This is a genomic window from Mycolicibacterium chengduense, assembly GCF_033741155.1.
Classification (GTDB): Bacteria; Actinomycetota; Actinomycetes; order Mycobacteriales; family Mycobacteriaceae; genus Mycobacterium.
This window is the reverse complement of the sequence record NZ_JAWQNH010000001.1, coordinates 791321-904367: the sequence shown is the minus strand read 5'-3', so window position 1 is coordinate 904367 and position 113047 is coordinate 791321. Positions and strand designations below refer to the sequence as shown.

Here is a 113047-nt window from a genome sequence, read left to right as displayed (position 1 = left end):
CCCGCGGCCGCTTCTGCACGATCACCGGACCCTCGGTGACGTTCTGCAGCACCGTCTTGTGCGGAAACAGATTGTGACCCTGGAAGACGAAACCGCTCTGTGCCCGGTACCGGCGCAGCTGATCCTTGGTGGCCGGTTCGGCAAAATCGATGCGCTCGCCGCCGACCTGGATGACACCGGCGTCGGGGAGGTCCAGGGCGGCCAGCGTCCGCAGCAGTGTCGTCTTACCCGAGCCGGACGGCCCGATGATGGTGGTGGCCGTCCCGCGTGCCACGCTGAACGAGACACCTCTGAGAACCTTGTTGTCGCCGAACGCCTTTTCGATGCCATCGGCCTGCACGCGATAGTCGGTCACGTCCTCGGTCATCGCGCCACATACCTTTCCAGCCGGTGTTCCAGGCGGCTCTGGCCGAACGACAACACCAGGCAGATCACCCAGTAGTACACGGCTGCCGCGGTGTAGGTCGAGAAGAAGTCGAAGGTGGGCGCGCCGATCTCCTGAGCCTTGCGGAACAGTTCGGTCACCAGGATCACCGAGGCCAGCGAGGTGTCCTTGACCAGTGAGATCAACGTATTCGACAGCGGCGGCACCGCGACCCGGGTGGCCTGCGGGAGAATGATCCGACGCAGTGAACCGGCATAGCTCAGGCCGATGGTCTCGGCGGCCTCCCATTGACCCTTGGGGATGCTCAGAATCGCCGAGCGGATGATCTCGGCGGCATACCCGCCCACGTTCAGGCTGAAGGCAATGACCGCGGCGGTGAACGCCGGCAGCGTGACCCCGAACTTCGGCAGACCGTAGAAGACGATCACCAGCTGCACGAGCAGCGGGGTGCCCCGGATGATCGAGATGTAGAACCGGGCAATATTGCTCAGCACCACATTCGAGGACAGCCGGGCCAGTGCCACCGCCAGCGCGATGACCAGCCCGACGACGAAGCTGATGATCGTGAGCGGAATCGTCGCGGTGATCGCGGCCTTGGCCAACGGCCACAGGTTGTCCAGCACCAGCTGCAGCCCGGACCGAACCGCAGGCGCCGGCGCGCCCTGTTGCGCCTGCTGGCTCGCAGCACCGGTCGCATCGGCCTTGAGGTAACGCTGCGAGATCTCAGCGAGCGAGCCGTCGGCGCGCAGCTCGTCCAGTGCGCCGTTGAGTTCGGGCAGGTAGCCGCTGTTCTTCCGCGCGGCCAAGCCCTGCTCGCTCTTCTCGCCCGTCTGCGCCGCGATCTTCACCGACGTGTCGCCGGTCTCGGCCAGGTAGGCGTACACGGCGATACTGTCGTTCACCGTCGCGTCGATGCGGCCCTGGTTGAGCAGGGTGATGGCTTGGGCGAAGCCCTCCACCGATTCCACGTCGGCGCCGGCGTCCCGGGCCACCTTGGCCCAGTTGCTGGTGCTCGACTGTGCGGTGGTCTTGCCCTTCAGGTCGGCAAGCGATCTGATCGAGGTATCGTCGGCGCGGGTGACGATCACCCCTTCGCCTACCGAATAGGGTTGGGAAAGATCGTATTTGGCTTGTCGTTCCGGGTTGATGGTGACCTCGTTGGCCACCACGTCGAAGCGTTTGGCCTCCAGCCCGGCGAAGATCGAATCCCACGGCGTTTCGACGAACTCGACTTTGACGCCCAGCTTCTCGCCGACCGCCCTGGCCACGTCCACGTCATAACCGGTGAGTTCCCCGGTCTTGGGGTCGTGGTAGCTGAACGGCGCATATGTTCCCTCGGTTCCGATGCGCAACACCCCGGCGGACTTGATCGGGTTGTCGGCGACCTTCTCGGTGCCGCACCCGGCCAGCAACGTGGCGAACAGGGCGATCACCAACAGCGCCGTGCGCAACCTGGCAGATCGTCGAAGAGGGGAGCTCACCGGCGCAACCTAGCAACCCGCTGCGAATAACCCAACGGTTTGGCTCAACCCGGCTGGTAAATCCAGGGTTCGGCGGGCAGTGCGGCGGGATCGAAACCGGTCAGCATCTCAGCCGGGCTGCTGCCGGAGAGGCCCAGCGATCGAGCGATCTGGCCGAGTGCGCGCTGTACCCCGACTTCGGCGAGGGTGACTGCCCCGTCGCGCTTGGCCAGCCGCTTGCCTTCTGCGTTGAGCACCAGCGGCACGTGTGCGTACACGGGGATCGGGTGGCCGAGCAAGTGGGCCAGATAGGCCTGCCGCGGTGACGAGGACAACAGGTCGTCACCGCGCACCACCTGGTCGACGCCCTGGGCGGCGTCGTCGACCACCACCGCCAGGTTGTACGCGACGACGCCGTCCCCGCGGCGCAACACGAAATCGTCCACCACACCGGTGTATTGGCCATGGAGGAGATCGGTGACCGTGTACTCGGTGACATCACTGCGCAACCGCAGCGCCGGTGGCCGATCTCCCCTGGCACGGTGCGGGGGCAGGTCCCGGCACGTCCCGGGATAGGCACCTTCCGGGGCGTGCGGTGCGCGTGGCGCCGAGAGGATGTCCTTTCTGCTGCAATAGCATTCGTACACCAGGCCGCGCTCGATCAGCCCGGTGATCACCGCCGCGTAGCGATCCCGGTGGCTGCGCTGGTATTCCGGCGGCGCGTCCCACGTCAGGCCGATCGCTGCCAGATCGGCGATCTGACGCGCTGCGACGTCGGCGAAGGTGCGATCGTCGAGGTCTTCCACGCGCACCAGGAACCTGCGCCCGGTGGATCTGGCGAACAGCCAGGCCAGCAGCGCCGTGCGCAGGTTGCCGATGTGCAGGTCGGCCGACGGGCTGGGCGCGAACCGGCCGGCTGCTGTCATGCTGGCCAGGTTAGCCCGGCGCGGTCATGCCACCAGCGCGAGTCGCTCCCTGGCCTGCTCGACGCATCCGGCCCAGCGTTGCGCGCCGGGCACATGCACCCCGGAACTACCGGGAAAGGCGCTGGTGATCACCAGATCCGGGTGTAGGCCTGCCAGCACCTGCAGGCTTTGCGCCAGGGGCGCTGCCTCGCTGAACGACGGGATGTAACCGGCGACCCAGGTGCCCTCGGCGTCCAACATGATGGTGTCGCCGGTGAACAGGTAGGTCTGGCCGTTGACTCCGGGAACCAGATAGCAGGTGCTGCCCGGCGAATGGCCGGGTGTGGGGATCACTTCGATATCGTTGCGGTCGACGTGTCTGCTGCCGAGCGGGACGTCGACGTGGGCGTGCATCCCGATCTCGAGCAACTCGGTCGCCGGGGCATGCAGATTCGCGCCGAAGCGTTCGCGGATGGACCGCAGCATCGGGCCGGCCTCGTCGCGGTGCGACAGATACTGATGGGCCACACCACCGAGGGCCTCGAGCTCGGCGAAATCACGGTCGGTCTGCGTGCTGTAGAACAGGACATTGCCCAGTTCGCCGCCCGTCCACAGGTACGCGTGGGTGGTGAGTCCGGGAAACGGCCGATCGACGCTGGTCTCCCACAGGTCGGCGCGGATCTGTCGCATGGGTGCCTCCTCGCTGCAATGGGTACAGCCTTCAACATCAACCGCGGTTGAGGTCAAGCGATTTTCTCGGTGGTGTCCGCACCTCGCAGTTGGGGTCTAGAAAGAGGTATGCGCACGCCACCGCCCGTCGTTCCGCCGATCAAGCCGATGCTCGCCAAGGCCGTCGCCGCCATCCCGCCCGATGCGATCTACGAGCCCAAGTGGGACGGATTCCGGTCGATCTGCTTCCGCGACGGGGACGACATCGTGTTGGGCAGCCGTAACGAGCGCCCCTTGACCCGGTACTTTCCCGAACTCGTCGACGCCGCCAGGGCTGAACTTCCCGAACGCTGCGTCATCGACGGTGAGATCGTGGTGACCACCGAGTCCGGGCTCGATTTCGAAGCGCTGCAACAACGTATCCACCCGGCGAACAGTCGGGTGCAGATGCTCGCGGTCAAGACCAGGGCATCGTTCATCGTCTTCGACCTGTTGGCCGTCGGTGACCAGAGCCTGATGGAGCAACCATTCGAGTTTCGGCGCGCCCGGCTCGCCGAGGTGCTTGACCGGGCTGGTGCGCGGTTTCATCTCACCCCCGCGACCACCGACCCGGACACGGCGCGCCGCTGGTTCGACGAGTTCGAGGGCGCCGGTTTGGACGGGATCATCGCCAAACCGGCCGGTCTGAACTACCTGCCGGACAAACGGGCGATGTTCAAGGTAAAACATCAACGCACCGCCGATTGCGTGGTGGCCGGGTACCGGCCGCACACATCGGGTCCTGACGCCGTGGGCTCCTTACTGCTGGGGCTGTACAAAGACGACGGCGCACTGGCTTCGGTGGGTGTGATCGGAGCCTTCCCGATGGCCACCCGACGGGCGCTGGTCACCGAATTGCAGCCGTTGATCACCGATTTCGAGCACCACCCGTGGAACTGGGCGGCGCAGGTGGCCGCCGACCCCGAGCTGGCGCGCCGCTACGGCGGCGGCTCACGGTGGGCGGCCGGGAAAAGTTTGTCGTTCGTACCTTTACGCCCGGAGCGGGTGGTGGAGGTGCGCTACGACTACATGGAAGGCGAAAGGTTCCGCCACACAGCGCAATTCAACCGATGGCGGCCCGACCGAGACCCGGACTCGTGCACTTTTGCTCAGCTGGAACAACCGGCACATGTCGATCTGCGGCGCATCATCCCCGGGTTGGTTTAGCCCTCGCCCGCCGGGGCCGAGCCCTGCATGGCGGCGTCGGTCTGGTCCGCGTCCAGCGCATCGACCTCAAGGGAGTGGCGATCGTCGCGGTTGCGCATACCCTCCAGCAGCAGCGCCACGTAGCGGCGCCACAGCTCGGGCTGCACATGCCCGGCCCATTCGCTGACGGTGCCGGCCAGTAGGCCCATGACCGGCATGTCGGTGTGCTCGATATCGGGGCGCAGGTGGCCGTCGTCACGCGCTCGCTTGACCAGTGCCGAGACAACCGGCGCGAGACGGTCGCGCGCGCAGTCGACGCCGTAGCCACCGTGCGCCCTGCTGTACACCATTTCGCGCAGACCGCGATCGGTCGCGGTCAGTTCGCACATGTGCTGAACCCACCAGACGAAGCCGTCCCATGAATCTTCGTGCTGGAGCGCCTGTTCGGCGAGTGCGACAATCTCCTCGATACCTTCTTCGAAGATGGCGTCGATGAGATCCTCTTTGGTGGAGAAGCGGCGGTACACCGTTCCGACGCCGACATTGGCGTGGTGGGCCACGTCGTTGAGTGTCGCCTCCATGCCTTTGACCGCGAACAGCTCACGGGCAGCGGCCAGCACGCGCTGCCGATTGCGCTCGGCGTCCTTGCGCAGCCCGCGGCACGGCTTGTCACTCACCCGCCCCACATTAGTGATGTGCCTTACGTATGCCAATAAGCGGATTGACTCTATCCACTTAATAATCTTAGATTGCCTTACTGGTCTCTCGCCGTTGATGACCTGCGGCCGTCACATTCCGGAAAGGCTCGACCTTGATTGCGGTACTCAAGCGCGTCTGGCTGCCCGTCCTCATGGTGGTGGCCGTGGCGATCGGTGGGGTCAGCGTCTCCTACCTGCGGTCGGTGTTCGGTTCCGACGGTGCGGTGGTGACGCCGGTCGGTTCCGACACCGCCGAAAAGTTCAACCCCAAGGTCGTCGTGTACGAAGTCTTCGGCACCGGCACCACCGCAACCATCAATTACATGGACCTCCAGGGTCTTCCGCAGCGCACCCAAGCGGCCCTGCCCTGGACCCTGCGGCTGGAGACGACCATTCCGTCGGTCCAGCCCAATCTCCTTGCGCAAGGTAACGGGCAGTCGATCGGCTGCCGCGTCACCGTCGACGACAAGGTCAAAGACGAAAGGACGGCGACGGGCGTGGACGCCGCGACGTATTGCCTGGTGAAGGCCGCATGACCATCCTGAGCGACGACACCCCGACCGAAGCCCTGCCGCCCGCCGGCCACGCCGCCCGGCCGTGGCTGCCGCGCTTCATCCGTGCGTTTGCCATCCCGATCGTGTTGGGCTGGCTGGTCATCGTCGGGTTGCTCAATACCGTTGTGCCGCAGCTGGAAGAAGTCGGCAAGATGCGCGCGGTGTCGATGAGCCCGAACGACGCACCGGCTCTCATCGCGACCAAGCGGGTCGGCCATGTATTCGACGAGTACAACACCAGCAGCTCGGTGATGATCGTGCTGGAGGGCCAGGACAAGCTTGGCGCGGACGCGCATGCCTTCTACGACGAGATGGTCCGGACCCTGCGCGCGGACACCAAACATGTTCAGCACGTTCAGGATTTCTGGGGCGACACGCTCACCGCTGCCGGCGCGCAGAGCATCGACGGTAAGGCCAGCTACGTCCAGGTGTACATCGCCGGTGATCAGGGTGAGGCACTGGCCAACGAGTCCGTCGAAGCCGTCCGGCATATCGTCGACACCACCAAGGCGCCGCCGGGGGTCAAGGCTTACGTGACCGGACCTGCCGCGACGACGACCGACCAGAACGCGGTCGGTGACGCCAGTATGGAAATGATCGAAATGCTGACGTTCGCCGTCATCACCGTGATGTTGCTGATCGTCTACCGGTCGATCATCACGGTGCTGATCACCCTGTTCATGGTGGTGGTCGGGCTCTCTGCCGCGCGGGGCATCATCGCATTCCTGGGCTACCACAACGTTTTCGGGCTGACCACGTTCGCCACCAACATGGTGGTGACCCTGGCGATCGCCGCGGCCACCGACTACGCGATCTTCCTGATCGGCCGATATCAGGAAGCGCGCAGGGCCGGTGAGGACAAAGAGTCGGCCTACTACACCATGTTTCACGGCACCGCCCATGTCGTGCTCGCATCGGGCATGACCATCGCCGGCGCCACCTTGTGCTTGCACTTCACCCGGCTGCCGTACTTCCAGACCATGGGCATCCCGCTGTCGATCGGCATGACCATCGTGGTCGCCGCGGCACTCACCATGGGGCCGGCACTCATCTCGATCCTCACCCGCTTCGGCAAAATCCTCGACCCGAAGCGGATGGACCGGGCCCGCGGCTGGCGCCGCATCGGCGCGACGATCGTGCGGTGGCCGGGCGCGGTGCTGGTGATGGCAGTGGTGCTGGCCCTGGTCGGTCTGCTGACACTGCCCGGCTACCACACCACCTATAACGACCGGATCTTCCTGCCGGCCGATATTCCGTCGAATGTCGGCATGGCAGCGGCCACCCGGCACTTCTCCGAAGCCAAGATGAACCCGGAACTGGTGATGGTCGAGGCCGACCACGACATGCGTAACCCGGCCGACTTCCTGATCATCGACAAGATCGCCAAGGCGATGGTGCGGGTGCACGGTATCGCCCAGGTGCAGACCATCACCCGGCCCGACGGCAAACCTATCGAACATGCCTCACTGGCCTATTCGATGAGCCAGAGCGGCACCGGCACGCTGATGAACAACGACTATCAGCAGAAGGTGCTGGACAATACGCTCAAGCAGGCCAACGACATGCAGACGACCATCGACTCGCAGGAGAAGCTGTACAGCATCACCCTGCAACTGGCCGATGTCACCCGCAAGATGGCCGACAAGATGGCCAACACCTCGACCGATATCAACGACGTCCGAGATCACCTGGCCGACTTCGACGATTTCTTCCGGCCGATCCGTAATTACCTCTATTGGGAACCGCACTGCTACGACATCCCGATGTGCTGGTCGGTGCGGTCGATCTTCGATGCGCTGGACGGCATCAACAAGATGTCCGACGACTTCCAGGACATCGTCCCGGATCTGAACCGGATGGCCGAACTCACGCCGCAGATGGCCGCCGTGATGCCCGCGATGATCCAGACGATGAAGAACCAGAAGCAGTACCTGCTCAACCAGTACCAGGCGCAGAAGGCCCAGCAGGATCAGAACATCGCCAATCAGACCAACCAGACGGCGATGGGGCAGGCGTTCGACGCGGCGCGCAACGATGACAACTTCTACCTACCGCCGGAGGCCTTCCAGACCGCGGACTTCCAGCGGGGTATCAAGCTGTTCATGTCCCCGGACGGACATGCGGTGCGGTTCACCGTCTTTCATCAGGGTGACCCGTTGAGCGAGGAAGGCACCTCGCATATCGAACCGCTGAAGATCGCGGCGGCCGATGCCATCAAGGGCACACCGCTGGAGGGCTCGACGGTCTACGTCGGCGGTACCGCGGCCATGTACAAGGACATGCAGACCGGCGCCGACTACGACCTGCTCATCGCGGCGGTGGCCTCGTTGATCCTGATCTTCCTGATCATGGTGGTGCTCACCCGTGCGGTGGCCGCCGCTGCCGTCATCGTCGGCACCGTGGTGCTGAGTCTCGGTGCCTCCTTTGGCCTTTCGGTTCTCATCTGGCAGCACTTCGTCGGCATTCCCTTGCACTGGATGGTGCTGCCGATGTCGGTCATCGTGTTGCTCGCCGTCGGCGCGGACTACAACCTGCTGCTGGTGTCGCGGATGAAGGAAGAGATCCACGCCGGCCTGCACACCGGCATCATCCGCTCGATGGCGGGGACCGGTTCGGTGGTCACCGCCGCCGGGCTGGTGTTCGCCTTCACCATGATCTCGATGGCGGTCAGCAAGCTGATCGTCATCGGCCAGGTCGGCACCACCATCGGCCTGGGCCTGCTGTTCGACACGCTCGTGGTGCGCTCGCTGATGACCCCGTCGTTGGCCACTCTGCTCGGGCGGTGGTTCTGGTGGCCGCTGCGCGTTCGGCCCCGACCGGTGCCGCAGCCCTGGCCGAAACCGCGAGAAACCGCACCCGACGCCGCACTCGGGTAGCCGGCGGCGCGCCCGGTCGCGATGACATTGCCCACCGGCGCCGGTCTACGTGAGTATGGAAGATGTGGACCTGCCCGTGCTGCCGCCGGTCGAGCCGATGCTGGCCAAGGCCGTCGGCACGGTACCCGCTGACCCAGGGGTCTGGTCCTACGAACCGAAGTGGGACGGTTTCCGGGCCCTGGTCTTTCGGGACGGCGACGACGTGGTGCTGCAGTCGCGTAACGGTAAGGAATTGGGCCGGTACTTCCCGGAGCTGAGCGAGGCGCTGCGCGACGAGCTCGTCGATCGGTGCGTGCTGGACGGGGAGGTCGTCGTACCCCGGACGGTCGCGGGCCGGGTCCGGCTGGACTGGGAGTCACTGAGCCAGCGCATCCACCCGGCCGCCAGCCGGATCAAGCTGCTTGCCGAGCAGACCCCCGCTCACTTCATCGGATTCGACGCGCTGGCGCTGGATGAGCGCTCCTTGCTCACCGAGCCTTTCCGGGTGCGGCGCTCGGCGCTGCTCGACGCGGTCACCGAGGAGACCTGGTGCCATGTCACCCGCACCACCGAGGACCCCGCCCTGGGCGCCGCATGGCTGGACACGTTCGAGGGAGCGGGACTGGACGGCGTCATCGCCAAGCGGTTGGACGGGCCCTATCTACCGGGTAAGCGGGAGATGGTGAAGGTCAAGCACCATCGCGATGCCGACTGCGTCGCGATGGGCTACCGGATCCACAAGAGCGGCGGGGGCCTCGGATCGATCTTGCTGGGCCTCTACCGCGACGACGGCGCGCTGCAGATGGTCGGCGGTGCCGCCTCGTTCACGGCCAAGGACCGGCTCAAGCTGCTGGCCGAGCTCGAGCCGTTGCGTGCGGGCGACGAGGTTCGCGAGGGTGACCCGAGCCGGTGGAACTCGGCGGCCGACAAACGCTGGATACCGGTGCGACCGGAACGGGTGTGCGAGGTGGCCTACGACCAGATGGAGGGCCACGCCGCCGGCAGCGACGAGACGGCATTGCGGTTCCGGCACGCGGTGAAGTTCCTGCGCTGGCGACCCGACCGGGATCCCACCAGTTGCACCTTCGCCCAACTCGACGTGCCGTTGCGATATGACCTGTCCGACGTCCTGAGGGGGAACTGACCATGGCCACGCCCGCCGAAGAACTCGACATCGACGGTGTCGCGGTACGCCTGACCAACCCGGACAAGGTGTACTTCCCCCGCCCCGGGTACACCAAGGGCAACGTCGTCGACTATTACCGGTCCGTCGCCGACCGGATGGTCGCCCTGCTCAAGGACCGGCCCACACATCTGCAGCGCTTCCCGGACGGTATCGAGGGCGAGGAGATCTACCAGAAGCGGGTGCCGCAGAAACACCCCGATTATCTGCAGACCTGCACGGTGACGTTCCCGTCCGGTCGGACCGCGGACGCCCTGAAGGTCACGCATCCGTCGGCCATCATCTGGGCCGCGCAGATGGGCACCATCACGCTGCACCCGTGGCAGGTGCGCTGTCCGGACACCGAACACCCCGACGAATTGCGGGTTGACCTGGACCCGCAACCCGGCACCGACTTCGCCGACGCCCGGCGGATCGCCGTCGAGGTACTCAAGCCCATCCTCGACGACCTGGGTTACACGGGATATCCCAAAACCTCCGGTGGCCGTGGCGTGCACGTGTTCATCCGGATCAAGCCCGAGTGGGACTTCATCGCGGTCCGTCGGGCCGGTATCGCCCTAGCCCGGGAGGTGGAACGGCGCGCGCCGGACGCCGTCACGACCTCGTGGTGGAAGGAAGAAAGGGGCGCCCGGTTGTTCATCGACTACAACCAGAACGCCAGGGACCGCACCTTCGCCTCGGCGTATTCGGTGCGCAAGACGCCGATCGCGACGGTGTCGATGCCGCTGACCTGGGACGGGCTGGCCGATGCGGATCCCGATGACTACACGATCGCCACGGCGCCGGACCTGGTGGCCCAGCGGGACGACCCGTGGGCCGGTATCGACGAGACCGCGCACTCCCTGGAGCCGCTACTGGAGATGGTGCGTGCCGACGACGAACGCGGACTCGGGGACCTGCCCTATCCGCCCAGCTACCCGAAAATGCCCGGTGAACCGCCGCGGGTGCAGCCCAGCAAGAAGGTCGCCGCCCATTGGGACGCCGAGGGCAACCCGGTCACCTGAGGCCGCTCAGCGCAGCGGGACGACTCCGGCGCTGACCAGGATCGGCTGAGTGCCCTCCAGCGATTCCAGATGCGAGGCTGCGCTGGATGCCGCCGCGACCGAGCTGAACTCGACCGCACCCAGCAGCAGCAGGGGCCACAGTGCCCCGGCGGCGGCGCTGAGCGCGAACTGGTACGGCACCGGCTCGTGCTCGGTACCCATGCGCCTGCTGGCCACATAGATGACCACAGCGCTGAGTGCCCAGCCGATCAGGTAGGCGCCTATTAAGGTTTGGACCACGTTGTCATCCCCCTTGCCAGGCGAGCCGACTGTTGCCTTGTGCACAGCTGCCCGCCGCGGGTCGTTAAGCCAAATGTAACGCCGGGATGCGGACCGGGAAAGTCCCGTGCGACGCCTGTGGGACGGAAAACCAGCAGGTCAAGGGCGTTCAGGTAATCTCCAGCAACGCTCTGGGCGATTGCCCGCGCAATGACCGCTACGGCTGCCGACGCGCCGCGCAACGTTTGGTGGCTGATGTCGAGGGCTCCGACGGCGTTAGCCGGGAGAGGGTCGCCGGCCGCCGCGACACACACGTGTGCCGGGGTGTCGGGCGCTCAGACGGCGCGGGGAAGGGCCCGACGGCCCAGGGCTGCGGGCCCACGGCAACGTCGGCGCGGCACGGCGTCCGCCGGCTGCGTGCGCAGCCGTGCGCCGGCCAGCTGCCGTGAACGGCGTGCCCTCGGCTGCCCGACCGACAATCCAGCCGACCACCGGTGCGATGAAACACGCTGAGCCAGTGCCAATTTCAAGATCATTCTGTGGGTGCCGGTATCCGTCGGCGATCCTGACGCTGGCGGGTCGTGGAATCGGCACCTGTCGGGGCGGTCAGCCTCGGCGGGCCGGCGCACCGGGAGTGAACCGCCACTGGCGCCGGGCGGTCCTGGTGACCGCTCGGGGCGCCGGTGCGCGACGCCACCGATTCGGCTGCGCGCCGGGCTCCTCCCCGAGAGACCGAAGCGGAGGCGGGCGGCGGGGGAGCCACCCGAATTCGACGTCGGGCGACAACAATGGCTATTTTGACGAATACGTCACATTTTGTCGCCAACGCTGGTGTGAGCAACGTTGCTACCACGTATATTACGCGGACGAAAATTTTGAAAAGTTTTTCGGCCGGACGGCGTGGCTATGCGGTTTCGCGGCGCGCCGCGTGCGGCGGGGTGGTCAGTCACCCGCGTTCAAGGTGGCCTTTCCGGTCCGGTGCTGACCGGCCCGGTCGATCCACGTCAGGGCGATGACGTCGCCGGGATAGTGGCGATCGAGCACCGCGGTGAGCTCGGTCGCGGAGTCCAGCGGGGTGCCGTCGAGGGTCAGCAGGACATCGCCGTTGGCCAGGCCCGCCAGGTCGGCGGGTCCGCCACGCATCACCTCGTGCACCATCACCCCGGGAAACGCCTCGTGCTGTTCGGCGGTGCTGACGCCGACGCCCAGCAGCGTCGGAGGGCCGATATGGACGGTCTCCGACGGGGTACCGGCACGAATCTGGTTGGCGATCGGCAGCGCGTCGTTGATCGGGATGGCGAAGCCCTCGCCACCGGGGCCCATCCTGAAGTTGACCGAGGCGGCGGTGGTGATGCCGACCACCTGGCCGGCGCTGTTGACCACCGGTCCACCGGAATCACCGGCCCGTACCGGCGCCGCGATCTCGATCAATCCGTTCATCTGGTTCGACGAGCCGGTGAGCTCGTCCTCGGCGCTGATGGTGCGGCCGAAGGCGCTGACGGTCCCGGTCTCCTGGGTCAGAGGGGCGCCGGAACCGCGGGCATTGCCCAGGGCGACGACGGGATCCCCGATGGCCAGCTGTGCGGAATCGCCCAGCGGCGTGACGGGTAGTCCGCCGGCGCCGCGCAATTGCAGCACGGCGATATCCCGGCCGCGGTCGAAGCCGACGATATCGGCGGCGAACGACCGGCCGCCCACCATCGCGTTGATGGTGTCGGCGCCCTGGATCACGTGGTAGTTCGTCAGCACCTGGCCGTTCGGGTCGACCACGATGCCGGTACCGGTGCCCATCACATGCTGGTAGTCCACGGTGGTGTCGATGCGCACGACGGAAGGTTCGACCGCAGCGATGGCTCCGGTCAGATCGGCGGGTGCCGCGATCGCGGGAGCGGGCGGGGCGACCACCAGCACCGCAGCCAGCACGGCGAACAGGACCGTCAGCCACCGTCGAAAGTGGAACGTGCCCATTCGCCGCCTTCCGGAGCGCCAGAGGTGTTCCCTCAATATTGACGGTGCGACCGGAAGCTGTCGACGTATCGACACGCTGGCGGTCAGTCTTCGACGGCTACCCCGCCGCGCGTGCGACCGCGTCGCGCTTTTCCGGCGGGCCGGCGGTTGCGCAGCTTGCTCCCACCGGCCTCGGTTTGGGTATCGGTGTCGTCGGCGTCCTCGTTACCGCCGACGGAATCCGTGTCGGTCGCGGTGGCCTCGTCGGTGTCCGAACCCTCGCCAGGCACGGCGGGTTCTTCGTCCGCGGCCGCCTCGGCGGGTTCGGATGTGTCGGAAATCTCGTCGTCAGCCTCGTCGCCGGCGCTCTGACCGCGACCTCGACGCGACTTCTTCTCCGCCTTGGGCTTGAGCGGTTTCGGCGGCGGCGGGGGCAGTTCGGCCACGAAGGCCAGATAGAACGAGAACGCGCCGAGCAGCGCAATTGCGGCGGCCGCACCGTAGATGCCGAAAAGCCACTGGCCGGCGGTGTCGAGGCTCAGCCAGATCTCACTGATACCGGCGCCCGCGATCAGCAGCCCGGCCAGTACGTGCGCCGCCATCGACGACACCCGTAACGACAGTGCCAGGGCGGGCGTGCCCAGTTCCGGCTTACGCGTGCGTGACCACGTGAAGAAGACCGGTAGTGCCGTCAGCACCACGACGACACCGCAGACGATGCGCATCGCCGTGCCGAGGGCGTGGGGCCACTGCCCGGTCAGCTCGAACCAACGTGGCAGGACGAAGAAGAAGTACAAGGCGACCTCAAGCACCAGAGACGCTGCATGCCACAGCACCGCGATACCGCGCCGCATCGTCCTCCTCGGGTCGGTGGGCCGGGGCGCGCCGGCGGCGATCGTCTGACGACGATGAGCCGGCCGCGCCCCGGGCCCGACGGCGGAGGATAGGGGATTTGAACCCCTGAGGGCTGTTAACCCAACCCGCGTTCCAGGCGAGCGCCATAGGCCACTAGGCGAATCCTCCGTCGGCCATGGTAACCGACCGTCCGGGCCCGCCGAACCAGCCGCCCGTCTCACCGACCCCCGGTCGCCCCGCTGCCGCCCGCGCCGAAGGACTACACTCACTGTCCGGACCCCGCGCGGCGTCCATCCTGTGAACTCCCCCAGGGCCGGAAGGCAGCAAGGGTCAATGGGCTCTGGCGGGTGCGCGGGGTCCCCTCATGTTTTTGGTCGGTGGCTTGTCTGGCTCCTCTGGCTTCTCTTGAAAGGCGCGCCGTGTCGTTTGAGTCCCTCGGCCGTGACGAACTGGTCGCCCAGCACGACCTGCAGCAGCAGAACTACGCCACCTTGCGGGCCAAAGGGCTGGCCCTCGACCTCACTCGCGGTAAGCCGTCGCCGGAGCAACTGGATCTGTCCAATGCGCTGTTGAGCCTGCCGGGCGACACGTATCGGGATGCTGACGGCACCGACACCCGCAACTACGGTGGTCTGCACGGGCTGCCCGAGCTGCGGGCCATCTTCGGCGAACTGCTCGGCGTCCCGGTGCCCAACCTGATCGCCGGTAACAACGCCAGCCTGGAGTTCATGCACGACGCGGTGGTGTTCTCGCTGCTGCACGGCGGCGTCGACTCCCCGAGGCCCTGGGCCGAGGAGCGGGCGGGGGCGGGCGTCAAATTCCTGTGCCCCAGCCCGGGGTATGACCGTCACTTCGCCATCACCGAGAGCTACGGCATCGACATGGTGATGGTGCCGATGCGCGAGGACGGCCCCGACGTCGACCTGATCGAGGAACTCGTCGCCGGAGACGCCACGATCAAGGGCATGTGGTGTGTGCCGGTGTACTCCAACCCGACCGGAGCCACCTATTCCTGGGAGAACGTCCGCAGGCTGGTCCAGATGCGGACGGCCGCACCGGATTTCCGGTTGTTCTGGGACAACGCCTACGCCGTCCACACCATCACCCACGATTTCGTCAAGCAGGTCGATGTGCTCGGGTTGGCGGAGGCCGCGGGGAACCCGAACCGCCCGCTGATCTTCGCGTCCACGTCCAAGATCACCTTCGCCGGGGCCGGGGTCAGTTTCTTCGGTGGCTCGCTGGGCAATATCGCCTGGTATCTGCAGCATGCCGCGAAGAAGTCGATCGGGCCGGACAAGGTCAACCAACTGCGCCACCTGAAATTCTTCGGTGACGCTGACGGGGTGCGCCTGCACATGCAGCGGCATCAGGCGCTGCTGGCGCCCAAGTTCGCGTTGGTGGCCCAGATCCTGGAGGACCGGCTCGGGGAGTCCAAGATCGCGTCCTGGACCGACCCCAAGGGCGGCTATTTCGTCAGCCTCGACGTGCTGCCCGGTACCGCCAAGCGCACCATCGCGTTGGCCAAGGACGCCGGGATCGCCGTCACCGCGGCGGGCGCGGCGTTCCCGTACGGAAAAGACCCCGAGGACAAGAACATTCGGATCGCGCCCAGCTTCCCGTCCGAACCCGATCTGCGCGAAGCCATCGACGGGCTGTCGACCTGCGCGCTGCTCGCGGCCACCGAGTCGCTGCTGGCTCGTGATTAGGCTCGTGGCCGGTCGGACCGGCTCGGTAGCCTGCTGACCGTGGCGCTCTACCGGAAGTATCGACCCGCAAGCTTCGCCGAGGTCGTCGGCCAGGAGCATGTCACCGCGCCCCTGTCGACGGCACTGTCGGCGGGGCGCATCAACCACGCCTACCTGTTCTCCGGGCCCCGCGGCTGCGGCAAGACGTCGTCGGCGCGCATTCTGGCCCGCTCCCTGAACTGCGAGCAGGGCCCGACCCCGACGCCGTGCGGCGTCTGCGATTCGTGTGTGGCACTGGCCCCCAACGGGCCGGGCAACGTCGACGTCGTGGAGTTGGACGCGGCCAGCCACGGTGGTGTGGACGACACGCGGGAGCTACGTGACCGCGCCTTCTACGCCCCGGCCCAGTCGCGCTACCGGATCTTCATCGTCGACGAAGCCCACATGGTGACCACCGCCGGATTCAACGCGCTGCTCAAGATCGTCGAGGAGCCGCCGGATCACCTGATCTTCGTGTTCGCCACGACCGAACCGGACAAGGTGCTACCGACCATCCGGTCCCGCACCCACCACTACCCGTTCCGGCTGCTCGCGCCCAAAACGATGCGCGGCCTGCTGGAGCGGATCTGCACCCAGGAGGGCGTCGAGGTCGACGACGCGGTCTATCCGCTGGTCATCCGCGCCGGTGGTGGGTCACCACGCGACAGTCTGTCGGTGCTGGACCAGCTGGTGGCCGGTGCCGACGGGAATCGGGTGGTCTACCAAAGGGCCCTGGCGCTGCTGGGGGCCACCGACGTCGCCCTGATCGACGACGCCGTCGACGCGCTCACCGCCGGCGATGCCGCGGCCCTGTTCGGTGCGGTCGAGTCGGTGATCGACGCCGGGCACGATCCGCGCCGATTCGCCACCGACCTGCTCGAGCGATTCCGCGATCTGATCGTGCTCCAGGCGGTGCCCGACGCCGCCGACCGCGGAGTGGTCGATGCGCCCGCCGATGTGCTGGAACGGATGCGTGAGCAGGCCGCCCGGCTGGGTTCGGCGACGCTGGCCCGCTACGCGGAGGTGGTGCATGCCGGGCTCGGGGAGATGCGCGGGGCCACCGCGCCGCGTCTGCTGCTGGAGGTGGTCTGCGCCCGGTTGCTGCTGCCCTCGGCCAGTGACACCGAATCGGCTCTGCTGCAACGCATCGAGCGTATCGAGACCAGACTGGACGTCTCGGTCCCCACGGACGAGCTGACACCGGCGCCGCCCACACCGGTGACTCGGCAGTTCGTCCGGCCCAGCCGTACCGAGCCGGTATCGGCGGCCGAGCCTGCAGCGCCGGCCACACCGGCTCCCGAGCCCGCAGCGCCGGTCACCCCGGCTCCCGCGCCGGCCGCCTCGGTGACGCCGCCCGCCCCGGCCGCACCGCCTGCTCCCGCGCCCGTTGTCCCGCCGGCACCCCGGCCGGAGCCGGTCGTTGCCGCCCGGCCCGAACCCGAACCCGAACCCGTGCGCGCGGCGCCGCCGCCCGCACCGGTGCCAAGCCCTCCGGTGGCGCCCGCTGCCGCCGCAGTCGGCGAACCCGACGCGGCAGCCGTCCGCAGCATGTGGAACACCGTGCGGGAGAAGGTGAACGGCCGCAGCAAGGCACTCAACGCCATGCTGGCCGATGCGATCGTGCGGACAGTCGAGGGCGGCACCCTGGTGCTCAGCCACCCGGCGCCGACGCTGGTGAAGCGGCTCGGCGAGACCAAGAACGCCGACATCATCCGTGAGTCCCTCAAGGACGCGCTGGGCGTGGACTGGCAGATCCGGTGTGTACCCGATACCGGGGAGGCGGTGGCGGCAGGGGCCGGCCCGGCCGCGGCGCAACCCGATCCGGCAGCAGAAGAGGAACGCATGCTCGCCGAGGCCAGCAGCGACACCTCCGAAGTGGTCCGCCGCGACCCCGAGGAAGTCGCGATCGAGTTGCTGCAGACCGAGCTCGGCGCGCGCCGAATCGACAAGAGCTAGCGGTTACGGAGCCCACCACGGCCGCAGCGGCAGCCCGCCGTTGTCGCCGTGCTCGTCGAGCTTGACCGCCAGAACCTGGTGCAGCTGAACGACGTTGGACTCGAAACCCCAGCGCGATCCGGCCATGTACAAACCCCACACCTTGGCGGTCGCCAGCCCGACCTCGGCGACGGCCTCATCCCAGTGCTCGACAAGGTTGCGGCACCAGTCGCGCAGCGTCATCGCATAGTGCTGGCGCAGGTTCTCCTCGTGCAACACCTCCATACCGACATCCTGGATCTCGGTGATGATGCGCCCGGAGCCGGTGAGTTCCCCGTCGGGGAAGACGTACCGGTCGATGAAACCTCCGGCATTCGCGCCACTGCGGTTGTCCGGCCGGGTGATGCAGTGATTCAGCAGTAGTGCACCCGGGCGCATCTTGGACTGCAGGAACCGGAAATACGACTGGTAGTTGGCCACCCCGATGTGTTCGGTCAGTCCGATCGAGGACACCGCATCGAAGTCCGCCTCGCGCACATCGCGGTAATCGCCGTGCCGGACCTCCGCGAACTCGGAAAGGCCCTGCTCCCGGATGGCGCGCTGAGCCCAGCCGGCTTGCTCGGCCGACAACGTCACGCCCAGCGCCTTGACCCCGCGCGCGGCGGCATAGCGGACCATGCCGCCCCAGCCGCAACCGACATCGAGCAACCGGTCGCCCGGCTGCAGGCGCAGTTTTTCGAACACCAGCCGGTACTTGTTGTCCTGGGCCTGCTCCAGGGTGGCGTCCGCATCCGGGTAGCACGCACACGTGTAGGTCATCGACGGGCCGAGCACCCACTCGTAGAAGGTGTTCGACACGTCGTAGTGATGGTGGATGGCCTCGGCGTCGCGGGTTTTGCTGTGCCGCAGTCCCTCTGCCAGACGCCGCCACCGTGGCAACGCCTCCTGCGGCGGCGGTGCGATCGGCAGCAGATGCTCGACCCCGATGGACGCGACGATGTTGGCCAGCACCCGGGCCGGGGGCCGCTTGAAATCCATCTTGTCCGACAGCGCCCGGATCACGTCGTACGGGTCGCCCGGGTGCACTCCCTTGGTATCGAGGTCACCGGCGACGTAGGCCCGCACCAGCCCGAGCTCACCGGGGGAGGTGGCCAGGTAGGTGGTGCCCCGCGGGGTCTTGAGTTCCAGACCGACGGGGGCGTCCGCGGGCCCGGCAGCGCTGCCGTCATAGGCGGTGAACTTGAGGGGAAGATCACCCCCGGCGAAGATTTCCAGAATCTCGGCAAGCGTCAGCTTGCCGGTGGGCGCAGTCGTGCGGTCTTTGAATGTGGTCATCGTCTTTGCACCGCCTTCGCATACAGATCGAGCAGCCGGGAATCGGGGTCGTAGTTCTTCTTCACGGTCCGGTAAGCCTCACCACCGTAGAGCTCGTCGAAGTCCTCGGCGGAGTAGAACGAGTCCGAGTACAACGATTTGTGCCCGTCGAGTTCGCTGACCTTGCGCTCGATCAGCTTATTGGTGTGGCCCTCTTCTGGCCCTACCGGGACCGACGACCAGAAACCGACATTGACGTAGGTGTGGTGCGGCCGGATCGGATACAACGGCCATTCGGTGTCCCCGCGTAACCGCAGCGGGCACAACCAGATCGGTTCGATCGGCACGTTCGTCAGGAACCAGTCCAGATATTCGGCGCACCGTTCGATGGGCACCTCGATGTCCTGCACCACCCGTTCGCGCGGTGGCCGGCCGTTGCGCTTTTCGATGCGGTCGGCGATGTCGAACCGCTGGTCGTACCCGACCAGCTTCCAGTAGAAGCTGCTGCGCCGGTAACGGCGCGGCCACAGCCGACGAGCCACCGGGTGCTGCGCCCCGAAAGCCCTTGAACACCAGAACCAGTCGGTGTCCCAGCGCCACAGGTAGTCGTGGATGGTCAGCCGGTCGTGCTTCTCGCCGTCGGGGTGCTGGATCGAGCGGTAGTAGATCTGCTGACCGGTGTAGTCACTGACCGGGCCGGGCGTGGCCGTCTGCATACCCAGGCACAGGTAGCTCTCGTCCGCGCTGAAGACCACGCCGTCCAGATAGTCGACCGGGACACCGTCATGGCCACCGGTCTCGATGATCCGGTCCATCGCGGCGACCAGATCATCGATCGCGTGGAAGCGCAGGTGGCGCAGGCTCACGAACGGTTTGACCGGTTCCAACTCGATCTTCAGCCGCACCGAGTAGCCCAGCGTGCCATACGAATTGGGGAAGGCGTGAAACAGGTCCGGATGATCCGTTCGGCTCGCCGTGACGATATCCCCTGCACCGGTGAGGATGTCGAGCTCGAGCACCGATTCGTGCGGCAGACCGTTGCGGAACGACGTCGACTCGATGCCCAGGCCCGTGACGGCCCCGCCGAGGGTGATGGTCTTGAGCTGGGGCACCACCAGAGGCGCCAACCCGTAGGGCAACGTCGCCGCCACCAGATCCTCGTACGTGCACATCCCCGCCACGTCGGCGGTGCGCGCGTCGGGGTCGACACCGATCACACCGGTCAGACCGGAGGTGTCCAAACCCTTGACGGCGCTCTTGGTGCGAGCACGGAAAAGGTTGGACGTGGGCTTGTTCAGGCGCACGGTGGCGTTCGCGGGGATGGCGCGGTAACTGTCCAGCAGCCGCTGCACCCCTGCGGTGTGGGCCCCCTGTGCGTCGGTCGCGGCAACAGACACACATATACGCTAGTCCTCGGTCGCCCACGATGCGACCGCACGTGCTGGTGAGACGACAGGAGTTTTGCGGTAATGGGACAGGTCAGCGCATCCAACACCGTCTTGATCAACGCGGCACCTGACGCCGTACTGGCGGCGGTCTCCGACTATCAGACGGTGCGGCCGAAAATCCTGTCGTCGCATTACAGCAACTACCAGGTGCTCGAAGGCGGACAGGGCGCGGGCACCGTGGCGTCCTGGAAACTGCAGGCCACCGAGTCGCGGGTGCGCGATATCAAGGCCACCGTCGACGTCGCGGGCAAGACCGTCATCGAGAAGGACGCAAACTCGACGCTGGTGAGCAACTGGACGGTGGCGCCGGCCGGTACCGGGTCCACCGTGACCCTGAAAACTTCGTGGCAGGGTGCAGGCGGTGTCAAGGGTTTCTTCGAGAAGACCTTCGCGCCCTTGGGCCTGCGCAAGATCCAGGACGCGGTGCTGGCGAACCTGAAGAAGGAACTCGAGGGCTAACAGCTAGCGTGCCCCGGCCGCCAGGTAGGTGACGATGCCGCGGACGATGGCGTCGGCGTACTTCTGGCGGCCCGTGTCGGACTCCATCAGCTCGGAATCGGCCGGGTTCTTCATGTTGCCGCATTCGACCAGGATCGACGGGTACTGAGCCAGGTTCAGCCCGGCGATATCGGCGCGGGCGTCCAGCCCGCCGGAGCCGATGTAGTTCGCGGGCGGGATACCCGAGCCCTGCATCTGATCGCGCATCACCTGAGCGAACTGGACCGCGGGTCCGGCCTGGGCGGTGTTCAGCGGAGGCGACGAGTACAGCACGTGGAATCCGCGGCCGTTGGCCGGGCCGCCGTCGGCGTGGATGCTCACGATGGCGTTGGGCCTGATGGCGTTGGCCATGGCCGCGCGCTCGTCGACGCAGGGCCCCAGCGCGTCGTCGTTGCCGCGGGACATCGCGGTGCGCACCCCGAGCTGGGTGAGTGCGGCCCGTACCCGCAGCGTGGTGTCCCAGTTGAAGGTGTGTTCCGGATAGCCGGAGTTGGTGCTGGTGCCGCTGGCCTGACAGTCCTTCGTGCCGCCCCGGCCGGTGGGCACCTGGCGGCTGATGGACGCGTCGTTGGCGCCGTTGTGGCCGGGGTCGAGGAACACGATCATGCCCGCGATGTTCGCCGGGGCGGCAGCGGCGTGCGGCACGGTCGAGGACGTCATGGTGGCGGTGCCGGCGACGAGCAGGGCCGCGGCCAAGACACGCAAACTGTTGGGGACGTGCACGGCGCCACCGTAGCGGCGGCGGCGACTAGTCTTGAAGGACAAACCGCCGTCGGCTCGCGAGTGAAACCAAGTCGAGACCGGTACGCAACCAAGCCAAGACGCAAGGGGACGACATGCAACCCGGCAGCCCGCCCGATATGTCCGCGCTGCTCGCGCAGGCCCAGCAGGTGCAGCAGCAGCTGATGGAGGCGCAGGAGGCGTTGGCCAACGCGGAGGTCCACGGCCAGGGCGGCGGCGGCCTGGTGCAGGTCACCATGAAGGGCAGCGGTGAAGTGGTGGCCGTGGCCATCGATCCCAAGGTGATCGACCCGCAGGATCCCGAGACGCTGCAGGACCTCATCGTCGGTGCGTTGGCCGACGCCGCCAAGCAGGTCACCATCCTGGCGCAGTCGCGGCTGGGTCCGCTGGCCGGCGGGCTGGGTGGCCTCGGGTTGCCCGGACTGTAGAGGTACCCGAGTGTTCGAGGGCCCCGTCCAGGATCTGATCGACGAGCTCGGCAAGCTGCCCGGTATCGGGCCGAAAAGCGCGCAGCGCATCGCTTTTCATCTGCTGTCGGTCGAACCTCCGGATATCGACCGGCTGACCGCGGTGTTGGGCCGGATCCGCGACGGTGTCACCTTCTGTGCGGTGTGCGGCAACGTCTCCGACGAACAGCGCTGCCGCATCTGCAACGACCCGCGCCGCGACGCCGCACTGGTGTGCGTCGTGGAGGAACCCAAGGACATCCAGGCGGTGGAACGCACCCGCGAGTTCCGTGGGCGTTACCACGTGCTCGGCGGTGCCCTGGACCCGTTGTCCGGGGTCGGCCCCGACCAGCTGCGGATCCGCGAACTGCTCAACCGGATCGGCGAGCGGGTCGACGGTGTCGACGTCGCCGAGGTGATCATCGCCACCGACCCGAACACCGAGGGTGAAGCGACCGCCACCTACCTGATGCGGATGCTGCGCGATATCCCTGGCCTGACGGTGACCCGGATCGCCTCCGGCCTGCCCATGGGCGGTGATCTGGAGTTCGCCGACGAGCTGACGTTGGGCCGGGCCCTGGCCGGCCGCCGCGCCATGGTCTGACCTGTCCCCGCCCAATTGAACAAACGGGCGGGAAAGTTCGAGTGCCCTTCACCATTTCGTCGATCTCGGCGAGATGTCGGACCGAGGCGCCACCATCCCTGCATGAACGAAGTATTTCTGGGCAGCGAGGCGCTGGGCGCCGGCATGTCCCGCACCGTCCTGCGCCGGTGGTACCGGCCGATGTTCCGCGGCGTCTACACGCCCAAGTGGGCCGTCCCGACACTGCACGATCGAGCACTGGGCGCCTGGCTCACTTCCGGTCGTAGCGGCGTCATCACCGGCGTCGCCGCGTCGGCGTTGCACGGCGCCGACTGGGTAGATGACACCGAACCCATCGAGGTGGTGATCCTCCAGCACCGCCGACAGCCGGGGTTGCTGATTCGAATGGAGCGGATTGCCGACGACGAGATCACCGTCATCGAGGGGATCCCGGTGGCGACTCGTGCGCGCACGGCATTCGATCTTGGCCGCCACCAGCGCCGCCCGAACGCCCTCGCACGCCTCGACGCGCTGATGCGCAACAGCCCTTTCGGCCGCGACGAGGTCGCGATGCTCGCCGAGCGGTACGGTCCGGTGCGCGGTGTCCGCCAGCTGCGCGAACTCCTCCCTCTGATCGACCCCGGCGCGGCGTCGCCCAAAGAGAGCTGGTTGCGACTTCTTCTGCTGGACAACGGATATCCGGCTCCGGAGACTCAGATACCCGTGCTCGACGAGAGCGGCGAGGCCTTCGCCTATCTGGACATGGGCTGGCGGAACATCGGTCTCGCCGTCGAATACGACGGGGAACAGCATCAGACGTCGCGCTCGCAGTACGCGAAGGACCACAAGCGATTGCCTCAGATCGCCAAGTGCGGCTGGGAGGTGATCAGGGTGATCGCCGAGGACAGCAAGGGCGATATCTTGGAGCGCGTCGGTGAGGCCTTCGCACGTCGCGGCGGCGCCGAGATTGACGATTGGGCGCGATCCACTCGTGAAAACCCGCCCATTTGGTCAAATGGGCGGAAGGTGGCTTAGGCGCGGCGGGGTGCGGCCAGGCGTTCGGTGCGCAGTCGCGTCACCTCGGGCAGGTCCAGCGGCGGCAGGTCGCCGACGACGCGGCCGAGCAGGTGGTCGGCCAGCTGGGGATTGCGGGCCAGGCACGGCCCGTGCAGATAGGTGGCGACGATGCTGCCCTGCACCGCACCGTCGAAACCGTCGCCCAGGCGATTACCCGCCCCCTTGGTGACCCGGGCCAACGGTCGCGCGTCTGACCCCAAAATCGTTCCGCCCCGGTGGTTTTCGAAACCGGTGAGGGGCTCGGTGAGGCCGTCGACCAAGGGCGCGGAGGTGACCTCGCCGATGGTGCGGGCTTGCTGCGGTGAGGTGGTGACATCGAGCAGGCCCACCCCGTCTACCCGCTCGCCGGCCGAGGTCTCATACCAGTGCCCCAACACCTGGATGGCAGCGCAGATGGCCAGCACCGGCGCGCCCCGGGAGACGGCGCGCTGCAGGCCCGGATGGCGGATCAGGTGCTTGGTGGCCAGCCGCTGCGCGTAATCCTCGGCCCCGCCGAGGGTGTAGATATCCAGCGACTCGGGTACTGGATCGTCGAGCGTGATCTCCACGATTTCGGCGTCGATTCCGCGTAGCCGCAGGCGTTGCCGCAGCACCACGGCATTGCCGCCGTCACCGTAGGTACCCATCACATCGGGCAGCACCAACCCGATCCGGACGGTCACGGCATTGCTCCTCGCGTGCGCGTCATGACAGCCGCCGGTTCAGCTGCAGGAACGCGGTGTAGTTGGCTATCACCTCGACGTGGCCCGGCGGGCAGGAGGCGATGGCGGCGACGGTGTCGTGCACCAGGGTGTGCTCGACACCGGCATAGCCCAGCCGCACCGCGAGGTCGGTGCCGCGTTCCCCGGCGGCCACCACCTGGGTCGACTCGAAATGCTCGAAACGCACGTCCCACAGCCAGGACAGGTCTTCCCCGTCGGGCACCTGCCCGTTGACCGAGATCACGACACCGGCGGCATCCTTGTCGATCATCGACAGCGCCTCCTGCCACCCGGCAGGATTCTTGGCCAGCAGCAGGCGGGCGGTGTGACCCGCTACCTGGACGGTGCGATACCGTCCGGCGACCTCGTCGACGGTGCACACCGCCGCGACCGCCCGGGCCGGGTCGGCGCCGAGGGCCACCGCCGCGGCGACGGCCTGGGTGGCGTTGCCACGGTTCACCACACCGGGCAAAGCCAGCTGCATCGGATGCGAGAAGCCCTCCGGCCCATAGATATTCGTATCGTCGAACCACCACTGTGGGCTGGGTCGCTTGAAAGCGGGGGTGCCTGTCGAATACCAATCGACACCGTCGCGCACGATGACTTCGCCGGACCGCGGACAGCTCACCGAGTCCTGGGCCCAGCCACCGCCGGCCGCCACCCACACCACGTTCGGGCTGTCGTAGGCGGCCGAGGTCATCAACACGTCATCGCAGTTGGCGACGATCACCGCGCCGGGATGCCGGGCCAGCCCGGCCCGCAGCGTGCGCTCGATGTGATTGATCTCGCCGACCCGGTCGAGCTGATCGCGGGACAGGTTCAGCAAGACGACGACCGCCGCCTCGACCGCGTCCAGAACATGCGGGACGTGCATCTCGTCGACTTCCAGCGCGGCCAGTTCGGCGTCGGGGGCACCGGCCAGCGCCGCCACCAGACCGGCGTCCATATTGGCGCCCTCGGAATTGCTGGCGACCGGTCCCAGCGTGGCCAGGGCCGCCGCCGTCATCCGGGTGGTGGTGGACTTGCCGTTGGTACCGGTGATCACCACCGAACGGCGGCCGGCCCCGAGCTGGCGCAGGATCGAGCGGTCCAGGGTCATCGCCACCAGACCGCCGATCATCGCACCAGCCCCGCGGCCGGTGACCCGCGACGCCCAACGCGCCGCCGCGCCGGCGCGCAGCGCCAGCTTTCCCCGAGTGGTGACGGCCATCCGCTGAATTTTAGGGGCCCGACACGCATGGCTGCGATCGGCGTGTTGTCGGACCACCGTGTCATCCTCGAACCATGAGCCAGACCTGGGGACGACCGGCGGTCGAACCGGGCACCGGCTGGGCGGTCGTCGACGTGGAGACCACGGGTTTCCGTCCCGGCCAGGCCCGGGTGGTCAGTGTGGCCGCGCTCGCAGTCGGGGACGACGGCAATGTCGAACACAGTGTCGCCAGCCTGCTCAATCCCGGCGTGGATCCCGGCCCCACCCACGTACACGGCCTCACCACCGAGATGCTGGAAGGCCAGCCGACCTTCGCCGATATCGCGCCGCGGCTGATGGAAGTGCTGCAGGGACGCACCCTGGTGGCGCACAACGTGGCCTTCGACTACGCCTTCCTGGCCGCCGAAGCCGAACTGGTCGGCGCGCAGCTGCCGGTCGAGTCGGTGATGTGCACCGTGGAGCTGTCCCGCCGGCTGGCCCTGGGCACCGAGAACCTGCGCCTGGAGACGCTGGCCGCGCACTGGGGCGTCACGCAGATGCGCCCGCACGACGCACTGGACGACGCCCTGGTCCTGGCGCAGATCCTCAAACCCGCGCTGGTGGCCGCCAGGGAGCGTAAGGCCTGGCTGCCCATCCGCACGGTGACCCGGCGGACGTGGCCCAACGGCCAGGTCACCCACGACGAATTGCGGCCGCTGAAGACGCTGGCCGCCCGGTTGCCGTGCCCGTATCAGAACCCAGGCCCATTCGTGGCCGGCCGTCCGCTGGTGCAGGGCATGCGGGTGGCGCTGTCGGCCGAGATGACCAGGACCCACGAAGAGGTGCTCGAGCGCATCCTGAACGCCGGGCTGGCCTACACCGAGAATGTCGACCAGCACACGTCCCTGGTGGTGTGCAACGAGGCGGCGCCCGAGCAGGGCAAGGGCTACCAAGCGGTCGACCTGGGCATCCCGCTACTGTCCGATGCCGAGTTCCTGCGCCTGATCGACCACGCCGTCGGGGGCCGGGACGTCGAAGCGTTCGTCGACACCACCGGCGACGGTGACCAGTACGCCCTGTTCTAGACCTCCGGTTTGACGAACGTGTAGACCTGGTACTGCAGCAGGCTGAGCTTGGATAGCCGTTTCATCCAGCGGGTGCCGACAGCGAGCGTGTCCTGGGCGTCCGCCGAGGCCTGCTCGCGGAAGAACCGCAGCAGGAACGGGTAGGTCGGCATGGTGTTCTTCCGGATGTTTCGCCTGGCAACCAGCTGGAGTCCGGCGTTCTTGCCCATCGATTTGTAGCCGCGCAACGGCACGTCACCGAGTGTCCCGTAGGACTTCGCGATGCGGGGCCGGATCGCCATCCAGATCGGTGTCTTGCCGAAAAACATCATGGTGGGCACGAAGTCGGAGACCGCCAGGCAACCGCCCGGTTTGAGTACCCGCGCGGCCTCGCTGAGGAACTTCTGCCGGGACGGGAAGTGGAAGATGCACTCCACCGCCAGGATGCGGTCGAAAGAGTTGTCCTCGAACGGCAGCTCGCAGGCGTCGGCCTCGACCCAGCGCAGGGTGTTGCCGTGCGTCGGGGTGCTCTGCGCGTCGGCGGCGGCGAGTTGGCGCGGGTCGATGTTCAACCCCGTGAGCTCCATACCGGAGTAGCTGCCGTTGATCTGCTGGATCGTTCCGCCGAAGCCGCAGCCCACGTCGAGCAGCTGCTGCCCGTCGGCGAGCTGCCCGGCCTCGAACAGCACAACGTTCATGGCTTCCATGGCCGCGATGTAGTCCGCCCGGGTACCCGTGGCGGACTTGGGGTCGTCCCAGTATCCCCAGTGCACCTGGTTCTCCCAGAGCTGACCCGTTTCGCCGCCGTCCTGGCGTTCGTCCATGAGTAGGTCGAAGTAAGGCAGTGTGATTTTGGAAAGGCTTTGGTGTGTCAGGGTTTCCATGTTCCGGGTCTCCGATTCTGTAGTGGTCGAAGGGTTCTTCGTCGGTTGTGTTCCAGTTGTGGTCATGGGGTGGGCATCCACTCGGCGACGGAGAGGATGGTGAACACCACCAAGGCAAGTCCGATCAAGCCGCCGGCGGGAATCATGATGAGACACACGGTCACCCAGACCAGCAGCCGTGGCCACTCGAACGGTTGGTTGCCCACCACGTCACCCTTACGGTGGCGAAGGGTGTGGTAGGTCGCCCAGATCCCGGCACCGGCCGCCGCGACGGCGATGATGCGCACGCCGTCCGGTGTGGCCAACAAGGCCACACCCGCCATCGCCGCGGCCGCGGCCATCCGTGCCCAGATCACACCGCGAAGTTCGGTCACCAGCCCGACCCCGGGGTTGCGATCCGGCTCGCCGCGGTAGCGCGGCAAACGACCGTCGATGCCCAGCAGGCGCCAGATCCAGCGTGACCACGCCGTCCGCAGGCCCAGTTCGTCGGCCAGCCGGCGAACGTCGCCGGCCGATTCGGCCATCAGGCGCCGCGAGTGCGCGCTGCGCCAGTAGGCCGCCTTGAACACGTGTCGAGGGACGTCGAACTGCCGAACGAAGGCGCGTGGCGGCGTGAGCATTTCACCCATCAGCCAGCGCAGGAAGAACGGGAAGGTGATGGCGTACAACGCCCGCCGGATGCGGCCGGCGCCGTGTATTCGCTGCGCCAGGTGAATATCGGCGAACGTGATGTGGCGGGCCTCCTCGGCGAGATGAATGGAGGTGACCCGGTTGAGCAGTGGTGGCACCGCAGCGGCGCCGCGGTGCTGCAGCGTCTGCTGAAAGTGCAGTGGCTGCTCGCCGCACAGCACCCCGATGAAGAGGAAAACGTTGGCGTAGCCGCCGATGAACGCGATGATGGGCCCGAAGATCCGCGATGCCCGACGCATACCGGGCACGTCTTCATGGGTGCGGTTGACGAACTCCTGGAACATCTGGATGTGGTGGCACTCGTCGGACAGTTCGTGCAGCAGATAGCGGAACACCTGGGCGCCGTTGGGCAGTGTGCCGGCATAGTGCACCACGCCGCGGATGAGCATCATCTCGAACTGCAACGTGACCTTGAGGATGTTGGCCATCATCCAGCGGCCCATGTCGATGCGCCGCTGCGGTGACTGCTCGCCGTACCAATCGGTCGCTGCGAGCGGGACCGCATTCGGATCCAGTTGCCAGCGAGCGTCGTTCGCATCCAAGGCATTCTCGGGCGCATCCCAGTCGATATCGACATAGGGATCGAAGCTCAGCCGGGACATCGCCTCGGTGAGCGAGGTGACCTGTTCGGTGTAGGCCGGCGCCGACGGATCCTCGGCATGGCTGAGAGCCGTCATGTGCCGGTGCGCATCTCGATGCACTGCCCCGACGGACAACCCGCTTGCATACCGATCTCCATCCAGCCGTCGTTACTGGAATTGGTAGCACCCTGGTGATTCCGGCGTCTGGATGTGCGCCAAGTCGTTACTCATTGCGCGCTGACCTGTTACTCGCACCCGAAGGTCGGCGAAAGCCCTTGCCGTACAGCTATATCCCCGGCGGCGCACCACGGGCAGTGGCCGTGGCCGAATCCGACCCCAACATCTGGTGTCGGACTGCCGATACCGAGCTCAGCTCACAGCGGTGCGTCCGCGGTGGTGGCCATCGCGCCTGCGACGGTTCCGCCGGCGGCGCGCGCCACGGCGACGATCAGGGGACCGTACGGTGCTCGCCATTCGCTGTGCGGGGCGTCGTGGGTGTCCGGGGCCAACGTGACGGTGCCCGTCGCCGAACTCCCGGTCACCGCCAGGGGAACCCGCACTCCGTCGACGAAGGCCGAGACATCTTGTGCCGCAGCGTTGCTCACGTCGATGCGGAAACGCAGCGTGATGGCGCCGTCGTCGTCACGGCGGGTGTGCACGTCGGCTACGGCGACCGTCAGCTCGCCGTCGCCGGCGGGACGCGGGTGCTCGAACACCTGCTCGTCGGGTAGCGCGGGGGTGCGTGCGGGGGAGACCCGGCGGGCCCGCAACGCTTCGACCGAGCGGGCCAGCCGTAACAGGGCGGTGTCGGAATAAGCGGCACCGGCCAGGGTCAGTCCGACCGGCATCCCGGTGTCGGCCATCGTGCTCATCGGGACGGTCACGGTAGGGATGCCGAGGTGGCGGGGCACCAGGTTTCCATTGGACACCCACACCCCGTTGCGCCAGGCGATATCGGCCGACGCCGGATTGACGTCGGCATCGGCGGGCCCGACATCGGCTGCCGCCGGGAAGACGACGGCGTCGATCCGGTTCTGTGCCAGCCACTCCTCGAAGTCGACGCGCCGCGTGTGCTCCAACCCGCGCATTCCCGCCTCGATCGACGGGATCTGGTTCCAGGGTGTGACCCCCTGGTGCGCCCGGTCGACATACTCGGCGAGGTCGTAGGCGACATCGAACGGGAAAATGCCGTACCGGTCGGGCAACGCGCCGGTCGGCTGCGGGAAGATGCGCTCGCCGTCGACCTGGGCGAGGCCGGACAGTCCGGGCTGGTCGACGGCGCGCAGGAACGCGTCGAACGCCCAGATCGACAGCTCCCCGAGCTCGCGGTCGGCGAATTCGGCCGGTACGAAACCGCGGTCGACCATCGAGCGGGATTCCGGGTGCAGCCCTTCGTAGTTCTCGACGACCGGGAAGTCCGTCTCGACGACTTCTGCACCGGCGGCCACCAGATCGTCGCGCACGGCCTGCCACAGTGCGAGCACGGAGTCGCGTGTGCTGATCGGGTAGGCGCTGGCGGGATCACCGTTGACGTAGAGCCGGGGCACTGCCAACCGCAAGCCGCGCAGCGGAAGTGGCGGCAGGTCGATGTAGGACTCGGGGCGTACCTGTGCAGCCGCGGGCAGGTCGATCCAGTCCTGCAGGCGCCACAGGTCGCCATCGCGGATCGGGTCGTCGTCGACCACGGTGTCGAGCAGGTGCAGCAGGTCGTCGACCGAACGGGCATGGGGCACAACGACATCCATCGTGGGTACCAGTGGCCAGTTCCCGCGCACCGAGATCACACCACGCGACGGGGTGTAGGCCACCAGGGAGTTGTTGGACGCGGGGGCGCGGCCGGAGGACCAGGTCTCCTCGGCGAGGCCGAAGGCGGCAAAGCTCGCTGCCGTCGCGGTGCCCGACCCGTTCGACGAGCCGGAGCCGAATGCTGCCGTGAGATAGTCTGCGTTATAAGGGCTTTCGGCGCGTCCGTAAAGCCCGCGCTGCATACCGCCGGCCGCCATCGGGGGCATGTTGGTCAGCCCCAGGCAGACCGCCCCGGCCTTCCGTAGCTGGCTCACGGCGAACGCGTCGTCCTGCGCGACGAGGTCGGCGAAGGCCGGTGAACCTGCTGTCACCGGCAAACCGCGCACCATGTAGCTGGCCTTCGCCGTGTACGGGATGCCATCCAACGGGCCGCGGGACCGGCCGCGGGCTCGGCGCAAATCGGAGGCGCGGGCCTCGTCGAAGGACGCGGGATTGAGCACGGGCACGGCGTTCAACGCGATCCCGGCGCGGTCGTAGTGCCCGATCCGATTGAGATAGCGCGCCACCAACTCGACACTCGTGACCGTGCCCCCCTCGAGGGCGCGACGCAGCGTGGCGAGATCGGCCTCGACAACAGAGAAGGAGGGGGTGGTCATGACGCGCCTCGGTTTCGTTCGTTGGGGAGCGGTGTGCCGCGCCGTCCGGCACCGGGCTAAAACATACACTGTCGGTTTAAGGAGTGCACGCTTTCCGACTGCCCGAACCCCGGTTGTACGCTGAGTCGCATTCGAGAGGAGACGGTCATCGCCCGACCACCCCGGCCGATCCTCAGCCGTGACCTGATCGCGCGCACCGCGCTGGCCCTGGTGGATCGCTACGGTGCCGACGGTGCCAGCATGCGGCGGGTTGCCCAGAAGCTGAACGTCAATCCGACCTCGCTCTACAACCACGTTCCCGACCGGGCGGCCATGGTCGAGGACGTCCGCGCCTTGGTGTCGGCGAACATCGATTCCGCGCCACTGCGCGAACTCCCATGGGAGCAAGGCCTGACCGCGTGGGCGCGGTCCTACCGATTGGCCTTCTCGAACCATCCCCGGGCGGTACCGCTCCTCATGACCACCAGGGCGTCCGCGCCGGTGCTGCTCGCGGGATACGAGGACTTCGTGATTGCCGCCGAAGCCGTCGGGTGGCCGAGATCCGAGGTGCTGCCGCTGCTGACGGCTTTCGAGTCGTTCATCCTGGGCAGCGTGCTGGACATGTCCGGGCCGAGCGTGGTGTTCGACCCGACCGGGCAGGAGGACCGTTTCCCGCGCTTCACCGCCGCCTACGCGACACTGCAGGACGACGCCGAGGATCCGATGGCCACCAGGGCGTTCGAGCGGGGCCTGGCGATGCTGGTCGCCTCGGCCCGCCCGGACTGTCCGCCGCGCTGGGCTTAACCGCGCGCGGCGCGGTTCACCGCCGACACCACCGCGCGCAGGGATGCCGTGGTGATCGAGGTGGCGATCCCCACGCCCCACACCGTCGTGCCGCCGATCGAGGCCTCGACGTAGGCGGCGGCTTGAGCCTCCTCGCCGGCAGACATGGCGTGCTCGGAGTAATCCAGCACGTTGACGTCGTACCCGATGGCCCCCAGGGCGTCGCAGAAGGCGGCCAGTGGCCCGTTGCCGGCGCCGACGATCTCGCGTTCCACCCCGTCGACCTTGACCACCGCGGTGATCTTGTCGGTGCCGCCGTCCACCTCGGCGGCCTCCACCTTCTGCCGGATCCGCTCCAGCGGGGTGATCGGGGCCAGGTACTCCTCGGCGAACACCTCCCAGATGGCCTTCGGCGACACCTCGCCGCCTTCACCGTCGGTGATCTCCTGGATGGCCTTGGAGAACTCGATCTGCAACCGGCGCGGCAGCACCAGTCCGTGGTCGGCCTTCATGATGTAGGCCACCCCGCCCTTACCGGACTGCGAGTTCACCCGGATGACGGCCTCATAGGTGCGGCCGACGTCCTTGGGGTCGATCGGCAGGTACGGCACCTGCCACAGGATGTCGTCCACATCGGCGTCCTGCTCGTCGGCCGACACCTTCATGGCGTCCAGGCCCTTGTTGATGGCGTCCTGGTGGCTGCCCGAGAACGCGGTGTACACCAGGTCGCCGCCGTAGGGATGCCGTTCGTGCACGGGCAGCTGGTTGCAGTACTCCACGGTCCGGCGGATCTCGTCGATATTGGAGAAGTCGATCTGCGGGTCCACGCCCCGGGAGAACAGGTTCAGGCCCAGCGTCACCAGACACACGTTGCCGGTGCGTTCACCGTTGCCGAACAGGCAGCCCTCGATCCGGTCCGCTCCGGCCTGGTAGCCCAATTCGGCGGCGGCGACACCGGTTCCGCGATCGTTGTGCGGGTGCAGGCTCAAGATGATGGAGTCCCGCGGCGACAGGTGCCGGCTCATCCACTCGATCGAGTCCGCGTACACGTTGGGCGTCGCCATCTCGACGGTGGCGGGCAGGTTGACGATCAGCGGCCAGTCGGGGGTGGGCGCGACGATCTCGGCCACCGCGTTGCACACCTCGACGGCGTACTCCAGTTCGGTGCCGGTGTAGGACTCCGGCGAGTATTCGAAACGCCACTTCGTCCCGGGGTACTTCTTGGCCTCCTCGACGCACATCCGGGCGCCGTCGGTGGCGATCTTCTTGACCGCGGCCCGGTCGGCGCGGAACACCACCCGCCGCTGCAGGATCGACGTCGAGTTGTAGAAGTGCACGATCGCCTGCGGGGCACCCGCACAGGCCTCGAACGTCTTCTGGATCAGTTCGGGCCGGCACTGGGTCAGCACCTGGATGGTGACGTCGTCGGGGATGGCGCCCTGCTCGATGATCTCGCGGACGAAGTCGTAGTCGGTCTGGCTGGCGGACGGAAAGCCGACCTCGATCTCCTTGTAACCCATCCGCACCAGCAGGTCGAACATCCGGCGCTTGCGGGCCGGGCTCATCGGGTCGATCAGTGCCTGGTTACCGTCGCGCAGGTCCACCGCGCACCAGCCGGGGGCGTGGGTGACCACCGTGTCCGGCCAGGTGCGGTCGGGCAGCGTGACGGGCTCCACCTCTTCGGCGAAGGATCGGTACCGGCTGACGGGCATCGAGGAGGCGCGCTGGGTGTTCCAGGCGGGCTGGCCGTCGCGGCGAGGGCCGGCCGGCGTGGTGATGGTGCGGGCGGACGTGTAGGCGTCTGGGCTGGTCATGGTGGTTTGCTCCGGAGTCTCTGGGAATCGATCCCGTGGATTTCAGACCGGCGCATCGCGAAACCCCCGCGACGGGTTGCCGGTCTGGTCAGACCCCGTCGCGGCGTCCGAGAAGGAGCACCCGCTGCACGTGGGTTACTGTACTCCGCATAGCTGTGGCGCCAAAACCCCGCTCCCCGCGGTCAGTGCTGGTCCTGTTTCTGGTGACGGCACTCGGCCTCGCCGGATGTGCCCGGGTCGTCGACCCGGCGCCCCTTGCCGCCGGTCCCGATCCCGGCTTCTTCTTCGCCGGTGCGGTGCCCACCTACGGACACTCCGTCAGCCCTGCCGAGCACAACCGATTGGCGTATCTGCGGGCACTGCGCCGGGTCGACCCGTGCGGCCTGCTCAGCCGCGAGTCGCTGGCGAAAATCGGTGAAATCGGTGCCGTCGGAACCATGTTCGCGTTCGACGAATGCGATGTCGACATCAAGATGGCCGGTGCCACCGCCCGGCGCTATCTCAGCGTCTCGGTGGAACTGGGCACCCTCGACCACGAGGCGTGCCAGTACGTGGCACCGCTGCTGCTGTCCCGGTTGCCCGGCGCCCCGGCGCTGCCCGGACCCGTGCAGCCGGTGCTCCGGATCACCCCCATCACCGATCAGCCGTGCGATTTCGCCGACACCGTGGGCCGCTCGACGGGTCCGCTCCCGGCGGCGGATCGGCCCCCGATCCGGGACGCCGTCGGCGTCTACCCGGTCCGGCTGGCCGAACGGGACCCCTGCGAGATCGTGCCGGTGCTCGCGACGGCGCAGTGGGATATCAACGCGTCGCGGCCCCATGTGTGCGCGCTGACCCTCGCCGACGGCACCGCCATCCGGGTCACCCTGCAACCCCAGTTGTTCGAACCGGAGACCGACAACAGGCTGCGGCAGAGCCGCGACGGCGTGGTCGCATTCGTCGACACCCAACTGTGCGCGGCGACCGTCTTCCTCGGCCCCGCGATGCGCCGCAAGCTGCTCGGCGGCGACTACCTGCAGCCCGCCGACGTGGTGATCCGGCCGGCCGTGACGGTCGAGAGCACCCCGGCGCGGTGCGGCACCGTCACCGGCATCGCCGCGTCCGCGGCCAAGATCTTCGGCTGATCCTCCCCTGATCGGGGGACACCGGATTCATCCGGCCCATCCGCCGGTCGCCCGACAGACCACGACGCGTCGCCCGGGCAGTGTCTGTGTGAACACCACACGCAGACAAAGGAACTCGATATGGCCACCTTCATCAAAGCGATCAGCGCCGCGATCCTGTCCGCCGGGGTTCTCGGCGCCGCCGCCCTCGGTCTGGTCGGCGCCGGCGGCGGGGTCGCAGGTCTGCAGACCTCCACCACCTACGCCGCCCCGAGCCGCTGATTCACACCTGAACATCCGGGAACGCGATCACCGACAGGAATCGGATGGGCAACTCCACCAGATCCACCGGCCCGTGCGCCCCTTCCCCGTCCATCTGCAGCGAATCGCCCGGGTGCAGCCGATACACCGAGCGGCTGTGGCTGTAGTCCATGACCCCCTCGAGCATGAAGATGAACTCGGTACCCGGATGCTGGAACAGGGGATATGTTCGGCTCTTCTCGCTGAGCGTGACATGCAGGCACTCCAGTCGCTTGTGCTCACCGCGCAGCGAGCTCAGCAGCTGGTACTCGTGCCCCTCCTTGCTGCCGTTGCGCACGATCCGCGCGCCGGTGCCGGCCTGTACGAACGCCGCGGGCCGCTCCACATCGGCACCGCGGAACAGGCTGGTCACCGGCACGTCCAGACCTTTGGCCAGCAGCGCCAGGGTGGACAGGCTGCAGGATGTTTGGGCGTTCTCGATCTTGGACAGCATCGCCTTGGAGATCCCGACCCTGGCGGCCATCTCGGCCACGGTCAGGCCCTGGGCCAACCGCAACTGGCGCACGTTGCGCCCGATCGCCGCCTCGAACTCCAGCTCGTCGGACGGCACCTGGGGGTCCCGGTCGCGGGCGGTGCCGGAGTTCCGAAGCAGCGGGACGTCGCTCATGTGTCGACTCGCTCCCCTCTAGCGCATCTCGCCCGCGCCGACGTACGGATACGGGCTCCTGAGAAGATCTTGCTCGGCGAACCGGGACAACCGGAAATCGGATTCCGGGATGCGCGGGTCGGCGCTGCGCCCGTCCACCACCAGATCCGCGATCAGCCGGCCGACCGCGGGGGCGATCTTGAACCCGTGTCCGCTGAACCCTGCCGCCACGATGAGACCGTCGATCCCGGTCGGGGAGATCACCGGATTCCAGTCCGGGGTGACGTCATAACAACCCGCGTAACTGCCCGTGATCGCGGCGTCGGGGAACCCGGGAAACCGGGTGCCCACCTTGTCGACGGTGACGTCGACGAACGCATCGGTGGCCCGGTTCAGGTAATCGTCGGGATCCGCCGTCTCGCCGTGGGCCAGATCGCTGTTGCCGAACAGGATTTCGCCACCGAGCTCGGGACGCACGTACTGCAACGACACCAGATCGGAGAACACCGGTACCTTGCCGATGTCCACACCGGGGGCGATGGTGACGATCTGCTCGCGCACCACCTCGATCGGCACGTCCACGCCGTAGCGGGCCAGGAACGGGCCGGTCCACACCCCGGTCGCGACGATGACCGTGCCGGCCGCCACGTCGGTGCCGTCGGCCAGCCGCACCCCGCTGACGCGCTCACCGTCCAGAAGCAGGTCCGTGACGGTGGTGCCCTGCCGAACCCGGACGCCTGCGGCCCGTGCCGCTACCGAAAACGCCTGTGCGGTCTGGTAAGCGTCGCCGTACCCGCCGCGGGGTTCCCAGCCGAATGCGGCGAACGGTTCCAGGTCGGCCCATGGCCATAGTGCGGCGACATCGGAGCGGTCGATCTCCTCGGTCTGCACCCCCACGGCGCGCTGCGCGGCCAAGCTTTTCCGCAGGTTCTCGACATTGGGTTCGCCGACGCCGACGACGTAGCCGGTTTGCCGGAAACCGATATCGGTCCCGAAGATCTCCTGGGCCTTCTCGAATACCTCCAGTCCCACCGCGGCCATCGCCGCCAGTGAGCTGACCCCGTAGTGGCAGCGCACGATGCCGCTGGACTTACCCGTCATCCCGGATCCGACGGTATTGCGCTCGAGGACCAGTATGTCGCCGGCACCCCGTTCACTCAGCGCCCACGCCGCGGCGGCGCCCTCCAGCCCGCCGCCGACGATGACGATATCAGCGCTAGTGTCCATGGCCCGGAATCCAATTCGTGCCGGCCAGCGGGACCCGCGCCATGGCGGCAGCTTCGATGGTGATCGCGACGAGGTCCTCCGGTTCCAGGTGGGTGACGTGCGCCTTGCCGCAGGCTCGGGCGATGGTCTGGGCTTCCATGGTCAGCACCCGCAGATAGTTGGCCAGCCGCCGGCCGCCTTCGACCGGATCGAACCGCGCGGCCAGCTCCGGATCCTGCGTGGTGATGCCGGCGGGGTCACGACCGTCCTGGAAATCGTCGTAGAAACCGGCTGCACTGCCGAGCTTTTCGTACTCGGCTGCGTAACGCGGATGGTTGTCTCCGAGGGCGATCAGCGCCGCGGTGCCGATCGCCACCGCGTCGGCACCCAGGGCCAGGGCCTTGGCCACATCGGCGCCGCTGCGGATGCCCCCGGACACGATCAGCTGAACTCTTCTGTGCACGCCCAGTTCCTGCAACGCCTGTACCGCCTGCGGAATGGCGGCCAGCGTCGGAATGCCGACGTGCTCGATGAACACCTCCTGGGTGGCGGCGGTGCCGCCCTGCATACCGTCGACCACCACCACGTCGGCGCCGGCATGCACGGCCAGCTTGACGTCATAGTAGGTACGGGTCGCACCGACCTTCACGTAGATCGGCTTCTCCCAGTCGGTGATCTCCCGCAGTTCGTTGATCTTGATGGTGAGGTCGTCCGGTCCCGTCCAATCCGGGTGCCGGCACGCCGAACGCTGGTCGATGCCTTCGGGCAGCGTGCGCATCCCGGCCACCCGCGGGGAGATCTTCTGCCCCAGCAGCATTCCGCCGCCTCCGGGCTTGGCGCCTTGGCCGAGCACCACTTCGATGGCATCGGCCTTGCGCAGGTCGTCGGGATTCATCCCGTACCGCGACGGAAGATATTGGTACACCAGGTGTTTGCTCTGCCCGCGCTCCTCGGGGGTCATACCGCCATCCCCGGTGGTCGTCGACGTGCCTGCTTCACTGGCGCCGCGCCCCAGCGCCTCCTTCGCCGGGCCGGACAGCGCGCCGAAACTCATGCCCGCGATGGTGACCGGGATATCAAGGTGAAGAGGATGTTTGGCGTACCGTCCGCCGAGCACCACGTCGGTGCCGCAGCGCTCGCGGTACCCTTCCAGCGGATAGCGGGACATCGACGCGCCGAGGAACAGCAGGTCGTCGAAATGTGGCAGGGGCCGTTTGGCGCCCCAGCCGCGAATGTCGTAGATGCCGGTCTCCGCGGCTCGCTGGATGTCGGCGATGATATTTCGGTCGAAGGTGGCGGATTCACGCATCAGTAGGCACTCGCATTGTCGACGTGGAAGTGGTAGAGGGTGCGCGCCGATCCGTACCGGGTGTACTCGGCGGTGTCATCGGCATAGCCGGCCGCGGCGAGCAGTTCGGCCAGTTCGGCGTGGTGTTCGGCCCGCATCGGTTTGGCCACGCAGTCCGCACCGAGGGAGGCGACCTCACCGCGTATGTAGAGGCGGGCCTCGTAGATCGAATCACCAAGGGCTTCACCGGCATCACCGCGGACCACCAGGCGCCCGGCCTGGGCCATGAATGCACTCATGTGGCCGATGCTGCCGCCGACCACGATGTCGACGCCCTTCATCGAGATGCCGCAGCGGGCCGCGGCATCGCCCTCGATGACCAGCAGCCCACCGTGGGCAGTGGCCCCGGCCGACTGTGAGGCGTTGCCCGCGACCCGGACTGTGCCGCTCATCATGTTCTCGGCAACGCCGGTGCCGGCGTTGCCGTCGATGGTGACGCTGGCGTGCTGGTTCATGCCCGCGGCGTAATAGCCGACATGCCCTTGGACGGTCACCGTGATCGGCGCGTCGACTCCGACCGCGACGTTGTGCGCGCCGTCGGGATGGGCGATGACGAAATCACCTGCGACACCAGGCTTGTGCAGCGCGGCGTTGACCTCGCGCAGCGGTGTGGTGCGCAGATCGAATCCGGTCAAGGTCACCTGGTCCATGCGTACACCACCTCCGGCTCGGGTTCCCAGATCTTGGCTTCTTCCACTCCCGGCAGACCCGCCAGGGCGCGGTACTCGCTGGCCATGGCCACCCACTGCGGCGTCTCGGCGATCACCGCAGGTTTGCAGGCGATGGCGTCGCGCACCACCGCGAAGGAGTCCCGGTTGGACACCAGCAGCGTGTAGAAGCCGTCGAAGGTGGCGCACAGCTCCTTCAGCGCGCTCTCCACGTCCCGGCCCGCCGCCAGCTGTTCGGCGACGAACCGCGCACCCACCTCGGTGTCGTTCTCGCTGTCGAAGTGGACTCCGGCCCTGCGAAGTTCGCGGCGGATCGTGGCGTGGTTGGCGAACGATCCGTTGTGCACCAGACATTGCTGCGGCCCCACCGTGTAGGGGTGGCAGCCCGACGGGGTGACCGCGGATTCGGTGGCCATCCGGGTGTGCCCGACGCCTTGCCACCCCTGGGCCTTGGCCAGGCCCCAGCCGTCGGTCAGCGCGCGCGGGTTGCCGACACCCTTGAGCACCGCCAGGTCGGCTCCGAACCCGGCCACCAAGGCCTCGGGGTGGGCCGCCCGCACCCGCGCCAGCAGATCCTCGGAGGAGGTGTCGGCCGTCAGGAGGTATGTCGAATCGGCTTGCACCACCGTGACATCCGACCCGAGGTCGGGGGCCGCGCTGATATCGGTGACCGATACGCAACCCTTCCCCGGCGGCGACCACTCCGGGTCGCCGTAGACGGCCACCCCGGCCGAATCCGAGCCGCGATCCGACATCTCGCACAGCATCCCGGTGAGCAATTCACCCAGCCGGGGATAGAGCTCCGGTGTGCGCAGGTGTAACCCCACGATCCCGCACATATGTGTCTCCCTTGTCTTCAGAAGGCGGTCAGGTAGGAGTCGACCTCCCACGGCGCGACGGTGCCGTGGTAGGCGAAGAACTCCGCACGTTTGATCCCGGCGAAATACGACGCGACACCCGCGCCCGCGGTATCGAGGACACCGGAGATGACCGGGTCGGTCTCCAGCTCGTCGACCGCGTGCAGCAAGGTGGGCGGCAACGTCGACGGCCCTTGGGCGCCGACATCACCGGGGTCCAGGCTGCGCTTGACGCCGTCGATACCGGCTCCGAGCGCGGCCGCGATGGCCAGGTACGGGTTGGCGGCGCCGTCGCCACCGCGCAGTTCGACGCGCTGGTTGTCCGGTACCCGGATGTAGTGGGTGCGGTCGTTGCCGCCATAGCTCGGTTTGCGCGGTGCCCAGGACGCTCCGGAGGTGGTGCTGGTGGCGCCGGTTCGCTTGTAGGAGTTGACGGTCGGCGCGACGACGGCCTGCAACGCGCAGGCGTGATCAAGGATGCCGCCGATGAATCCGTACGCGGTGTCCGACAACCCGAGACCCCGCGCGTCCTGCTCGGCCGGGAACACCGGGGCGCCCGCGGTGGTCAGCGAGAGGTGCAGGTGCAGTCCGTTGCCGGTGCGATCGGCGAAGGGCTTGGGCATGAAGGTGGCGACCATGCCACGCTCGGCGGCGATCATCGACAGCAGGTAGCGCAGCGTGATCACCCGGTCGGCGGTGGTGAGGGCGTCGGCGAACTGGAAATTCTGCTCGAACTGCCCGTTGCCGTCCTCGTGGTCGTTGGCGTAGTTGGACCAACCCAGCGTGTTCATCGCGGTGGAGATCGCGGTGAGGTGGTCATACATCCGGGTGACGCCCCGTGCGTCGTAACACGGTTGGGCTGCGGTGTCGGCGGTATCGGCGGTGACCAGGGTCCCGTCGGCCTCGCGGCGCAGCAGGAAGTACTCCACTTCGGCGCCCACCCACGGCTCGAAGCCGGCGTCGGCCACCTGCTGGATGAGCCCCTTGAGGATGACGCGCGGCGCATACGGCCACGGCTTGCCCTGCACATGCGGGTCACAGTGCACCAGGGCCAGACCCTCTTTGATGAACGGGATCGGGGTGAACGACGCGGGGTCCGGCAGGGCCATCAGGTCGGGGTCCTTGGGCTGTTGGCCCATGGCGCCGACGGCGTAACCGGCGAAGCCGACGCCCTCGGTGGCCAGTTGGTCGACGGCTTCGACCGGAACCAGTTTGGCGCAAGGTTTTCCGCGCAGGTCGACGAAGAGCGCGAGGATGAATCTGGTGTCGGATTGCTCGGCTTGGGTGGCGAGATCGGGTGGCATGACTGTCTCCTAATGGGAACCAGAGTATCGTACGGTGAAACTTGGATGGGCCAAAGAAATCCCGGTGACCAGCCGGCGCAGGTTCGCTGCGCCGGCTGGAGCCGGGTTGTAATTGCTCCTCGCGTCCGCGGGTTGGATTCAGGCAGAGGCGAGCTCGTAGGCCGCGTCCCGGTGGACGTGGGTGTCGATGCCCTTCTCCTCCTCTTCCGGGGAGATCCGGATACCCATCGTCTTCTTGATGGCGAAGGCGATGACATAGGCGATCACGAACGAGTAGGCCATGACCGCCGCCGCGGCAATGGCCTGCTTCCACAGTTGTCCGAACCCGCCGCCGTAGAACAGGCCGTTGGTGGCGTTGGGCATCGAGTCGCTGGCCAGGAAGCCGATCATCAGGGTGCCGATGACGCCGCCGACGAGGTGCACGCCGACCACATCGAGCGAGTCGTCGTAACCGAACTTCTCCTTGAGGCCCACGGCGAAGGGGCAGATCGCCCCGGCGACCAGGCCCAGGATGATCGCCCCCACCGGGGTGACCGCACCACACGCCGGGGTGATGGCGACCAGGCCGGTGATGGCCCCGGCCGCCGCACCGACGCCGGTGACGTGGCCGTCCTTGAACTTCTCCACGGCCAGCCAGGCCAGGGTGGCCGCGCAGGTGGCGACGAAGGTGGTGACCATGACGATGGCGGCCGAGTTGCCGGCGGCCAGTGCCGAACCGCCGTTGAACGCGTACCAGCCGGCCCAGAGCAGCCCCGCGCCCAGCAGGGTCAGCGGGACGTTGTGCGGCTTGCGCAGCTGGCCCCAGTTGGCGGCCTTGCCGAGGACGATGGCGACGGCCAGCGCGGCCGCACCCGCGTTGATGTGCACGGCGGTGCCACCGGCGAAGTCGATCGCTTTGAGGCTGTTGGCGATCCAACCGCCGACCGAGTCCTTGGTGACGACGCCGTCGAAGGCGAACACCCAGTGTGCGACCGGGAAGTACACCAGCACCGCCCACAGCGTGGCGAACAGCATCCAGGCGCCGAACTTCATCCGGTCGGCCGCGGCGCCGGAGATCAGCGCGACGGTGATGGCCGCGAAGAGCGCCTGGAACAGTGCGAACAGGCTCACCGGCAAACCGTTGATGGTGGTTTGCGACTGCAGCAGGTCCTTCATGCCGGCGAACTCGGTGAGACTGCCGACCAGTCCGGCATCGCCGATGGAGGTGCCGAAGGTCATCGAGAAGCCGAAGAGCACCCAGAGCACGCCGACGATGGCGACCGCACCGAAGGTCATCATCATCATGTTGGTCGAACTCTTCACGGAGACCATGCCTCCGTAGAACAGTGCGAGGCCGGGGATCATCATCGTGAGGCCGATGATGCAACAGAGCATGAACGCGGTGGTTCCGGTATCCATATACATCTCCTGAGGGGGCGCGGCCGCCAGGCCGATCACTGGCAGTAGACGATGTTTCTGTTACGTAGACAGGATTGGCGTGTTGCCGCCGGGTAAATCGCCGCTGCCGGTCTGCTGACCGCCCGCCGCCCGCGCCATCTGTAAACGCCTCGTGTCCGGCGCGTAACGTTCCATTTGGAGTACTGCCATATGGAAGTAACGATGCTAGTTTCCTTGCGGCGGAGCAGGATCCGCTGCGGTACCTCATCGCGTCGCCAGTGCTGCCCGAACGCGAAACCCCTTATGAGTCGGCCGCTCCCGCACGGGACGCGGTGAGGAGACAACATGACGTCATCTGAGCAACCGGTGGGCGAGGTGCAGGTACATCCCACCGCCGCGCCGCCCGGCAGCGGGCCGTGGGCCCGCTTCGTCAACTGGGCCGGCCAGGACACCATCGAAGACTTTTCCTTGCGCTATGCGCCCAAATCGTTCCGCAAATGGAGCCCGATGGCGTGCGCGGTGGCCGCCCTCGGCGGCATCGCCTACCTGGCCGACTACTCGATCGGCGCCTCCATCGCGGTGACCCACGGCTCGGCCAGCGCGGTGGTGGCGATCCTGGTCGCCGCCGTCACCATCTTCCTCACCGGCATCCCGATCGCCTATTACGCCGCGAAGTACAACATCGACATGGACCTGCTCACCCGGGGAGCCGGCTTCGGGTACTTCGGATCGACACTGACCAGCCTGATCTACGCCAGTTTCTGTTTCATCTTCTTCGCCCTCGAAGGGGCGATCATGGCGCAGGCGATGAAGCTGGCGTTCCACCTGCCGCTGGCGCTGGGCTACATCATCGGCTCGTTGATCATCATCCCGTTGGTGCTCTACGGGATGACCGCCCTGGCCAAGTTTCAGGTGTGGACCCAGCCGCTGTGGCTGGTGTTGTTCGTCGCGCCGATCGCGTTCATCGCATCGGCCGATCCGGCCGGGTTCCACGGCTTCCTGTCCTGGGCGGGCGACGGCGGCAGTGAACGGGTGACCGCGATCGGGGTGGGTGCCGGCGCCGGCGTGGCGCTTTCGCTGATCGCCCAGATCGGCGAGCAGGTCGACTATCTGCGCTTCATGCCGGAGAAATCCGAGACACCCGCATTGCGCTGGTGGGCGGCGGTGCTGGCCGCCGGTCCCGGCTGGGTGATCCTCGGCGCGGCCAAGCAGATCTGTGGTGCGTTCCTGGCGTTCTACGTCGCAGGCAAGGTCGGATTCACCGCAGCGACCGAACCGATCGAACAGTTCCTCGGTGGTTTCGGCTCGGTGATCCACAACGACACCGTGGCGTTGGGGCTCGCGACGCTGATGGTGCTGCTGTCCCAGGTCAAGATCAACGTGACCAACGCCTATTCGGGGTCGCTGTCGTGGTCGAACTTCTTCAGCCGGATACTGCACGTGCACCCGGGCCGCGTCGTCTACCTCGCGCTGCACATCGCGATCGCGCTGTCGCTGATGTTGGGCAACATGTTCGCCGTGCTCAACACCATTCTGGGGTTCTACTCCAACGTGGCGATCGCCTGGGTTGGCGCGATCGTGGCCGACCTGGTGATCAACAAGCCGCTGCTGAAGCTCAGCCCGCCCTATGTGGAGTTCAAGCGCGCGTACCTGTACAGCATCAACCCGGTGGGCTTCGTGTCGATGGTGGTGGGCTCGTTCTTCTCGATCCTGGCCTTCTTCAACGCATTCGGGCCGCTGCTGGCGGCCTGGTCGCCGTACCTGGCCCTGAGTCTGGCCTTCGTGCTGTCCCCGATGATCTGCATTGCCACCAAGGGCAAGTACTACCTGGCCCGGCCCAATCCGCTGCGCGAAGAGATCGAGAAGGAACCGCTGTGGGCCGGACAGACCCTGCTCGACATCGTCGACAACAAGCGCTACGAGCTGCCGGATATGGTGCACGACTGCCCGTTCCACCACGGGCCGGTGTCATCGCTCACCTGCACCTTGACCAAGGACTGCCATGACATGTGCAAGACCGGCGACCATGCCGCATCGGCCGCCTCGGACGCCCTGCGTGCCGAACTGAGTCAGCGGGCCTGACCAGGCAGCACCGCAACCAGATCCCGCCACACCGGGCTGCCCGGTGTGGCGGGATGCGTTCACGCGCTCAACTGGTCGATGACCCGGAACTCCACATCGGTTGTGTCGGCGAGGTATACCGGCTGATGGGTATGCGCCCCGCGCATTGCCACCTCGCCGCGCGGACCCTGGTAGGAGACCGTGGAGCGGACCCGGTCGATCGCCCGGACTTGCAGGCTGCCGGCGGCGCCCGCCAGGGCGGCAAGCAAAAGCAGGCCCTCATAGCAGGATTCGCCGATATTGTTCAGCGTGGGCGCGGCCGCGCCGAACAACTGCTCGTAGCGCGATCCGAAGCCCATGTTCTCCGGCGTCACCAGACTCTCGAAATAGCCGCACGCCGTGTAGAGGCCCTGCGTGCTGCCTGTGCCGCTGGCGCACAAGACATCCTCCCCGATCATCAGCGACAGCCGGATGTGCTTCTCGTGCAACCCTGCCCTGGCGAAGGCGCGGTTGAAGGCCGCATTGTCGGTCCCGACCATGAGGACCAGCACCCCGTCGGCCTTCGACGATGCGATGAGGTCGAGCGCTGTGCGGAAATCCCGCCCGCCCAACGGGATGAACGTGTCACCGGCGAAGTCGAATCCGTTGGCGCGCATGTAATCCTTGGTGACGGCTGCGGTCTGGCGGGGCCAGATGTAATCGTTGCCGACGATGCACCAGCGCCTGATCCCCTGGTTGGCGCGCAGCCACTGCAATGCGGGAAAGAGTTGTTGCTGCGGTGTCTCGCCCACCATGTAGACACCGGTGGTGTTCTCGCCGCCCTCGTAGAACGTGGTGTAGACGTAGGGAACACGGCCCGCGGTATGCGGGGTGATCACCTGCCGGGCGTTGGACAGGTGCCATCCGACCACGGCGTCGACGGAATGGGTGTCGACCAGGCGTCGCATCTGTGCCGATATCGCCGACAGTGGCGCGCCCGCGTCGATCGGGTGCAAACGCACCGGACGGTCCAGGATGCCCCCGGCGGCGTTGATATCGGCCACCGCCAATTCGGCGCTGACCTCACAGGAGGGTCCGAACATGCCGGCGGGCCCGCTCAGGGGCACCACCAATGCGATATCGACCGCATCGCGGCTGTGTTCCATCTCGTCAAACACCTCACCCAGGCCTGCCGTGGGGACGACGACGCCGGATCCCCCTAACGTGAGTGCACCGCTGCAGCGGTGGTTGTCAACATACTCCGCGCCGCGCGGAATTTCTTTCCAGCTGAAACTTCCTGACAGCGCCCGGTAAGCTGCTTGGCAACATGGACACCACCCCGGACACCCCAGCAGCCGTCGAAGAACTCGCACGACTGGCAAAAACCGTTGTGCAGGAATTGGATCGGACGGTCGCATCCCAGTTGGACGGGATGACGGTGGCCCAGTGGCACGTGCTGAGTGCGCTCGCGGGCGGCCAGGGCAAAGCGATGTCCGCCCTGGCGGTCGCCACCTTGCTGCCCGGTCCCAGCCTTACCCGACTGATCGACGGCATGGTGGAGGACAACCTGGTGCTGCGCAAGGTCGATGTGACCGATCGCCGGCGGGTGCTGGTGTTCCAGACCCGCCGCGGTGCGGCGGCCTACCAGCGGGCCAGGGCCCGGCTGGCCAAATCCGAGGACCTGACGGCACTGGTGACGCGCCATGCCGGCATGGTGCAGCGGCTGGGGGAGATGCTGGCCGAGCTGCGCGGTGAGGACCTGGCGTCCGCCTCCGCGCAGGCCTGAGCACCGACCTGAGCGGGAGGGGCCGGGTTGCCGGCCCCTCCCGCCTAGTCAGAAGCTGGCGTGCGGAGCGCCCATCCCGGGATCGATCTGGTAGGGCCCCGTCGCGGACGGCGCGACCGGGAAGTCGAAGATCGCTGTCGGAATGTACACGGTGGCACAGGAATTTGGGATGTCGACCACGCCGGAGAGTCGTCCCTCGATGGGTGCCGAGCCGAGCAGCAGATAGGCCTGCTCGGGGCTGTAGCCGAACTTGGTCAGATAGTCGATGGCGTGCAGGCAGGCGCGCTGATACGCCAGGTCGGAGTCCAGATACTTCTGTTCACCGTCCAGGGTGACCGAGGTGCCGGAGAAGGCGATCCACTCCGAATACTGCGGATCGGTGTTGCCTGGCATGAAGATGGCGTTCTCGTGCACGCCGTAGGTGTCCATGCCGCCCTTGATCAGGTCGACGTGCAGATCCAGGAATCCGCCCATCTCGATGGCACCGCAGAAGGTGATTTCGCCGTCGCCCTGGGAGAAGTGCAGATCGCCGAACGACAGATTGGCGCCGGAGACGAACACCGGATAGAACACCCTGCTGCCCTTGGTCAGATTCTTGATGTCCTGGTTACCGCCGTTTTCGCGAGGCGGAGCCGTGCGCGCCGCCTCCTCGGCGGCGCGGGTGAACGCGTCACCGGTCAGGCTGCCGAGAATGGCGTCCTGCGGCTCGGGCGGCAGCGCCAGCGGCGGCACCCGGTCGGGATCGGTCGCGATCAGCGCGCCCTCGCGGGCGTTCCACTTGGCCAGCAAGGCGGCCGAGGGGGCGGTACCCATCAGCCCGGGATGCACGATGCCGGTGTACTTGACCCCGGGCACATGGCGGGAGGTCGCACTCTGCCCGGAGAAATCCCAGATCGCCTTGTAGGCGTCCGGGAACTGATCGGTGAGAAAGCCGCCGCCGTTCTGCTTGGCGAAGATGCCGGTGTAACCCCAACCCTGGCCGGCCAGCGGGCCCGAATCCTCTTGCGGTATCGGCCCGACATCCAAGATGTCGACGATGAGCAGGTCACCGGGTTCGGCCCCCTCGATGGCGAACGGTCCGGACAGACAGTGCACGCCCTTCAGCGGCGCATTGAGGATGTCCTCGGCCGAGTCGTCGTTGACGATCGCGCCGTCGAACCATTCCCGGCAGTGCGCCCGAAAGCTGGTGCCCGGCTTGACTGTTACCGCGGGCGGGATGTCCGGATGCCAGCGGTTGTGGCCGACGATCTGTTGCTCGGTGAACTTCTTCGTCGAATCCAGCGGGAACAGTAGTTCGGGCACGGCGACCTCCGGTATGCGCTGTCGAGTGATCACATAATTCCAAATAGAACTATTCAGAGCAGGGTACATAGGGTCGGCAGGTTGCGCGCGTTAACAACGTATGACGCTGCCGGCGAACGGTTATCGTGTACCGCATGCCCACCTATCAGTTCCGCTGCCCCGGCGGATGCCCGGACTTCAGCGCCAGGTATTCGATGGCCGAGGTGCCCGGCGAGGACGCCTGTCCGCAGTGCCGCGCCGCGTCCCGGCGGCTGATCGGCGCACCGGCGCTCGGGATCGGCTCCACCCCGGCGATGCGGCTGCACGATCAGACCCGCGCCAGCGCCGACGCACCGCAGGTGCTCGGCGCGCTACCGCGCGGTGCGCGCCGGCCCGCTGCGGTGACCACCAACCCGCTGCACCGGCGGCTACCGCGGCCCTGACGCCAGGGGGATGACGATCTGTTCCAGCGGCAGCCGCTCCCGGGGCAGGCTGTCGCGCTCCACGATCGACGGGTCGGCGTCGGCGTAGTCGCCCAGTGCCCCCACCGCGACGATCGCCAGCGGGCGCAGGCCCGGGGTGAGCTGCCCCGCGCCGTCGGTGTCGAACCCGGCCATCGGGTGCACGACCAGCCCGCGCGCCACCGCCTCGATACTGAGATTGGCGATCGCCGCACCCGCGTCCAGGGCGGCGTAGGTCGCGGTGTTTGCGTCCTCGCCTTCGTCGACGCTCACCAGGATCAGCGCGCCCGCCGCATGCGCGTAGCTGTTACCCCTGTTGAGCAGGCCCGCCAGTGTGGTGAACGTATCGCCGCCGCGGCGCCCGGCCACGTACCGGACCGGTTGGCGTCGCCCCCAGGTGGCGGCCCAGCGTGCCGCCTCCAGTACGCCGGTCAGATCGTCCTGGCTGAGCACGGCATTCGCGTCGAAGGCCCGCGGACTCCAGCGCGCGGCCAAGGGCGGATGGATCGGCACACTCGTGTGCGCGAGTCGGTCGTTCATGCTTAGCCAAGCTACCGGCAGGTGGAGCGGTAAATCGACGTGCGTTTACCCCTTATCCTTGTGTGGACATTCCCGGCGGTTGAGAGGTTCTACAGTGGCGCTCGTCGTGCAGAAATACGGCGGATCATCGGTGGCGGACGCCGATCGGATTCGGCGCGTCGCCGAGCGCATCGTGGAAACGAAGAAGGCCGGCCACGACGTGGTCGTCGTGGTTTCTGCGATGGGTGACACCACCGACGACCTGCTGGATCTGGCCCGGCAGGTATCCCCGGCGCCCCCGGCCCGCGAAATGGACATGCTGCTCACCGCCGGTGAACGGATCTCCAACGCGCTGGTCGCGATGGCCATCGAGTCGCTCGGTGCGCAGGCCCGCTCCTTCACCGGCTCGCAGGCCGGCGTCGTCACCACCGGCACGCACGGCAACGCCAAGATCATCGACGTGACCCCGACGCGGCTGCGGGAGGCGCTGGACGAGGGGCAGATCGTCCTGGTCGCCGGCTTCCAGGGGGTCAGCCAGGACAGCAAGGACGTCACCACCCTGGGCCGCGGCGGGTCGGACACCACCGCCGTCGCGCTGGCCGCCGCCCTGCACGCCGATGTCTGCGAGATCTACACCGATGTGGACGGCATCTTCACCGCCGACCCGCGCATCGTGCCGAACGCCAAGCATCTGGACACCGTCTCGTTCGAGGAGATGCTGGAGATGGCCGCGTGCGGCGCCAAGGTGCTGATGCTGCGCTGCGTCGAGTACGCCCGCCGGTACAACGTGCCGATTCACGTCCGCTCGTCGTACTCGGACAAACCAGGAACCATCGTCAACGGATCAATCGAGGACATCCCCATGGAAGACGCCATCCTCACCGGAGTCGCACACGACCGCAGCGAGGCCAAGGTCACGGTCGTCGGATTGCCCGACGTGCCGGGCTACGCGGCGAAGGTGTTCCGCGCCGTTGCCGACGCCGACGTGAACATCGACATGGTGCTGCAGAACATCTCCAAGGTCGAGGACGGCAAGACCGACATCACCTTCACCTGCTCGCGCGAGAACGGCCCCGGTGCGGTCGAGAAGCTCACCGCGCTCAAGGACGAGATCGGCTTCACCCAGGTGCTCTACGACGACCACATCGGCAAGGTGTCCCTCGTCGGCGCCGGGATGCGCAGCCACCCCGGCGTGACCGCCACCTTCTGCGAGACGCTGGCCGCCGTCGGGGTCAACATCGACCTGATCTCCACCTCCGAGATCCGCATCTCCGTGCTGGTCAAGGACACCGAACTGGACAAGGCCGTCTCCGCACTGCACGAAGCGTTCGGTCTCGGTGGTGACGAGGAAGCCGTCGTATACGCAGGGAGTGGGATCTAGACCGTGGGGCGAGCGAAGCGACGGGGTGAATAGATGGTGTCCATCGGTGTGGTCGGCGCGACCGGTCAGGTCGGCCAGGTGATGCGGGCGCTGCTGGAGGAACGGGACTTCCCGGCCACCTCGGTGCGGTTCTTCGCCTCGCCGCGGTCGGAGGGCAAGAAGCTCACTTTCCGGGGCCAGGAGATCGAGGTCGAGAACGCCGAGACCGCCGACCCGTCCGGCCTGGACATCGCGCTGTTCTCCGCAGGCGCGACGATGTCGCGGGTGCAGGCACCGCGGTTCGCCGCCGCCGGGGCCGTCGTCGTGGACAACTCATCGGCCTGGCGTAAGGACCCCGAGGTTCCGCTGGTCGTCTCCGAGGTCAACTTCGCGCGCGACGCGGGCACGCGGCCCAAAGGCATCATCGCCAACCCGAACTGCACCACCATGGCCGCCATGCCGGTGCTCAAGCCGCTGCACGACGAGGCTGGCCTGACCCGGTTGATCGTCTCCAGCTACCAGGCCGTCTCCGGTACGGGGCTGGCCGGCGTGGAGGAACTGGCCACCCAGGCCCGCGCGGTGATCGACGGTGCCGAAGGCCTGGTGCACGACGGCGGTGCCGTCGACTTCCCGGCACCGGTGAAATACGTTGCGCCGATTGCCTTCAACGTCATCCCGCTGGCCGGATCCCTGGTCGACGACGATTCCGGCGAGACCGACGAGGACCAGAAACTGCGCAACGAGAGCCGCAAGATCCTCGGCATCCCGGACCTGCTGGTGTCCGGTACCTGCGTGCGGGTGCCGGTCTTCACCGGCCACTCGCTGTCCATCAATGCCGAATTCGCCGAACCGCTTTCGGTGCAGCGGGCCCGCGAACTGCTGGCCGGTGCGCCGGGCGTGAAGGTGGTGGACGTGCCCACCCCGCTGGCCGCCGCCGGCATCGACGAATCGTTGGTCGGTCGGATCCGCCAGGACCCCGGCGTACCGGACGGTCGTGGGCTGGCGCTGTTCGTCTCCGGTGACAACCTGCGCAAGGGCGCCGCACTGAACACCATCCAAATCGCCGAACTGCTCGCCCAAGCCTGATTTGCGCCGAAACGCACATCTGGGCGCAAAACTACGAGTGGTGTGCGCCATTTCGTCGATCTCGGCGATGCTGTCCGCTGTTCCCGCGCAGGCTGATCTCGGGTTGACGCCCGGGCAGGTGGTGCGGTTGGGTCCGGTGGCCGGAACCGGCACGGCCACCGGCGATTACGGTATCGGCGCGACCGACCTGTGCGAGTTCATGGAGTTTCCCAGCCGGACGCTGCAGGTGTGCGGCGACAGCTTCGCCGGTCAGGGGGTCGGGTTCGGCACCTGGTATTCACCGGTGGCGCTGCACATCGATCCGGACTCGATCGACACGGAGCTGCGGGTCACCGGTGTCACCGGCACGACGGCACCGCTGTTGGCCGATCCTAAAACGCCGGGGACCTCGCAGCTGCCCGCCGGGATCGTGTCCATCAACCGCGAGAACTACCTGCTGGTGACCACCACCCGCAACCTCAAGCCGGAATCGTCGCGTCTGGTGAAAGCGGATGCGGCGCAGCCGAACTGGCCCACGGTGCCGGGATCGCAGCGGCCGGCATCCCATGCCGGCGGCGCCCAGTCGCAGATCAGCGGTTACTACGATCCGGTCCCGACCCGTGATTCGCAACGGGGATGGGTCTATATAGTGGCCGACAACTTCGACCGCACCAGCCCGGTGTACCTCTACCGGGTACCGCCCCAGGATTTCACCGACCGCGGCCGGTGGCAGGGCTGGTCGGCCACCCAGGGCTGGGACCGAACCCCGACGCCGCTGTGGGCGGCCCCGGCGGGCGAGCTGAGCGTGCGCCAGATCGAGGGCAAGACGGTGCTGTCGTACTTCAACGCCGGTACCGGCAATATGGAGGTCCGGGTCGCCGACGATCCGACCGGACTGGCAACGGCGCCCGTCACTACGGTGGTGGTCGCCGCACCCTGGCCGCAGGCGCCCGAGGAGCTGCCCGACCCGGGCGACAACAGCCTGGCCCAGCCCTACGGCGGCTACATTTCGCCGGCGTCCACCCTCGACGACGTGCGGGTGTTGGTCAGCCAGTGGCACACCGCGCCGGCAGACAGCGCTCCCTACCGGGTGATCCAGTTTGCGGTCAACCCTTGGAAACCTTGGGACACAAGGGGTTAGCGCGCCGGCCGTGATTCGGTGGCCCGTCGCGTAGCATCGAGTCGGTGCGCGCCCCGCGCACCGGAGGTTTCAGCGGGGCGGCATCCGGAAATACTGCCCATGCGCGCCGTCGTGCCAGGCCAGGGAGGAGACAGATGTCGTCGCAGACAGCTGAGCCACCGGAGCCGGCAGCGGCATCCACGGGGTCTCCCGAGGAACAGCCCAACGAACCCGCCGACATCACGTTCGACGAGTACCTGCACCCGGCGCGGCCCAGGACACTGCGCTCCAGGCCGCGGGTGCGCACGCCGTTCGTCCGGCGGTCGTTGGCACAGGATGGACCGCCGACGGGAGAGAATCCGGCGTATGTGTCCTGGTTGCTGTCGCAGTCGATGCTGGCCGACGCCAACGAGATCAGCCAGCAGTTCTCCGGGCAGGGGTCGATGTGGCAGAACCCGTTCGCCCGGCCCAACCCCCGCTCGGCCGTCGACACCGCCTCGGTGTGGTTCACCGCATATCCGCTGTCGTTGATCACCCGGCCCGAGGAATCCTTCCTCAAGGCGATGGCCGACAAGGACATGTGGAAAGCCTTCGCGCAGATCGGGATTCAGGCTATCCACACCGGCCCGGTGAAGCGGGCCGGCGGCATCTCGGGCTGGCAGCTGACCCCCAGCGTGGATGGCCACTTCGACCGGATCAGCACCCAGATCGACCCGGCCTTCGGCACCGAGGACGAGTTCCGCGAGATGTGCGGCACGGCCAACTGGTACGGCGGCACCATCATCGACGACATCGTTCCCGGGCATACCGGCAAGGGTGCGGACTTCCGGCTCGCCGAGATGAAGTACGCCGACTATCCGGGCATCTACCACATGGTGGAGATCGACCCGCGTGACTGGGAGAATTTGCCGCCGGTTCCGGCCGGCGCCGATTCGGTGAATGTCGATGCCGCTACCGAGGATTGGTTGGACAAGGCCGGATACATCATCGGCAGGTTGCAGCGCGTCATCTTCTACGCCGAGGGCATCAAGGAGACCAACTGGAGCGTCACCCGTCCCATCATCGGTGTGGACGGTGTCGAGCGGCGCTGGGTGTATCTGCACTACTTCAAGGACGGGCAACCGTCGATCAACTGGCTGGACCCCAGTTTCGCCGGGATGCGGCTGGTGATCGGTGACGCGCTGCATTCACTGACCGACCTGGGAACCGGCGGGCTGCGCCTGGACGCGAACGGCTTCCTCGGTGCCGAGAAATCCGCCGAGGACGACGTGGGCTGGTCCGAGGGGCACCCGCTGTCGCAGGCGGCGAATCAGTTCATCGGCAGCATGGTCCGCAAACTCGGCGGATTCACCTTCCAGGAGCTGAATCTCACCATCGACGACATTCGGGACAACAGCATCGCGGGTCCGGACCTGTCCTACGACTTCATCAACCGACCGGCCTATCACCACGCGTTGGCCACCGCCGACACCGAATTCCTGCGGCTGACGCTGCGGACCACACTGGAGACCGAGGTGGATCCCGCCTCGCTGGTGCACGCCCTGCAGAACCACGACGAGTTGACCTACGAACTGGTGCACTGGTCGGCGGGCCACCGCGACGACGTCTACACGTACAAGGGGCAAGAGGTCACCGGTGAGGAGCTCGGGCACACCATCCGCACCGACCTGACCGAGGCGCTGACCGGCCCGCGCGCGCCGTACAACTTGGTGTTCACCACCAACGGCATCGCGTGCACCACGGCCACGGTGATCGCCGCGACACTTGGGATCACCGACCTGGACGAGATCGGGGAGCCGACAGACGGTGTCGCCGTGGATCGGATCCGGCGGGCACACCTGTTGTTGGTGATGTTCAACGCGCTGCAACCCGGCGTCTTCGCGCTTTCCGGCTGGGATCTGTGCGGCATGCTGACCCTGCCGCCGGAGCAGGTGAGCGAACTGCTGCGCGGTGGGGACACCCGCTGGATCCACCGCGCCGCGCACGACCTAATGGGGGTCAATCCCGGTGCCACCCATTCGTCGGCCGGGATGCCCCGCGGGACCAGTGTGTACGGCTCGATACCGGAACAGCTCGCCGACGAGACCAGCTTCGTGCGCCAGCTGCAGGCGATCCTGAAGGTGCGCACCCACTTCGGTATCGCCACCAGCCGGCAGATCGACATCCCGGAGGTGTCGCACCGCGGCATGCTGGTCATGGTCCATCAACTCGACGACCCCAACCAGCTGCAGCTCACGGTGCTCAACTTCGCCAACGAGGACATCGCAGGCACGGTGCGGTCGGAGTTCCTGCCGCCCAGTGCGGTGGTCACCGACATGTTCAGCGGCAAGGTGGTCGCCACCGTGGACGATCTGCACAGCTTCGCGGTCGAGATGCCGGTGCACCACGGCATGTCGCTGCTCGTGGAGGCCAAACCCGAGGCCACACCCGATGTCGACGACGCCGGCGGCGCGGCAGCTCATAGCTGATTCATATTGCCGGGCTAACCGCTACATTGCCGGCCGTCGGCATCATGAGAAGTATGAGTGATGACGTCGAAACGCCGACCACGCCCGTGCCACCCGTGCCGCCGGTAGCCCCCGGTCCACCTCCGTCGCCGGTGATCGTTGAGCGCAAACGGCCCAACAAGGTGTTCCAGGCTGCGGCCTGGGTCGGTATCGCGGCAGGGGTGACCTTCATCGTCGCGGTGGTGTTCTTCTCGGGGTTCTACCTGGGCAAGAGTTCCGACGGCGGTCACCACGGCGGCCCGCATCGCGAGGCGGGCATGTTCCACCGCGAAGGGCCGCCGCCGATGGGGCCGCCGCATATCTTCTTCGGGCCGGCCGGCCCGGGCGGGCTCCCTGGCGGCCCGGGTGAGGGCGGGCCGGGCGGTCAGCAGGGCCCGGCTGGCCCCGGCAATCCGGGTGGTCCGACCTTCGTGCCCAGGCCCTGAGACTTTAAGAGGACGGTCACGGGGGTCTGAGGATTCGCCGTGACCGCTTGGCAGTGGCGGGCCACTCGTGAGAGTGTCCCTAACCATGACACGCCGGCCATCGCTTACCGTGCTGATGGTCGGCGTTGTGGTATTGGCGGCAATCCTGTCCTCCTGTGGGTTCCGGGGCGCACCCGCCGACATCGCGACGTCGACCGTTTTCGGGGTGGGTGACTGCGTGCAGATCCCGTCGGCGACGCCGGATCGGCCGGCCCGGGCGGACAAGTCCCCCTGCAGTGCCGACCCGAGTTACACGGTGGGCGCCACCGCGGATGCCAACGGAAACTGCCCGAGCAACGAGTATCAGCACCTGTCGACGCAGTTGGCCGAGCCGGGGACCGCGCGGCTGTGCCTGGTACCCAATCTCGTTGCCGAGCACTGCTACACGATGGACATGCCGATCGGGGTGGTGCAGAAGGCCGATTGCGCCGATCGCGGCTCGGCCATGATCGTCCAGATCACCCGGCGGTTGGATGTCCACGACCAATCCGCGTGCCCCGCCGTTGCCGGCGCGTACGCCTGGCCGTATCCCGCGCCGGCCCGCACCTACTGCACTCAGACCCTTTTCTAGGACCCCAGCCGCCCTGGCATGATCGACGCATGCGCCTGACAGCAGCCGCGGCCGGTCTCGCCACGGCGGTCCTGCTGACCGTCCCGGCCGGTCCCGCATCGGCCAAACCGTCCGATCCCGGCGTGGTCAACTACGCGGTGCTGCCGAAGGGATCGGTGGCCAATATCGTGGGCGCGCCGATGGGCTGGGGGGCCGAATTCACCGACCCGATCCAGGCCTTCTCCGTCGACAACCCGGTGTGCAACAACTGGGCCGATATCGGCCTGCCCGAGGTGTACGACGACCCCGACATCGCCTCGTTCAACAGCGCGTTGGCGCAGACATCGGCCACCGACACCACTCACCTGGTCAAACAGGCGGTCGGGGTGTTCGCCACCAACGACGCGGCCACCCGGGCCTTCCACCGGATCACCGACCGCACCACCGGGTGCTCGGGCCAGACCACGGCGATGCATCTGAACGACTTCGTCACCGAGGTGTGGACGTTCACCGGTGGGCCGGCCACGCCCGCCGACGCGGTCTGGTTCAAGCAGGAGGCCGGGACCGACCGGCGCTGTTTCGTGCAAACCCGGCTACGCGAAAATGTTTTGCTGCAAGCCAAGGTCTGCCAGCCAGGAAACGGCGGACCGGCGGTCAACGTGCTGGCCGGTGCCATGCAGAACTCACTGGGGCAGTAGCTGCGCGGCAAAAGCCGTGGGAATATGTCGGACCCTTCTGGAAGATAGTTAGGGAGATCGAGAAAACGGTCCCCAAACGCGTCCAGCCCACCGGGGAGGAATGGTGCGCATGACCACCGCCGCGTGGGACGTCGACTGCGCTTCCGGAGCCATGGCCGCACGGATCGCCGCGGACTGTCTGCGCGACGGTCCGATCGGAGCCGTCGGTCTCGAAGTCGAAGCCCACTGTTACGACGTCGAGGACCCGGTCCGCAGGCCGGGCTGGGATGAGCTCGCCGAAGCCATCGCCACCGTTCCGGCGCTACCCGGGGGCAGCGCCATCACCCTCGAGCCGGGCGGCGCCGTCGAACTGTCCGGCCCGCCGACGGCTGATGTGGCCGCCGCGATCGCCGCGATGGCCGCCGATCGTGCGGTGCTGGGTACGGCGTTGGCCGCCCGTGGGCTGGGGCTGGTGCTGCTGGGCACCGACCCCCTCCGCCCCGCCCAGCGCATCCATCCCGGCCCCCGCTACCGGGCGATGGAGCAGTTCTTCGCGCGATCGGGCACCGCGGGCGCGGCGATGATGACCTCGACGGCGTCGGTTCAGGTGAACATCGAGGCGGGCCCGCGTGCGGGTTGGGCGGACCGGGTGCGGCTGGCACATGCGCTGGGCCCGGTGATGATCGCGGTGTCGGCCAACTCGCCGGTGCTCGGCGGCCGGTTCACCGGGTGGCGCAGCACCCGGCAGCGGGTCTGGGGGCAGATCGACGCGGCCCGCTGTGGCCCGGTGCTCGGCCGCGATGGCGACGACCCGGGTGCGGACTGGGCGCGCTACGCGCTACGTGCCCCGGTGATGTTGGTGCGCGGCACCGACCCCGAAACCCACGCCGAGGCGGCGACGGACTGGGTCACCTTCGCCGACTGGGCCGACGGCCGGGCGGCCCTCGGCGGCAGGCTGCCCACCGCCGATGATCTCGACTACCACCTGACCACCTTGTTCCCGCCCGTGCGGCCGCGACGCTGGCTGGAAATCCGGTACCTGGACAGCGTGCCCGACGACGTGTGGCCCGCGGTGGTGTTCACCCTGGTCACCCTGATGGACAACCCGGGGGCCGCGGCGGCCGCCGCCGAGGCCGCCGCCCCCGTCGCCACCGAATGGGATCTGGCGGCTCGGGTGGGGCTGGCCGACCCGCGCCTGAAAGCGGCGGCGCAACGCTGCGTGGCGGCCGCCGCCGAGCATGCCCCCGACCACCTGGCCGAGCCGATGCAGCGGCTGCTGCGCAATGTCTCGGCGGGCCGCAGCCCGGCCGACGATTTCTCCGATTCCGTCCGCGCGGACGGAATCCCGTCCGCGCTCCGTCGTCTGGCGAAAGGCGAGTCGTGACGTCACCGGAGGTACTGGCCGCCGAACTCGCCAGGGCCAGGCAGCGCACGCTGGCCCTGGTCGACTTCGACGATGCCGAACTGCACCGTCAGTACGACCCGCTGATGAGCCCGCTGGTCTGGGATCTCGCCCATATCGGCCAGCAGGAGGAACTGTGGCTGCTGCGCGACGGCAACGTCGACAAGCCCAGCCTGCTGGCACCCGACATCGAGCAGCTCTACGACGCGTTCGTGCATTCCCGTGCCAGCCGGGTCCAACTGCCGCTGCTGCCGCCGACCGACGCGCGCCTCTACTGCCGCACGGTGCGCGACCGGGTCCTCGATACGCTCGCCGCGACGCGTGACGACGACCTCTTCCGGTTCGGCCTGGTCATCTCGCACGAGAATCAGCACGACGAGACGATGTTGCAGGCGCTGAACCTGCGGGTCGGCCCGCCCATCCTGGGTACCGGTGCGCCGCTGCCCCCGGGCCGGCCCGGCGTGGCCGGCACCTCGGTCTTGGTGCCGGCCGGGCCCTTCACCCTGGGCGTCAACGCATCCGAGGAACCGTATGCGTTGGACAACGAGCGCCCCGCGCACACCGCCGAGGTCGAGGCGTTCCGGATCGGGCGGGTCCCGGTCACCAACGCCGAGTGGCGTGCCTTCATCGACGACGGCGGTTACCGGCAGCCGCGCTGGTGGTCGCCGCAGGGCTGGGAGCACCGCCGACAGGCAGGCCTGGTGGCCCCGCAGTTCTGGAACGAACTCTCGCACGGCGGGGTCGGCACCCGGACCCGGTTCGGGCATGTCGAGGACATCCCACCCGACGAGCCCGTCCAGCACGTGACCTTCTTCGAGGCCGAGGCCTACGCCGCGTGGGCCGGGGCCCGGCTGCCCACCGAGATCGAGTGGGAGAAGGCCTGCGCGTGGGATCCGAGTGTCGGTGCGCGACGCCGATACCCTTGGGGCGCAGCCCAACCCACGACAGACCTGGTGAACCTGGGTGGGGATGCGATGCGGCCGGCCCCGGTGGGTGCCTATCCGCGCGGCGCCTCGGCGTACGGGGCCGAACAGATGCTGGGCGATGTCTGGGAATGGACCACCTCGCCGTTGCGGCCGTGGCCGGGGTTCACGCCCATGATCTACGACCGGTACAGCGAGCCGTTCTTCGAAGGTTCCGGGGCCGGCGAATATCGCGTGTTGCGCGGTGGTTCGTGGGCGGTGGCGGCCGGCATCCTGCGGCCCAGTTTCCGCAACTGGGACCACCCGATCCGGCGGCAGATCTTCGCCGGTGTGCGATTGGCCTGGGATGTGTAGGCACCTCGGGTGGCTGGGGGCGCCGGTGTCGGTGTCTTCGCTGCTGCTGGATCCACCTGAAGGTCTTCTGGTGCAGTCGTATTCGCCGCGACGGCAGAAGCACGGCCTGCTCAACGCCGACGGTTGGGGGGTGGGTTTCACCTCCTCGTCGGGTGTGCACCGCTGGCGCAGTGACAAGCCGCTGTGGGGGGATGCCTCCTTCGCTTCGGTCGCCCCGGTGTTGCACAGCGGGTGCGTGGTGGCCGCCGTTCGGTCGGCCACCATCGGGATGCCCATCGAACCGTCGGCGTCGGCACCGTTCAGCGACGGCACCTGGTTGCTGTCGCACAACGGGGTGGTCGACCGTTCGGTGCTGCCGGTGGCCCGCGATGCCGAATCCACGGTCGACAGCGCCGTGCTGGCCGCCCATATCTTCCGTCGCGGGTTGGCGACGCTCGCCGATACCGTCACCGAGGTCGGTGCCGCCGATCCTGGTGCCCGGCTGAACATCCTGGCCGCCGACGGCACCCGAATGTTGGCCACCACGTGGGGCGACACCTTGTCTGTTCTGGTGCGGCCCGATGGTGTGGTGCTGGCCAGCGAACCGTACGACGACGACCCGGCCTGGCGCGACATCCCGGACCGGCACCTGGTCACGGTGCTCGGTGGCGAACTGGCCCTCACCCCTCTGGAAGGATCCGCATGACCACCGGTTTGAGCACCGACTTGGCCAACACGCTGCGTCGTGATGTTGCCGAGGGACTTCAGCAAAGTCCGAAGACCTTGCCGCCCAAGTGGTTTTATGACACGGTGGGCAGCGAGTTGTTCGACCGGATCACTCGCCTGCCGGAGTATTACCCGACCCGTACCGAGGCGTCGATCCTGCGGGAGCACGCCGCCGAGATCGCCGCCGTGTCGGGCGCGGACACGCTGGTCGAGTTGGGCAGTGGCACCTCGGAGAAGACCCGTCTGCTGCTGTCGGCCTGGCGGGCGCGTGGCGTGTTGCGCCGGTTCATCCCGTTCGATGTGGACCCCGGCGTGCTGCACGACGCGGCCGGTGCCCTGCGCGCCGAGTACCCGGGTATCGAGATCGACACCGTGTGCGGGGATTTCGAGCGGGATCTGGGCGCCATTCCGCAGGTGGGCCGGCGACTGGTGATCTTCCTGGGGTCGACCATCGGCAACTTCACCGCCCAGCCGCGGGCGGAATTCCTCACTTCGCTTGCTCATTCACTCCGTCCTGGCGATGCGTTGCTGCTCGGCACCGATCTGGTCAAGGACACCGACCGGCTGGTACGCGCCTACGACGACAGCGCCGGGGTGACCGCGGCCTTCAACCGCAACGTCTTGGCCGTGGTGAACCGGGAGCTGGATGCCGACTTCGACTTGGACGCCTTCAGCCACGTCGCCAAGTGGAACCAGGAGTGCGAGCGAATCGAGATGTGGCTGCGGTCCGTTCGCGCGCAACGCGTCAACGTCCGCGCGTTGGGCCTGACCGTGGACTTCGCCGAAGGCGAGGAAATGCTGACCGAAGTCTCCTGTAAGTTCCGCCCTGACGGTGTGGCCGCCGAACTCGAGGCGGCCGGCCTGCGCCGCACACACTGGTGGACCGACCCGGCCGGTGACTTCGGCCTGGCGTTGGCTGTCAAATGACCCTTGCCGACCACTGGCGTGCCGCCCGGCCTGCCGTCGCGGGCCTGCATTTCGACAGCGCAGCCTGCTCCCGGCAGAGTCATGCCGTCATCGACGCCACCGCCACTCACGCCCGCCACGAGGCCGAGGTCGGCGGTTATGTCGCCGCCGAGGCTGCGACGCCGACCCTGGACGCCGGCCGTGAAGCGGTACGTGTGCTGTCCGGAATCGCCGGCGCAGAGGTGGTCTACACCACGGGGTCTGGTCACGCGCTGGACGTGTTGCTGAGCAGCTGGGCCGGCCCCCGCACCGTGGCCTGCCTGCGAGGGGAGTACGGACCCAACCTGGCGATCATGGCGGCCAATGGCTTTCAGGTGCACCCGCTGCCGGTGGACTCGCTGGGCCGGCTGCTGGTCGACGAGGCGCACGCTGTGCTGGCCGCCCATCCGCCGGCGCTGGTGCACCTGACGGCGCTCGGCAGTCATCGCGGCGTCGCCCAGCCGCTGGCCGATATCGCAGCGGTATGCCGTGCGCTCGGACTGCCGTTGGTGATCGATGCGGCGCAGGCATTCGGGCACCTCGACTGCGCGGTCGGGGCCGACGCGTTGTACTCCTCATCGCGTAAGTGGCTGGCCGGCCCGCGCGGTGTCGGAGTGCTGGCACTTCGCCCGGATATCGCCGGTGCCCTGACCCCGCGGCTGCCACCGCTGGAAGGCGGCGAGGCCAATATCGCCGCCCGCGTCGGTTTCGCGCTCGCGGTCGGGGAGCATCTGGCCGCCGAACCGGCGGCCGTTCGGGCGCGGCTTGCCGAGGTGGGCCGGTGGACCCGTACGGCGCTGGCCGACCTTGCGGGGTGGCGCGTCGTGGAACCCGTCGACGAGCCCACCGCGCTGACCACGCTGGAACCGACCGGTGGTGCCGATCCGGCGCGGGTCCGGTCCCGGCTGATCGCCGAACACGGCATCGTCACCACCGCATGCGAAGTGGGGCGAGCACCAAACGAACTCACCCGACCGGTGCTGCGGGTGTCTCCGCACGTCGACGTCACCGAGGCAGAGCTGCAACGGTTCGGCGAAGCGCTGGCGGCCAGCTCGTAGTCGGGTCGGCGGTGGGTGACCGCTACTTGTGCGCGCTCAGCAGGAAGGCCGGGAACTTGACCCGGCCTCTGTCGTCGAGCGCGTGCGACGGCAGTTCGGCGGCCGCGTTCGGGATCGCGTTGGCATTGGCGTGGATGAACGCCGGACGGATCTCGTCGACCGTCCAGTACTTCGCCACCGCGGCGCGCAACTCGTGCTCCTCGACTTCGTGGGGTTTCTGCTCCACCTCGGCGGGAAATGCGCCCTTGGCAAATACCAGCACGAAGTAGGAGGCGCCCGGTGCGGCCGCCCGGTGGATCGACTGCAGGTAGCCGTCCCGGGCCTCGACCGGGATCGAGTGGAACAGCGTCGAGTCGATGACGGTGTTGAACCGGCCGTCGTAGCCCGTGAACGACGTGATATCTGCCTGGGCGAAGGCCGCGGTGCTCAGATTCCGTTCCTGCGCAGCCCGATTCGCCGCGGCGATCGCCGTCGGCGAGATATCCAGCCCGACCACGGTATAGCCCTGCGCCGCCAGGGCCAGCGACAGCTCGGCGTGCCCGCAGCCCGCGTCCAGCACGTCACTGCGGATTGCTCCGGTGGGCAACAGCGCCGCCAACTCGGGCTGCGGCTCGCCGATATTCCACGGCGGCGGACCGCCGAAGGTGCCGTCCTGCCGGTATGCGCCGTCCCAGTCCAAAACCTCAGAAGCCATGATCTCCAACGTACGCCCGATCAGGGCGCGGTTGTCTCCCATGTGTGCACCGGGGCGTTGCTGTGCATCGCCTGGCAGTACAGCCGCAACATCTCCGCCAACGCCTGCGGGCGGGCCGCACCGCGCTCCTGCAGGGCGTGCACGGTGGCCGTCTGCCAGGCCGCGCCGTTGCGCCCGGTTTTCGCCCGTCCCTCGATGACCCCGAGATAGCGGTCCCGGACCTCGGCGGCGACACTCCACCGCCGCAAACCCTCATCGGCCAGCGGGAGCAGTTTGCGCAGCACCAGCTCGTCGGGGGTCACCTCGCCCACGCCCGGCCAGTACAACGTGGCCTCCATCCCGTGCCGGGCGGCCGCGGTGAAATTATGGTGTGCGGCAGCGAAACTCATCTTTGTCCAGACCGGACGGTCTTCCTCGGACAGCGTGCGCAGCAGGCCGTAATAGAAGGCGGAGTTGGCCAGCATGTCCACCACCGTCGGGCCCGCCGGCAGCACCCGGTTCTCCACCCGCAGGTGGGGGCGCCCGTCCACCACGTCGTATACCGGGCGGTTCCATCGGTAGATGGTGCCGTTGTGGAGCCGCAGTTCGGATAGCTGCGGGGAGCGACCGGCTGCCAGCTCGGCCACCGGGTCCTCGTCGGACAGCTCGGGAAGCAGAGCGGGGAAGTACCGGACGTTTTCCTCGAACAGATCGAAAATCGATGTGATCCAACGTTCGCCGAACCATACCCGGGGCCGTACCCCTTGGGTCTTCAACTCGTCGGAGCGGGTGTCGGTGGCCTGGGTGAACAGCTCTATCCGCGTCTCGGCCCACAGTTCGTGGCCGAAGAAATAGGGTGAGTTGGCGCCAAGGGCCAACTGCGGGCCGGCCAGCACCTGTGCGGCGTTCCAGTTCCTCGCGAAGTCGGCCGGGGACACCTGCAGATGCAACTGCACACTGGTACAAGCGGATTCGGGCGCGATATCGGCCGACTGCACCGCCAGTCGTTCCGGTCCGGTGATATCGATGTCGATATCCTCGCCGCGGGCGGTGAAGATCGAGTCGTTGAGCGCCCGGTACCGCGTGGACGGACTCATCCAGTCGGTATCGAGGTGCTCGGGCATCAGCGTCGGCAGGATGCCGATCATCACGATATGTGCGTCGTTCTGCGCGGCCCTGGCCTCGGCGGCGTTCAGACTGGCGCGCACCTCACCCTCGAGATCCAGCGCCGCCCGGCCCGGCAGCGGGCGCGGCGGTACGTTGAATTCGATGTTGTAGGCGCCTAACTCGGTCTGGTAGGCGGGGTCGGCGATGGATTCGAGCACCTGCGCGTTCCGCAGCGCCGGCTGGTAGGCGTGGTCGACCAGGTTACATTCGATCTCCATACCGGTCAGCGGCCGGTCGAATTCGAAACTGGACTGCGACAGCATCGTTTCGAACACGTCCAGACACAACTGCACCTTGCGCCGGTACTCCCGGCGCTCGGCCCGGCTGAAGTCGGTCTGTGTGACGTCGTCACCCATGGGCTGAGCCTAGCGGCGGGTGGCCACCGTGACCTGTGGACTCATCAGACCGGTGCGGACCTGCACGTCGACCCCGGCGTGCTCGGCCAGTGCCCGCATCGCCGATGGGCTGTAGCAGCGCAGCGAGCTGATCACGCCGTCGTGCACGAACGGGATGAACGGGGACAGCGGCAACATCGTCGCCAACCGCACCAGGTGTAGTGGCGACGGTGGCCGCGGCAGATCGATGATGACCAGTTTGTCCGCGACCCGGGTGCCCTCGGCGAGCACCTGTGCCGCAACGGCCGGCGGGAGGTGGTGGAACGACAACGCGAATACCGCGACGGCGAACTCGCCGTCGGCGGCGTCGATCGCGGCGGCGTCCACGGTGCGCGCCTCGGCGCGCGGATGACTGCCCAGCGGGCCGGCGCAGATCGCGGCGACGGAGTCCGGGTCGATATCGCTGACGGTCACCCGTGCGGTGGGATGCCAGTCCAGCAAGGTGGCCGACAGCGTTCCGTGACCGGCGCCGAGCTCCAGGATCGACGGATCGGGCACGTCGGCGATCTCGTCGAGAACGATGCGCGCGTGTTGGTCGTGATGACCGAAAACCCTTCCGGTCCAGTCCAATGCGGCAATCACGCTGCGTTTGACAGCCGGGGGCATATCCTGGCGATCGAGGTATTCCAGCCGGTCGGTCTGCAGCAGCCGGTCCATACAGGACGCGCGGGGTCCGCCTCGGGGCATCCGATCGATAGCGGTGGTGTCGGTGTCGGGCATGCGGATCAGACGTTCTGGCACTTGCGTAGCAAGTCCCGCAGCACGTCGTAGAAACGGGCGCCGAGCAGCGCATGACTTCCGGTGTCGCCGATCTGCGCCGTTGCGGTGATCTGTTCGGCCAGGTCGGCCAGATCCTTGGCGCGCGGGGCGATGTCGCCCGCGGTCACCCGGTTGGCCTGGTCGCGTAGGTCGCGGGACCACGTCTGGAAATCACCGGTGGTGGGGCCCTGGTTGGCGAACGACGGGAGCACGAACGCGGATTGAGCCATGCTGGTGGTGATCAGGTCACGGGCTTGCCGACATCCCTTCCCCGAGATGTAGGTGTAGGTGACCGACGAGGCGATGACGACCACGGCCAGCGCGACCGCCGTGACCGCGATGTTCACGTTGCGTTGTGGGGCATCGAAGACGATCCGCCGCCACAGCAGGTGCGTGCCGACGGCGACAGCCGAGGCGGCCAGTGCCATCAGGGTGGCCGCCAGCGGGCGGCCGAATCCCGAAGCCGAGTTGATCGCCGCCGACGTGGCGATGGCCGTCAGCAATACCAGCATGTACAGCCACATGCCGCGGCGACGTTCGGTGGCGTCGGCGTCCCGGAAGCTCACCCCGAGGACACCGCCGAGTCCGGTGAGGATGGCGACGATCACCGGGATCGCGTAGCCGCTGAGTTCGTCGGTGCTCACCCTGCGATGCTATCGAGCGGTTCCGGCAGCGCCGACGGCCCGATCACCGCGGTGGGTCTGCATGCCATCAGGCGTGCAGACCCACCGGTCGGCGTCACTGCTCGCTGAGGATCTGGTAGATCTCGCGGCGGGCGTTATTGACGATGTCGAGAATGCGCTGCTGCTGTTCGTCGCCTGCGGTGTGCACCGACTGGGCGACCGCGCCGAACAGCTGACCAAGTGCGGCACGCAGGTTGACGGCGTTGGGATCGGCATCTTCGGCGATGGAGTCCCACGGGGCGGTCTCGATCTTCTCCGCGGCGGCACGACCCTCGTCGGTCAGCTCGAATGTCTTCTTGCTGCCTTCGCTCGCGGTGGGAACGATGAGACCTTCGTCGACCAGCAGTTGCAGGGTGGGGTAGACCGAACCGGGGCTCGGCCGCCACAGGTCGTTGCTGCGGGTGGCGATCTCCTGCGTCATCTCGTAGCCGTGCATGGGCCGTTCGGTGAGCAGTTTCAGGATGGCGGCGCGCACGTCACCGCGCCGGCCACGGCCACCGCCGCGGCCACCGCGCCCGCGCGGTCCGCCCCCGCCGAAGCCTCGTCCGAATCCGGGGCCGAAGCCGCCGGGGCCGAAGCCCGGACCGAAACCCGGGCCGAAGGGTCCCTGGCCTCCGCCGTGTTCGCGCAGGTGCTCGCGGAACTGGTGACGGGCGTGGCGGCGCTGTTCATGCAGAGCGCGCCGGTCGGCGGGGCCGAAGCCGCCGGGTCCGAATGCGGGACTGAAACCGAAGGGTTGATGAGGTGGGGTGAAAGGGGTGTTCATGTGATGTTCCTTCTGGGTAAGAAGACGCCCGATGCGCCTCCGATACGTTGACGATATATCGGAAACTATCGCGATGCAACACCCAACTCAGATGGCTATGAACCGTCGCGGGCCGCCCGTGGTCACGATGCGGCCGAACCGCATGCCCGGCAGGTGTGCCGCCACCACTAGATCGGACGTATCGGCGATCTCGTCGGCGAGGCGATTGCGCGCGGCCCGCGCGGACACCGGATCGGTATCCCAGATGACCTCCCAGTCTCGCTCGGTGAACTGCACGACGGAGTGCACGACATCGCCGAGCAGTAGCGCACGCTCGCCGCGCGACGACACCACGAAGATGGTGGTGCCCGGGGTGTGTCCCGGTGTGAAGATGGCGTCCACGCCCGGGGCGATCGGTACGTCACCGTGAAAAGGCGCCAACCGCGGGCTGACCGGCGTGAGGGTGGCCAGCGTGTGTTCGTCGTCCCCTTCGGTGACGAAATGGTCCCAATCCGCTTGGTGCACGCGGTAGGTCGCATTCGGGAAGACGACCTGACCGCGGTGGCTGGCCCAGCCGATGTGGTCGAAGTGCAAGTGGGTGAAGACCACGTCGGTGACGTCGGCGGGTGCGACGCCGTGGCGGCGTAGCGCGGTCAGCAGATCGCCCCCGCGGTACTTGCCGTCGTCGAAATCGCCGACGCCGGCGTCGACGAGTACGGTCTGCGCGCCGGTCCGGATGAGAAACCCGCCCAGCGGCAGCGTCAGTGCGCCATCGGAGCTCAGGTGCCCGGCATAGCATCCCCAGCTGTCGGGTATACCAGGGCGCGACAGGATGTTACGGGCGGTTTCCACGCCGTCCCCGTCGTGTAGCGCAATGATGGTCAGGTCGCCGATCGATACGGCCGAAGGTGTGCACACGGGTAGCAACAACCTGCGGCGCGGCGGTGCTATTTCGTTGCGCGCAACGAGATTTCTTCGATCAACCACCGCGCCCACTCGGCCTGCATGGCGTGGTAGCGCAGCCCGTGCTCCAGCGCGGCCAGGCCGTAGAAGGACTCGTCGGACTCGTCCCAGTGCAGGCTGTCGCGTAACGCCCGAAGGCGGGCGATCTCGGCGCGGGAGTGGTCGGCGAGCGCCTGTACATGCCCGGCCGCCCCCTCGGTCGGCAGCTCGCCGAGGAGGAAGATGCGCAGTTGTTCGGGACTGCGGTAGGGCGGGTCGTCCTGGGGATTGCCCAGCCAGCGCAGCAACTCGGCCCGGCCCGAATCGGTGGCGCGGTAGACCTTGCGCCCGCGCGGTCCGGTGTCGGCCACCTCGATCAGGCCACCCGCGGCCAACTTGTTGAGCTCGCCGTAGAGCTGGCTCTGGGTGGCCGGCCACACGTTGGCCATGGATTTCTCGAACCGCTTGAGGAGGTCGTATCCGCTGCCCGGGTGCTGGGCGAGCAGGCCAAGTGCAGCGATGCGCAGACTCATGGCGGTCATCCTACATTCCAGTATTGACATGTCATTAGTGGAATGTCATCGTGGCGGTATGACTGAGACCTCGGCACTGCCGCTCGGGCAACCGGAGTTCTTCCGGGTCGGCAACTACGCCCCCGTCGCCGACGAGCTGACCCACTACGACCTCCCGGTCGAGGGGTCGATCCCGCCCGAACTCGACGGGTGGTACCTGCGCAATGGCCCCAACCCACGTCAGTCGACCGCGCACTGGTTCACCGGTGACGGCATGATCCACGGCGTCCGCATCCAAGACGGGCGGGCCAAGTGGTACCGCAACCGATGGGTACGCACCGACAGCTTCGATAACCCCTTCCCGCTCTACAACGCCGACGGCAGCCGCAACCTCCGCGCGGCGGTGTCCAACACCCACGTCGTCAACCACGCCGGGAAGACCCTGGCACTGGTGGAATCGTCGCTGCCCTACGAGATCACCCGAGAATTGGACACCGTCGGCGCCTACGATTTCGGTGGCAAGCTCACCGATTCGATGACGGCCCATCCCAAGATCTGTCCAGCCACGGGCGAGTTGCATTTCTTCGGCTACGGCAGCATCTTCGAGCCCTACGTCACCTACCACCGGGCCGACGCCAACGGCGAGCTGACCGTCAATCGACCGGTCGATGTCGAGGCGCACACCATGATGCACGACTTCGCGATGACCTCCGGCCACGTGGTGTTCATGGACCTACCCGTCGTCTTCGACGTCGACGCCGCGAAGTCGGGCGACGGCGGCATGCCCTACCGCTGGAGTGACACCTATGGAGCGCGGTTCGGCGTGCTGTCCCGGCAGGACCCGTTCGGGGCCATCCGCTGGTTCGACATCGAGCCCTGCTACGTCTTCCACGTCGTCAACGCTTTCGAAACCGGGGATCGTATCGTCGTCCACGCGGTCCGGTATCCCGAGATGTGGCGCCACGAAAGCGGATTCGAGGTCGAAGGTGTGCTGTGGGAGTGGCAGATCGACGTGACGGCCGGGACCGTGTCCGAACGCCAGCTCGACGATCTCGGCGTGGAATTCCCCCGGATCGACGACCGGCTGGCGGGAATGCAGGCCCGGTATGCGGTCGCGGTGGCCGGCAACAGCTGGCAGCGCTACGACTTGGCGACCGGGGCCGCCACCCGCCACGACCTGGGTGCCGGCGGGCCGGCGGAAGCGGTTTTCGTGCCGGGGCCGGGTCCGGCCGACGAGAACAACGGCTGGTACCTCGGTTACGTCTACGATCCGGTGCGTGACAGCAGCACCTTGGTGATTCTCGCCGCCTCCGATTTCGCCGCCGAGCCGGTGGCCACGATCGCTTTACCCCAGCGGGTTCCCTACGGGTTCCATGGCAACTGGATCGGCGCGTGATTTCCCAGCCGATTTCCAGCGCCGCCGGATTAGGGTGTCCGGATGCATGTGAAGTGGCTGGACGAGCCCGAAGACCATGACTACGACGCGGCGGCAGACTATCTGAGCATGCTGGCCGAGCAGACCGTCGTGGCGGCCACGGTGACGGCGCTCAAGGCAGCGGAACCCGTGCAGCGCAAGGCGAAAGATATTCTGCGCGCCGCGCGGTTGGCGTTGTTACCGGAAACCAACGCCCACGTCCGTACCGACCTGGCCAAGATCGGCGACGGCAAACGCCTCTCGCCCATCCTGTTGGTCCGCGGCCAATACGAGCGGGACATCCCGATGCAGGTGGCCGACGGCTATCACCGGGTGTGCGCCAGCTACCTCTCCGACGAGAACACCCCCATCCCTTGCCGTCTGGTGTCGTGGCAGGCCTGACCGGGGAGTCGAGTTGAGCGACTTCGGATTCGACACGCTCGCGCTACTGGCGGTCGTCGGCCTGGCCGGTCCCGCGTTGGCTGCGATCCCGGGGCTGCGGGTTCCGGTGGTGGTCGGCGAACTGGCGGCCGGAATCATCGTGGGCAGAACCGGATTCGGCATCGTCGACGACACCGACCCGACTCTCCGGTTGTTGGCCAATATCGGGTTCGCGCTGGTGATGTTCGTCGTCGGCACCCATGTCCCGGTCCGGGACACCGCGCTGCGCGGTGCCCTCGGAACCGCCGCTGTGCGCGCCGTGGTGGTCGGTGCGGTTGCGGCGGTGTTCGGCGTGGCGATCGCTTCCTTCTTCGGCACGGGGCACGCGCTGCTGTATGCGGTGCTGATGGCCTCGTCGTCGGCGGCATTGGCCCTGCCGGTGATCGACTCGCTCGGGTTGACCGGGCCGCCGGTGTTGTCGGTGACGGCCCAGATCGCTATCGCAGATGCCGCATCGATCGTGTTGGTGCCCTTGGTGATCGACCCGGCCCGGGCACCCCGGGCAGCGCTCGGCGCCCTGGCTATCGCAGCGGCGGCCGTGGTGCTGTTCGTCGTGCTGCGGCATTTCGAGCGGACCGGTCGGCGCAAGCGGATTCACCACTACTCCGAAGATCATCGGTTGGCACTGGAGTTACGGTTCAGCTTGATTCTGCTGTTCAGCCTCGCGGCGCTGGCGATCACCACCCATATCTCGATCATGCTGGCGGGTTTCGCACTCGGACTGGTGGTATCGGCGATCGGGGAGCCGCGCCGGCTGGCCCGCCAACTCTTCGGGATCACCGAAGGATTCTTCGCACCACTGTTCTTCGTCTGGCTCGGTGCCTCACTACAGGTGCGCGAGCTTGGTGACCATCCCGAATTCATCGGGCTGGGGGCGGCCCTGGGACTGGGTGCGATTGTCGCGCACACGGTGGGCCGGCTGTTCGGTCAACCGTTGCCGCTGGCCGTGCTGGCCGCCGCCCAGCTCGGCGTGCCGGTCGCGGCCGCCACTCTGGGCACCGAACAGCATCTGCTTGCCCCGGGCGAGCCCTCGGCGCTCATCCTGGGTGCGCTCATCGCGGTGGCCGCGACGTCGGTGGCCGGCGCGGTGGCCAAACGACGCCAGGCCGGAGCCACGCCGGGCGTCTGATCGTCCGGTGACCGCCCGTGTCCCACGATGTGGACGGCCCGGGGACGTACCCGCAACGACGGGACGATCGGTTCGGCTATCCGGGCCGGCGAGCCGACATTCTGTTGCTGATTGTCGATGCGCTGGACATGCGGGTACCGCCCTTCGGCATGTGCCACGAACCAGGGTCGGCTTCGTTTGTGATCCATATCACGCAGGTCAACGCCCTGGCGCGCGGATGTCCGTACGTTTGCGGGCAGGCCGTGCGCCTGGCTAACGACTTTTCTGTGAAGTGAGTTAGCCAGACTCATTGAAAGTGAAACTAACGGCCTTCACCAGCAAATGTAGGAATCCGCAGCGTGTCAGGCGACGCAATTTGTCAGCATCTGAAACTTTGCTCAAATCGATTGCCAACAACTTACCGGCCAGTAGGTTCTGATCGTCTGTAGGGAATAGAGATCCGATGAAGGGATGACACCAGGAATGTCAATGCAGTCGGCCATGCGCCCTTACGTCACCGCGGGCGTCGCGCTCGTCGGTGCCAGCGTTATCGCCATCACACCCATCGCCGCGCACCCCACCCTGCCGCAGATGCACATGCCGCAGGTCCAACTGACCGCATCGTCGTCGATCGACAACCCGATCAACGTCTTCAAGCCCGTGGTCGACGACGCCGGAGCCTGGGTGAACGAAACCCTGCACACCGTGCTGGCGAACCCACTGCCGATCCTGCGTCAGATCGTCGACAACCAGCTGTACACCGCCCGGCAGGTGCTCGACGCGGCGAAGGCTGCCGGTTCGGCGCTCGGCCAACTCGGTGCGGGGCTGCCCGCCACCCTGAAGGCGGTCGGAGCCAAGCTGTCCACCGGTGATGTGAACGGCGCCATCGACGCCCTCCTCACGGCAGGTCTGCAGCCCATCCTGAATCTGCTCAGTAACCCGTGGACCGCCCTTCAGCCGGCGCTGGAGCGCCCGTTCAAGGTGGCGCAAGCCCTGATTCCCGCCCTCTACGACTCCGGACTGAGTTTCCTGGTCGGGGTGGTCGTCTCCACCGTGGGTATCGGATTCGACACCGGCACAACGCCGTTCATCAAGCAGATCGTCACCAGCACGCAGGCGGTGCTCGATTCCCTCAAGACGCTGAACCCGGTGAAGGTCATCAACGCGGTGCAGCACGGGATCGCCGACGTGCTGCAGAACGCGGTGGCCCAGGCAAAGGCATTCACCGAGCAGACCTTCCCGTACATCGGAGCGCAGATCATGAAGGCGCTGCAGGCCGGCCTGCCGACCACCACTCCGCCCGCCACTGCGGCAGTGGCGGCTGCCGTGCCCACGGCCGCGGCGACGGTGACCCTGGCAGTGGACGCCACGGGTGCGGTACCTGCCGTGACCACTGCCAAGGACGCGACCGGCGCCGCCGTCGGCACCCCGGCCGAGGCAACCGGTGCGACGGAATCCGCTGCGACCCAGGCGGAGACGGACACCGAGGTCAAGAGCCCCACCGGAACCACCACTGAGACCATCCCTGAGACCACCCCCAAGGCCACCACCGAACCCACCACTAAGGAGTCGAGCACCGACACCACGCCCGCCGACAGTGTCGCTCCGGCGACCAAGGGCGCCACCGATACCAGCACCAAGCCTGACGCGAGCACCAAGGCTGACACGAGCACCAAGGCTGGGGCGACCACCAAGGAGGGCACCGACGCCACGGCGACGAAGGGCACCAAGGGGTCCGGCGGATCGGTCACCAGGGACAGCATCAAGGCCGAGCCGGGTTCGGGCGTGAAGTCCGGTGGCACCCATGCCTCCACCGGCGGATCGTCCACGAGCGCGGCCGATTCGGCGGCCGGCGCGGACTCGGCCAAGGCCGGTGCCGCGGCGGGGTCCGCGTCCGGGTCCACTGCCAAGGCCGGCAGCGACGCCGGTTCCGGTAGCGAGTAACACCCACCACGGCAATGGCCTCCCCTGGCACGGGGAGGCCATTGTCGTATGTGGCTGTCGTATGCGGCTGTCGTGTGGTGCACGCCGAACCCGCGGTGCCGGGTGCGGGCGCTTACGGCGACCGGTGGAACAACACGCTCACGATGGCGGCCGCGGTCAGCACCAGCGCGATCGCGATCACCGCTGTCGGCGCGACGCCGGAATCGAACGCCGCGTGCGCCGACTCCAGTAGCCGGCCTGCCGCCGGCGCCGGCAGGTCGGCGGCCACGGATGTCGCGCCACCGATGCTCTCACCGGCTGCGCCCGCCTGCTCGGGCGTCAACCCGGCCGGCACCACCACGTTGGCGCGGTACCAGGCGGTGAAGATGGTGCCCAGCGTCGCCGCGCCGACCACCGCGCCCAACTCATAGGCGGTTTCCGAAACCGCGGAGGCCGCACCGGCTTTGGCGGCGGGGACCGATGCCACGATGGTGTCGTTGGACACCGTCTGCGATATGCCGACCCCGAATTCCAGCACCACGAAGGACGCGATCACCGCGGCCACGGAGAGATCATGCCGGAACAGCAGGATCAACGTGAACCCGAGCGCCACGAAGATCAGGCCGACGACCATCAGCGTCTGAGGTGCGAATCGCTTGGCGGCCCGCACCACACCGATACCCGCCATCATCGACACCACAGCACCGGGCAGTGTTACCAGGCCGGCGGCCAGCGGGCTCAGGCCCAGCACCAACTGCAGGTGCTGCGAGATGAAGAACATGAACCCGATCAGGCCGACGATGGACAGGAAGTTGGCCAGCACCGACGAGGTGAACGGCCCGTACCGGAACAACGCCATGTCCAGCATCGGTGTGGCGCTGCGGTTCTGCCGTCGTACGAACAACACGCCGGCGGCGATGCCCAGGGCGAACGCGCCCGCGACCGTGGCCGACAGGCCGTCATGGGCGACGGTCTTGACTGCCCAGACGACCGGCAGCATGGCGCCGAACGAAAGCACGACACTCACCAGATCCAGCGGGCCCGGATTGGGGTCCCGCGATTCGGGCACCAGCTTGGGCGCCAGCACCAGCAGCGGCGCCAGGATGGGCACAGCCACCAGAAATACTGCCCCCCAATGAAAATGCTGCAGCAGTGCGCCACCGACGATGGGGCCCAGCGTGGTTCCCGCGGTGAAGCACGAGGCCCAGATGGCGACCGCCAGCCGGCGCGCCGAAGCCTCGGTGAAGATATTGCGGATCAGCGACAACGTCGAGGGCATCAGCATGGCTCCGAAGACGCCCAACACGGCGCGGGCCAGCACCAGGAGTTCGGCGCTCGGCGCGAAAGCGGCGGCCACCGAGACGACGGTGAAGCCGGTGGCGCCGATCAGCAGCAGCCGGCGTCGGCCCACCCGGTCGCCGAGACTGCCCATGGCCACCAGAAGTGCGGCCAGCACAAGGGAATACACGTCGACGATCCACAACTGCGTGGACGCCGCCGGACGGAAATCCTCGGCGATCTTCGGCAGCGCGAACGCCAGCACGGTGTTGTCGATGGCGATCAGGAGGACGGGCAGGGCCAGGACTGCGAGAGCGATCCAGGCGCGCTTGGGAGTGGTTGGTGTCTTCGATGCCGTGGCATCGAGGCCGGTGGACATGGAACTTCCTTAACGAGAGGTGATGGTGCCGTTGGTGAGGCTGGACATGATGGCGTCGACGACCTGGTGCCGGGGGATGCCGTCCTGTCTGATGGCGTCATAGCCGGTCAGGAGCAGCGCCCAGAACACCCGCCGGGCCCAGCCGGGCGGATACACCGGACCATCGGCCGTCGCGCGGGCCAGCACCTCGGCAATGGCCTCGTCACCGGTATCGAGGTGGGCGGCCAATTCGGGATCGGCCAACAGGGTGGGGTCGGTGTAGATGTAGAGCACGATCGGGCCCAGGTCGAGCTGACTTTCCACCACCCGCCGCAGGGCCGCGTCGACGGGGCCGCAGGCGGGATCGGCGGCGGCGATGGCGGCGGTGCTCACCGCGTGAACGTGCAACGCCACGGCGCGCATCAGGTCACTGCGCTCCGAGAAATAGCGGTGCAGGGTGCTGCGCCCCACGCCTGCGGCGGCGGCGATATCGGCCATGGTCGCCGCCGGATTGCCCGCGATGACCGTTACCGCGGCGTCGATGATCGCGCGGCGGGTCCGGCTGCGCGGGCCGCTGGCGGGCGCCGTCTCAGCGCAGGCAGGCATACTCATGAACCAAAATTTATCGCATACGGCCCAAAATGGGACAATGGTGTCCCATTTTTCAGCTCGGCGGGGTGAACCCGCTGGTCGTCGGCGGTGCAGCCGGGCCGGGCCGCGCCGGTGGGGGCGGTGACGCGGGCGCGAACTCCGGCCGGGCCACCCGCAGCCGTTCCAGCTCGCGGCGGTGCCGTTCGGCCAGTACCGCCGCCAGCACCAGCTCGGGCGGAGCGCCCGGCGGCGGTGGCGGTGCGATCCGGGCCAGCACCTCGGCGGCGATGCGGTGGGCCATCTGCTCGCGCATCCGCGGGTCCAGCTGTGTCGTGCGGGACAGGAACTGGCGCGCCATCTCTGCCTGTGCCGATCCCAGGCCCGACAACTGAATCGTGCCGGCCCAGCCGGCCAGTGCCGGGGGCATCGGGGGTGGCGGATTGAGTCGCGGCGTGCGCTCGCTGATCACCATGGTGCCGGCGAACACGTCGCCGATGCGCTTGCCTCGCGGTGACACCATGCTGCACAGCACGGCAGGCGCCCCGGTGAACATCCAGATCTCGATGACACCGGCCAGCGCGCGAAAGATGGCCTGGCGCAGGCGTTCCGGTCCACCGTCGTCAGAAACCACGCGCAGTCCGAGTGCCATCTTGCCCAGCGACCGGCCGCGGGTCGCGGTCTCGAAAACCACCGGATACCCGAGCAGGGTCAGTACCGTGAAGATGATCAGCACCGCCGCCGACAGCGCGGAATCGAAGTCCGCCAGCGTCAAAGCCCATAGCGTGACACCGAGGACGTAGCCGATCAGCATCACCGTGAGGTCGATCAACGCCGCCGCGGCGCGCACCGGCAGCTGGGCGATGGACACCTCGAGCACCACCGCGTCGCCCGTCACCAAGGGCTCCGGTTGGGACACCATGCCCTCGAACGCTACTCGGCCCGAATTGTCGCGCTTCTCAACGCGGCTCGTTCGCTACCGCGTGATCGGTGCGCGACTATGCTGACCAGCGTGGATGTCGACGCGTTCGTGCTGGCCCATGGCGCGACCTGGGACCGCCTGGAGCAGCTGGTCAAACGCCGCCGCGCGCTGACCGGTGACGAGGTCGACGAGCTGGTCGATCTCTACCAGCGGGTCTCCACCCACCTGTCGAAGGTGCGCAGCGCATCGGCGGATCCCGTGCTGGTCGGTCGGCTGTCGGGATTGGTGGCCAGGGCCCGATCGGTGGTCACCGGAGCGCACGCGCCGTTGTCCAGCGAGCTGATCCGCTTTGTGACGGTGTCGTTCCCGGTCGTGGCCTACCGTTCCTGGCGATGGTGGGTGGGCACGGCGGTGGCGTTCTTCGCAGTCACTGTGGTGATCGGGATGTGGGTGGCCGGCAGCGCCGACGTTCGTGCCTCGATCGGAACCCCGGCCGAGCTCGAAAAGCTGATCAACCATGACTTCGCCGCCTACTACAGCGAGAACCCGGCCGGATCGTTCGGCCTTCGGGTGTGGGTGAACAACTCCTGGGTGGCGGCCCAGTGCATCGGCTTCGCGATCCTGCTCGGCATCCCGATTCCCTATGTGCTGTTTCAGAACGCACTGAACCTCGGTGTGTCCGGCGGGTTGATGTCCGGCGCCGGAAAGTCGGATGTGTTGCTGGGCCTGTTGATTCCGCATGGCCTGCTCGAGCTCACGGCGGTGTTCCTGGCCGCTGCGGTGGGAATGCGGCTGGGCTGGACGGTGATTGCGCCGGGTGACCGCCCACGCCGGCAGGTACTGGCCGAGCAGGGGCGCGCCGTGGTGGCGGTCGCTGCCGGACTGGTGGTCGTGCTCCTGATCTCGGGCTTGATCGAGGCGCTGGTGACCCCCTCGTCGCTGCCGACGTTCCTGCGGATCGGTATCGGAGTGGCCGCCGAGGCGCTGTTCTTGGCCTATGTCGTCCACTTCGGCCGCAAGGCGGTGCAGGCCGGCGAGTCTGGCGACGTCGCGGACGCGCCGGACGTGCTGCCGACGCGTTAGAGCTTGCCGGTGGCCTTGAGCGCCAGGTAACGGTCGGCCAGGGTGGGGGCCAGCTCCTCGGGCAGCGTGTCGACGACGTCGACGCCGTGCCGCCGCAGCCGGGCTGCGATCTCGTGACGCTCGTTGCGCGACCGTTCGGCCGCCGCCGCGTCATACACCTGGGCGGCGTCGGCCCGGCCGCGCGCCAACTCGTCCACCCGGGGGTCGGCCACCGCCGCGATCAGCAGCTGGTGCCGTGCGGCCAGTTGCGGGAGCACCGTCATCAGCCCCTCGTCGAGGGCCGAGGCGTTGAGGTCGGTGAGCAGCACCACCATTGCACGTCGGCGGACCCGGCGCCGCACGGCCGAAACGGTTGCCGCGGAATCGGATTCGACCAGAGCCGGCTGCAAGGGTGCCATCGCCTGGACCAACTGGGCCAGCACGTCGGTGCGTGCGGCGTTGAACACCGTGGCCCGCGGTACTCGGTCGTGGGCCAGGAAGTCCACATGGTCACCGGCCCGTGCGGCCAGCGCGGCCAACAGCAGCGCGGCATCCATGGACCAGTCCAGCCGCGGCCAGCCAGTGGGGTCCTGCGACGTCGGGTCCACCCCGATGCGTCCGGCCGAGGTGCGGCCGGTGTCGAGCACGATCACCACCCGGCGATCACGCTCCGGCCGCCAGGTCCGCACCACCACGTCGGCTCGTCGCGCGGTGGCCCGCCAGTCGATCGACCGCACGTCGTCACCGACGACATACTCACGTAGCGAATCGAATTCGGTGCCCTGGCCGCGGACCAGCACCGGAACCATGCCGTCGAGCTCGCGCAGCTTCGCCAGCCGGGACGGCAGGTGCTTGCGGGACAGGAAAGGCGGCAAGATGCGCACCGTGCCGTCCACGTGCTGCGAGCGCTGGCGCCCGGCCAGGCCGAGCGGGCCGATGGAGCGAATCGTCACATGTGCCGGGCTCTGGTCGCCGCGCCGAACCGGGTCCAGGGTAGTGACGGTCCGGAAGCGGTGTCCGGCAGCGATATCCAATGTGGTGTCGGGTGGCGTCGCGCACGCGCTGGGCGGCCAGGCATCGCGGACCAGGCCGCGCAGCCGCCGCGACCCGTCGTTGTGCAGCACCAGCTCGCTGCGCACCGGCTGGCCCAGCCGCGCGGTGGTATCGCCGGACCGGTGAGCCCGTACTGCCCGCGGATCCGCGGCCAGCGTCACGTCGATGCCCACCGCCGCGGCCAACAGGAGCGCGAACACGGCGAATGTCGCGGCGGGCCACGGTGACAGCACCACCGGCACCGCGCCGATCAGCGCGATCACGCCGGTACGGCCGGTCAACACCACTAGCGCGGCACCGGAACGGAGGCCAGGATGCCGTCCAGCACCCCGTCGGGGCTGGCGCCTTCGAGCTCGGCCTCCGGCCGCAGGGCGATGCGGTGCCGCAGGGTCGGCCGGGCCATCGCCTTCACGTCGTCGGGCGTGACGTAGCTGCGGCCCGACAACCAGGCCCACGACCGTGCGGTCGCCAGCAAGGCGGTGGCCCCGCGCGGGGACACCCCCAGCTGCAGTGACGGTGACTGCCGGGTGGCCCCGACGATATCGACGATGTAGCCCAGGACCTCGTCGGAGACCAGCACCTGGCGCACCCCGTCCCGGCCGGCGGCCAGTTCGGCCGGCCCCGCCACCGGTTGCACCGACGACAGGTCGCGCGGGTCGAAACCGCGCGCGTGGCGGTCCAGGATGGCGACCTCCTGATCGCGCGGCGGCAGCGGCACATTCAGCTTGAGCAGGAAGCGGTCCAGTTGCGCCTCGGGAAGTTGATAGGTGCCCTCGTACTCGATGGGATTCTGGGTGGCCGCGACGATGAACGGATCCGGTAGCGGGCGTGGTTCGCCGTCGACACTGACCTGCCGCTCCTCCATCGCCTCCAGGAGCGCGGCCTGCGTCTTGGGCGGGGTGCGGTTGATCTCGTCGGCCAGCAGCAGGTGGGCGAACACCGGGCCGGCCCGGAATTCGAACTCCGCGGTCCGGGCGTCGTACACCAGCGAGCCGGTGACATCGCCGGGCATCAGGTCCGGGGTGAACTGCACGCGTTTGAAGTCCAGCTGCAGGGCTGCCGCCAGGGTGCGCACCAGCAGCGTCTTGGCCACACCGGGCACCCCTTCGAGCAGCACGTGCCCCCGGCACAGCAAGGCGACGACCAGGCCGCTCACCACGGCTTCCTGGCCGACCACGGCCTTGCCGATCTCGTTGCGCAGGGCGAGCAACGCGTGGCGCGCGGCGTCCTGGGGGGAGGGCTGACTCACGACTGGGTGACCTGCCTTTCGATATCGTCGAGTTGGATGGCGAGTCGGTGGAGTTCGGCGTCGGTTTCGGGTGGCGGACCGAACAGGATGTGGCTCAACGTATTCGGAGGCTGGAGGCAACGCTGGGCGACGGCCTGGGCGACACTGGCCTCGCCCGCGGCCGCGCCGAGACCCAACCGCGGCAGCAGCCGGCCCAGGGTGGCGGTGCGCAATGCCGCGGCGGCATGTGCCCTGGCCCGTCGGGACCGGTACAACCGGGCCCGGCCCTCGACGGTTTCCGACGCCCGCACCACCACCGGGAGGTCCTCGGGCACGAGTCGCCCCAGTCGGCGTCCCTGCCACCACGCGATCAGTACGACGGCCAGACACAGCTGCAGCAGCGCCCAGTACACCCGGTCGGGAATCAGGTCGGTGATCGTCTGGGCGCCTCCGGTGTCGCCCTCGGTGCGCTGCGGCGCGTACCAGATGACCCGGTCGCGGGCGCCGGCCAGATTCATCGCCAATGCAGCGTTGCCCTTGCCGAGCAGTCCACCGTTGGTCATGAAATCACTGCTGCCGACCACGGTGACGGTGCGTTCCCCGTCGGTGTAGCGCACCAGTGCACCGTCATAGCAGCGGCTGACGGTGCGATTCCCCGCCGCGGCAAAGGTATCGCTGGGGCCCAGATCGGCCTCGCCGGTGTGGGTGGCCTCCGGCAGTTCACAACCGGGGGCGCCGCCGAACGGGGTGGCACCGTCGCGGCGGACGCCGGGTGCGAGTCGCTCCCTGGTGGCCGAGGTGGGCGCCACCACCAATCGGTCGCCGGGCAGACCGGCCAGGGTGGCCAGCGTGTCGTCGCCGAAGAGGAAGAAGGTCTGCGCCACGACGATCAGGGTGTCGGGGCGGGCGGCGCGGACCACGGCGTCGAGATCGTCGGCGACGACGACGTCCACACCGTGCTGGCCGAGGAGGGTGACCAGGGCGTGGGCGCCGTCGGGTGAGGTGGAGTCGGCCTCCATCAGCCCGCCGGGCCGGGGCGCGGTGAGAATCGTGGTCAGCAGGGCGACCGCGATGACGGCGGTCGCCGCGAGCGTCACCCAGCGGGTTGTCCGCCATCGACTCGTGCCCGGCCGCATCCCCGGCGCAGCAGGTGATCTGGTAGCCGTCATCGGACCGGAACCCAGCTGTCGGGTACGACGCTCGGCGTGTCCGGTGGGGTGGCCGCGGCACGGTCCAGGCGGTCGTCCAGGTCGGCGATCACCCGGTAACCCGCCTCGGTCGCCGTGCGCGCGCCGTAGGTCACGTCGTTGAAAACCTCGGCGGCGCGGCTCAATTCGTCCCGCACATCGGGTAGTGCGGTGCCCGCTTCGCGGGCAAGTTCGGTGGCGGTGCGCCCGGGTTCCGGGTCGAGCACCTCGGTCTCCTCCAGTCGGCGCGCGACCGCGCGGAGCCGGTGCCGGATGGCGGCTGCCCAATCCCCTTGCGCGGCAGACTGTTGCGCGAGGGCGCGGTGTTCGGCAGAGCCGAGCTGGTGACCGTCGAACAGGGCGACCTCACCGCCGCGCCGGGTGTGCGTGGTGCGCATGGCCACCCGGATCGCCACCACCGCCGCGATGACGACCAGCAGCGACAGCAGCCCGATGGTGATCCACCCGCCGGGCACCGACGAACCCGCACTGAACACCCGGTAGAGCAGGGCCTCGAGCCAGGCCCACAGCTGGTCGGTCAGTGACGGTTTCGGGTAGATGGGTTTGCTCAGTTCGCGTTGCGCCGCCTCGTGGGCGGCGTCGCTGTCGATGTCGAGTCCGGACACGTCAGGGCCGGCGCGTCAGCCACAGATGATCGGTACTGTCCGCCGGGGCGACCGGACCGGCAACGGCACCTGTCTGCAACACCAGATCGAAGGCCTCCGCTCGGATCCGGCGGTCAGCGTATTGCAAGACAACCACTCCCGCGGTGAAGGGCGAGGTGAGGATCTGCCCGATCGCCCCGCCCACGGAGATCAGCACCAAGCCCGCCACCAGGGCGGCGGTCGTCTCGGAGGCGAACAGCAGGATCTGACCGCCGAAGCTGAACGGCACCGCCACCGCGCCGGCGATCATGCCCGCCACCAGGGTGGCCAGTAAGCGGATGCCGAACACGCGCCAGAAATCGTGCCGGATCAACGCGAACGAGCGCTGCACCGCAGCGAGGATGGGGAGCCGCTCCAGCACGATGAGCGGCGGCACGAAGCTCAGCATGGTGCCCAGATACACCAGCAGGATGACGAGGCCGAGCAGCAGCGGGATGCCGACCAGGAAACCCGCGGCGGCATCGCCCACCACGACCGCCACGGCGGTGAGCCCGACCGCGACCCCGATGAGCAGTACCGCGCCCGCCGCCTCGAGGGCGGTGAAGCCGAGCAGCGCCCACACTCGGCCGCGCAACCGCTGCCACGCCTCGCCGATGGTGATGCCCGATCCGAAGACGGCGCGGCCCACGATGACGGTCAGCAGCCCGGCCAGCACGATGCCCGAAACCCAGGTGACAGCGGCCCCGACCAGGGTGCCCAGGGTGGGACCGATCAGCGCCACCGCGGGTGCTTCCGCGCCGGTGGAGGGAGAGCGCAGCACACCGCTGTTGGCCAACGGCATGAGCTGAAACAGCAGCGCGACCACCTGGGCGATGACCACCACGATGGTGGTCAGACCGAGGGTGGTTTTGGGATTGGCCCGAATGTAGGCGAAGGCGCCGTTGAAGATGTCGGACAGGTTCAGCGGACGCAGCGCGATGATGCCCGGTTTGAGTTCCGGTGGTGGGCCCGGATAGCCGCCTTGGTAGCCGTGACCCGGCGGCGGATAGCCGGGATACCCGGGAGGGCCACCGTAGCCGGGCGGCGGGTAGACCGGGCGCGGCTGGCTCCCATACCCGCCGGGATCGCTGTACATGGCCACCATCCTCTAGTCGACTCGGCTCATTGACAACGTATCCGGTGCCGGCCCCGGCAGGCGTAGCGTCGCAGCCATGGCGGAATTGAAAGACCGGCTTCGTGCGGATCTCACCGCGGCGATGAAAGCACAGGACAAGTTGCGGACGGCGACGCTGCGGATGCTGATCGCATCGATCGGGGCCGAGGAGGTGTCCGGTAAGCAGGCGCGCGAACTCTCCGACGACGACGTGCTCAAGGTCCTCGCGCGGGAAGCCAAGAAGCGGGCCGAGGCTGCGGAGATCTACACGCAGAACGGTCGAGGGGAGCTGGCGGCCAACGAGCATGCCGAGGCCCGGGTGATCGACGAGTACCTGCCAACGCCGCTGACCGAGGCCGAACTCGCCGACGTGGTCGACACCGCGATCGCACAGGTCGCCGAGGAGATCGGCGAGCGGCCGGGGATGCGTCAGATGGGCCAGGTGATGAAGGCGGCCACGACGATCGCCGCGGGCAAGGCGGACGGGTCGCGGCTGTCCGCGGCCGTCAGGGCGCGGCTGTAGGGCGGCTCGTCAGGTTGGCGATGGCACGGCGCTCGACCAGCAGGGCGATGTAGTCGCGCACGGTGCTGGTGACGAAGTGCTTGTGCGCGTCGGCGACGGCGGCGGTGACGTGTTCGGCGGGCAGGCCGGCGTACTTTTCCAGCAGCCGCGTTGTCACGTCGTTCAGCTGATCTTCCTCCGTGCGTTTACCCACGTAAAACATTCTGGGATAGCGTCCGCGAACCGGTCAACCTGCAAACCGTCGCGGTGCCGGTGATGCTCGACACCCGTCAAGGATGCCGGGATCTGGGCGCACCGGGCGTGGCTCGATCGCGCTACTCGCCGGGACCTTCGGGAATCGGCGGCTGCGGGACCACCGGGTAGTCACCGGTGTAGCCCATGCGCTGGGCCGCCATCGCCGTGACCTTGCCGCGCACCGCGTACCAGCCGCCGATCAGCATCGGGACCAGGACGATGATCGCGATGAGATTCCAGATGTTCTCGTAGCACATCAGTACGGTCACCGCGGCCAGGAAGATCAGCGTCAGGTAGCCGGTGTACGGCGTGCCCGGCAACCGGAACGCCGGCCGCGCCAGGATGCCCTTGCGTTCCCAGCGGTACAGCTGGAGCTGACAGGCCACGATCATGGCCCACGTCGAGATGATGCCCAGCGCGGAGAGGTCCAGCGCGATGTTGAAGGCGTCCTCGGGGACGAACAGGTTGAGCACCACGCCGAGCAGCGTCAGGGCTCCGGTGAGGGCGATCCCGCCGAACGGGACACCGTTGCGGTTCATCTTCGCCGTGAAGGCCGGGCCGCTGCCGTTCATCGCCATCGATCGCAGGATGCGCCCGGTGGAATACAGCCCGGCGTTGAGGCTCGACATCGCGGCGGTCAGCACCACCAGATTCATGATGCCGCCAGCTGCGGGTACGCCGATCTTGGAGAAGAACGTCACGAACGGGCTCTCGCCCTTGTGGAATTCGGTGTAGGGCAACAACAGGGCGAGCAGCACCAGGGAGCCTACGTAGAACAGGGCGATGCGCACGATGACCGAGTTGATCGCCCGCGGCATCACTTTGGGCGGATCCGCGGTTTCGCCCGCCGCGATGCCGACGAGTTCGACTGCGGCATAAGCGAAGATCACACCCGAGGTCACCACCACCAGCGGGAAGATGCCGACCGGGAACATGCCACCGTTGTCGGCGATCACGCTGAAACCGGTGGCTTGGCCGTTGATCTCGAACCGCCCGGCCAGGAACACGATGCCGACGACGAGGAAGGTCACCAATGCGGCGACCTTGATGATCGATGCCCAGAACTCCATCTCGCCGAACAGCTTGACCGAGATGATGTTCATGGTCAGGACGATGCCCAGGGCGATCAGGGCGATCAGCCACTGCGGGACCGCTTCGAACATCCCCCAGTAGTGCATGTACAACGCCACCGCGGTGACATCCACGATCGCGGTGGCCGCCCAGTTGAAGAAGTACAGCCAGCCCGTCACGAAAGCGGTCTTCTCACCGAAGAATTCGCGTGCATAGGAGACGAACGAGCCCGACGACGGACGATGCAGCACCAGCTCGCCGAGGGCGCGCAGGATGAAGAAGACGAAGATGCCGCACACCGCGTACACCAGGAACAGGCCCGGTCCGGCACTGTGCAGTCGGCTGCCCGCGCCCATGAAAAGGCCGGTGCCGATAGCCCCGCCGATGGCGATCATCTGGATTTGGCGCGGTTTGAGGGCCTTGTGATAGCCCTCGTCCTCGTGGCTCAGTGCTGAATTGTCGTACGTCGATTCGGTGGTCATCCCGCTCCCCATCGGTGACTGCGTAACTGCTCGACCGTAAGCCGGTCGGGCTGGCCGCGAAAGTCGAGCGATGTAAACATTGCGCTACACGGCGCGGTCGCCGTCGCCGGGTGAGCGGCTAGGAGCGCTGCGGTAGCGGGATGCCGCGTAACGTGCGGGCGACGATGTCGACGAAGTGGGCGCAGGATTCGTAGCGGGCGGCGGGGTCTTTGGCGAGCGCCTTGGCGAACACCGCGTTGAGCGAGCCGGGCAACCAGGCCCGGCGCGCGGTGATGGCGGGGACCGGATCACGCAGGTGCGCGTAGGTGATGGCGAACGCCGTGCCGCGGGGAAAGGGCGGCGCTCCGGTGAGCCACTCGAACATGCTGCACGCCAACGCATAAAGGTCTGTCGCAGCGCTGAGCTGCTGGCCCTGCAGCAGTTCCGGCGCGGCGTAGGCGATGGAGCCCTGCACCCGGCCGTTGCTGGCCAGTGTTCGCACGTCGTCGGCGAGTTGCGCGATGCCGAAGTCGGTGAGATAGCTCTTTCGACGGTCGGCGGACAGCAAGATGTTGGCGGGCTTGACATCTCGGTGGATGACATCCATCGCGTGCGCGTAGTCGAGGGCTCCGGCGACCTGCCCGGCCACCGTGACGACGGCCTCGACATCCGCGTCGCGGCCCGCCGCCGGCACCAACACCGACGCCGACGGACCGTCGACATATTGCATGACCATCCACAGCTGCGGTGGCACGGAGCTGGTTTCGCCGTGCTCGTAGGTGGCCACGATATGGGGGTGATGCAGGGTCGAGGCGATGGCGAACTCGCGGGTCAGCCGCTCCCGGGCAAGATCACGGTTAGTGGCGTCGGTGTGGATGACTTTGAGTGCAAACACCTGGGCAGCGCCCGTGCGGTGGACGCGGTACACGTCGGCCGCCCCACCGCCACCGAGATGGGCTTCGACGACGAAGCCGGAGATGATGTCGCCGGCCTCGAACACCCCGTCAGACTAAGCGCTTCAGGTCTCGTCGGCGATCTGGCGGCGGCTCTGGAACCGGGCCGGCGCGTCCGGGTCCTCGGCCTGGTGATCCAGCTGTTCCTGCAGTTCGCGTTGCTCGGTGGTGGCCTGGGTGGCATCCGTTGGCGTGGCAGGGGGCGTCTGGTGTTGTTCCATGCGACTCAGGGTGGCCACAATCGGTCGCGGGCAAACCCGCCGTTGTCACCGGCGTAGCCGTTTCCGCCGGTACAGGTCGTCATCGGCGCCGGCGAACAGGGCTCGCACGTCCTCGTAGCGGGGGTCACCGGCGGCGACCCCGAAAGAGACCGCCACCTGGTGCCCGGCCGCGAGTTCAGCGGCCAGCCGCTGCGCGCTCGCCAGGTCGTGGCCGGCGACGATCACCACGAATTCGTCGCCACCGATCCGGCCGAGGACGCTGCGTTCGGGCGCCCGCTCGGCCAGCTGCCCGGCCACCTGGACCAGCACGGCGTCACCTGCCGGATGGCCGTGCATGTCGTTCACCATCTTGAAGTCGTCCACGTCGAACACCATGATGGCCAACGGCTTTCGGGTACGCCGCGCGTGTTCGGTGAGTAGGCGGGCATGTTCGTCGACACCGGTGCGATTCCACACCGACGTCAGCGGATCGCGGAAGGCGGCCTCGATGAGCGCCGAGGTGATGATCCCGAACACCTCTTGAGCGCCCAGAATGCTGACGGCGTAGATGACCAGCCACAGCTCCGGTACCGCGACAGGGGCGATCAGCAGGGCGCCGATGGCGGCGCCGATCAACCCCGCCGTGGCGATACGTGCGGTCACCGGCGGGTACCAGGTTCGGATGAAGATCGCCGCGAACATCAGCGGTACCACCGACCACACCTGGGCCTCGATCGCGCGATGGAACAGCAGCGACAGGATCGGTGCGGCGACAAGGCACACCATGGTCACCGCGTGTCGGCGGACACCCGGGTGCGGTCGTGCGATCAGCAGCAGACCCAGCGCCGCCGCGGCGCAGGCCAACAGTTCGCCCCGGCCGTCGGTGCGGGGGACATCCACCAGATACGAGGTGAGCGCCGCCAAGCCGTAGAGGAACAGCAGGGCGGCAAGGGAGAAGAACAGCATCCGCCGTTTGAGCTCGTCGCCCTGGCCGCCGACCAGCGATCTGGCCCTCCACATAGCGACCTCCGCCTGCCCGCCGTTCGATGACGCGAACCTACCCGCAATGCGAGAAGCCCTGACCGGCCAGGCCGGTCAGGGCTTCTGCTTTCACTCTGTCGGGGTGGCGGGATTTGAACCCACGACCTCTTCGTCCCGAACGAAGCACGCTACCAAGCTGCGCCACACCCCGCGTGAAGCCCCGACAGCGTATCGCACCGGGGCACCGCGAAGCCAAACGCCTGCTCAGGTGGGCCTTCGCGGCTACCGTCTGGTCGCGCGCAGCACCGCCAGCCGCTCCCGGTACTCCGCCTCACCGACCTCACCGCGGGCGTACACGTCGCGCAGGGTGTTCTCGCCCTTGCGGCCCTGCAACCGCCGGGCGATCAGCCAGATCGCCGTCACCACCAGGGCCAGCACGATCAGCCGGGCCAGCAGGAACCACGGATGGAACGCCACGGCGCCGAACCGGCGCCCGTCGTCGGCCACGAAGGTCATGGTCTGAGGCAGGTATTCGTAGAGGTTCATGGCGTCCAGCCTGCTCGCCGAGGCCGCGGCAGGCATCGGCCGTGCGGCGTCGAAATCGCTACGCCGCCAGTCGTAGCGTTCAGCCCTGCCACCCGGGCCGGACCAGCCCGCTCTCGTAGGCCAACACCACCAGCTGGGTGCGATCCCTGGCGCCCAGCTTGGTCAGGATCCGGCTCACATGGGTCCGCGCGGTGGCCGGGCTCATGAACAGCCGGGCACCGATCTCGGCGTTGGTCAGCCCCTCGGCGACCAGGGTCATCACCTCCCGTTCCCGTGCGGTGAGGTCGGGAAGGGACACCGCGGCCGGCGGTTTGGCGCGGGACGCGAACTCGGCCATCAACCGGCGCGTCACCGACGGCGACAGCAGCGCGTCACCCTCGGTGACCACCCGCACCGCCCGCACCAGTTCGCTGGGCTCACTGTGCTTCACCAGGAAACCGCTGGCGCCGGCCCGCATCGCCTCGAACACGTACTCGTCCAGCTCGAAGGTGGTCAGCACCACCACCCGCACGCCGGTGAGGGCGGGGTCGGCGGTGATCGCACGGGTGGCGCGCAACCCGTCCAGGTCCGGCATCCGGATGTCCATCAACACCACATCGGGCTGCAGCCTGCGGGTCGACTCCACCGCCACCGTCCCGGTCGCGGCCTCCCCGGCCACCTCGATATCGGGCTGGGCGTCCAACAGCGCGACGAACCCGGCCCGCACCAGCACCTGGTCGTCGGCCACCAGCACCCGGATCACACCGCACCGCCGACCGGCAGCACGGCACGCACGCGGAACCCGCCGGCGGGCAGCCGCTGCGCCGACAGCGACCCGCCCAGTGCGTGCGCCCGTTCCCGCATCCCGGCGATCCCGCTGCCACCGGTGGTGGGACCGTGTGCTGGACGGCCGTCGTCGTCGACCGTCACCTCGACCTCGTCGTCGCCGTAGCCGATGGTGACCGTCGCCGCGATCGCGGTGGAGTGGCGCACCACATTGGTCAGCGACTCCTGCACGATGCGGGCGGCGGCGCTGTCGATCACTGCGGGCACGGGGCGTGGTTGTCCGCGCACGCTCGTGGTCACCGTCAGTCCGGTGGCCCTGGTGAAACTCACCAGAGCGTCCAGGTCGGCGAGGCCGGGGGTCGGTGCGGTGGGCTCCCCGGATTCGGTCCGCAGGGCGGCCACCAGTGCGTGCACATCCGAAATCGCTTGCCTGCTGGCCTCTTTGATCGCGGACAAGGCGGGGCCGGCCCGTTCGGGTTGCGTGTCGAGCAGCTCAAGGGCCACTGCTGACTGCACGTTGATCATGGACAGGCTGTGTGCCAGCACGTCATGTAACTCGCGCGCGATGGTCAACCGGGCCTGCGAGGCGGCGTCGCGTTCCATGGCCGCGCGGCGCTGACGACCGGCCTCCAGGCTGACCCGGCGTTGCCGGATGCCCTCGGCGATGGCCAGCAGGACCAGCATCCAGGCGCCCAGCGCGCCCGCGGCCTCGACGGGCGGGGACCGCCACCACACGAACAGCGCCCAGCCGATGAACGGCAGCGGATAGGTGTGCCAGCGCGCCCCCGTCGACGCGGCGGTGAGGAACGCGATGACCAGGGCCAGCAGCACCGGTCCCGGCCGGTGCGTCGCGTGCAGGTAGGCGAGGGTCACGGCAAGGACGCCCGCCAGCACCGGAAGCGGATAACGGCGCCGGGCCAGCAGCAGCACCGGACCGGCCAGCAGCAGCACCACCGCGTACGGCGGCAACGGCACCGCGGCGAGCCCGGGGAACCGCCGACGGGTGCCGAGCGTGCCGGCCAGCTGGATCAGTGCGGTGACGAGCGCCGGCAGCCACACACTGGGAGTGCGGAGTTCGGCGCCCATATCCGCACGGTAGCCATCCGCGGCGGGCGCGGCGTCCGTGTCGCGACGTATATCGCTGCCAAGATTACGAAAGAATTAGAGCATCGGCTGCGTTGAAGGTTCTGAAGGCCGGAACGGCCTGATCGATTTCACATCGATTCGACGGAGTGAGGCAGAAATGACCGGACTGGGCGCCATGATCTACATCGGGTTCTTCGCCGTCGCCGCGTTGTGGCTCTTCATGACCGGCCGCGCCGAGGCTCAGGGCGCCGAGAGTCGGGGCCACGTACCGGACCGTTCGAATTCGATGAGCGCCGACGCCGGGCCGGACGGATCCAGCCCCTGGCTGCTCACCCACTCGTCGTCGAAGTAGGTGTCGGCGTAGCGGTCGCCGCTGTCGGCGAGCAACGTGACCACCGATCCACTACGGCCTTGGGCAATCATCTCGGCCAGCAGACCGAAGGCGCCCCACACGTTGGTGCCCGTCGACGGTCCCACCCGCCGGCCCAGCACCGTGCTGACGTGCCGCGCCGCCGCCACCGACGCGGCGTCGGGCACCGGAATCATCCGATCGACCACGGCCGGTAGGAACGACGGTTCGACCCGCGGCCTGCCGATGCCTTCGATCCGCGACGATTCGCCGGTCTCGATATCGGCGCACCCCTGCGAGTAGGCGGGGTAGAACGCCGAATTCTCCGGGTCCACGACGCACAGCCGGGTGGGGTGGCGGCGATAGCGCAGGTAGCGGCCGATGGTCGCGCTGGTCCCGCCGGTGCCCGCACCGACCACCACCCACTCGGGTACCGGGTGAGCCTCGTCCCGCATCTGGTCGAAGATCGACTCGGCGATGTTGTTGTTGCCGCGCCAGTCGGTGGCCCGTTCGGCGTTGGTGAACTGGTCCAGGTAGTGACCACCCGTTTCCACCGCCAGCCGCTCGGCCTCCGCGTACACCTGGGCCGACTTCGCCACGAAATGGCAACGGCCGCCTTGTGATTCGATCAGCTTCACCTTGCTGGCGCTGGTCGAGTGCGGCATCACCGCGACGAACGGCAGTCCCAGCAATGCGGCGAAGTAGGCCTCGGAGACCGCGGTCGAACCGGACGACGCCTCGATGACGGTGGTGTGCTCACCGATCCACCCGTTGCACAACGCGTACAGGAACAGCGAACGCGCCAACCGGTGTTTGAGGCTGCCGGTGATATGTGTGGACTCGTCCTTGAGGTACAGCTGCACGTCCACTCCGCCGGCCCACGCATCGGGCAGCGGATAGCGCAGCAGGTGCGTGTCGGCGCTGCGGCGCGCGTCGGCCTCGATCAGCCGGACGGCGTTGTCCACCCACGCCCGCGGTCGGTTCCGGTCGCTGAACGTCCCGGCGTTCACCGGGCCGTGACGGTCGGGTGCGCCTGCCCGGCCCTGGCGCCTACGGCCGGCCCGCCGGTCGGCGCGGCAACCAGCGTCAGCAGGGTGGCCTCCGGCCGGCAGCAGAACCGCACCGGCGCATACGGGGAGGTGCCCAGGCCCGCCGACACGTGCAGCTTCATATCGGCACCCCACTGCGACGGACCCTTCACCCGGGAGCGGTCCAGGTCGCAGTTGGTGACGACGGCGCCGTAGAACGGCAGGCACAGCTGACCGCCGTGGGTGTGCCCGGCCATGACCAGCTGATAGCCGTCCGCGGCGAACCGGTCCAGCACCCGGGGTTCGGGTGAGTGGGTGACGCCCAGCCGCAGGTTCGCCGCCGGGCTGGCCGCGCCGGCGATGGTGTCGTAGCGGTCGCGATGCAGGTGCGGGTCGTCCACCCCGGCGGCGGCGATGCGCAGTCCGGCCACGTCGAATTCGCGGCGGGTGTGGGTCATGTCCAACCAGCCGCGCTCGGTGAACGCGGCACGCAGATCCTGCCAGGGCAGCGGGGCGCCATGGATGCGCTTGTGCTTCCTGAACAGATAGTTCGCCGGGTTCTTCGGGCGTGGGGCGAAATAGTCGTTGCTGCCGAACACGAACACCCCGGGCACCGACAGCAGATCGCCGAGCGCCTGCACGACGGCCGGGACTGACCGTGGATGGGACAGGTTGTCGCCGGTGTTGACCACGAAATCCGGTTCCAGCGCCGCCAACTCGCGCACCCACGCCTGCTTGCGGCGCTGCCGGGGCAGCATGTGCAGATCACTGAGGTGCAGCACACGCAGCGGTGTGGAGCCAGGAGAGAGCACCGGCATGGTGTACTCCCGCAGCGCGAAGGCGTTGCGCTCGATCAGCGACGCATAACCGATGCCGGCGGCCAGGGTCCCGGCAGCGACGGCGGCGGTGTTCTTCACGTACGGCATGTCAAAAGACTACTGCCACCGGCGCACCAGGGCCTGGGTATCACCTGTGATCACGGCGGGGGCGGTGGTGGCGGCGGCCCCAGCACCGGCACCGTGATCGGCGGCAGGCCGGGGATCTCGATGACCGTCGAGCCCACCTGTGGCGGCGGTGCATTCGGGTCCAGCCCCGGGATGCCGATCGGCGGGGGCGGCGGTGGCGGCGGGATGCCGTTGCTGGTCTGGATGGTGATGATCGAACCCGGAATGGTCTGCCCGGTCGGCGAGGTCCCCACCACGGTGCCGGCGGGGGACACGCTGTTCACCGAGGTGGCCTGGTCGGCAACCTGGAAGCCGGCGTCCTTGAGGCGCTGACGCGCGGCGTCCACGGTCATGCCTGCGACGCTGGGCACCTTCGAACCGGGGCCGCCCTCGACATAACGGGGATCGGTCGGCGGCAGTTGCACCGTGTCGGGGGTGATCGGCTTCATCGCGGTGAACCAGGTGCGCGCCGGCTCGTTACCGCCGTAGAGGTCACCGGAGCTGCACTGGCGCAGCGGAAACGAGCACAGATCACCGGGGGTGCTGGAATCGTCGTAGATGTAGTTCGCGGCGGCGAAGGCACTGGTGAACCCGAGGAACCCGGACGAGCGGTGCGCTTCGGTGGTCCCGGTCTTACCCGATACCGGCAGGTTCCAGCCGACCGATCCGGCGGAGCCGGAGGCGGTGCCGCCACTGGTGGCGTCGTGGCTCATGGCGGTCGCCAGGGTGTTGGCCAGCCCCTCCGGCACTACCTGCTCGCAGGTCTCGGTGGTGACCGCCACCTCCTGGCCGTGCCGGTCGAAGACCTTGTCGACCGGGTTGGGCGGGCACCAGGTGCCCGACGAGGCCAGCGTCGCCGCCACATTCGACAGCTCGAGCGCGTTCACCTCGACGGGGCCGAGGGTGAAGGATCCGAGGTTCTGCCGTTTGATGAAGTCGGCCAGGCTCTCGTTGCTCTCGGGGTCGTAGTCCCGCGCGGTGCCGGGCAGCGCATAGGACCGCAGGCCCAGTTTCACGGCCATGTCCACGGTGCGCTGCACGCCGACCTGGCTGATCAGCTTGGCGAAGGCGGTGTTCGGCGAGGTGGCCAGCGCGTCGGTGACACTCATCTGGCCGCGGTAGTTGCCGGCATTCTGGACGCACCAGGTGGCCGGTGGGCAGCCCTTGGCGCCGCCGCTGCCCAACCCCTTGGCCTCGAACCTGGCCGGGGCGTCCAGGGTGGCGTTGATGCCCATACCCATATCCATCGCCGCGGCGGTGGTGAACAGTTTGAAGATCGAGCCGGCGCCGTCACCGACGAGCGAGAACGGCTGCGGCTGCATGGTTTCACCGGCATCGGTGTTCAAGCCGTAGGTGCGGTTGCTGGCCATCGCCACCACCGGATGGGCGGTCTTACCGGGCTTGATGACGCTCATCACGCTGGCGACGCCGGTGAGATCGGGGGCCGCGATGCTGTTGACGGCCGATTTGACGTCGGCCTGGACATCGGGATCCAGCGTCGTGCGGATCAGGTAGCCGCCCTTGGCCACCTGCTCCTTGCTGATCCCGGCGCGGGCCAGGTAATCGAGCACGTAGTCGCAGAAGAAGGCCCGATCCCCGGCGGCGATACACCCGCGGGGCAGTTCGTTGGGCTGCGGCAGGATGCCCAGCGGCTGCTGTTTGGCGGCCCGCAACGCGTCGGCCTCCTGCGGGATGTTCTCGATCATGGTGTCCAGCACCAGGTTCCGCCGGGCCAGTGCGCCATCGGGGTTGGTGTACGGATTGAGGGCGCTGGTCGACTGCACCATGCCTGCCAGCAGGGCGGCCTGCTGCCAGTTCAGCTCGGAGGCGTTGATCCCGAAGTACGTTTGCGCGGCATCCTGGATGCCGAACGCACCGTTGCCGAACGACACCAGGTTCAGGTAGCGGGTCAGGATCTCCGGCTTGGTGAACGTCTTGTCCAGGGTCAGCGCCATCCGGATCTCGCGCAGTTTCCTGGCCGGCGTGGTCTCGATGGCGGCGCGCTTCTCGGCGTCGGTCTGCGCGATCACCAGCAGTTGGTAGTTCTTCACGTACTGCTGTTCCAGCGTCGACCCGCCGCGGGTGTCCACATCGCCGGAGGCATATCCGGCCAGGCCGGTCAGCGTGCCCTTCCAGTCCACGCCGTTGTGTTCGGCGAACCGCTTGTCCTCGATGGACACGATGGCCAGCTTCATGGTGTTGGCGATTTGGTCGCTGGGCACCTCGAACCGGCGCTGGGTGTACAGCCAGGCGATGGGGTTGCCGCGGGCATCGGTCATCGTCGAGACGGCCGGCACCTCACCCTCCACGAGCTGCGCGGACCCGTTGGCGACGACGTCGGAGGCGCGGTTGGACATCAGGCCGAGACCGCCGACTGCGGGGAACATCAATCCGGCCGCGATCACACTGGCCAGCAAGCAGCACCATGCGAGCTTGATGAGCGTCACCGCAACGGGTGGGCGCACGGTGTGCTGCTCGGGCATGGGTAACAGACTAACCAGACCTTCCTGGCAGGGCCTCCGAGCGGTGCGTTTGTACGACGGGCGGCCCGGCGGCACGCCCGTCCCAAAAAATCGTGATCTGACTGTTGCGTAAAACCCCTCTGACCACCTAGCTTGGACACACAGTGCGATTCAGGTAACACTATTGGACGCAATGTGGCGTAGATCGCACTAGTGATCTCGCCGGCCGGAGCGAAAGGGTTGCTGATGTCAGTTCCGTCGACTGCAATACGCCACACGGGTACGGGCCAGCAACCCGCCAGTGCCACACACAGTGCCGAGGCCGAAGCCCGCATCGCGTGGGTATCCCAGGCCCGCTGCCGGCAGGCGGACCCGGACGAGCTGTTCGTCCGCGGCGCCGCCCAGCGTAAGGCCGCGGTGATCTGCAGGCACTGCCCGGTGATCGCCGAGTGCGGCGCCGATGCGCTGGACAACCGGGTCGAATTCGGGGTGTGGGGCGGGATGACCGAGCGTCAGCGCCGAGCCCTGCTCAAGCAGCATCCCGAGGTGGTGTCCTGGGCCGATTTCTTCGCCGCCCAGCGCAAGCACCGCAGCGCCGTCTGACCCTCTCCACCGTTTTGCCGTTTACCCCGCGTTTCGCGGGGTAAACGCTTTTCTCACGCGGATTCGCCGACACCTGTCAGCTGATCGCCGATCGCCCGCAGCGCGTCCAAGTCGGAGACGTCGAACGGTAACGACGGCACCCCGACGATCGCGACATGCGGATTGGCGCCGGTGAACCGGCCCAGCAGTCGTACCTCCCGCTTGGCGGTGGTCGCTCGGGCCGCGTGGATCCGCAGCACCGCCGCGGCCAGTCCGCCCGGCGCCTGTGCATCCAACTGGTCGGCCGCCACCTCGGCCTTCTCCCCGGGCAGACTGCTGAGCGTCGGATGGGTGCGGTTGAGGATCATGCCGGCCAGCGGCATGTTCTCCTGGGACAGCCGGTCGATGAAGAACGACGCCTCGCGCAGCGCATCCGGTTCGGCGGCCGAGACCACCACGAATTGGGTGCCCCTGCGCTTCAGCAGCTCATAGGTGCGGTCAGCCTTCTCCCGGAAACCGCCGAAGGTGGCGTCCAGCGATTGCACGAATCCGGCCGCATCCGAGAGCATCTGAGATCCCAGGACGGTCGACATGCCCTTCATGGCCAGTCCCACCGCGCCCGTCACGATGCGGCCGATGCCGCGGCCCGGCGCGAGCAGCAGCCGCCACAGCCGGCTGTCCATGAAGCTGCCGAGCCGCTTCGGGGCATCCAGGAAGTCCAGGGCATTGCGGGACGGCGGCGTGTCGACCACCACCAGATCCCACTTGTCCTCGGCCAGCAGTTGGCCGAGTTTCTCCATCGCCATGTACTCCTGCGTGCCGGCCAGTGAGGTGGCCACCGTTTGGTAGAACTGGTTCTCCAGAATCGCGTCCGCGCGGTCGGTACCGGAGTACTGCAGCACCATCTCGTCGAAGGTGCGCCGCATATCCAGCATCATGGCGTGCAGTTCGCCAGGGACCTCCGGTGCCAGTGGTACCCGCTGCGGGGTGTTGCCCAGGCTTTCGATGCCCAGGGCCTGCGCCAGGCGCTTGGCCGGATCGATGGTCAGCACCACCACCGTGCGGCCGTACTCAGCGGCGCGCAGCGCCATCGCCGCGGCCGTGGTGGTCTTGCCGACACCGCCTGCGCCGCAACACACCACGACACGGTTGGACGTGTCGGTCAGGATGGCGCTCAGGTTGAGCGTGGGGGGTGTGGTGCTCATGGTCGTTACCTCACTCCCTGCTGGGCGAGCGCCTCGGCCAGCTCGTAGAGGCTGCCGAGGTCCACGCCGTCGGAGATGGTCGGCAGGTCCAGGCGGGCGACATCGAGCTGCTGCAGCTGCTCGGCGCTCTCCGCGCGGGCGGCGATCAACGTGGCATGCTGGATCGATTCGGTGAGCAAGCCCGCAAAATCGCTGTCGGACAACGTGATTCCCACCTTCTCCAATCCCGCCCGGACCGCGTCGGCGTCGATGTCGCCTTCGGTGGCCTTGCCGAGCGCGTCGGCGGGCAAGTAGGTCGGGATGTTGCGGTTGACGATGACACTGCCGATCGGCAGCTCCAGTTCACGCAACTCCTCGATCGCCTCCAGGGTTTCCTGGACCGGCAAGGCCTCCAGCAGCGTCACCAGATGCACCGCGGTCAGGGGTGAGTGCAGGATCTTGACCACCCCCTCGGCTTGGGAGTGCACCGGGCCGCCCTTGGCCAGCTCGGACACCGCCTTGGTGACGTCGAGGAAGCGGGAGATCCGGCCCGTCGGCGGCGCGTCGACGACGATGGCGTCGTACACGGTCTGCCCGGACTTGGCCGGCTTGTTTCCGCGCACCACGATTTCTTTGATCTTGCCGGTGAGCAGCACGTCGCGTAGGCCGGGGGCGATCGTGGTGGCGAACTCGACGGCGCCGATGCGGCGCATCGCTCGGCCGGCGATGCCCAGGTTGTAGAACATGTCGAGGTATTCGAGGAACGCAGCTTCGGTGTCGATGGCCAGGGCGTTGACCTGACCGCCGCCCTCGGCGGTGGCGACCTTGACCTCTTCATACGGCAGCGGTGGCACGTCGAACAGTTGGGCGATGCCCTGGCGTCCCTCCACCTCCACCAGCAGCACCTTGCGTCCGCCCGAGGCCAGGGCCAGCGCCAGCGCGGCGGCGACGGTCGATTTGCCGGTACCGCCCTTGCCCGACACGAAATGCAGGCGGGCCTCGGTCAGGCGAACTGGCCAGCCGACCGGGTTGGGTGCAGGGTCCACCAGTGCATGCTAACTGTGAGCCGATGCGCTCCGGATAAGCTCTGCTGCATGAGCGAACTGACAAGGTGGGCGGCGTGAGCGAAGCGAAAAAGTGGGAATACGCCACCATCCCGTTGCTGACCCATGCCACCAAGCAGATCCTGGACCAGTGGGGCGCCGACGGTTGGGAGCTGGTGTCGGTGCTGCCCGGGCCCACCGGCGAGCAGCACGTGGCGTACCTCAAGCGGCCGAAGTGAGCGGCTGGTCCGCCCGACTGGCCGAGCTCGGCATCGAGTTGCCGGCCGTCGTCGCTCCGCTGGCGGCCTATGTGCCCGCGACCCGCACCGGCAATCTGGTCTACACCGCGGGGCAGCTGCCCATCGCCGACGGTGAGCTGCTGGCCACCGGCAAGGTCGGTGCCGAGGTCACCCCCGAGCGGGCCAACGAGCTGGCCCGGGTCTGTGGTCTCAACGCGCTGGCCGCGGTGCACTCGCTGGTCGGCATCGACGCGGTGGTCAAGGTGGTCAAGGTCGTCGGGTTCGTCGCGTCCGCACCGGGTTTCGGCGGTCAGCCGGCGGTCGTCAACGGTGCCTCCGAGCTGTTCGGCGAGGTGTTCGGCGACGCCGGAGCCCACGCCCGGTCGGCCGTCGGCGTGTCCGAATTACCGCGCAATGCGCCGGTCGAGGTCGAGATTATCGTCGAGGTCGCGTAAGCGACCGAGCATCAACTGAGAGGTTGCGTAGCGCGTCATGACCCATCCCGCGTACGGAGTGCTGCGGCCGGTGACGGACACGGCCTCGGTGCTGCTGTGCGACAACCCCGGGATCATGACGCTGGACGGCACCAACACCTGGGTGCTGCGCGGGCCGGGCAGCGACGAGATGGTGATCGTCGACCCCGGTCCCGACGACGCCGACCATATCGGCCGGCTGGCTGACCTCGGGAAGATTCCGCTGGTGCTCATCAGCCACAAACACGAGGATCACACCGGCGGTATCGACGCGATCGTCGAGCGCACCGGCGCCGTGGTGCGCGCGGTGGGCAGCGGTTTCCTGCGCGGGCTGGGTGGGCCGCTGACCGACGGTGAGGTGATCGACGCCGCGGGCCTGCGGATCACGGTCATGGCCACACCCGGGCACACCAGCGACTCGCTGTCATTTCTTGTCGACGACGCCGGCGGCGGGAGAGGCGCCGTGCTGACCGCGGACACCGTGTTGGGCCGCGGCACGACCGTCATCGACAACGAAGACGGCAGCCTGGGCGCCTACCTGGATTCACTGCGCCGGCTGCAGGGACTGGGCCACCGGACAGTGCTGCCCGGTCACGGTCCGGAGCTCGACGATCTGGCCGCGGTGAGTGCGGCTTACCTGGCTCATCGCGAAGACCGGTTGAACCAGGTACGGGCGGCGCTGCGGGTGCTGGGGGAGGACGCCACCGCGCGGCAGATCGTGGAGCACGTCTACACCGACGTCGACACCACGCTGTGGGAGGCGGCTGAGAAGTCGACCCAGGCGCAGCTGGACTACCTCAGAGCGTGACCTGTGGAGTGCTACCCGTAACGGTTACGGTTGGCACTCCACACATCGCAGTTATCGCGCTCGCCTCGCCAGGCGTTCGCTGTCACTGATCAGCACGCTCTTGCCCTCCAGCCGGATCCAGCCGCGGTGGGCGAAATCGGCCAGCGCCTTGTTGACGGTCTCGCGGGAGGCACCGACCAGCTGGGCGATCTCCTCCTGGGTCAGATCGTGGGTGACACGCAGCGCGCCGCCCTCCTGGGTGCCGAACCGCTGCGCAAGCTGCAGCAGCTGCTTAGCCACCCGGCCGGGCACATCGGTGAAGATCAGGTCGGCGAGGTTGTTGTTGGTGCGGCGCAGGCGGCGGGCCAACACCCGCAGCAGCTGCTCGGCGATCTCGGGGCGGTCGGCGATCCAGGCGCGCAACGCCTCACGGTCCATCGACACCGCGCGCACCTCGGTGATGGTGGTGGCGCTGGACGTCCGCGGACCCGGGTCGAAGATCGAGAGCTCACCGAACATGTCCGACGGACCCATGATGGTCAGCAGGTTCTCCCGACCGTCGGGTGAGCGGCGGCCGATCTTCACCTTGCCGGACGTGATGATGTACAGCCGGTCGCCGGGCTCGCCCTCGGCGAACACGGTGTGTCCGCGCGGGAAGTCGACGGGCTGCAGCTGTTTGGTCAGTGCCGCGACCGCAGTGGGTTCGACTCCTTGGAAGATTCCGGCCCTGGCCAGGATCTCGTCCACGTTGCCCCTCTTAAGCTAATTCGGTGATATGACGCGCGCCGGCCAACGCAGGCTGGTGAGCGCATTCAGTCTAGTTGTTGGCCACTCCGCGACGTGCCAACGCTACACACGATTGGCCTGGCGAGTCGCCGGAAACTGCGGATTCAGTCCCGTCGGAGGGTATATCCGGGTCGGCAGGCCGGGGGGCTCCACCGGTATGGGGCGCGGTGCCGGTACCCGGTCCAGCAAATTGCCCTTGGTTCGTGGCGCCGGATTCTCCTCGCGCAGCCCGGCTTCCAAGCGGTCCAGACCGAAGGTTGCCAACATCAGCAACCCCGGAACGAACGCGACCAGCAACCACGACACGAGTGATGAGTAAACACGGTGAAGGTCTCAGCCAGATCACGTTTTGTCACCGGTCAGCACAGCAGTGCGGGTCGCTGCGTCCCGTCGGGTCAGCCGACCACCAGTGCACGTCAGTACGCTGATCCGGTGAGCGTTCGCACCGCCGGGAGCAAATCGGCAGCCAAGCGGTCCGCCAAATGGGACACCGAGACCCATCTCGGCCTGGTCCGCCGGGCCCGCCGGATGAACCGCACGCTGGCCACGGCCTTTCCGCACGTCTACTGCGAACTGGATTTCACCACGCCACTGGAACTGATCGTCGCGACGATCTTGTCGGCACAGTGCACCGACAAGCGCGTCAACCTCACCACCCCCGCGTTGTTCCAGAAGTACCGCACCGCGCTCGACTACGCCCAGGCCGACCGCACCGAACTGGAGGAGCTCATCCGGCCCACCGGCTTCTATCGCAACAAGGCCAACTCGCTGATCAACCTCGGTCAGGAATTGGAGGCCCGGTTCGACGGTGAGGTACCTGCGACCCTGGAGGAACTGGTGACGCTGCCCGGCGTCGGCCGAAAGACCGCCAACGTGGTGTTGGGCAACGCCTTCGACATCCCCGGGATCACCGTCGACACCCATTTCGGCCGGCTGGTGCGTCGCTGGCGCTGGACCGCCGAGCAGGACCCGGTGAAGGTCGAGCACATCGTCGGCGCGCTCATCGAGCGTAAGGAGTGGACGCTGCTGAGCCACCGCGTGATCTTCCACGGTCGCCGGGTCTGCCATGCCCGCCGACCGGCGTGCGGGGTGTGCGTGCTGGCCAAGGACTGTCCGTCGTTCGGTGAAGGCCCCACCGATCCCGCGACGGCGGCCGCCTTGGTCAAAGGCCCGGAGACCGAACACCTGCTGGCCCTCGCCGGCCTGTGAGCAGATCCGCCCGTTGGACCGCGGTGGTGTTGATCATCTTCGCGGCGCTCGCCGTCGGGTTGTGGCGGGAGATCGGCACCGAACAGCCCGAGTCCGCGGCACCGCCAGGCGCCCCCACCGCGCGCGATCATCGCGACGCCGACACTGCGGAGGCACTGCGCCAGCCGCGGGCCGAGGCCGACCTGCCGCCCTGCCCGTCCGATACCGGCCAGCCCGGGCCGCCCGCTCTGCGCGGCATCACGCTGGAATGCGCGGGCGACGGAGCGCCCGTCGACGTCGCGGCCGCACTCGCCGGTCGGCCGGTGGTGCTCAACCTGTGGGCCTACTGGTGTGGACCGTGCACCGACGAACTCCCGGCGATGGCCGAATATCAGCGTCGGATGGGGTCCTCGGTGACGGTCGTGACCGTGCACCAGGACGAGAACGAGTCGGCCGGGCTGCTGCGCCTGGCCGAACTCGGTGTGCGGCTGCCGATGCTGCAGGACGGGCGGCGTCGCGTCGCCGCCGCCCTCAAGGTGCCCAACGTGATGCCTGCGACGGTGGTGCTGCGTGCGGACGGTAGCGTGGCCGAAATCCTGCCCCGGCCGTTCACCGACGCCGACGCCATCGCCGCGGCGGTGAATCCATCGATAGGAGTGCCGGGATGAGCACGCTCGATGCCGGCCGGAACGCCGGCGTGCAGCCGGAGTCGGCCCCGCCGTGGCTGCGCAAGCTGGTCGCTGACATCCACCAGGTGCCCGACGCCTACCGAAGCCGGGTGCCCGACGATGTGCTCGCCGCGATCGCGGAGGCCAACACCACGGCCACCCGGTCGGGCACCAACCGCGACGCCGCGGTACTGGTGCTGTTCTCCGGTTCCCCGGACGCGCCCGCCGGGGCGCTGCCGCCCGACGCCGACCTCCTGGTCACGGTCCGCGCCGCCACCCTGCGCAACCACTCGGGCCAGGCCGCCTTCCCCGGTGGAGCCGCCGATCCCGGGGACGGCGGCCCGGTGGGCACCGCGCTGCGCGAGGCCACCGAGGAAACCGGCGTGGACACCACCAGGCTGACCCCGCTGGCCACCCTGGACCGAATGTTCATCCCGCCGTCGGGCTTTCACGTCGTACCGGTGCTGGCCTACTCCCGGGATCCGGGCCCGGTCGCGGTCGTCGACCCCGCAGAGACGGCGATCGTGGCGCGGGTCCCGGTGCGCGCGTTCGTCAATCCGGAGAACCGGCTGATGGTCTACCGGCAGCAGAACACCCGGCGCTTCGCCGGCCCGGCGTTCCTGTTGAACCAGATGTTGGTGTGGGGATTCACGGGGCAGGTCATCTCCGCGATCCTGGATGTCGCGGGCTGGGCTCAGCCGTGGGACGCCGACGACGTGCGCGAACTCGACGAGGCAATGGCGCTGGTTGGGCGGGCCAGCCAGTACGGTGTAGAGCAACAATGACCTCGTCTCAGTGGCTTGACCTCGTCATCCTCGCCTTCGCCTGCGTCGCCGCGCTGTCCGGATTGCGCTCCGGTGCCCTCGGCTCGGTGCTGTCGCTCGTGGGCGTGGCGCTCGGTGCCGTCGCCGGGGTGCTGCTGGCGCCGCACATCGTCAGCCATATCGACGGCCCGCGCACCCGATTGTTCGCGACGCTGTTCCTCATCCTGGCGTTGGTGGTGATCGGTGAGATCGCCGGCGTGGTGCTCGGCCGCGCGGTGCGTGGCGCCATCCGCAACCGGTTGTTGCGCGGCGTGGACTCGCTGGTGGGCGCGGCGCTTCAGCTGGTCGCGGTGCTGCTGGCCGCGTGGCTGCTGGCCGCGCCGCTGACCACGTCGAACCAGCCCGGTCTCAGCGCCGCGGTCCGCGGATCGCGGGTGCTCACCGAGGTGAACGAGCTCGCACCGGAGTGGATGCGCAAGGTGCCCACCCGGCTGGCCAACCTGCTCGACACCTCCGGTCTGCCCGATCTCCTGCCGCCGTTCGGGCGCACTCCGATCGTCGCCGTCGACGCTCCGGATGAGGCGCTGATCAACTCGCCGGCGGTCGCGGCGGCCAAGGGCAGCGTGGTCAAGATCCGTGGGGTCGCGCCCAGCTGCCAAAAGGTGCTCGAGGGAAGCGGTTTCGTCGTCGCCCCGAACCGGGTGATGTCGAATGCGCACGTGGTGGCCGGCGCCGAGACCGTCACGGTCGAGGCGGACGGCAAAACCTATGACGCCACCGTCGTGTCCTATGACCCGAACGAGGACATCTCCATCCTCGCGGTGCCCGACCTGCCCGCGCCGCCGCTGTTGTTCCATGACGCCGAGGCCAAACCGGGAACAAACGCCGTGGTGATGGGGTATCCCGGTGGCGGCGAGTTCACCGCCACGCCGGCGCGCATCCGCGAGACCATCGAACTCAACGGGCCCGACATCTACCACACCACCACGGTGAACCGAACCGTCTACACCATCAGAGGCACTGTCAAACAAGGCAATTCGGGCGGACCGATGATCGACACGGACGGCAAGGTGCTCGGCGTGGTGTTCGGTGCGGCGGTGGACGACGCCGATACCGGGTTCGTGCTCACCGCTGACGAAGTGCTGCAGCAGCGCCTGAAGGTGGGCAACACCGCGCCGGTGCCCACCGGCACCTGCATCTCCTAACCCGGGTAAACCTGCGCCAGGAACCGGGTCAGTTGGGCGTTGACGGCATCCGGGCTTTCCTCGTGCGCGAAATGTCCGGCGCCGTCGATCGAGGCGAAGTGCCCGTGCGGTGCGTAGCGCCGGGTCCGGTGTACCGCGTCGGGCAGCACGTACGGATCGGCGTCGCCGCGCATGTGCAGGACGGGGATCGCCAGCGGCTGTTTCATCGACCGCATGAACCGGCGACCCTCTCCGCGCAACTGGCTGCGTACCGCCCACCGCTGATACTCCAGGGCGCAATGGGTGGCGCCGGGGATCTGGGCGGCCGTGCGCAGATGCTCGATGGTCTCGGTGAAGTCTTGGGAGCCTTGCCATTTCGCGCTGGTCCTGCTGCGGACCAGTCGTTCCAGCTCGGCCGCGTCGCGGCGGGTGAGCGCCCGTTCAGGCCAGAACGGCAGCTGATAGCTCAGCATCGAGGGCAGCAGTGCCCGGCCCTGATCGCGCCGGGTCAGCGTCGATGCGCGCAAGGCCACCGGATGCGGTGAGCTGACCAGGGCGATGGCTTTGACCACCCGAGGGTGCAGCACCGAGGTGGCCCAGCACACCAACCCGCCGTCGGCGTGCCCCACCAGGGTCGCGGTGCGGTGTCCCAGCGCGCGTACCAGCCCGGCCGTGTCCCCCGCCAGCGTCCAGCCGTCATAGCCGCGCGGTGGCTTGTCACTGCCGCCGTAGCCGCGCAGATCGACCGCGACCACCCGGGGGTTGCCCGGCAACCCGCGCAGCTGATGACGCCACGACCACCAGAACGAGCCGAAGCCGTGCAGCAGGATGACCAGCGGACGGTCGGCGTGGTCCTGCTGCTCGGTGTGCGCCTCCACCACGTGGAAGCGGATGCCGTTCGCGTGGACCTGCAGATGACGCCACGGGCCGTCGATGTACACCACCGACGGATCGGGCGGGAGCATCTACCAGCCCGAGGGGTCGGCCGGCGCCGGGCGGGCCGGCTCAGCCGGCTTGTCGTGTCCGGGCGTCAGCGCGGCCGGGATCTCCTTGACCGTCTCGATGGTCTGCCGCGGCCCGCGGATCCGCCGCACCTTCAGGTAGCCGAACAGCGCCAGCGCTCCGGTGGTCAGCACCATGAGGGCGAAGACGATCAGGAACGCCACCCAGCGCCACAGCCACTCGTCGAGCAGCTCGGCGAGGAAGAAGAAGAAAAAGAACGTCGAGTAGAACAGCACCACCAGCGCGGCGATGAAGAAGACGCTGCCGGTGAGGCCCTTCTTCACGTCGCGGGTGATCTCGGCCTTGGCCAGCTCGACTTCGGCCCGCACCAGGGTGGACACCTGCGCGGTCGCGTCCTTGACCAGGTCACCGATCGACGGATCCGCCTTGGGGGCATGCGGGTCAACGAGCGGAATGGATGCCACCGTGGTCGGCACGCCGTTCTTGCTTTGCCCTGTCGTCATGGGGCTATGGTGCCATGTCGCGCGACGTCCCTCGATCCAGCCCGACGATAGAATGGCGCCGGCTGCTTCGCGGCCCGAGCGAATTGGGGATGCATTGAGACACCGCCGGCACAAGACGGCTTACGCGCTTGCCGGGGCGGCCACCGCTTTCGCCGCGACCGTTCTCGCACCAGCCGCGCACGCCGACGCACCGGTCGATCTCGGCGGCGGATCCGGCATCGTGATCAACGGTGACACCTTCTGCACGTTGACCGCGATCGGCACCGACGCCACCGGCAAGCTCATCGGGTTCACGTCGGCGCACTGCGGCGGGCCGGGCGCGCAGGTCGGCTCCGAGGCCGCGCCGCAAGCCGGGGTGCTGGGCACCATGGTCGCCGGCAACGACGGCCTGGACTACGCCGTCATCCAATTCGACCCCGCCAAGGTGCACCCCGTGGACACCGTCAACGGGTTCCGCATCGACGGTCTGGGCCCCGACCCGGGGTTCGGGGACGTCGCCTGCAAGCTGGGCCGCACCACCGGGTATTCGTGTGGGGTGACCTGGGGGCCGGGCAAGGACCCGGGCACCATCCTGAATCAGGTGTGCGGTCAACCCGGCGATTCGGGCGCGCCCGTCACCGTCAACAATCGGCTGGTCGGCATGATCCACGGCGCCTTCACCGAGGACCTGCCGACCTGCGTCGTGAAGTACGTGCCGCTGCACACCCCGGCGGTCACCGTGTCGATGAACGCGGTGCTCGGCGACATCACGGCCAAGAACCGCCCGGGGACGGGATTCGTTCCCGTCCCCTGAGCCCGATCCCCCGTCGCTTCGCTCGCCCTGAGCCCGATCCCCCGTCGCTTCGCTCGCCCTGAGCCCGATCCCCCGTCGCTTCGCTCGCCCTGAGTCGGATCTTGCTACTTACTGGCCCGGATCGCCTCGAACACACTCGGATCCACGAGGGTCGAGGTGTCGCCCAGTTCGCGGCCCTCGGCCACATCGCGCAGCAGCCGGCGCATGATCTTGCCGCTGCGGGTCTTGGGCAATTCCGGCACGACGTGGATCTCCCGCGGTTTGGCGATCGGCGAGATCTCGGTGGCCACCTGGGCGCGCAGTTCCTCGACCATGTTCTCGGTGCCGCCGTGCGCAGACGCCTTGAGGATGACGAACGCGCAGATCGCCTGGCCCGTGGTGTCGTCGGAGGCGCCGACGACGGCGGCCTCGGCGACCCCGGAGTGCCCGACGAGTGCGGATTCCACCTCGGCGGTGGAGATCCGGTGCCCGGAAATGTTCATCACGTCATCGATGCGGCCCAACACCCAGATGTTGCCGTCGCTGTCGTAGCGGGCACCGTCACCGGCGAAATACCAGCCCTGCTCGGCGAACCGGGACCAGTAGGTGTCCTTGAAACGCTCGGGGTCACCCCAGATTCCGCGCAGCATCGACGGCCACGGCTGGTCGAGCACCAGGTAGCCGGTGACGTGCTCGGCTTCGTCGGCGCCGGGCACCAGTTCGTTGCCCTCGTCGTCGACGATCTTGGCCGAGATGCCGGGCAGCGGGGTCATCGCCGAGCCGGGTTTGGTGGCCGTGACACCGGGCAGCGGGGAGATCATGATCGCCCCGGTCTCGGTCTGCCACCAGGTGTCCACGATCGGAGTCTTGTTGGCGCCGATGTACTCGCGGTACCAGCGCCAAGCCTCCGGGTTGATCGGTTCGCCGACCGAGCCGAGCAGCCGAAGGCTGGACAGGTCGTGCGCCGCCGGGATCTGGTGGCCCAGCTTCATGAACGTGCGGATCAGGGTGGGCGCGGTGTAATAGATTGTCACGCCGTACTTTTCGATGACCTCGAAATGCCGGTGCTCGGTCGGCGAGGTGGGTGTGCCCTCGTAGACCACCTGGGTGACCCCATTGGCCAGCGGCCCGTACACGATGTAGGTGTGCCCGGTGACCCAGCCGATATCGGCTGTGCACCAGTACACGTCGGTCTCGGCCTTGATGTCGAACACGTTGTGATGGGTGTAGGCGGCCTGGGTCAGATAGCCCCCGGAGGTGTGCACGATGCCCTTGGGCTTACCGGTGGTGCCCGAGGTGTACAGCAGGAACAGCGGCTGCTCGGAGTCGAACGCTTCGGGGGTGTGCTCGGTCGAAGCCTTGTCGACCGTCTCGTGCCACCACAGATCACGGCCCTCGGTCCAGTTCACGTCGATTCCGGTGCGACGCACCACCAGGACGTGCTCGACGGACGGCTGGTCGCTGACGGCGTCGTCGACGGCGTCCTTGAGCGAGGCTGCCTTGCCGCGGCGGTACTGCCCGTCGGTGGTGATCACCAGCTTGGCCGCCGCATCCTCGATGCGGGCCCGCAACGCCGAGGCCGAGAAGCCGGCGAACACCACTGAATGCATGGCGCCCAGGCGGGCGCAGGCCAGCATGGCCACGATGGCCTCAGGCACCATCGGCATGTAGATGGCGACCCGGTCCCCGGCCACCAGGCCGAGCTCGGTCAGCGCGTTCGCCGCCTTGGACACCTCGTCCTTGAGCTGGGCGTAGGTGATGTCGCGGGCATCACCGACCGGTTCACCCTCCCAGTGGATGGCCACCCGGCCCCCGTTGCCTGCCTCGACGTGGCGGTCCACGCAGTTGTAGGCGACGTTGAGTTTGCCGCCGACGAACCACTTCGCGAACGGCGCCTCCGACCAGTCGAGCACCTCGGTAAACGGTGTCTGCCACGACAGCCGGTCGGCCTGGGTGGCCCAGAAGGCGAGCCGGTCGGTGGCCGCGTCGTCATACAGCTGGCCGGTGGCGTTGGCATTCGCCGCGAAATCAGCGGGCGGCGGGTAAGCGGACGGGACGTCGGCATGCGTCAGCGGCGTAGTACTCATGGGTGTGAGCGTAGTCACCGAACGTTGCACGAGTGTTGGAGCGTCACAACCTGCTGCGGGCGGCAGGACGACTGCGATGAACGGTCGGAGAATCGGTGGTCAGCGGTCCGCTAGCGTAATCCCGATGACCGATCCACTTGCACCGTTGGCCGAACTGGAGGGCGTGGCGGCCGCCGGCGAAGAGGCGCGCGAGGCGCTGGGCCGGGCGCACCGGCACCGCACCAACCTGCGCGGCTGGCCGGCGACGGCGGCCGAAGCCGCGCTGCGCGCGGCTCGGGCGTCCTCGGTGCTCGACGGCGGCGCGCTGAGCCTGTCCGATTCCGGGCAACCGGACCCGGTGCTGGCCGGTGCCCTGCGGGTGGCCGAGGCGTTGGAGGGCGGGTCGACCGCGCTGGTGGGCGTGTGGAAGCGGGCCCCGTTGCAGGCGCTGGCCCGGCTGCACGCACTGGCCGCCGCCGACCTGGTCGACGACGACGAGCGGCTGGGCCGCCCGCGCCCCGATCCCGAGGTCGGTCCGCGGCTGGAGTTGCTGGCCGACCTGGTGACCGGTGGGACGAAGGTGCCGGCCTTCGTGCTGGCGGCCGTCGCGCACGGCGAACTGCTGACCTTGGCGCCGTTCGGGGTGGCCGACGGTGTGGTGGCCCGCGCGGTGTCGCGGTTGATCACCATGGCCAGCGGACTGGATCCGCACGGCCTCGGCGTTCCGGAGATGTTCTGGATGAAGCAGTCCGGCAACTACCGCGCGGCCGCGCGTGGGTTCGCGTCGGGCACGCCGAACGGACTGGGGGCGTGGTTGGTGCTGAGCAGCCAGGCGCTGCATGCCGGTGCGCGAGAAGCGCTTTCGATCGCCGAGGCGGCGAAGAAGTAGTCGGACAACATAAAGCGGGCGGCGCTCCGGTATCAGACCTGCATCTGATTCGGCTCGCCGCCCGCTAGCACGGACTCCGGTTACCAAGCGTGCTCTGTGGGCTGCGTGGGTGGCCTCGGCGTTCTTGCGGTGCGCTGTGTCTGCGATCCCACCCAAAGGACCGTCGATGTCATCCGCTATCGCAATTCCGCAGGCCCGCAACACTTTTACCTCTATCGCGGTATGTGCTCCGCGTGGGTACCGGGATCCGTGCTGGGGAGCTCGGCTCGGGAGACTACGCCTTCTCTTCCGGCGTGGCCTTGGCCTTACCGCGCTTCCGTGACTCCATTTGTACTACGTGACCGCGGTCACATCAAGGGTCAATTGATGCCGATTCCGGATCGTTACCGCGTGACCGGGCCTACGACCGAGCGTCGTATCAGCGGTCGTCAAACATGAACCGGCGCAACAACGAATACGTCAGCGCCCCGCCGGCCAGCGCACTCAACCCGACCGCGAACGTGGTCGCGACGGCCGCTCCCGACGGCGCGGGGATCCGGTCCCGCAGCGAAACCGGCCGGCTGAAGGTCAGCACCGGCCACTCCCGCGCACCGGCTTCTTTGCGTAACGCGCGGTCGGGATTGACCACCGACGGGTGCCCGACGGCTTCCAGCATCGGCAGATCGGTGATCGAGTCCGAGTACGCGTAACAATGCTCCAACGCGTAACCCTCACGGGCGGCGAGCTCGCGGATGGCCTCCACCTTGCCCTCGCCGTAGCAGTAGAACGCGACCTCGCCGGTGTACTTGCCGTCCTCGACGACCATCCGGGTGGCCATGGCATGCGTGGCGCCCAGCGCCCGGGCGATGGGCGCCACGATCTCCTCGCCCGACGCCGACACCACGACGACGTCGCGTCCACACAACTTGTGGTCGGCGATCAGGTTGGCGGCTTCGGCGAACACCAACGGGTCGACGATGTCGTGCAGCGTCTCGCCCACCACCGACCGCACCTGCTCGACATCCCAGCCGGTGCACATATCGGTCAGATAAGTACGCATCCGGTCCATCTGGTCGTGGTCGGCGCCCGACATCAGGAACAGGAATTGTGCGTACGACGACTTCAGCACCGCGCGTCGGTTCAACAAGCCTTGGTCGAAGAAGGGTTTGCTGAACGCCAGCGTGCTGGACTTGGCGATCACCGTCTTGTCGAGATCGAAGAACGCCGCGGTGCGGATCGGTTGGCCCGATTCGGCGCGGCCATCAGCGGCGGCGGGCGCGTCGTCGGCCCGGTCGGAAACCGTCACGGGACCAGCATATGCCCGGTGTCCGGGAGCCCATTCCCATAGCTGGGAAAGTGGCAGCTCACGCCAGGTGTTGCCGGCTGCTGGATTTTCCGTTCTCAAGTGTCTTCACAGGCAAGTTCAACTTGCGCCACCCGACTGGCCGGTGTGTATAGTGAGCATTACCCGGCTTATGCTGGGTGTGGATCAGCCCGACCCCCCGGGGCTGATACACGACGACCTCCGCCTCCTCCCCCCCTGGCGGGGGTCGTCCCTTTTTCCGGGGTGTCTCGGGACCGTGCGGACGGTCAATCTCTCTCGCGTTGCGGAATGTCGTTTTCGGTCAGCCGTCGTTCGCGGTTTATGCACAGTTCGGGTTTCATCCACAGATTTCCCTCGGGCGCTGGCGTACGTTCGCCGGTTGTTCGCACAGTGAACAGGTGACCCCAGCACCGATCACCCGACCGCCGACCCCTTCGGTCCTGGCGCTGCTGACCGAAGTGACGGCCCGCGACGACGTCGACCGGGTGGCGGCCGCCGCCGGTGTTCGGGTGGTGCACGCAGAGGAACCGTCCAGTCGCGCGGTATGGGCGAGCGCGCCGGTGGTGCTCCTGGATCGCCTGGCCGCCGACCGCTGTGTGGCACGCGGGTTACCGCGGCGCGACCGGGTGCTGTTGGTGTCCCACGACGATTGCCGGGCGGACTGGGAATCAGCGGTGGCGGTCGGCGCCGAGCGGGTGCTGCATCTGCCCGGCCAGGACGGGGTGCTGATGGCCGCGCTGACGGCGACCCCCGAAGCGCCAGGGGCAGGTGGGCCCCGCGGGCCCGTGCTGGCCGTGCTCGGTGGTGTCGGCGGTGCGGGCGCCTCGGTGTTCGCCGCCGCGGTGGCCCAGGCGGCGGTCGATTCCCTGCTGGTCGATGCCGATCCGTGGGGCGCCGGGCTCGACCTGGTGCTGGGCAGTGAGGGCGAAACAGGTTTGCGTTGGCCCGATCTCGCGCTCAGCGACGGTCGGCTCGAGTACGCCGCACTGCGTGCTGCGCTGCCGGCGCGCCGCGGCGTCACGGTGTTGTCCGGTGCGCGCACCGGTACCCCGATCGGGCCTGCCCCGCTGGCATCGGTCATCGACGCGGGTCGGCGTGCCGGGGTGACGGTGGTCTGCGACGTGGCGCGCCGGCCCGGAACCGCCACCGAGACTGCGCTGCGGGCGGCCGACCTCGTTGCCCTGGTCACCCCCGCCGATGTGCGTGCCACGGCGGCCGCCGGGGTGATCGGCAGTTGGGCCGGCACCGTCAACCCCAATATCGGTGTGGTGGTTCGCGGACCGGCGCCCGGTGGACTGCGTGCCGCCGACGTGGCGCGCACCATCGACGTGCCGCTCCTGGCCGCGATGCGTCCGCAACCCGGGTTGGCCACCACGATGGAGCACGGCGGCTTACGGATCCGCGCCAGATCACCGTTGGCCGTTGCGGCCGGTCGGGTGCTGACCTTGCTGCGGCAACAGCCGGTGGCGGTGTCCCGATGACGACCTCGTTGATCGACCGGGTCCGGGAGCGGCTCGCGGTCGAAGCCGCGCCGTTGCGTCCGGCGATCGTCGCCGCCGCGATCCGCGCTGAATCCGGGGGCTTGCTCGGTGATACCGATGTCCTCGCCACCATGCGGGTGTTGCAGACCGAACTCACCGGCGCCGGGCCGCTGGACCCGCTGCTGCGGCTCCCCGGCACCACCGACGTTCTGGTGACCGCGCCCGACGCGGTCTGGGTGGACCGTGGTGACGGGTTGTCGCGCAGCGATATCCGCTTTGCCGACGAAGGTGCGGTGCGTCGGCTCGCGCAGCGGCTGGCCCTCGCCGCGGGCCGCCGCCTCGACGAGAACCAACCATGGGTGGACGGCCAGCTGACCTGTCTGGGCGCGGATCCGGTCCGCCTGCACGCGGTGCTGCCACCGATCGCGGCGGCAGGCACCTGCCTGTCCCTGCGCGTGTTGCGGCCGGCCGACCAGGATCTGGGTGCCCTCATCGCCGTGGGGGCGATCGCCGAACCGGCGGCGCGGCTGCTCGACGCCATCCTGCGGGCCCGGCTGGCGTTCCTCGTCTCCGGCGGAACGGGCGCAGGCAAGACCACCTTGCTGGCGGCCCTGCTCGGCGCGATCGATCCGGCCGAGCGGATCGTGTGCGTCGAAGATGCCGCCGAACTGGCCCCCCGTCATCCGCATGTGGTGAAGCTGGTGGCGCGCGGCGCCAACGTCGAAGGCGTGGGCGAGGTCGCGGTGCGAGACCTGGTTCGGCAGGCGCTGCGGATGCGGCCGGACCGCATCGTCGTCGGCGAGGTGCGCGGGGCCGAGGTGGTCGACCTGCTCGCGGCGCTCAACACCGGTCACGACGGCGGCGCCGGGACCGTGCATGCCAATCGTCCCGCCGAGGTGCCTGCCCGGCTCGAGGCGCTGGCCGGTTCCGGCGGGCTGGATCGGGCGGGCCTGCACAGCCAGTTGGCGGCGGCGGTTCAGGTGGTGCTGCATGTGCAGCGCACGGCGACCGGACGCCGGCGACTGCTCGAGATCGCGGTGCTGGACCGCGCCGCCGATGGCTGGGTCAGGGCCGCCACCGCGTGGCACGCCGATGATGGATTCGGTCCGGGCGCAGCGGCGCTGACCGGTCTGCTCGGTGACAGGTCGAGCCGATGATCACCGCCGTCCTGCTGCTGGCCGCGGCGTTGACCGTTGCTCCACCGGCGGCCCGGCTGCGCCTGGGTCTACCGGGCGGGCATCTTCGCCGGGTTCGCCGGATATCGCCGTGGTGGGGCGCGGGACCGGTCGCGATGGTCGCGATCGTGCTGCTTCCGGCGGGCACCGCGATCGCCGCCGGGGTGTTGGTCGGCACTGTGCTGGTGCGCCGCAGCCGGTCGAAACGCCGGGCCCGCGCGCGGTCGGAGGCGGCGGCCCTGCGTGACGCGCTGGATGTGCTGGTCGGTGAGTTGCGGGTGGGCGCGCACCCGGTGACCGCCTTCGAGGTGGCGGCGGCCGAAGTCGACGGTGCGGTGGCCGACGCGCTGCACGGTGTGGCGGCCCGGGGACGGCTCGGCGCCGATGTCGCCGCCGGGCTGCGGGCGGCCGGTCGCCGCGCCGCCGAACCCGCCCACTGGGAGCGGCTCGCGGTCTGCTGGCAGCTGGCCCACGTCCACGGCCTCGCCATCGCGACCCTGATGCGGGCGGCACAGCGGGACATCGTCGAGCGGGAGCGTTTCGCGGTCAAGGTCGAGGCCGGAATGGCCGGTGCCCGGACCACTGCCACCATCCTGGCCGGGATGCCGGTGCTCGGTATCGCGCTCGGCCAGCTCATCGGTGCCGACTCATTGCGGTTTCTGCTGTCGGGCGGCACCGGCGGCTGGCTGCTGGGCGTCGGGGTGACGCTGTGCTGCCTCGGGTTGTGGTGGTCTGACCGAATCTCCTCAGGAGTGCTGCGATGACCTGGTCTGCGCTGCTGCTTGCGGCCGCGGTGTTGATCGGCACCGGGCCGGCCCGGCTCGGTCGCTCGCCGGGCGCCCCGAAACCAGCGCGGTCGAGGGCGGATCCGCTGGCGGCCGCGTCCTGCTTCGACGTGCTGGCGGCATGTCTGAGTGCGGGGATGTCGACGCCGGCGGCGGTCGCGGCGGCCGCGCAACTCGCTCCTGCCGGCCTGGCGCAGCGGCTCATCCGGGCCGGCAACCTGCTGGCCCTCGGCGCGGACGCCGGCACGGCGTGGGACCGCGGGCAGGCGCCGGACGACCCGCACGGCGTCGCGCTGGCGCGGATGGCCAGGCGTTCCGCCGAATCCGGTGCGGCTCTGGCGCAGGGCGCTGCCGAACTCGCCGACCAGGTGCGCAGTGCCGCGGGCGCGTCGGCCGAAGCCGCCGCCGGACGCGCCTCGGTGCTCATCGCCGGGCCGCTGGGCGTGTGCTTCCTGCCCGCGTTCATCTGCCTCGGGGTGGTTCCGGTAGTTGTCGGGCTGGCCGGCCACGTCCTGGGCGCGGGTTTTTCGTGAGCACATCCAACGAAGGGAGAAGCAATGCCAGGCAGCATATTTCAGTCGGTGCAGGCCAAACTGGTGGTGCTCGCCACCGACG

112 protein-coding genes, 2 tRNA genes and 1 other RNA gene (2 of these 115 cut by a window edge) are annotated in these 113047 nt (G+C 68.0%); 53 read left to right on the top strand and 62 right to left on the bottom strand.

What is annotated here, in order from left to right; genetic code table 11:
* The 4 genes in view from SBI67_RS04565 to SBI67_RS04550 are tightly spaced (at most 44 nt apart) and all read right to left on the bottom strand, a layout consistent with a single transcriptional unit that may run on beyond the window.
* Positions 1-355, bottom strand: the beginning of a protein-coding gene (locus SBI67_RS04565) for an amino acid ABC transporter ATP-binding protein (protein WP_413232405.1). The gene continues 401 nt to the left of window position 1, outside the view; only the first 355 of its 756 coding nucleotides appear in the window; its start codon is at positions 353-355; its stop codon lies off the left edge, out of view.
* 8 nt (positions 356-363) lie between these two features.
* Positions 364-1866 (bottom strand): ABC transporter permease subunit, encoded by a 1503-nt coding sequence (locus tag SBI67_RS04560; RefSeq protein WP_318979381.1) that lies wholly within the window; start codon positions 1864-1866, stop codon positions 364-366.
* Positions 1867-1910: 44 nt separating this feature from the next.
* On the bottom strand, positions 1911-2771 hold the full coding sequence (gluQRS, locus tag SBI67_RS04555; RefSeq protein WP_318979380.1) for a tRNA glutamyl-Q(34) synthetase GluQRS: 861 nt from the start codon (positions 2769-2771) through the stop codon (positions 1911-1913).
* A gap of 24 nt (positions 2772-2795) precedes the next feature.
* On the bottom strand, positions 2796-3440 hold the full coding sequence (locus SBI67_RS04550; protein WP_318979379.1) for an MBL fold metallo-hydrolase: 645 nt from the start codon (positions 3438-3440) through the stop codon (positions 2796-2798).
* Between the two features lie 108 nt (positions 3441-3548).
* Here SBI67_RS04550 and SBI67_RS04545 point away from each other — a divergent pair, with 108 nt between their 5' ends.
* A complete protein-coding gene (locus tag SBI67_RS04545; protein ID WP_318979378.1) occupies positions 3549-4625 on the top strand; it encodes an ATP-dependent DNA ligase in 1077 nt (358 codons plus the stop codon).
* Here the strand turns inward: SBI67_RS04545 and SBI67_RS04540 are convergent.
* A complete protein-coding gene (locus SBI67_RS04540; RefSeq protein ID WP_318979377.1) occupies positions 4622-5281 on the bottom strand; it encodes a TetR/AcrR family transcriptional regulator in 660 nt (219 codons plus the stop codon). The genes SBI67_RS04545 and SBI67_RS04540 overlap by 4 nt on opposite strands.
* A gap of 134 nt (positions 5282-5415) precedes the next feature.
* Between SBI67_RS04540 and SBI67_RS04535 the strand changes: the two genes are divergently transcribed.
* From SBI67_RS04535 to ligD, 4 genes are read left to right on the top strand one after another with little or no spacing between them, the layout of a single operon-like run.
* Complete coding sequence (locus tag SBI67_RS04535; protein ID WP_318979376.1) at positions 5416-5838, top strand: MmpS family transport accessory protein; 423 nt, start codon at positions 5416-5418, stop codon at positions 5836-5838.
* Complete coding sequence (locus SBI67_RS04530) at positions 5835-8732, top strand: MMPL/RND family transporter (protein WP_318979375.1); 2898 nt, start codon at positions 5835-5837, stop codon at positions 8730-8732. The genes SBI67_RS04535 and SBI67_RS04530 overlap by 4 nt, the downstream gene beginning before the upstream one ends.
* A 55-nt stretch (positions 8733-8787) precedes the next feature.
* A complete protein-coding gene (locus SBI67_RS04525) occupies positions 8788-9855 on the top strand; it encodes an ATP-dependent DNA ligase (RefSeq protein WP_318979577.1) in 1068 nt (355 codons plus the stop codon).
* Between the two features lie 2 nt (positions 9856-9857).
* Positions 9858-10898 (top strand): non-homologous end-joining DNA ligase, encoded by a 1041-nt coding sequence (gene ligD, locus SBI67_RS04520; RefSeq protein ID WP_318979374.1) that lies wholly within the window; start codon positions 9858-9860, stop codon positions 10896-10898.
* A 6-nt stretch (positions 10899-10904) separates the two neighbouring features.
* On the opposite strand, the gene SBI67_RS04515 is transcribed toward ligD, so the two are convergent.
* The 4 genes from SBI67_RS04515 to SBI67_RS04500 form a co-directional block, all read right to left on the bottom strand.
* The gene (locus tag SBI67_RS04515) at positions 10905-11177 is read right to left on the bottom strand and encodes a hypothetical protein (protein WP_318979373.1); all 273 of its coding nucleotides are present in this window, start codon (positions 11175-11177) and stop codon (positions 10905-10907) included.
* 921 nt (positions 11178-12098) lie between these two features.
* The gene (locus SBI67_RS04510) at positions 12099-13124 is read right to left on the bottom strand and encodes a S1C family serine protease (RefSeq protein WP_318979372.1); all 1026 of its coding nucleotides are present in this window, start codon (positions 13122-13124) and stop codon (positions 12099-12101) included.
* Between the two features lie 83 nt (positions 13125-13207).
* On the bottom strand, positions 13208-13957 hold the full coding sequence (lucA, locus tag SBI67_RS04505) for a lipid uptake coordinator LucA (protein ID WP_318979371.1): 750 nt from the start codon (positions 13955-13957) through the stop codon (positions 13208-13210).
* Between the two features lie 83 nt (positions 13958-14040).
* Positions 14041-14126 (bottom strand) — tRNA-Ser (locus SBI67_RS04500).
* 103 nt (positions 14127-14229) lie between these two features.
* On the opposite strand from SBI67_RS04500, the gene ffs reads away from it, so the two are divergent.
* The 3 genes from ffs (at position 14230) to SBI67_RS04485 (ending at position 17638) form a co-directional block, all read left to right on the top strand.
* An RNA gene (gene ffs, locus SBI67_RS04495) (signal recognition particle sRNA small type) lies at positions 14230-14324 on the top strand.
* 53 nt (positions 14325-14377) lie between these two features.
* Positions 14378-15664 carry an aspartate aminotransferase type Ic gene (locus SBI67_RS04490; protein ID WP_318979370.1) on the top strand — a complete coding sequence of 429 codons (1287 nt, stop codon included), beginning with the start codon at positions 14378-14380 and terminating at the stop codon, positions 15662-15664.
* 39 nt (positions 15665-15703) lie between these two features.
* Complete coding sequence (locus SBI67_RS04485) at positions 15704-17638, top strand: DNA polymerase III subunits gamma/tau (protein WP_318979369.1); 1935 nt, start codon at positions 15704-15706, stop codon at positions 17636-17638.
* A 3-nt stretch (positions 17639-17641) separates the two neighbouring features.
* Here the strand turns inward: SBI67_RS04485 and SBI67_RS04480 are convergent, their stop codons facing one another.
* On the bottom strand, positions 17642-18952 hold the full coding sequence (locus tag SBI67_RS04480) for a class I SAM-dependent methyltransferase (protein ID WP_318979368.1): 1311 nt from the start codon (positions 18950-18952) through the stop codon (positions 17642-17644).
* Positions 18949-20328, bottom strand: a complete 1380-nt coding sequence (locus SBI67_RS04475) for an FAD-binding oxidoreductase (RefSeq protein ID WP_318979367.1) — start codon at positions 20326-20328, stop codon at positions 18949-18951. Before SBI67_RS04475 ends, SBI67_RS04480 begins: the two co-directional genes overlap by 4 nt.
* Positions 20329-20400: 72 nt before the next feature.
* Between SBI67_RS04475 and SBI67_RS04470 the strand changes: the two genes are divergently transcribed.
* The gene (locus tag SBI67_RS04470) at positions 20401-20838 is read left to right on the top strand and encodes an SRPBCC family protein (protein WP_266050202.1); all 438 of its coding nucleotides are present in this window, start codon (positions 20401-20403) and stop codon (positions 20836-20838) included.
* 3 nt (positions 20839-20841) lie between these two features.
* Here SBI67_RS04470 and SBI67_RS04465 read toward each other — a convergent pair whose 3' ends face one another.
* Positions 20842-21537: an Rv3717 family N-acetylmuramoyl-L-alanine amidase gene (locus SBI67_RS04465; RefSeq protein WP_318979576.1), complete on the bottom strand. Its 696-nt coding sequence runs from the start codon at positions 21535-21537 to the stop codon at positions 20842-20844.
* Positions 21538-21713: 176 nt separating this feature from the next.
* On the opposite strand from SBI67_RS04465, the gene SBI67_RS04460 reads away from it, so the two are divergent.
* The 3 genes from SBI67_RS04460 to SBI67_RS04450 all read left to right on the top strand — a co-directional run bounded on the left by SBI67_RS04460 (position 21714) and on the right by SBI67_RS04450 (position 23682).
* The gene (locus SBI67_RS04460; RefSeq protein ID WP_024452228.1) at positions 21714-22046 is read left to right on the top strand and encodes a YbaB/EbfC family nucleoid-associated protein; all 333 of its coding nucleotides are present in this window, start codon (positions 21714-21716) and stop codon (positions 22044-22046) included.
* A gap of 10 nt (positions 22047-22056) precedes the next feature.
* Entirely contained in the window at positions 22057-22668 is a 612-nt protein-coding gene (gene recR / locus SBI67_RS04455; RefSeq protein ID WP_318979366.1) for a recombination mediator RecR, read from the top strand.
* Between the two features lie 102 nt (positions 22669-22770).
* The gene (locus SBI67_RS04450) at positions 22771-23682 is read left to right on the top strand and encodes a type IV toxin-antitoxin system AbiEi family antitoxin (protein ID WP_318979365.1); all 912 of its coding nucleotides are present in this window, start codon (positions 22771-22773) and stop codon (positions 23680-23682) included.
* Here the strand turns inward: SBI67_RS04450 and SBI67_RS04445 are convergent.
* Both SBI67_RS04445 and SBI67_RS04440 read right to left on the bottom strand, forming a co-directional pair.
* The gene (locus SBI67_RS04445) at positions 23679-24386 is read right to left on the bottom strand and encodes a type 1 glutamine amidotransferase (protein ID WP_318979364.1); all 708 of its coding nucleotides are present in this window, start codon (positions 24384-24386) and stop codon (positions 23679-23681) included. The genes SBI67_RS04450 and SBI67_RS04445 overlap by 4 nt on opposite strands.
* 22 nt (positions 24387-24408) lie before the next feature.
* Positions 24409-25635 (bottom strand): MurT ligase domain-containing protein, encoded by a 1227-nt coding sequence (locus SBI67_RS04440; RefSeq protein WP_318979363.1) that lies wholly within the window; start codon positions 25633-25635, stop codon positions 24409-24411.
* Positions 25636-25709: 74 nt separating this feature from the next.
* Between SBI67_RS04440 and SBI67_RS04435 the strand changes: the two genes are divergently transcribed.
* Positions 25710-26699 (top strand): DEDDh family exonuclease, encoded by a 990-nt coding sequence (locus SBI67_RS04435; protein WP_318979362.1) that lies wholly within the window; start codon positions 25710-25712, stop codon positions 26697-26699.
* On the opposite strand, the gene SBI67_RS04430 is transcribed toward SBI67_RS04435, so the two are convergent.
* The 3 genes from SBI67_RS04430 to SBI67_RS04420 form a co-directional block, all read right to left on the bottom strand.
* Positions 26696-27502: a class I SAM-dependent methyltransferase gene (locus SBI67_RS04430; RefSeq protein WP_318979361.1), complete on the bottom strand. Its 807-nt coding sequence runs from the start codon at positions 27500-27502 to the stop codon at positions 26696-26698. The genes SBI67_RS04435 and SBI67_RS04430 overlap by 4 nt on opposite strands.
* A gap of 122 nt (positions 27503-27624) precedes the next feature.
* The gene (locus SBI67_RS04425; RefSeq protein ID WP_318979360.1) at positions 27625-28929 is read right to left on the bottom strand and encodes an AurF N-oxygenase family protein; all 1305 of its coding nucleotides are present in this window, start codon (positions 28927-28929) and stop codon (positions 27625-27627) included.
* Positions 28930-29207: 278 nt separating this feature from the next.
* A complete protein-coding gene (locus SBI67_RS04420) occupies positions 29208-31235 on the bottom strand; it encodes an amidase (protein WP_318979359.1) in 2028 nt (675 codons plus the stop codon).
* A gap of 63 nt (positions 31236-31298) precedes the next feature.
* Between SBI67_RS04420 and SBI67_RS04415 the strand changes: the two genes are divergently transcribed.
* On the top strand, positions 31299-32018 hold the full coding sequence (locus tag SBI67_RS04415) for a TetR/AcrR family transcriptional regulator (RefSeq protein ID WP_318979575.1): 720 nt from the start codon (positions 31299-31301) through the stop codon (positions 32016-32018).
* On the opposite strand, the gene leuA is transcribed toward SBI67_RS04415, so the two are convergent.
* Entirely contained in the window at positions 32015-33811 is a 1797-nt protein-coding gene (gene leuA, locus SBI67_RS04410; protein WP_318979358.1) for a 2-isopropylmalate synthase, read from the bottom strand. The two genes, SBI67_RS04415 and leuA, sit on opposite strands and share 4 nt — an antisense overlap.
* Positions 33812-33996: 185 nt before the next feature.
* Here leuA and SBI67_RS04405 point away from each other — a divergent pair, with 185 nt between their 5' ends.
* On the top strand, positions 33997-34935 hold the full coding sequence (locus tag SBI67_RS04405; protein ID WP_318979357.1) for a hypothetical protein: 939 nt from the start codon (positions 33997-33999) through the stop codon (positions 34933-34935).
* Positions 34936-35055: 120 nt separating this feature from the next.
* Positions 35056-35196, top strand: coding sequence for a hypothetical protein (locus tag SBI67_RS04400; protein WP_318979356.1), 141 nt, complete (start codon positions 35056-35058; stop codon positions 35194-35196).
* 1 nt (position 35197) lies between these two features.
* Here the strand turns inward: SBI67_RS04400 and SBI67_RS04395 are convergent, their stop codons facing one another.
* The 7 genes from SBI67_RS04395 to SBI67_RS04365 all read right to left on the bottom strand — a co-directional run bounded on the left by SBI67_RS04395 (position 35198) and on the right by SBI67_RS04365 (position 42602).
* Entirely contained in the window at positions 35198-35842 is a 645-nt protein-coding gene (locus SBI67_RS04395; protein WP_318979355.1) for a type II toxin-antitoxin system RelB family anti-toxin, read from the bottom strand.
* Between the two features lie 18 nt (positions 35843-35860).
* Positions 35861-37048, bottom strand: coding sequence for an NAD(P)/FAD-dependent oxidoreductase (locus tag SBI67_RS04390; RefSeq protein ID WP_318979354.1), 1188 nt, complete (start codon positions 37046-37048; stop codon positions 35861-35863).
* The gene (locus SBI67_RS04385; protein ID WP_318979353.1) at positions 37038-38336 is read right to left on the bottom strand and encodes an FMN-binding glutamate synthase family protein; all 1299 of its coding nucleotides are present in this window, start codon (positions 38334-38336) and stop codon (positions 37038-37040) included. Before SBI67_RS04385 ends, SBI67_RS04390 begins: the two co-directional genes overlap by 11 nt.
* Positions 38336-39025, bottom strand: a complete 690-nt coding sequence (locus SBI67_RS04380) for a protein glxC (protein ID WP_318979352.1) — start codon at positions 39023-39025, stop codon at positions 38336-38338. Before SBI67_RS04380 ends, SBI67_RS04385 begins: the two co-directional genes overlap by 1 nt.
* On the bottom strand, positions 39013-39882 hold the full coding sequence (locus SBI67_RS04375; protein ID WP_318979351.1) for a class II glutamine amidotransferase domain-containing protein: 870 nt from the start codon (positions 39880-39882) through the stop codon (positions 39013-39015). The genes SBI67_RS04380 and SBI67_RS04375 overlap by 13 nt, the downstream gene beginning before the upstream one ends.
* A 17-nt stretch (positions 39883-39899) precedes the next feature.
* The gene (glnT, locus tag SBI67_RS04370; protein WP_318979350.1) at positions 39900-41204 is read right to left on the bottom strand and encodes a type III glutamate--ammonia ligase; all 1305 of its coding nucleotides are present in this window, start codon (positions 41202-41204) and stop codon (positions 39900-39902) included.
* Positions 41205-41342: 138 nt separating this feature from the next.
* Positions 41343-42602: an ammonium transporter gene (locus SBI67_RS04365; protein WP_318979349.1), complete on the bottom strand. Its 1260-nt coding sequence runs from the start codon at positions 42600-42602 to the stop codon at positions 41343-41345.
* Between the two features lie 324 nt (positions 42603-42926).
* Between SBI67_RS04365 and SBI67_RS04360 the strand changes: the two genes are divergently transcribed.
* On the top strand, positions 42927-44663 hold the full coding sequence (locus SBI67_RS04360; RefSeq protein WP_318979348.1) for a purine-cytosine permease family protein: 1737 nt from the start codon (positions 42927-42929) through the stop codon (positions 44661-44663).
* 59 nt (positions 44664-44722) lie between these two features.
* Here the strand turns inward: SBI67_RS04360 and SBI67_RS04355 are convergent, their stop codons facing one another.
* The gene (locus SBI67_RS04355) at positions 44723-45787 is read right to left on the bottom strand and encodes a substrate-binding domain-containing protein (RefSeq protein ID WP_318979347.1); all 1065 of its coding nucleotides are present in this window, start codon (positions 45785-45787) and stop codon (positions 44723-44725) included.
* Positions 45788-45948: 161 nt separating this feature from the next.
* Here SBI67_RS04355 and SBI67_RS04350 point away from each other — a divergent pair, with 161 nt between their 5' ends.
* Positions 45949-46407, top strand: a complete 459-nt coding sequence (locus SBI67_RS04350; RefSeq protein ID WP_318979346.1) for a MarR family winged helix-turn-helix transcriptional regulator — start codon at positions 45949-45951, stop codon at positions 46405-46407.
* A 48-nt stretch (positions 46408-46455) separates the two neighbouring features.
* Here SBI67_RS04350 and fmdA read toward each other — a convergent pair whose 3' ends face one another.
* Positions 46456-47709: a formamidase gene (gene fmdA, locus SBI67_RS04345; RefSeq protein WP_318979345.1), complete on the bottom strand. Its 1254-nt coding sequence runs from the start codon at positions 47707-47709 to the stop codon at positions 46456-46458.
* 134 nt (positions 47710-47843) lie between these two features.
* Here fmdA and SBI67_RS04340 point away from each other — a divergent pair, with 134 nt between their 5' ends.
* Positions 47844-48131, top strand: a complete 288-nt coding sequence (locus tag SBI67_RS04340; protein WP_318979344.1) for an FmdB family zinc ribbon protein — start codon at positions 47844-47846, stop codon at positions 48129-48131.
* Here SBI67_RS04340 and SBI67_RS04335 read toward each other — a convergent pair.
* Positions 48117-48689, bottom strand: coding sequence for a nitroreductase family protein (locus SBI67_RS04335; RefSeq protein ID WP_318979343.1), 573 nt, complete (start codon positions 48687-48689; stop codon positions 48117-48119). The two genes, SBI67_RS04340 and SBI67_RS04335, sit on opposite strands and share 15 nt — an antisense overlap.
* Before the next feature lie 94 nt (positions 48690-48783).
* Here SBI67_RS04335 and SBI67_RS04330 point away from each other — a divergent pair, with 94 nt between their 5' ends.
* The 12 genes from SBI67_RS04330 (at position 48784) to egtE (ending at position 61798) form a co-directional block, all read left to right on the top strand.
* Positions 48784-50049: an aspartate kinase gene (locus tag SBI67_RS04330; protein WP_318979342.1), complete on the top strand. Its 1266-nt coding sequence runs from the start codon at positions 48784-48786 to the stop codon at positions 50047-50049.
* 33 nt (positions 50050-50082) lie between these two features.
* A complete protein-coding gene (locus SBI67_RS04325) occupies positions 50083-51114 on the top strand; it encodes an aspartate-semialdehyde dehydrogenase (protein WP_318979341.1) in 1032 nt (343 codons plus the stop codon).
* A gap of 67 nt (positions 51115-51181) precedes the next feature.
* Entirely contained in the window at positions 51182-52234 is a 1053-nt protein-coding gene (locus SBI67_RS04320) for a glycoside hydrolase family 183 protein (protein WP_318979574.1), read from the top strand.
* Positions 52235-52368: 134 nt separating this feature from the next.
* On the top strand, positions 52369-54681 hold the full coding sequence (gene treS, locus SBI67_RS04315; RefSeq protein ID WP_318979340.1) for a maltose alpha-D-glucosyltransferase: 2313 nt from the start codon (positions 52369-52371) through the stop codon (positions 54679-54681).
* A 53-nt stretch (positions 54682-54734) separates the two neighbouring features.
* Positions 54735-55145, top strand: a complete 411-nt coding sequence (locus tag SBI67_RS04310; protein ID WP_318979339.1) for a hypothetical protein — start codon at positions 54735-54737, stop codon at positions 55143-55145.
* 85 nt (positions 55146-55230) lie between these two features.
* Entirely contained in the window at positions 55231-55755 is a 525-nt protein-coding gene (locus SBI67_RS04305) for a hypothetical protein (protein WP_318979338.1), read from the top strand.
* Between the two features lie 29 nt (positions 55756-55784).
* A complete protein-coding gene (locus SBI67_RS04300; protein ID WP_318979337.1) occupies positions 55785-56432 on the top strand; it encodes a sensor domain-containing protein in 648 nt (215 codons plus the stop codon).
* 100 nt (positions 56433-56532) lie between these two features.
* Complete coding sequence (gene egtA / locus SBI67_RS04295) at positions 56533-57795, top strand: ergothioneine biosynthesis glutamate--cysteine ligase EgtA (RefSeq protein ID WP_413232396.1); 1263 nt, start codon at positions 56533-56535, stop codon at positions 57793-57795.
* A complete protein-coding gene (egtB, locus tag SBI67_RS04290; RefSeq protein WP_318979335.1) occupies positions 57792-59090 on the top strand; it encodes an ergothioneine biosynthesis protein EgtB in 1299 nt (432 codons plus the stop codon). Before egtA ends, egtB begins: the two co-directional genes overlap by 4 nt.
* Entirely contained in the window at positions 59083-59775 is a 693-nt protein-coding gene (gene egtC, locus SBI67_RS04285; RefSeq protein WP_318979334.1) for an ergothioneine biosynthesis protein EgtC, read from the top strand. Before egtB ends, egtC begins: the two co-directional genes overlap by 8 nt.
* Positions 59772-60722 (top strand): L-histidine N(alpha)-methyltransferase, encoded by a 951-nt coding sequence (gene egtD, locus SBI67_RS04280; RefSeq protein ID WP_318979333.1) that lies wholly within the window; start codon positions 59772-59774, stop codon positions 60720-60722. Before egtC ends, egtD begins: the two co-directional genes overlap by 4 nt.
* Positions 60719-61798, top strand: coding sequence for an ergothioneine biosynthesis PLP-dependent enzyme EgtE (egtE, locus tag SBI67_RS04275; protein WP_318979332.1), 1080 nt, complete (start codon positions 60719-60721; stop codon positions 61796-61798). Before egtD ends, egtE begins: the two co-directional genes overlap by 4 nt.
* Positions 61799-61820: 22 nt before the next feature.
* Here egtE and SBI67_RS04270 read toward each other — a convergent pair whose 3' ends face one another.
* The 7 genes from SBI67_RS04270 to SBI67_RS04240 form a co-directional block, all read right to left on the bottom strand.
* Positions 61821-62492, bottom strand: coding sequence for a class I SAM-dependent methyltransferase (locus tag SBI67_RS04270; RefSeq protein WP_413232395.1), 672 nt, complete (start codon positions 62490-62492; stop codon positions 61821-61823).
* 20 nt (positions 62493-62512) lie between these two features.
* Positions 62513-63994, bottom strand: coding sequence for a glutamate-cysteine ligase family protein (locus SBI67_RS04265; protein ID WP_318979331.1), 1482 nt, complete (start codon positions 63992-63994; stop codon positions 62513-62515).
* A gap of 9 nt (positions 63995-64003) precedes the next feature.
* A complete protein-coding gene (locus tag SBI67_RS04260; RefSeq protein WP_318979330.1) occupies positions 64004-64753 on the bottom strand; it encodes a methyltransferase domain-containing protein in 750 nt (249 codons plus the stop codon).
* Positions 64754-64758: 5 nt separating this feature from the next.
* A complete protein-coding gene (locus SBI67_RS04255; RefSeq protein ID WP_318979329.1) occupies positions 64759-65436 on the bottom strand; it encodes a hypothetical protein in 678 nt (225 codons plus the stop codon).
* A gap of 94 nt (positions 65437-65530) precedes the next feature.
* On the bottom strand, positions 65531-66241 hold the full coding sequence (locus tag SBI67_RS04250; RefSeq protein WP_318979328.1) for a PadR family transcriptional regulator: 711 nt from the start codon (positions 66239-66241) through the stop codon (positions 65531-65533).
* An 87-nt stretch (positions 66242-66328) separates the two neighbouring features.
* Positions 66329-67138, bottom strand: coding sequence for an MBL fold metallo-hydrolase (locus tag SBI67_RS04245; protein WP_318979327.1), 810 nt, complete (start codon positions 67136-67138; stop codon positions 66329-66331).
* Positions 67139-67167: 29 nt separating this feature from the next.
* Positions 67168-67695 carry a PadR family transcriptional regulator gene (locus tag SBI67_RS04240; RefSeq protein ID WP_318979326.1) on the bottom strand — a complete coding sequence of 176 codons (528 nt, stop codon included), beginning with the start codon at positions 67693-67695 and terminating at the stop codon, positions 67168-67170.
* 58 nt (positions 67696-67753) lie between these two features.
* Between SBI67_RS04240 and SBI67_RS04235 the strand changes: the two genes are divergently transcribed.
* The 5 genes from SBI67_RS04235 to SBI67_RS04215 all read left to right on the top strand — a co-directional run bounded on the left by SBI67_RS04235 (position 67754) and on the right by SBI67_RS04215 (position 72581).
* Positions 67754-69070: a carotenoid oxygenase family protein gene (locus SBI67_RS04235; protein ID WP_318979325.1), complete on the top strand. Its 1317-nt coding sequence runs from the start codon at positions 67754-67756 to the stop codon at positions 69068-69070.
* A gap of 42 nt (positions 69071-69112) precedes the next feature.
* Positions 69113-69490 carry a hypothetical protein gene (locus SBI67_RS04230; RefSeq protein ID WP_318979324.1) on the top strand — a complete coding sequence of 126 codons (378 nt, stop codon included), beginning with the start codon at positions 69113-69115 and terminating at the stop codon, positions 69488-69490.
* A gap of 13 nt (positions 69491-69503) precedes the next feature.
* Positions 69504-70658, top strand: a complete 1155-nt coding sequence (locus SBI67_RS04225; protein WP_318979323.1) for a cation:proton antiporter — start codon at positions 69504-69506, stop codon at positions 70656-70658.
* A 17-nt stretch (positions 70659-70675) separates the two neighbouring features.
* Positions 70676-70933: a hypothetical protein gene (locus SBI67_RS04220; RefSeq protein WP_318979322.1), complete on the top strand. Its 258-nt coding sequence runs from the start codon at positions 70676-70678 to the stop codon at positions 70931-70933.
* A gap of 205 nt (positions 70934-71138) precedes the next feature.
* Entirely contained in the window at positions 71139-72581 is a 1443-nt protein-coding gene (locus SBI67_RS04215) for a hypothetical protein (protein WP_318979321.1), read from the top strand.
* A gap of 112 nt (positions 72582-72693) precedes the next feature.
* Here the strand turns inward: SBI67_RS04215 and lfrA are convergent, their stop codons facing one another.
* The 3 genes from lfrA to SBI67_RS04200 are packed head-to-tail and all read right to left on the bottom strand — an operon-like array spanning position 72694 to position 75706.
* Positions 72694-74217 carry an efflux MFS transporter LfrA gene (gene lfrA, locus SBI67_RS04210; RefSeq protein WP_318979320.1) on the bottom strand — a complete coding sequence of 508 codons (1524 nt, stop codon included), beginning with the start codon at positions 74215-74217 and terminating at the stop codon, positions 72694-72696.
* A gap of 9 nt (positions 74218-74226) precedes the next feature.
* A complete protein-coding gene (locus SBI67_RS04205; RefSeq protein ID WP_318979319.1) occupies positions 74227-74808 on the bottom strand; it encodes a TetR/AcrR family transcriptional regulator in 582 nt (193 codons plus the stop codon).
* 52 nt (positions 74809-74860) lie between these two features.
* Entirely contained in the window at positions 74861-75706 is an 846-nt protein-coding gene (locus SBI67_RS04200; RefSeq protein ID WP_318979318.1) for an RDD family protein, read from the bottom strand.
* Positions 75707-75796: 90 nt separating this feature from the next.
* On the opposite strand from SBI67_RS04200, the gene SBI67_RS04195 reads away from it, so the two are divergent.
* Positions 75797-76789 carry a stage II sporulation protein M gene (locus tag SBI67_RS04195; protein WP_318979572.1) on the top strand — a complete coding sequence of 331 codons (993 nt, stop codon included), beginning with the start codon at positions 75797-75799 and terminating at the stop codon, positions 76787-76789.
* On the opposite strand, the gene SBI67_RS04190 is transcribed toward SBI67_RS04195, so the two are convergent.
* From SBI67_RS04190 to SBI67_RS04170, 5 genes are read right to left on the bottom strand one after another with little or no spacing between them, the layout of a single operon-like run.
* The gene (locus tag SBI67_RS04190) at positions 76786-78108 is read right to left on the bottom strand and encodes a DUF58 domain-containing protein (protein WP_318979317.1); all 1323 of its coding nucleotides are present in this window, start codon (positions 78106-78108) and stop codon (positions 76786-76788) included. The two genes, SBI67_RS04195 and SBI67_RS04190, sit on opposite strands and share 4 nt — an antisense overlap.
* Complete coding sequence (locus tag SBI67_RS04185; RefSeq protein WP_318979316.1) at positions 78108-79070, bottom strand: AAA family ATPase; 963 nt, start codon at positions 79068-79070, stop codon at positions 78108-78110. The genes SBI67_RS04190 and SBI67_RS04185 overlap by 1 nt, the downstream gene beginning before the upstream one ends.
* Positions 79067-80233: a DUF4350 domain-containing protein gene (locus tag SBI67_RS04180; protein WP_413232404.1), complete on the bottom strand. Its 1167-nt coding sequence runs from the start codon at positions 80231-80233 to the stop codon at positions 79067-79069. The genes SBI67_RS04185 and SBI67_RS04180 overlap by 4 nt, the downstream gene beginning before the upstream one ends.
* Positions 80215-80862: a DUF4129 domain-containing protein gene (locus SBI67_RS04175; protein WP_318979315.1), complete on the bottom strand. Its 648-nt coding sequence runs from the start codon at positions 80860-80862 to the stop codon at positions 80215-80217. The genes SBI67_RS04180 and SBI67_RS04175 overlap by 19 nt, the downstream gene beginning before the upstream one ends.
* A 1-nt stretch (position 80863) precedes the next feature.
* A complete protein-coding gene (locus tag SBI67_RS04170) occupies positions 80864-81985 on the bottom strand; it encodes a phosphatidylglycerol lysyltransferase domain-containing protein (protein WP_318979314.1) in 1122 nt (373 codons plus the stop codon).
* A gap of 67 nt (positions 81986-82052) precedes the next feature.
* Here SBI67_RS04170 and SBI67_RS04165 point away from each other — a divergent pair, with 67 nt between their 5' ends.
* Positions 82053-82517 carry a GatB/YqeY domain-containing protein gene (locus SBI67_RS04165; protein WP_266048460.1) on the top strand — a complete coding sequence of 155 codons (465 nt, stop codon included), beginning with the start codon at positions 82053-82055 and terminating at the stop codon, positions 82515-82517.
* Here SBI67_RS04165 and SBI67_RS04160 read toward each other — a convergent pair.
* The 12 genes from SBI67_RS04160 to ponA2 form a co-directional block, all read right to left on the bottom strand.
* Positions 82501-82710 (bottom strand): three-helix bundle dimerization domain-containing protein, encoded by a 210-nt coding sequence (locus tag SBI67_RS04160; RefSeq protein WP_318979313.1) that lies wholly within the window; start codon positions 82708-82710, stop codon positions 82501-82503. The genes SBI67_RS04165 and SBI67_RS04160 overlap by 17 nt on opposite strands.
* Before the next feature lie 121 nt (positions 82711-82831).
* Entirely contained in the window at positions 82832-84304 is a 1473-nt protein-coding gene (locus SBI67_RS04155; protein ID WP_318979312.1) for an amino acid permease, read from the bottom strand.
* A gap of 118 nt (positions 84305-84422) precedes the next feature.
* On the bottom strand, positions 84423-85283 hold the full coding sequence (locus tag SBI67_RS04150) for a serine/threonine-protein kinase (protein ID WP_318979311.1): 861 nt from the start codon (positions 85281-85283) through the stop codon (positions 84423-84425).
* Between the two features lie 18 nt (positions 85284-85301).
* Positions 85302-85457, bottom strand: a complete 156-nt coding sequence (locus SBI67_RS04145; protein WP_318979310.1) for a hypothetical protein — start codon at positions 85455-85457, stop codon at positions 85302-85304.
* A 45-nt stretch (positions 85458-85502) separates the two neighbouring features.
* Complete coding sequence (locus SBI67_RS04140) at positions 85503-86456, bottom strand: GGDEF domain-containing protein (protein WP_318979309.1); 954 nt, start codon at positions 86454-86456, stop codon at positions 85503-85505.
* Positions 86457-86554: 98 nt separating this feature from the next.
* Positions 86555-86628, bottom strand: a tRNA-Pro gene (locus SBI67_RS04135).
* 71 nt (positions 86629-86699) lie between these two features.
* Positions 86700-86963 carry an SHOCT domain-containing protein gene (locus SBI67_RS04130; protein ID WP_201029569.1) on the bottom strand — a complete coding sequence of 88 codons (264 nt, stop codon included), beginning with the start codon at positions 86961-86963 and terminating at the stop codon, positions 86700-86702.
* Positions 86964-87042: 79 nt separating this feature from the next.
* Positions 87043-87705, bottom strand: a complete 663-nt coding sequence (locus SBI67_RS04125) for a response regulator (protein ID WP_318979308.1) — start codon at positions 87703-87705, stop codon at positions 87043-87045.
* On the bottom strand, positions 87702-88814 hold the full coding sequence (locus SBI67_RS04120; RefSeq protein WP_318979307.1) for a sensor histidine kinase: 1113 nt from the start codon (positions 88812-88814) through the stop codon (positions 87702-87704). Before SBI67_RS04120 ends, SBI67_RS04125 begins: the two co-directional genes overlap by 4 nt.
* 240 nt (positions 88815-89054) lie before the next feature.
* Positions 89055-90173, bottom strand: coding sequence for an L-cysteine desulfhydrase Cds1 (gene cds1, locus SBI67_RS04115; protein ID WP_318979306.1), 1119 nt, complete (start codon positions 90171-90173; stop codon positions 89055-89057).
* A complete protein-coding gene (locus SBI67_RS04110; protein WP_318979305.1) occupies positions 90170-91117 on the bottom strand; it encodes a metallophosphoesterase in 948 nt (315 codons plus the stop codon). Before SBI67_RS04110 ends, cds1 begins: the two co-directional genes overlap by 4 nt.
* 50 nt (positions 91118-91167) lie before the next feature.
* On the bottom strand, positions 91168-93618 hold the full coding sequence (gene ponA2 / locus SBI67_RS04105) for a transglycosylase/D,D-transpeptidase PonA2 (RefSeq protein WP_318979304.1): 2451 nt from the start codon (positions 93616-93618) through the stop codon (positions 91168-91170).
* 225 nt (positions 93619-93843) lie between these two features.
* Here ponA2 and SBI67_RS04100 point away from each other — a divergent pair, with 225 nt between their 5' ends.
* Positions 93844-94200, top strand: a complete 357-nt coding sequence (locus SBI67_RS04100) for a WhiB family transcriptional regulator (RefSeq protein WP_318979303.1) — start codon at positions 93844-93846, stop codon at positions 94198-94200.
* A gap of 53 nt (positions 94201-94253) precedes the next feature.
* Here SBI67_RS04100 and bagB read toward each other — a convergent pair whose 3' ends face one another.
* Positions 94254-95384, bottom strand: coding sequence for an ATPase BagB (gene bagB / locus SBI67_RS04095; RefSeq protein WP_318979302.1), 1131 nt, complete (start codon positions 95382-95384; stop codon positions 94254-94256).
* 5 nt (positions 95385-95389) lie between these two features.
* Positions 95390-96409, bottom strand: coding sequence for an ATPase BagA (bagA, locus tag SBI67_RS04090; protein ID WP_413232394.1), 1020 nt, complete (start codon positions 96407-96409; stop codon positions 95390-95392).
* Between the two features lie 74 nt (positions 96410-96483).
* Here bagA and sp36 point away from each other — a divergent pair, with 74 nt between their 5' ends.
* From sp36 to SBI67_RS04075, 3 genes are read left to right on the top strand one after another with little or no spacing between them, the layout of a single operon-like run.
* Positions 96484-96645, top strand: coding sequence for a Sp36 family protein (gene sp36, locus SBI67_RS04085; protein ID WP_318979301.1), 162 nt, complete (start codon positions 96484-96486; stop codon positions 96643-96645).
* The gene (locus tag SBI67_RS04080) at positions 96642-97100 is read left to right on the top strand and encodes a RidA family protein (protein WP_318979300.1); all 459 of its coding nucleotides are present in this window, start codon (positions 96642-96644) and stop codon (positions 97098-97100) included. Before sp36 ends, SBI67_RS04080 begins: the two co-directional genes overlap by 4 nt.
* 37 nt (positions 97101-97137) lie before the next feature.
* Positions 97138-97926 (top strand): MBL fold metallo-hydrolase, encoded by a 789-nt coding sequence (locus tag SBI67_RS04075; RefSeq protein ID WP_318979299.1) that lies wholly within the window; start codon positions 97138-97140, stop codon positions 97924-97926.
* A 51-nt stretch (positions 97927-97977) separates the two neighbouring features.
* Here the strand turns inward: SBI67_RS04075 and crp are convergent, their stop codons facing one another.
* On the bottom strand, positions 97978-98652 hold the full coding sequence (gene crp, locus SBI67_RS04070) for a cAMP-activated global transcriptional regulator CRP (protein WP_019510750.1): 675 nt from the start codon (positions 98650-98652) through the stop codon (positions 97978-97980).
* 471 nt (positions 98653-99123) lie between these two features.
* On the opposite strand from crp, the gene nth reads away from it, so the two are divergent.
* Genes nth through marP form a run of 4 tightly spaced genes read left to right on the top strand, consistent with a single transcriptional unit; the run spans position 99124 to position 102516 of the window.
* A complete protein-coding gene (gene nth / locus SBI67_RS04065) occupies positions 99124-99900 on the top strand; it encodes an endonuclease III (RefSeq protein WP_318979298.1) in 777 nt (258 codons plus the stop codon).
* Entirely contained in the window at positions 99897-100547 is a 651-nt protein-coding gene (locus SBI67_RS04060) for a TlpA family protein disulfide reductase (protein WP_318979297.1), read from the top strand. The genes nth and SBI67_RS04060 overlap by 4 nt, the downstream gene beginning before the upstream one ends.
* A complete protein-coding gene (locus tag SBI67_RS04055) occupies positions 100544-101332 on the top strand; it encodes an NUDIX hydrolase (protein ID WP_318979296.1) in 789 nt (262 codons plus the stop codon). The genes SBI67_RS04060 and SBI67_RS04055 overlap by 4 nt, the downstream gene beginning before the upstream one ends.
* Complete coding sequence (gene marP / locus SBI67_RS04050; RefSeq protein WP_318979295.1) at positions 101329-102516, top strand: acid resistance serine protease MarP; 1188 nt, start codon at positions 101329-101331, stop codon at positions 102514-102516. Before SBI67_RS04055 ends, marP begins: the two co-directional genes overlap by 4 nt.
* Here marP and SBI67_RS04045 read toward each other — a convergent pair.
* Together SBI67_RS04045 and SBI67_RS04040 are read right to left on the bottom strand one after the other, a co-directional pair.
* Positions 102513-103460 (bottom strand): alpha/beta fold hydrolase, encoded by a 948-nt coding sequence (locus SBI67_RS04045; RefSeq protein WP_318979294.1) that lies wholly within the window; start codon positions 103458-103460, stop codon positions 102513-102515. The two genes, marP and SBI67_RS04045, sit on opposite strands and share 4 nt — an antisense overlap.
* Complete coding sequence (locus SBI67_RS04040) at positions 103461-103961, bottom strand: phage holin family protein (protein WP_318979293.1); 501 nt, start codon at positions 103959-103961, stop codon at positions 103461-103463.
* 52 nt (positions 103962-104013) lie between these two features.
* Between SBI67_RS04040 and SBI67_RS04035 the strand changes: the two genes are divergently transcribed.
* Positions 104014-104754, top strand: a complete 741-nt coding sequence (locus tag SBI67_RS04035; protein WP_413232393.1) for a S1 family peptidase — start codon at positions 104014-104016, stop codon at positions 104752-104754.
* Positions 104755-104858: 104 nt separating this feature from the next.
* Here the strand turns inward: SBI67_RS04035 and acs are convergent, their stop codons facing one another.
* On the bottom strand, positions 104859-106820 hold the full coding sequence (gene acs, locus SBI67_RS04030; protein WP_318979291.1) for an acetate--CoA ligase: 1962 nt from the start codon (positions 106818-106820) through the stop codon (positions 104859-104861).
* A gap of 124 nt (positions 106821-106944) precedes the next feature.
* Here acs and SBI67_RS04025 point away from each other — a divergent pair, with 124 nt between their 5' ends.
* Complete coding sequence (locus tag SBI67_RS04025; RefSeq protein ID WP_318979290.1) at positions 106945-107688, top strand: Fic family protein; 744 nt, start codon at positions 106945-106947, stop codon at positions 107686-107688.
* Between the two features lie 418 nt (positions 107689-108106).
* On the opposite strand, the gene SBI67_RS04020 is transcribed toward SBI67_RS04025, so the two are convergent.
* Complete coding sequence (locus SBI67_RS04020; RefSeq protein ID WP_413232392.1) at positions 108107-108973, bottom strand: HAD-IB family hydrolase; 867 nt, start codon at positions 108971-108973, stop codon at positions 108107-108109.
* Positions 108974-109389: 416 nt separating this feature from the next.
* On the opposite strand from SBI67_RS04020, the gene ssd reads away from it, so the two are divergent.
* The 5 genes in view from ssd to SBI67_RS03995 are tightly spaced (at most 24 nt apart) and all read left to right on the top strand, a layout consistent with a single transcriptional unit that may run on beyond the window.
* Positions 109390-110472 carry a septum site-determining protein Ssd gene (gene ssd, locus SBI67_RS04015; protein WP_318979289.1) on the top strand — a complete coding sequence of 361 codons (1083 nt, stop codon included), beginning with the start codon at positions 109390-109392 and terminating at the stop codon, positions 110470-110472.
* The gene (locus SBI67_RS04010; RefSeq protein WP_318979288.1) at positions 110469-111629 is read left to right on the top strand and encodes a TadA family conjugal transfer-associated ATPase; all 1161 of its coding nucleotides are present in this window, start codon (positions 110469-110471) and stop codon (positions 111627-111629) included. The genes ssd and SBI67_RS04010 overlap by 4 nt, the downstream gene beginning before the upstream one ends.
* Positions 111626-112411, top strand: coding sequence for a type II secretion system F family protein (locus SBI67_RS04005; protein ID WP_318979287.1), 786 nt, complete (start codon positions 111626-111628; stop codon positions 112409-112411). Before SBI67_RS04010 ends, SBI67_RS04005 begins: the two co-directional genes overlap by 4 nt.
* Positions 112408-112965: a type II secretion system F family protein gene (locus SBI67_RS04000; RefSeq protein ID WP_318979286.1), complete on the top strand. Its 558-nt coding sequence runs from the start codon at positions 112408-112410 to the stop codon at positions 112963-112965. Before SBI67_RS04005 ends, SBI67_RS04000 begins: the two co-directional genes overlap by 4 nt.
* 24 nt (positions 112966-112989) lie before the next feature.
* On the top strand, positions 112990-113047 hold the 5' portion of the coding sequence (locus tag SBI67_RS03995; protein ID WP_318979285.1) for a DUF4244 domain-containing protein. 146 nt of this gene lie beyond the right edge of the window; the window shows 58 of its 204 coding nt (coding positions 1-58); the start codon lies at positions 112990-112992; its stop codon lies off the right edge, out of view.

Coding starts and splice junctions, on each gene's coding strand:
- SBI67_RS04375 (WP_318979351.1), bottom strand. CDS start 39,882: ATGTGCGGGATCGTGGGGTTACACCTGCGCACACCGGAGCTCTATCCC.
- SBI67_RS04165 (WP_266048460.1), top strand. CDS start 82,053: ATGGCGGAATTGAAAGACCGGCTTCGTGCGGATCTCACCGCGGCGATG.
- SBI67_RS04450 (WP_318979365.1), top strand. CDS start 22,771: ATGAACGAAGTATTTCTGGGCAGCGAGGCGCTGGGCGCCGGCATGTCC.
- SBI67_RS04140 (WP_318979309.1), bottom strand. CDS start 86,456: ATGTGGAGGGCCAGATCGCTGGTCGGCGGCCAGGGCGACGAGCTCAAA.
- SBI67_RS04545 (WP_318979378.1), top strand. CDS start 3,549: ATGCGCACGCCACCGCCCGTCGTTCCGCCGATCAAGCCGATGCTCGCC.
- SBI67_RS04260 (WP_318979330.1), bottom strand. CDS start 64,753: ATGCCCGACACCGACACCACCGCTATCGATCGGATGCCCCGAGGCGGA.
- SBI67_RS04440 (WP_318979363.1), bottom strand. CDS start 25,635: ATGGCCGTCACCACTCGGGGAAAGCTGGCGCTGCGCGCCGGCGCGGCG.
- glnT (WP_318979350.1), bottom strand. CDS start 41,204: ATGCCACCCGATCTCGCCACCCAAGCCGAGCAATCCGACACCAGATTC.
- SBI67_RS04305 (WP_318979338.1), top strand. CDS start 55,231: ATGACACGCCGGCCATCGCTTACCGTGCTGATGGTCGGCGTTGTGGTA.
- ligD (WP_318979374.1), top strand. CDS start 9,858: ATGGCCACGCCCGCCGAAGAACTCGACATCGACGGTGTCGCGGTACGC.
- SBI67_RS04120 (WP_318979307.1), bottom strand. CDS start 88,814: ATGGGCGCCGAACTCCGCACTCCCAGTGTGTGGCTGCCGGCGCTCGTC.
- leuA (WP_318979358.1), bottom strand. CDS start 33,811: ATGACCAGCCCAGACGCCTACACGTCCGCCCGCACCATCACCACGCCG.
- egtA (WP_413232396.1), top strand. CDS start 56,533: ATGGTGCGCATGACCACCGCCGCGTGGGACGTCGACTGCGCTTCCGGA.
- SBI67_RS04075 (WP_318979299.1), top strand. CDS start 97,138: ATGACCCATCCCGCGTACGGAGTGCTGCGGCCGGTGACGGACACGGCC.
- SBI67_RS04265 (WP_318979331.1), bottom strand. CDS start 63,994: ATGGGTGACGACGTCACACAGACCGACTTCAGCCGGGCCGAGCGCCGG.
- gluQRS (WP_318979380.1), bottom strand. CDS start 2,771: ATGACAGCAGCCGGCCGGTTCGCGCCCAGCCCGTCGGCCGACCTGCAC.
- SBI67_RS04395 (WP_318979355.1), bottom strand. CDS start 35,842: ATGAGCGACGTCCCGCTGCTTCGGAACTCCGGCACCGCCCGCGACCGG.
- SBI67_RS04430 (WP_318979361.1), bottom strand. CDS start 27,502: ATGGACGAACGCCAGGACGGCGGCGAAACGGGTCAGCTCTGGGAGAAC.
- SBI67_RS04350 (WP_318979346.1), top strand. CDS start 45,949: ATGGACACCACCCCGGACACCCCAGCAGCCGTCGAAGAACTCGCACGA.
- lucA (WP_318979371.1), bottom strand. CDS start 13,957: ATGCGGCGCGGTATCGCGGTGCTGTGGCATGCAGCGTCTCTGGTGCTT.
- SBI67_RS04200 (WP_318979318.1), bottom strand. CDS start 75,706: ATGGTGTCCCAACCGGAGCCCTTGGTGACGGGCGACGCGGTGGTGCTC.
- SBI67_RS04230 (WP_318979324.1), top strand. CDS start 69,113: ATGCATGTGAAGTGGCTGGACGAGCCCGAAGACCATGACTACGACGCG.
- SBI67_RS04360 (WP_318979348.1), top strand. CDS start 42,927: ATGACGTCATCTGAGCAACCGGTGGGCGAGGTGCAGGTACATCCCACC.
- SBI67_RS04365 (WP_318979349.1), bottom strand. CDS start 42,602: ATGGATACCGGAACCACCGCGTTCATGCTCTGTTGCATCATCGGCCTC.
- SBI67_RS04525 (WP_318979577.1), top strand. CDS start 8,788: ATGGAAGATGTGGACCTGCCCGTGCTGCCGCCGGTCGAGCCGATGCTG.
- SBI67_RS04335 (WP_318979343.1), bottom strand. CDS start 48,689: ATGAACGACCGACTCGCGCACACGAGTGTGCCGATCCATCCGCCCTTG.
- SBI67_RS04270 (WP_413232395.1), bottom strand. CDS start 62,492: ATGGCTTCTGAGGTTTTGGACTGGGACGGCGCATACCGGCAGGACGGC.
- SBI67_RS04110 (WP_318979305.1), bottom strand. CDS start 91,117: ATGCCGTACGTGAAGAACACCGCCGCCGTCGCTGCCGGGACCCTGGCC.
- SBI67_RS04235 (WP_318979325.1), top strand. CDS start 67,754: ATGACTGAGACCTCGGCACTGCCGCTCGGGCAACCGGAGTTCTTCCGG.
- SBI67_RS04300 (WP_318979337.1), top strand. CDS start 55,785: ATGCGCCTGACAGCAGCCGCGGCCGGTCTCGCCACGGCGGTCCTGCTG.
- SBI67_RS04435 (WP_318979362.1), top strand. CDS start 25,710: ATGAGCCAGACCTGGGGACGACCGGCGGTCGAACCGGGCACCGGCTGG.
- SBI67_RS04320 (WP_318979574.1), top strand. CDS start 51,182: ATGCTGTCCGCTGTTCCCGCGCAGGCTGATCTCGGGTTGACGCCCGGG.
- SBI67_RS04425 (WP_318979360.1), bottom strand. CDS start 28,929: ATGACGGCTCTCAGCCATGCCGAGGATCCGTCGGCGCCGGCCTACACC.
- SBI67_RS04420 (WP_318979359.1), bottom strand. CDS start 31,235: ATGACCACCCCCTCCTTCTCTGTTGTCGAGGCCGATCTCGCCACGCTG.
- SBI67_RS04010 (WP_318979288.1), top strand. CDS start 110,469: ATGACGACCTCGTTGATCGACCGGGTCCGGGAGCGGCTCGCGGTCGAA.
- lfrA (WP_318979320.1), bottom strand. CDS start 74,217: ATGTCCACCGGCCTCGATGCCACGGCATCGAAGACACCAACCACTCCC.
- SBI67_RS04025 (WP_318979290.1), top strand. CDS start 106,945: ATGACCGATCCACTTGCACCGTTGGCCGAACTGGAGGGCGTGGCGGCC.
- SBI67_RS04380 (WP_318979352.1), bottom strand. CDS start 39,025: ATGGACCAGGTGACCTTGACCGGATTCGATCTGCGCACCACACCGCTG.
- SBI67_RS04045 (WP_318979294.1), bottom strand. CDS start 103,460: ATGCTCCCGCCCGATCCGTCGGTGGTGTACATCGACGGCCCGTGGCGT.
- SBI67_RS04465 (WP_318979576.1), bottom strand. CDS start 21,537: ATGACGTCCTCGACCGTGCCGCACGCCGCTGCCGCCCCGGCGAACATC.
- acs (WP_318979291.1), bottom strand. CDS start 106,820: ATGAGTACTACGCCGCTGACGCATGCCGACGTCCCGTCCGCTTACCCG.
- SBI67_RS04470 (WP_266050202.1), top strand. CDS start 20,401: ATGGGACAGGTCAGCGCATCCAACACCGTCTTGATCAACGCGGCACCT.
- SBI67_RS04460 (WP_024452228.1), top strand. CDS start 21,714: ATGCAACCCGGCAGCCCGCCCGATATGTCCGCGCTGCTCGCGCAGGCC.
- SBI67_RS04325 (WP_318979341.1), top strand. CDS start 50,083: ATGGTGTCCATCGGTGTGGTCGGCGCGACCGGTCAGGTCGGCCAGGTG.
- SBI67_RS04040 (WP_318979293.1), bottom strand. CDS start 103,961: ATGACGACAGGGCAAAGCAAGAACGGCGTGCCGACCACGGTGGCATCC.
- egtD (WP_318979333.1), top strand. CDS start 59,772: ATGACCACCGGTTTGAGCACCGACTTGGCCAACACGCTGCGTCGTGAT.
- SBI67_RS04385 (WP_318979353.1), bottom strand. CDS start 38,336: ATGCGTGAATCCGCCACCTTCGACCGAAATATCATCGCCGACATCCAG.
- SBI67_RS04340 (WP_318979344.1), top strand. CDS start 47,844: ATGCCCACCTATCAGTTCCGCTGCCCCGGCGGATGCCCGGACTTCAGC.
- SBI67_RS04390 (WP_318979354.1), bottom strand. CDS start 37,048: ATGGACACTAGCGCTGATATCGTCATCGTCGGCGGCGGGCTGGAGGGC.
- SBI67_RS04100 (WP_318979303.1), top strand. CDS start 93,844: ATGTCAGTTCCGTCGACTGCAATACGCCACACGGGTACGGGCCAGCAA.
- SBI67_RS04130 (WP_201029569.1), bottom strand. CDS start 86,963: ATGAACCTCTACGAATACCTGCCTCAGACCATGACCTTCGTGGCCGAC.
- SBI67_RS04035 (WP_413232393.1), top strand. CDS start 104,014: ATGGCGCCGGCTGCTTCGCGGCCCGAGCGAATTGGGGATGCATTGAGA.
- SBI67_RS04400 (WP_318979356.1), top strand. CDS start 35,056: ATGGCCACCTTCATCAAAGCGATCAGCGCCGCGATCCTGTCCGCCGGG.
- SBI67_RS04155 (WP_318979312.1), bottom strand. CDS start 84,304: ATGACCACCGAATCGACGTACGACAATTCAGCACTGAGCCACGAGGAC.
- SBI67_RS04005 (WP_318979287.1), top strand. CDS start 111,626: ATGATCACCGCCGTCCTGCTGCTGGCCGCGGCGTTGACCGTTGCTCCA.
- SBI67_RS04205 (WP_318979319.1), bottom strand. CDS start 74,808: ATGAGTATGCCTGCCTGCGCTGAGACGGCGCCCGCCAGCGGCCCGCGC.
- SBI67_RS04510 (WP_318979372.1), bottom strand. CDS start 13,124: ATGGGCACGTTCCACTTTCGACGGTGGCTGACGGTCCTGTTCGCCGTG.
- SBI67_RS04215 (WP_318979321.1), top strand. CDS start 71,139: ATGCGCCCTTACGTCACCGCGGGCGTCGCGCTCGTCGGTGCCAGCGTT.
- ponA2 (WP_318979304.1), bottom strand. CDS start 93,618: ATGCCCGAGCAGCACACCGTGCGCCCACCCGTTGCGGTGACGCTCATC.
- SBI67_RS04145 (WP_318979310.1), bottom strand. CDS start 85,457: ATGGAACAACACCAGACGCCCCCTGCCACGCCAACGGATGCCACCCAG.
- SBI67_RS04480 (WP_318979368.1), bottom strand. CDS start 18,952: ATGACCACATTCAAAGACCGCACGACTGCGCCCACCGGCAAGCTGACG.
- treS (WP_318979340.1), top strand. CDS start 52,369: ATGTCGTCGCAGACAGCTGAGCCACCGGAGCCGGCAGCGGCATCCACG.
- marP (WP_318979295.1), top strand. CDS start 101,329: ATGACCTCGTCTCAGTGGCTTGACCTCGTCATCCTCGCCTTCGCCTGC.
- SBI67_RS04250 (WP_318979328.1), bottom strand. CDS start 66,241: ATGAACACCCCTTTCACCCCACCTCATCAACCCTTCGGTTTCAGTCCC.
- SBI67_RS04355 (WP_318979347.1), bottom strand. CDS start 45,787: ATGGAACACAGCCGCGATGCGGTCGATATCGCATTGGTGGTGCCCCTG.
- SBI67_RS04550 (WP_318979379.1), bottom strand. CDS start 3,440: ATGCGACAGATCCGCGCCGACCTGTGGGAGACCAGCGTCGATCGGCCG.
- SBI67_RS04170 (WP_318979314.1), bottom strand. CDS start 81,985: ATGGTGGCCATGTACAGCGATCCCGGCGGGTATGGGAGCCAGCCGCGC.
- egtE (WP_318979332.1), top strand. CDS start 60,719: ATGACCCTTGCCGACCACTGGCGTGCCGCCCGGCCTGCCGTCGCGGGC.
- SBI67_RS04530 (WP_318979375.1), top strand. CDS start 5,835: ATGACCATCCTGAGCGACGACACCCCGACCGAAGCCCTGCCGCCCGCC.
- SBI67_RS04055 (WP_318979296.1), top strand. CDS start 100,544: ATGAGCACGCTCGATGCCGGCCGGAACGCCGGCGTGCAGCCGGAGTCG.
- SBI67_RS04000 (WP_318979286.1), top strand. CDS start 112,408: ATGACCTGGTCTGCGCTGCTGCTTGCGGCCGCGGTGTTGATCGGCACC.
- egtC (WP_318979334.1), top strand. CDS start 59,083: ATGTGTAGGCACCTCGGGTGGCTGGGGGCGCCGGTGTCGGTGTCTTCG.
- SBI67_RS04310 (WP_318979339.1), top strand. CDS start 54,735: ATGAGTGATGACGTCGAAACGCCGACCACGCCCGTGCCACCCGTGCCG.
- SBI67_RS04240 (WP_318979326.1), bottom strand. CDS start 67,695: ATGAGTCTGCGCATCGCTGCACTTGGCCTGCTCGCCCAGCACCCGGGC.
- bagB (WP_318979302.1), bottom strand. CDS start 95,384: ATGAGCACCACACCCCCCACGCTCAACCTGAGCGCCATCCTGACCGAC.